Genomic DNA, 115,343 nt, shown 5'->3' with positions numbered 1-115,343 from the left:
TTCTAGATGATACCCCGGCGCTATGAGCAAACAAATCAATGTTGCCCTTATAGGCAATCCTAACACAGGTAAGACTTCCGTTTTCAACCAACTGACGGGATTAAAGCAAAAGGTCGGCAATTATCCCGGCATTACCGTTGAAAAAAAAGAGGGTATTTGCAAATTACCCCGTGGCGTAAAAGCCCATATTCTTGATTTACCCGGTACCTATAGCCTGAATACGACCTCTTTGGACGAGAGCGTTGCCGTTGAGCTTTTACTGAACAAAAACGATAAGAACCACCCCGATGTGGCCATAGTGGTTTCAGATGTTGAAAACCTGAAACGAAACCTTTTGCTGTTCACGCAGATCAAAGACCTTAAAATACCGGCCATTCTTGTCATTAACATGGCCGACCGCATGTCGCGCAAGGGAATTTCGGTGGATATTGCCCTCCTAGAACAAAAACTGAACACTAAAATCGCCCTGGTCAGCACAAGAAAAAGGATGGGTATCGACCGCCTAAAGGAACTCATCACCGATTACAAAAACCTCTCTACCGAACAGAACGTAGACATCACGGTAATTTCACCGGAGTATTTTGATAAACTCAGGTCGGCATTCCCTAACGAAGACCTCTACAAGTTATGGCTTGTGATCACGCAAGACGTCAACTTCATGCCCATTGAAAAAAAGCTGTTCAAAGATGCCACATCTTTCGCTACCAAATCAAAATCGGAGCTGAAACGATTACAGCAAAAAGAAACCATTCTAAGATATCAGTTCATCAACGGCATTCTAAAGGAAACCTACAAAGTAGATTTGGCCGCGGCCAAGGGCTTAAGGGCTTCCTTTGACAAAATACTGACACATAAAGTATTCGGCTACGTTATTTTCTTTGCCATACTGCTTACCATATTTCAAGCCATATACGATTGGAGTGGATATCCACAAGACATGATAGAAACCTTCTTTGCCAACGCAAGCGGATGGGTCAAAGACACCCTGCCTCCTGGGGTGTTCACCAATCTCATTGCAGAAGGGGTCTTAACGGGTATCGGCGGCATTGTCATGTTCATTCCGCAAATCGCCTTTTTATTCCTCTTTATATCGCTTTTAGAGGAAACGGGCTATATGAGCCGTGTAGTGTTCTTAATGGACCGCCTAATGCGCCCATTCGGCCTAAGCGGGAAGAGTGTCGTGCCCCTCATGTCGGGTACCGCCTGTGCCATCCCTGCGGTAATGGCCACCCGTACCATTGAAAATTGGAAGGAAAGGCTGATTACCATACTCGTAACACCTTTTACGACCTGCTCGGCCCGATTGCCGATTTATATCATCATCATCGCCTTGGTCATTCCCGAAGGCAGTATTCTCGGATTGGGCTATAAAGCCTTGACCTTAATGCTCTTATATCTACTCGGTTTTGCCGCGGCCATTCTATCGGCCATGGTATTGAACAAGATATTGAAAATCAAAGGCCGATCCTTCTTTGTGGTCGAAATGCCCAACTACAAATTGCCATTACCCAAAAACGTGGCCTACACGGTATGGGAAAAGACCAAAAGTTTTGTTCTAGGGGCAGGAAAGATCATCTTGGCAATTTCCATAGTGCTTTGGTTCCTAGGCTCCAATGGTTATGCCGACGATTTTAAGAATGCCGATGAAATCGTAACCAACCAAATCAAGAAAGAAGGGTTTTCAGATTTTAACCAGGCCAATATCCAAAACGAGCTATCGGCCTATGAATCGGCCTTAAAGGACAGTATAAGTAACAATGTATATACCATTGATGCCGCGGCCCTCTCCGATTCCATAGCACAAAAAAAGACCTTTCTCGAAGAAAGGGCCCTACACCAAGAGATTTCGAGCTACAAACTGGAGAATTCCTATATGGGCTATATGGGCAAGGCCATTGAGCCAGTGGTCCATCCCTTGGGCTACGATTGGAAAATAGGTATTGCCGTACTCACTTCATTTGCCGCACGTGAAGTATTCGTGGGCACCTTGGCCACCATATACAGCGTGGGCAGTGACGAGGAGCAGACCATTCAAAACCGCATGGCCGCCGAAATCAACCCAAAGACCAAAAAACCATTGTTCAACTTGGCTTCCGGCATTTCGCTCCTGCTATTTTATGCCTTCGCCATGCAATGTATGAGTACGTTGGCAGTGGTAAAACGAGAGACAAACACATGGAAATGGCCCGCAGCACAATTGGTATTTATGAGTTCTTTTGCCTATATTGTTGCTCTGGTCGCCTATCAAATACTGAAATAAAATGAGCGTACTTCAACCCATATTGGTTTATATCGTAGTTGCTATTTCTGCAGGTTATTTAGTGAAGAAATTCCTTTTGCCCAAAACATTGTTCTCCACCAAAAAAGGCAGTAACAAAGCTTGTGGGCAAGATGGCTGTGGCTGTCATTGACCTTGCTACACCCTTGCCGTACCCCGCTACTTATGTAAGTTAATTCGTTAACAAAAGGATAAATCGGTATTAAATAAATCAAAAAAGGCATGCTTTCCTCAGTGCTATCGCTTTTTTTTGAATAGCCATTAACGATGATTATGTCAAGAGCTTTTGTCTTCCCGTTCGTATTTTGCCTATTTTTTAGCACGGCACAACATGCACAAAGTTTAAGTTCAACCATTGTAGACTCCGTCTCGAAAAAGCCGGTACCCTATGCCACGGTGCAGTTGAACAACAAAGGGATGATTACCAATGAAGAGGGCAAGTTCAAGTTTTTGCTCAAAGACCGGATAGCAGCACCCGATTCCCTTTTTATTTCCTGTATCGGATACGAATCTATAGGAAAACCTATTTCCGCTTTTACCGATAGTCTTATCTACCTTAAGCCTAAAGCCATAGAACTTCAAGAAGTTATCGTATCGAACAAAAATTACGAGCCCAAGGAAATTATTGAACTTGTTGAGGAAAACATTGAAAAAAACTATAATACCGGACTTTCCAAAAAGCGTCTTTTCTTAAGGGAAACCTATCAGAACAACATTATCAAGACCAACTACGAAATCAAAAAATCGACCATAGACGCCTTCAACAAAAACTTCCTTGACAGCGTAATACAGACCATTCCCAAAAACAATGTGTACTATACCGAAATGCTGGGCGACCTTTATGTTTCAGACGATGCCGAAACGCAAAAACTAGACCTTATAAAGGCTTCCGAACTATACGATAAGAGCAAAGACCTCGATATAGAAATGCTTGAAAAAAAGTTCAATAAAATAGCCAAGGAAAATATTAAGACCGACTCTTACTTTAAGATAAAATCAGGACTCTTCGGTACTAAGGTAGATGCCGAAGACATAGGCGATGTTTTTAAGGAGGAAGTCGATTCTACCGATGTTGCCGCCCTAAACAAACATATTGAGGAAGAGAAGAAAAACAAAGAGGAAAGACGTGAATTTTTTCTAGAATACAAACGGAAAACCTTGGGCAATCTTTTTCAGAACCTTCCCATTTTTAAGGATAGCGACTACAACGTTATTTACAAGCCCAGGCGTTACGAACTCACACTTGAAAACCACACTTATATAGGGGACCAGGCCGTATATGTCATTCGTTTTGTGCCCGACGGTTCCCCTGAATTTGAAGGCGTGCTCTACATCAACTCCGATGACTTCGCCTTGATTCGAATGGACTTCGAGAACACCAAACCCCTTCGCGATTTTAAATTGCTCGGCATTTCGGTGAACGAATATCTGGCCAAAGGAAGCATTCTGTTCGATAAGGGCCCGGACCAAAAATACTACTTGCGCTACTACAACATTATAAAAGGTGTTCGCGCCGGAATCAAAAGGCCCTTGACCATTATTGAAAAGAACAAACACGTTAAAGGAAGACGAAAACAGAACGAACTGGCCCTAAAGATCGATGCCTCCTTTGGCAATATCAACCGATACGAGCTGGTAGTTTTTGATGAAGAGTCCATCAATTCGGGCCAATTTGAAGCCTTTAAAGAAAAAACAGGCGTACTTCCCACCTATATGCCCGACTACGACCCGAACTTTTGGAAAGGTTACGACATTATAGAGCCCAATCAGGCCATTAAGGAGTTTACTTCAGAAGTACAATCGGAGCACTAGACCAGGTTCCGAAGAAAGCTGTACAACAACAGCACCCAACCGCACACCAACAATAAGCCGCCAAGCGGGGTCACAGGCCCTAAAAATCGAAGTTTCCTTCCTTTAGCAGCACTAATCACCAAAGCGTATATACTAAAAGAGAACAAGAAGGTACCTATTACAAAACAATAGACCATATACTCCTGAAAGGGAACATCCATATTAAAATTGAAGCCGATGAGAAGCAATACCATCGCGTGGTACATTTGGTATTTCACCCCGGTCTCAAAACTTTTGAGCTGATTTACCGAAAGTAACTTCTTAAGGGCATGGGCGCCAAAGGCACCGAACACAACCGCTAAAATACCATATAATGCACCAACAATTTGAGCCAGTAGAACCATGAATGAATTTTAAAGCAAAGATAGCCTTTAACCCTTCTAAAAGCAAAGAGCCGCTCTACAGTAGAACGGCTCTTATACTATGACTTTTCAAAATTATCTATCCTTTGTCATCGTAGAAGAATTGCTCTTTTACAATTTTACCTTCCTTTACTTCGTAGACCGCTATTTCCGACATGCTCGAACGTTGCCCCGACGGCTTATGGGTGGTATCCATGGTAAACTTTACCGAAAACCAGTTGTCCGCCACTACCGGGTTCGAAGCCTTACTACTGTGCACCTCAAAATTCTCACGCCACCACTCCCCTTTTTTCTTGATACCTTCAAAGCCTTCAACATAGGCTCCTTCGCCCTTACCATCGTTTTCTATACTGACGATTTTTTCACTGTACAATTCCTTGTACGGCTTTTCAAAATCACCTGAATTGCACCATGCGACCAATTTTGCCGCAATTTCATCTGTTTCCATGACTGTTCGTTTTATTGATTCCACGACAAAATACGACACATTCGCCTGAATAACAAAACACTGCAAATAATTTAAAGCAGATTTAATACGGAAAGTAAATAAAAAATCTCGCGCGTTAGGCTAATTCGGTTCTACGGGCAACTTACTCGAAAGCAAATCGAACAATTGCTGGGTTTCTGTAGAGTCTTTAAGGTTGATAAAGAGTTTTAGCGAATCGTGATGTACGATCTTTATCTTTTGGTTTTCAAGGTTATCTATATATACGTATACCTTTTTATCGGTAAGCGAATCTTTGAACTCCCTAAAAACACCTTTTTCCTTTTGGAAGGCGGAAAAACCGTTCAGCCGCACCATTGGAGGTATTTTCTCGACCAAATCAACACTGTCTAAAGCGGAAAACGGAACTTTTTGTAGATAGAAGCCAGAAATGACCCGCATTCCGGTAGCATCGGTTTTCGTCCAGTTCTTAAAATGTAAGACAAAGATCGAAAGACATACAATTACCGTAAGTACGCCCAAAATGTTCCACAATAGATGTCCTTTTTTCTGCATATTCAAGTAATTTCCCGATTTTGACCCTGACCGACAAAACCATCTGCCAATCACTCTATGAACGTACAAAATTGATGAAAATTTCCGATAGTGCTCAAAATTTTAGCACACCGGTCATTAATATCTTGTAAGCAGCGGTTTATATGTCTAAATTTAAGTGCAATTATAAACTGATTTTTATCGGGTAAACTACAACCTATTTGTACGGTAGTTCAGGTCAAAAGAGATGACTTCCCATAAAGCAATAAATACAATATGACCCACATCACCAAAGAACACCAAAGACTTGACGACCATTACAACAAGAAGAAAGATTGGCTCAAATGGGGCCCTTATCTTAGCGAAAGGCAATGGGGAACGGTTCGCGAAGATTACAGCCCTAACGGTGATGCCTGGAACTATTTGCCCCACGACCACGCCCGTAGCAGGACCTACCGTTGGGGCGAAGATGGTATTGCCGGTATTTCGGACCGTTATTGCAATATCTGTTTTTCGGTGGCGCTTTGGAATGGCAAAGACCCTATTTTAAAAGAACGCCTCTTCGGGCTTACCGGCCCTCAAGGCAACCACGGTGAAGATGTTAAGGAACTCTATTATTACTTAGAGAACACCCCTTCACATTCGTATATGAAACATCTTTACAAATACCCTCAAAACGAATTTCCGTACAATGATTTAGTAGAAAAAAACCGAAACATAGGTAAGCACGATAACGAATACGAACTGCTAGACACGGGCATCTTTGACAATGACGAATACTTCGATGTATTTACCGAATATGCCAAGGCGGAAAGTGAAGACCTATTGATCAAGATTTCCGTTTGTAACCGCGGACCGAAAACCGCAACGGCCCATGTATTGCCCACGCTCTGGATACGAAATTTCTGGAGCTTCACCGGTATGCCCGAAAAACCGATCATCACCCAACAAAAGGGCAATACCGCACCTTATGTTTCCGTTGACCACAGTTACGTCGGCCAATACAACCTGTATTTCGACACCCCAAAAAAAATACTGTTCACCGAAAACGAAACCAATATGGAACGGGTTTTCGATGGTACCAACGAACATCCCTTTAAAAAAGACCTATTCCACGACGCTGTAATCAACAATGACTTTACACTGGCGGAAAAGAACAGGAAAGGAACAAAGTGCGCCCCACTCTACACCTTGGAAATCGCCCCTGGCGAGACCCATGTAATAAAACTTAGGCTAACGAAAGACAAACTAGAATCTCCCTTATCGGACACCTTCGACTCCGCCTTCGCCCTACGACAGGAAGAATCGAAAAACTTTCTACATGCCATCACCGACAAATCATCGGAAGACGAGCGGGAAATACAAAAACAGGCCTTTGCCGGCCTGCTATGGACCAAGCAATATTACAATTACGAGGTAGACCTATGGTTAGAGGGCGACCCTGGCACGACCCCGCCCCAAGAGCGCCTGCACGGCAGGAACAGTACATGGAAAACTTTCCGTAACCACGATATCCTATCGATGCCCGATGCTTGGGAATACCCATGGTTCGCGGCTTGGGACTCGGCCTTTCATTGTGTCACCTTCTCGATGGTAGACCATGAATTCGCAAAAAAACAGCTTTTATTGTTTACCAAAGAATGGTATATGGCGCCAAACGGTCAAATACCCGCCTATGAATGGAACTTTAGTGATGTAAACCCTCCTGTACAAGCTTGGGCCGCCATCCAAATCTATCAAATGGAACAGCGAAAAACCGGCAAGGGCGATATCAAGTTCTTAAAACGGATGTTCAATAAATTGGCCCTGAACTTCACTTGGTGGGTGAATAGGGAAGATAGCCTAAACAATAACGTATTTGAAGGTGGATTTTTGGGCCTTGACAATATCGGGGTCTTCGACCGCAGTAACGGCGTGCCCGGAGGAGGTGTTCTTGAACAGGTAGACGGCACTTCTTGGATGGCCCTCTACTGTCTGAACATGCTGGAAATAGCACTAGAGATCGCGCAAGACGACGACACCTTTGAAGACATGGCCCTAAAGTATTTTGGCCACTTCGTTTTCATTGCCGAAGCACTCAATAAAATTACCAAGGACTCCATGAATTCATGGGACGAAAAGGAAGGCTTCTTCTACGATACGCTTATCTTGCCCCATGGGCAAAAAATACCTATTAAGGTTAGGTCTATTTCCGGTCTACTTTCATTGACCGCCGTGCTCAACATAAGAAAAGGATGCCTAGAGAAGTTGCCCCGGTTCAAGGCCAGTATGGAGTGGTACCGAAAATACCGTATTGAACGACAACAGTACCAAGTAGTCGAAGAATATGGCCCCGACAATGATGTTCTGCTCTCATTGGTCCCAAGGAAAAGACTCGACATCTTGATCAATAGCATACTCGACGAATCGGAATTCTTGGCCGAGTATGGCATTCGTTCGCTATCAAAAGAACACGAAAACAGGTATGAAGTAGAGATCAACGGAGCTACTTACGGGATCGAATATGAACCTGCCGAATCATCTACCGATTTGTTCGGAGGGAATTCGAATTGGCGCGGCCCCATATGGATGCCCATGAACTACCTATTCATCAGCACCTTCAAAGAATACCACAATTATTTTGGTGACAACTTAAAATACGCCTATCCATCAGGAAGCGATAAGCAACTCAATTTAAAAGAGATAGCATTCGAGATAAGCAAAAGACTCATCGGTATTTTTCAAAAAAACGAAGACGGGAAGCGTCCGGTAAACCTATTGCACGAGAATAAATATACCGAAAAGCACTTTGAGGACCTTATTCTGTTCTATGAGTATTTCGATGGCAACAACGGACGTGGCGTGGGTGCTTCCCACCAAACCGGCTGGACGGCCCTCGTGGCAAATCTTATAGAGGAAATCAATCGATGACACCCATCGTTTTACCTTTTTTAGGTTTATCAGGCCATTGAGGGACTCATATGGGAGGCTGCTTTTATCGTAAAGGAAAAGGTAGCTCCTTCACCTACCTTTGAGCTGACCGCAACTTGACCTCCAAGTCCTTCTACCACTTTTTTTACGGTAGCTAGGCCTATACCGGTTCCCTTTTCCCCAAATCTGTCCTTCGGAGAAACGATCTCAAAAATTTTAAAGATTTTTTCTTGATCTTCTTCGTTGATTCCTGGACCGTTATCCCTAACGGAAAACTCATAATGAGATTCGCTTTCCCCAACATCGAGGTCTATTTCAATTTTGGACTTGTCATTGTACTTTATAGCATTGGCAATCAAGTTGATCAAAATCTGTTCAACCGCCACCTTATTGGCATAAATGGAATCTAACTCACTGTTTATCCGTATGACACATTCTTTATGCCCCCCAAAAAGTTCAGAAATATTTTTATGCAGGTCGGTCAAACTTATGCGCGTCTTATCGTTGCTATTGTACTGTCCCGATTTACTATAATCTAAAAGTCCGGTTATCAGTTTTCGCAATGTTTCCGATGAACTTCTGATAAATTCAATAATCTGCTTCCCCTCATCATCGACTAAAGGCGCATAATCTTCGTACAAGCAGTTAGACAGGGTTAAAATATTATTCAAAGGCGACTTAAGGTCATGTGCGGCAATGGCGGCAAAATTGTCAAGTTCATGGTTCGTGCGGGCCAATTGTTCATTAGCCTTTTCCAATTCCATTTTTTTCTTTCGAAGATCAAGCAAGTTCATGATTTGATCCGACAATATCTTCAAAGCATTGACTTGGCTTTTTGTAAGGGCCCTAGGTTTGGTATCTATGACACAGAGGGTACCTAACGGTAGTCCGCCCGCCCCTTTTAGCGGTACGCCCGCATAAAAAATAACATGGGGATCACCTTGAACCATGGGATTATCGTGAAAACGCTCGTCGATACGTGCGTCTTCAATAACAAAGATACTATCGGAGGCATTTATGGTATGCCCACAAAATGAATATTCCTTTTCGGTTTCTCTTACATCGATACCATGATACGCCTTAAACCATTGGCGATCTTTATCCAAAAGCGTCACTACGGATATCGGGGTTCCACAAATTTCAGAGGCCAGTGTCACTAGGTTATCGTAATCTTCCTCTAAAGGAGTATCAAGAATACCGTACGATTCAAGCAGCGCTAGTCTTTCAGCCTCTCTCTTATGTTTTTCGGGAGCAATCATAAAAAAAAATTGAGATAGCCGAAGATATTTATACTTCTATCGGCTTGCTGTACTACAACGCTAAAGTATCTAATATCTTGTATTCCAAAGGTTAAAAATTTGACTATGCTAGTCTTGACTATCTTCCAAAACCCATCACAGAAAACAAGCACAAACCTTTATTTATAAGACGTCAGAATATTGCCGAACAGTATTATATTCGGCTTATCCCAAACCTACATCAAGGGTCATCATAATAATAAACCCGCCAATAAAACCCATGGTAGCAATATCTGTGTATTTGTCTTGCTGGGTTTCAGGTATTACTTCCTCTACCACGACAAATATCATGGCACCGGCGGCAAACGATAGGGCATAAGGCAACATCGGCTGAAAGGTCATGACCGCCCAAGCTCCCAAAACGGCGGCTATAGGCTCTACAATTGCCGAGGCCTGCCCATACATAAAGCTTTTATAACGGCTAAGCCCCTGCCTCCTAAGCGGCATAGCTACGGCAAATCCTTCGGGGAAATTCTGAAGACCGATACCTAAGGCCAAAGCCACGGCCCCACCGATACTCGCCCCTTCAAATCCAGCGGCCACACCTCCAAAAAGAACCCCAACGGCAAGCCCTTCGGGAATGTTGTGAAGCGTAATGGCCAAGGTCAGCAGGGTGGTACGGTGCCAAGGGGTTTTAATCCCTTCCTTTTCGCTTTCCTTAAAATTGATATGGAGATGGGGCAGCACCTTGTCTAATCCGAAAATGAACAACGAGCCCATAAGAAAGCCCACTGCGGCGGGAATTACTTTCACAAAACCTTCTCCCGGACTCATTTCTATGCCCGGGGCCAAGAGGCTCCAAAAGCTGGCCGCTACCATAACACCACCGGTAAAACCCAGCATACCATCTAAAAGCGCCCGGTTCATGCCCTTAAAGAAAAAAACCAAGGCAGCACCGGCAGCCGTAAGACCCCATGTAAACAATGTGGCATAAAAAGCCGCCAAAACCGGATCTATCGATTCAAAATAATCAATTATCTCTTGCATATCATTCGGTTATTTTAAGATACAAATTGGCCGCTATTTGATTTGAGATGTGAATACTCTTCCCTTTCACCTCAATATGTAACGACCCGTCAAATTCTTCTTTTTCCAATACCGTTATAGCATCGCCCAAGGCAATTTTATTCTTATCGAGAAATTTCAGGAAAGGCGCTGAAGAATCCTTGACCCCAACACAGGTACCGCTGGTTCCTACCGGCACCTCGTTCAGCAATTTTTTTACCGCTTTTTTAAACTCCCCGGTTTTAGACGGTATGGGATCGCCGTGCGGGTCGACCTCAGGATACCCTAGTAACTTATCAAGCCTATCCGTCAATTTTTCGCTCTTAATATGCTCTAGCTGCTCGGCTACTTCATGGACTTCATCCCAAGCAAAGTTGAGCTTGTCGACCAAGAATACTTCCCATAACCTATGCTTTCTGACCAAGGTCAAGGCTAGTTTTTGGCCGTGTTCGGTAAGGCAAACACCTTTGTATTTCCGATAGTTGGCCACCCCTTTTTCCGATAGTTTTTTGATCATATCGGTTACGGATGAAGGTTTCGTACGCATCTGCTCCGCTACCTCGTTGGTCGAGACCATGCTATTCTCACCCTTTCCTAGATGATAAATAGCCTTTATATAATCTTCTTCTGAAAGTGTCATAAAAAATTTGAATTACACAAAAATACGTTTTTATATCTAGAAACAAATATTTAGATTTGTCTAAATTTTAATTTATATAGATGAAAATAAATTTAAAGACTAGCCTATATTTACTCGTATGTGTTTTAGGCACAACATTGAGCAACGCCCAGAACAATCAAATTAGCGGTACCATCACCGATAAAAATGGTTCTGTTCCCTTCGCAAACATTTACCTAAAAGACACAAAAATTGGCACCTCGGCATTAGACGATGGGTCTTATATTTTGAAAAACATACCTTCCGGTACCTATAAATTGCAGGTTTCCGTACTAGGATATCAAGGTTTCTCCATAAAAATCACTTTAAAAGGAAGCGAGAACAAGTCGCTTGATATCAAGATCATTCCCGCCTCGGAACAATTGGAGGAAATGGTAGTTACCGGAACCCTAAAAGCGGTCAGCCGTTCGGAAAGTCCGGTTCCTGTTGAAGTGTATAGCCCTACTTTTCTTAAAAAGAATCCTACTGCCAGCATTTTTGAAGCGCTACAAAACGTAAACGGCGTACGACCACAGATCAATTGTAACGTCTGCAATACGGGCGACATTCATATTAACGGGCTTGAAGGCCCGTATACCTTGGTCTTGATAGACGGAATGCCCATTGTTAGTGGGCTGGGAACCGTTTACGGCCTTTCGGGCATACCCAACTCCCTCATAGAGCAGATTGAAATTATAAAAGGCCCTGCCTCCACGCTTTACGGTAGTGAAGCTGTGGGCGGATTAATCAATATTATTACCAAGAACACTTTAGACGCCCCTGATTTCTTTGCGGATGCCTTTGTTACGGGTTGGGGGGAGTACAATATCGATCTTGGCACAAAAATCAACATAGGTCAAAAGACCGATATGCTTTTGGGCATCAACTACTTTAACTATGACCATCCTATTGACAACAATGGCGACAACTTCACCGACCTCACCCTACAGAACCGTATTTCGGTATTTCAAAAATGGAATTTTCAGCGAGACAACAATCGCATCCTTTCACTGGCTGGCCGATTTTTCTACGAAGACCGTTGGGGCGGGGAAATGCAATGGACCCCTGAATTTAGGGGTGGAGACGAAGTTTATGGAGAAAGCATTTATACCCGAAGGTGGGAAGTTTTAGGCAAATACCAATTGCCCATTGAAGAAAAAGTCTTGTTTTCATTCTCATATAACGACCACAGCCAGAACTCGGTATACGGAGATGTGCCCTACATTGCCGATCAGCGTATAGGTTTTGGACAGTTTACTTGGGATAAATCCCTCGAAAACCATGACCTTCTCATCGGTACCGCCCTTCGATATAATTACTATGATGATAACACCACAGCAACTGCCTCCGCAGACGAAGTCGTCATACCAAGCCTATTCGTTCAAGATGAAATCGCCTTGGCCAACAAACACTCCTTATTGCTTGGCATGCGCTATGACTACGACGAAAGGCACGGCAGTATCTACACCCCTAGAATGGCCTATAGGTATAAAATGACGGACAACGATATTATCCGCCTTAACGCGGGTACCGGGTTTCGGGTAGTAAACCTATTTACCGAAGAACACGCCGCCTTAACCGGAGCCCGTGATGTTGTCGTAACCGAAGAACTCAAGCCCGAGCAGTCGTTCAACGTAAACCTAAATTACCTTAAAAAAATATATGCCGACAATGGCACTTTTGTCAGTGTAGACGCTTCACTTTTTTACACTAATTTCAGCAATGCCATCCTTCCCGATTACGATACGGATCCAAATAAAATCATTTATGACAACCTAAATGGCAAGTCCGTCTCAAAAGGCATTAGCGCCAATGTCGACTTTTCTTTTCCTAGCGGGTTTAAATTTTTGATCGGGGCCACCTTCCAAGATGTGAGCCAAACAGAAAACGGGGTTACCGAACGCCAAATACTAACGGAAAGCTTCACGGGTACCTGGAATGCATCGTACGAAATCAAAGAAATCGACTTATCAATAGATTACACAGGAAATATTTACGGCCCAATGCGTTTGCCGACCCTTGGCGAAAGCGATCCAAGAAGCGATTTCTCACCCACTTGGAGTATTCAAAACATTCAGTTTACCTGGAAAGGTCTCGAACAGTTTGAATTCTACGGAGGCATCAAAAATCTATTGAATTGGACCCCCAACCGTGGAAATCCTTTTATCATTGCCCGTGCCAACGATCCTTTTGACAAGAACGTAACTTTTGACACCGATGGAAACGTAGTAGCCACCCCAAACAACCCCAATGCCCTAACCTTTGACCCATCATATGTGTATGGCCCCAATCAAGGCATTCGCGGTTTCCTAGGGCTTCGCTATCGCATCAATTAAAAATGAAATGCGCTCAAATAGAATCGCTATTTTTGAAAAAGTAACGTTTCTACAATAGACTTGGAAAAAATCATACATTTTGACTATATCATAATAGGCGCAGGCGCAGCTGGCCTAATGCTCGCCAGTACCCTAGTCAAAGATGATTTCTTTAGCAACACGTCTATTTTGCTGTTAGACAGGGATGCCAAAAGCTCTAATGACAGAACTTGGTGCTTCTGGGAAAAAGGCGAGGGAAGTTTTGAGTCCATCGTTTCCAAAACATGGAATCACATTTATTTCGGCAGCGAAAACTTTTCAAAAGACTATTCCATTGCCCCATACCAGTACAAAATGGTTCGGGGAGCCGATTTTTACAAAGCTTATTTTGACGCGTTGAAAGGCAAGTCCAATATTACCTTCCAGCAAGAAGAGGTTGCGGAGATAGTCGACATAGGTTCAAAAGTAACCGTTACGACCCATCGTTCCACCTATTCGGCATCAAAGGTCTTCAGCAGTAGTTTCGATTATAAAATGGCCACCCATCAAAAGAAATACCCTGTACTGCAACAACATTTTCTAGGGTGGACGGTAAAAACCGAAAAGCCCGTTTTCAATCCTGACCAGGCCACTTACATGGATTTTTCCATTCCGCAGAAAGGGAATACCCGGTTTATGTACATCCTTCCATTTTCAAAAAACGAGGCCTTAGTGGAATACACCTTATTCTCTAAAAATCGCTTGCCTAAGGAAGCATATGAAGATGCCATAATATACTATTTGAAAAACCATCTAAAATGTGGCACTTATAACATCACGGAAACGGAACAAGGCAGTATACCCATGACCTCCTATGATTTTAGCGAACACCACACCGAAAACATCCGCTATATCGGAACGGCAGGCGGATGGGCCAAGCCAAGCACAGGGTATACGTTTATGAGTACGGCCAAGAAAATTCCCGTATTGGTCGATTTTATCAAAACCGGAAAACCTCTGAATACACTAAGCTTTAAGAACAGATTTTGGTTTTACGACCTGCTATTCTTAGACGTATTGGCCAAACACAATGACCAAGGCCATAAAATATTCGAGTCGCTCTTCAAGAAAAGCGACCCACAATTGATCTTTAGATTTTTAGACGAGAAGTCTTCCTTTAGGGAAGATATCGACTTCATTCTAAGCTGCCCTAAAAAAATGTTTATTGAAGCCTTTTTCAATAGGGTTTTTAAAAGAAAACGTCCCTCCTAGGGCTAAGTGACTTTCCTTAGACCTGTCGCATCATCAAACTATTTCCAAAACTCTCTAAAATAGCCTTTTTGTCTTCTGAAATCTTTAGTTTGGCCAATACCGAAAAAGCCTTTTCGGTATACTCCGCTATCGCTTCTTGCGTTTTTTCGGCCGAACCGCTATCCTTAAAGATTTCCTTTATCGTATCGACTTTAGCCGAAGGGTCTTTGGGTTGTATGGAATACATATCCCTAAGTTCCTTTTTTTGTTCGGCACTGCCCAACTCTAGGGCATTAAGGTACAAATAGGTCTTTTTGTTCTCTATAATATCGCCCCCCACTTGCTTGCCGAAAGTTTCCGGATCTCCGAAAGCATCAAGGTAATCATCTTGTAGTTGAAAGGCTATTCCCAAATTCAATCCGAAATCATAAATAAGCTTCTGCTCCCCTTCCGATGCCTTTGCGACTATGCCGCCCATCTGCAGTGCGGCAGCCACCAAAACGGCCGTCTTATATTCGATCATCTTCAGGTACTCGGGCAAGGTAACGTCATCCCTATCTTCAAAATCAATATCGTATTGCTGACCTTCACATACTTCCAAAGCCGTCTTGCTAAAGAGCTTTGCCAAATTTTTAAAGGTATCCCCGTCATAATTTTCAAATAATTGGTATGCCGTTATAAGCATGGCATCTCCCGAAAGGATTCCCGTATTGATATCCCACTTTTCATGCACGGTGGTTTTTCCTCTCCGCAATGGGGCATCATCCATAATATCATCATGGACCAATGAAAAATTATGAAAAGTTTCTACGGCCAAGGCTGCATCTAAGGCCTTGCGATAATCACAACCAAAAATTTCGGCCGATAATAAGGTGAGAACCGGTCTCAATCGCTTCCCTCCCAATCCTAAAATATAAGTAATCGGCTCATAGAGGTTCTTGGGCTCTTTGGTATGTTCATGCCGCTTCAAGTAATCGAGAAACTGGCCACGATAGAATTCTATAGATTGCATTCAACAAATTTTCCCCAAAAATACATCCATTTGATCAAAATAGGCCCCTTTCCCACATTTTGTAAAAAAATAATCAAAATCATGCAATAGTTTTGATTTCCTTCGTCTTTACTCTTGAAGACTTTTGACAACAGCCACGAAATGACCCCAGAAACGGATAATTACAACAAGCTTAAACTCTTTTTTGACGAAGAGTACCGTTCGCTCAAGGCTTATGCCAAATCGCGTATTGACGATGCTGCCGATCGCGATGCCGAAGACGTGGTTCAAGAGGTGGCATTAAAAGTATTCTCTAGGGCCAACAACCTGTCGCCCATAGACAACATTGCAGGCTTTGTTTACAATTCTATCCGCAACAAGATTATCGACCTAATGCGCACCAAACAAAAAGGGGTCCCCTTTGAGCAGGAAATGGAGGAAAAACTGATAGAGTTTACGGAGTTGGTATATGGCAAGACGGCCAACGCCTACTCCGACACCATGAAAACGAATCTTAAAACGGCTATTGCCCAACTAAAACCAGTGTACCGAAATATAATAGTAGCTATAGATTTTGAAGGTTACACCTATACCCAACTGTCACATGAGAGCGGTATCCCCATGGGCACGTTAATGTCAAGGCGGCACAGGGCCCTGGCCATATTATTAAAAGTACTAGAAATCAAAAAAACAGATCATTAACCAAGAAATTCTACAATTATGGAGAAACATATAGAACACAAAGTAAAGAGCAAAGCCGAAAAGTTCATAAAGAAAACCGTAAAAATACTGTTCTACATCGTAGCCGGTATCGGCTTTTTGGTACTGTTCGCCTATATTTTTATGTATCTATGGAATTGGTTGATGCCTGAAATATTCGGACTAACGACCTTGGACTTTTGGCAAGCAGGCGGACTTCTAATTTTGGCAAAGATAATTTTCGGAAACTTCAGTGGCGGTAAGGACGGCGCCAACAAGGGCAACAAAAAGAAAAAAAGGGAACGCGCCTGCAAGGGCAATGGGAGTCGTATGTGGTGTGATGATTTTTCGAAATGGGAGTTCTATGACGAGTTCTGGAAGAAAGAAGGGGAACAAGCTTACAACGACTATTTGGAGCGGAAAAAAAATGATGCCGATCAGGCTCCGTCTTAAAGAGATGTTAAATTACGGTAAAACTTTGGAAACTTTTAGTGTTTTTAAAGTTTCCTAGACTACATTTGCAGTCCTTATGAAGACTAAAATTTTAAACAAAGCGACGGATATGTTCCTGAACTACGGGTTCAAGAGTGTTACCATGGACGATTTGGCCAATGAAATGGGCATCTCAAAGAAAACCATATACACTCATTTTGAGAACAAGACCAAGCTCGTGGAACAGTGCACCACACATCTAGCGGAAAGCATATCGAAAGGAATCAATGCTATCTGTGCCTTGAACAAAAACCCTATTGAAGAACTTTACGAGATAAAAAAGTTCGTAATGATAAATCTCAAAAATGAAAAATCATCACCACAATACCAATTACAGAAATACTATCCGAAAATACACAACTCCATTTCGGCATTTCAATTTGAAACCATGCAAGCCTGTGTAAAGGAAAATATTCAACGCGGGGTAAGCCAAGGCTTTTACAGGGATAACCTAGATATCGACTTTATATCCCGTATTTATTATTCGGGTATGACGAGCACGAAAGACCATCGCCTTTTCCCCCCGGACAAATTTCCCGTGACCACTTTAATGGACAATTATTTAGAATACCATATCAGGGGAATCGTAACCCCATTAGGAAGAAAAATATTGAACAAAATTATCAACTCAAATCCCGAATAACGATGAGAAACCTATTTATACTAACACTGACGCTCTTCATCACCGCGCCAGGATTTTCTCAAGATCCAGAACCCTTAAAAACCTATAGTTTTACCTTGGAAGAAGCCATAGAGTTCGCCCTTGAGAACAACTACAGCGCCATTAATGCCGAGCGCGACCTGATCGACGCCCGAAAACAAAAATGGGAGACCATTGCGGACGGTCTTCCACAGATCAATGGTTCCGTCAGCTACCAAAATCAACTAAAACAGCCGGTTTCCTTGATTCCCGCAGAGTTTGCCGGAGGAACCCCCGGGGAATTTGTGCCGATCGTTTTTGGTCAAGCCCACCAAGCGACCGCTACGGCGACACTCACCCAAAAGATTTTCGACGGTTCTTATATCGTTGGTGTACAAGCAACGAAATCGTTTCTAAGCTATAGTGCCAACAACGAAGAAAAGACTGATCAAGAAGTACGAAAATCGGTGGTCGAGGCCTATGGAAACGTATTATTGGCCAAAGAAAGTGTGGCCATTTTCGAAAAGAACAAGGCCAATCTCGAAAAGAACCTGTTCGAGACCAATAAGCTGTATGAAAACGGACTCGCGGACGAGGAAAGTGTCGAACAGTTACAAATCACCCTTTCATCGGTAGAAAATCAGTTAAAAAATGCCATCCGACTGGAAAACATTACACTGCAAATGCTCAACCTGGTCATGGGTATTGCCATTGACGCCCCCACCAAATTAGAAGACGACCTTGATCAGTTGGCCACGGCCCAGATCGATTTTTCTTTAATGGAATCGGATTTCAATATCAACAACAACGTCGATTATAAGTTGGCCCTAAACTTGACCGAACAACGGTTTTACGAGTGGAAACTGGCAAAAAGCCGCGCCCTACCCACCTTAAGCAGTTTCATCAACTACGGTTCATCTGCCTTTTCCGATGACTTTAGCTTTTTCAAAAGCGACCAAGATTGGTTCGACTCGTCGGTCTTAGGTTTTGACCTCAGTATTCCCCTGTTCAGCTCCGGTAAGCGTAGTGCCAGTACCGCTAGGGCCAAAATAGCCATGCAAAAGGCAAAAACCCAATTATCGGAAGCCGAAGAGCAAATACGGCTTCAGCTCGAAAAAGCCAAGAGCGACTATATTCTTGCCATAGAAGAATATGAAACCGCAAAGCAAAACCTTGGTTTGGCCGAACGCATAGAAAACAAGAACCAAATTAAATACGCCGAGGGCATTGCAAGCAGCTTTGACCTTAGGCAAGCCCAAACACAGCTCTATGATGCACAACAAGGCTATCTTCAATCGATGGTCGAGGTCATTAATAAAAAGACGGAGCTCGAACTTATCATAAACGAACCCAATTCTAACCTAAAGTAATAAGGCAAACTACAAACAAACTTTTAAGATGAAAAAAATACTATATCTAGCGACCTCGGCCCTTCTCTTCTCCGCATGTGGAGGGAAACAGACCTCTGTGATCGATATCATTTCGGAGGGGAACATCGAAACCATACGGGCCAAGAAAACCGAACTTTCGGAAAAGCAAAGAGTCCTCGAGACCGAATTACAAAAGCTTGATTCGGCCATTAGCAGCATGAGCGGTGAAGAAAAACTGCCACTGGTTACCACCGTTGTGGCGAAGGTCGGAAAGTTCGAACACTTTTTAGAACTACAGGGCGATGTCAAGACCAAGCAAAACGTTTTGATCTACCCTGAAATGTCAGGTACCCTACAGCGTGTTTATGTGAAGGAAGGACAGCGTGTAACAAAAGGACAAGTCTTAGCGGTTATCGACGACGGAGGAAGAAGCAGCCAATTGTCGCAATTAAAGTCGCAAGCCGCACTTGCCAAGACCACCTTTGAACGCAGAAAACGCCTATGGGAGCAAAAAATAGGTTCTGAAATAGAGTATTTATCGGCACAAACCAATTATCAGGCCGCCGAAGATGCCGTAAAACAAGCCGAAAGCCAACTAGGCAAATCATCGATAAGGGCGCCGTTTTCAGGTATTATAGATGATGTCATCAAAGATCAGGGAACCGTTGTTTCTCCGGGCCCGGGATCTGAGGTTTTTAGGATCGTAAACCTTTCCGACATGTACATTGAGGTAGATGTACCTGAAACCTACCTAGGCGGGATAACAAAGGGTAAGGAAGCCAAGGTCTATTTTCCCGTTCTTGGCGATTCGATCTTGACCAAGGTGCGTCAGACCGGAAATTTCATCAATCCGAGCAACCGCGCATTTAGTGCTGAGATTCCCGTACCGAACAAGAAAGGGAACATCAAACCCAACCTTTCCGCCAAAGTGAGCATTAACGATTACACCAATGAGAATGCCATAGTCATTCCCCAAGGTATCATTTCGGAAAACGCCGAAGGCGAGCAATACGTTTATGTGGCCCAACCCACAGATGGCGAAAATGAGGCCCTATTGAAGAAAAGTATCATTCAAACAGGCAAGACCCAGGGCAGCCATATCGAAGTCCTCTCCGGTATCTCCGATGGCGACCATATCATTGAAGAAGGCGCCAGAAGTGTAAAAGACGGCCAAAAGGTTAAAATTCTAAACGACCAGACCGATGAACAGTAAACAACAGAAAAACGCCGATAAAGAGTTTAGCCTTGCATCGTGGGCCATTGACAATCCCTCGGTCATCTATGTGATGATCGCCATTTTCCTATGGTTGGGCCTGAAGTCGTATTTTGCAATGCCCCGTGAAGATTTTCCTGAAATCGTAGAGACCAAAATCTATATCAGTACCATTTACCCAGGTAACACGGCAGAAGACGTAGAACGTTTGATTACCGACCCTCTGGAAGATCGGCTTAAAAACGTAAGTAATGTAGTCGAGATAACCTCTACTTCGCAAGAAGACTATTCGATAATTACGGTCGAGTTCGATGAAGACCTAACGGTGGAACAGGCTAAACAGAAGGTCAAGGATGAGGTAGATAGCGAAAAGGCCGGAGAAGACTGGCCCACCTTTAACAATGCCAAAGTCGAGCCCAATGTCTTTGATCTTAACCTGTCGGAGTCATTTCCGATCATGAACGTGAATTTCACAGGCGACTATCCCGTTGAAAAGCTAAAGGAATTTGCCGAATACCTGCAAGATGAAATTGAAGACTTGCCCGAGATCAAAGAGGTAAACATTCGCGGGGCACAAGAGAAGGAGGTAGAAGTGGCCGTAGACGTCTATAAAATGATGGCCTCAAAAGTCAGCTTTCAAGATGTTATCAATGCCATCAGCAACGGTAACTCTACCATGTCGGCCGGTAACATCCAATCGGGCGGACAACGCCGGACCATACGTATTTTAGGCGAAATCGACGACCCCAAGGAACTAGACGACTTTGTAGTAAAATCCGAGAACGGGGCGGTATACCTAAAAGACATAGCCGAAGTTAGTTTTTCAGAGGAAGAAAAAACCACATACGCCCGAGAGTTCGGTAAAAACGTGGTAATGCTCGACATCAAAAAACGATCGGGCAAAAACATGATCGAAGCGACGACCAAGGTTCGTGAAATCGTAAAAAAAGAGCAAGAAAGCTATTTTCCGGCCGACCTGAACATCACCATTGCCAATGATTCTTCAGGCAGGACACTGAACCAGGTCGATGACCTTGTAAACAACATTATCTTTGGTATAATCTTGGTCGTAACGGTACTGATGTTCTTTTTAGGCTTTAGAAACGCCCTTTTTGTGGGCTTCGCCATTCCGATGTCAATGTTTATGTCGTTCATGATCTTAAACAATTTGGGCTATACCTTGAATACCATGATCCTTTTCGGTATGATTATGGGACTGGGTATGATGGTCGACAATGGAATCGTGGTCGTTGAGAACGTCTATCGTTTAATGAGCGAAGGCATGTCGCGCACCGAAGCCGCCAAAAAAGGTATCGGTGAAATTGCATTTCCTATCATCATTTCAACATTGACTACCGTGGCAGCCTTTGTACCCCTCGGTCTATGGCCCGGTATATTCGGCCAGTTTATGATCTATTTCCCGATTACCTTATCGGTAGTTCTGGGGTCGTCACTTTTCGTGGCCATTTTCATGAACTCCATGTTGGTTTCCCAATTTATGGAAATCGGCGAAAAAGAACTTACCGTCAAGCAACTCATCCGTATTAGTGCCATATTGGGCGGGTTCGGACTTTTTATCTTAATTTTCGGTGGGACCATGAGGGGCTTGGGCTCCGTAATGATCCTAACGGCACTGATGTTCTGGATCTACAAATACGCGCTTAAAAAGTGGGCTATCAGCTTTCAGAACGGCGCCATGGTGCGTTTTGAGAATTGGTACGAAAAACGTATCGCACATTCCCTTAGAGGTAAAAATGTATACTGGTACTTCGGTATTACTTTCGCTCTATTGATTGCCGTATTTATGGCTTTCGGGGCTTCGTTGGGCAGTGGACGTACGAAGGTGGAATTTTTCCCCGACAACAAACCCAATGAGATTTATGCCTATATAGAATACCCGCAGGGAACGTCTATTGAAAAGACCAATAAGCTTACCAAAGAAATCGAAAAAAGGGTATTCGAGGTAGCAAACCAAGATAAATACACCGATGGGGAGCACAACTTTTTGATTGAATCAGCAGTATCGCAGGTAGGCGAGGGCGCCGGTAACCCCCAAACCGATGGAGGGTCGGCGGCAGAAATGCCACATCGAGGCAAAGTCACCTTGTCAATGCGCGAATTTAAATATAGAAACGGACTCGATACCGAAGTACTGCGTGGTGAAATTCAAGAAGCCTTGACCGGAATATTTCCCGGGGTGGCCATCTCGGTAGAAAAGGAAGCCAACGGACCTCCGGCCGGCTACCCTATCAACATAGAACTGGAAGGTAAGGATTACACCGAATTGATCAACACCGCCGAAGATATTCGAAACTTTATCAATACCAAGAACATAGCCGGTATTGAAGAGTTGAAAATCGATGTAAACAAGAGCAAGCCTTCTATGGAGGTTGTGGTGGATCGCGAAAAAGCAGGTGAGCTAGGCGTATCCGTAGGCCAAGTCGGACTACAACTAAGACGTTCGCTTTTTGGCGAAAAAGCAGGCGTATACAAACTGGATGGTGACGATTACGACATTAACGTTCGCTTTAATGAGGATATCCGGTATAATAAAAATGCCCTGTTCAACCAGAACATCATTTTTAGGGATCCCGCAAACGGCCAAATCAAGGAAATTCCTGTCTCGGCCGTAGCCAAGCAGAAAAACTCCTCAGGCTTTAGCGCCATAAAACACAAAGACAAGAAAAGGGTAGTTACCATCTACTCTCAATTGAAACCTGGTTTTAGTGATGCCGGAGCGATCGTGGCCGAGATCCAGAAAGAAATGGACAACTTCAAACAGCTTCCTAAAGATGTAAAAATCGATTTCACGGGCCAAATCGAAGAACAAAACAAGCAAATGCAATTTTTGGTCGGCGCTTTTTTCTCTGGACTAGGGCTTATAATGCTCATATTGGTATTTCAATTTGGCGGTGTATCCAAACCACTGATCATTATGATTGCCATCTTCTTGAGCTTTATAGGAGTCTTTGGCGGATTGATGGTTACCGGATGGTCTTTTGTTATTATGATGACCATGATGGGTATTATCTCCCTCGCCGGTATCGTAGTAAACAACGGGGTCGTGCTGTTAGATTATACACAGATACTTATCGACCGTAAGAAAGTGGAACTCGGACTGAGCGACAAAGACCTTATCTCATTGGAAGAAGTCACCGAAATCATTACCAAAGGAGGTAAAGCCAGGTTACGCCCTGTAATTCTAACGGCCATTACTACCGTTTTAGGACTAATTCCCTTGGCAATAGGTCTCAATATCGATTTCTTCTCCCTGTTCTCTGAGTTTGACGCCAAAATCTATATGGGGGGAGACAACGTAGTGTTCTGGGGTCCATTGGCATGGACGGTTATCTTCGGATTAGTCGTTGCCACATTCTTGACCTTGATTATCGTACCGGTATTGTTCAACATTACCTATCGCATAAAAATTGCGGTTTGGGGAAGAAAAAAGGAACGCCCCATAAAGGTAGAAAACCATCTGGAAGCTTCCGCTTAAAACAACGGATCAGAACACACCCGAATAAAAAACCCCGCCAATTGGCGGGGTTTTTGCTTGTTATTTAAGGTACAGTAAAAAGAATTATTACTGATTCTCGGTTAGAGGAATTGGGAACATCGTCCATACATCATCTTCCGGTCTGTCTTTAGGTAGTTCATCCAACCGACCATACCTTCTCATATCTATCCATCGATGTCCTTCTGCATAGAGGGAATACCTTCTTTGGTTTAGTACCTCATCAATTAAAGAAGCTGCATCGGTATTACCCGTATATGCCGGTAAACCGGCACTTTCACGGATAAGGTCGATAGCGGCAACGGCTTCAATCGGATCTACCGTAATATTTGCCTCGGCGTACATTAATATCAACTCCTCGTTACGAATCATCGGAATAGGGTCCGTATCGGTTTTATACAAAGCCACCGCATAGCCTCCCGTTAATCCATCTTGGGTCAAAGGTTCGCTACGCTCCGCAACCTTACTTAACCTATTGTCGCCGGCCTCGGCATCGGACAAAAAGGTAGGTTGGGCTATTCGCGCACCGGCTGCCGTCGCTTCAACAGGGAAGTACATAGGGTTAAGTGCATCTGTCTGGTCTTCGGAAAAATTATAGTAAAGACCGGTACTTAAATCATCTTGAGCAGAGGTCAAATTCATAAACGAATTCTCCAAAAAGGATAAAGTTGCCGCCGCATCTCCTTGATATGTTGCCACCCTTGCCGCAATAGCTTGGTTGGCCTCAAGAAATGTAGCTGGGGTATCAAAACCATCGAAGCCTGAAGGAAGGAAAAAAGGAAAAGCATCCCCTCCATTGCCAAGATCCGTAGCCGCGTCTTCTAAAATGGTACGAATACCGCTCAAAGCTTCGGATTTTGAAACAAAAGGTCCTAAATTCTGCTCATCGGCGACATCGAGGCGGATACCGTTCTCATCGGTAAGGTTCAAATTCAACAACAGTTCATAAGCTATAAAGGTTTTAAGAAAGCCTTTCGTAGCATTCAGTTCTTCATCGGAAAACTGGTCCGACTGATCTGGGCCATCAATAAAGCCCAAAATCAAATTCGCGTTTTTGACCGTTCTATAACGTGCGGCCCAAGGGTTTGTAATATAGAAAGTATTATTGTCAAGAGTATTGGTTCCTCCTCCCAATAAATCCCCGGTCAAACGCGGATCAGAGGCAGAAAATCGAAAAAACTCCCTTCCGATTACTCCGGTATCATCAAAATAATTCCCCAAGTTGACTCTTGAACTGTATAGAATCCCGCCCACAAGGTCCGGTAGGTCACCCCTTGTGATGTTCTCTTGAAACGCCTCTACTTCTGGGCTGTTCAAATCGGAAAACTCTTGGACCTGACATGATCCTAGCCCTAAAAGGACCAAGGAACAAAGTAAAAATTTGTTTTTATATAATTTCATGGTTCTTTTTTTAAAAGTTAATCGCTACGTTGAACATATATCTTTTGGAGGAAGGAAAGGGTGTTACCTCAACTCCTGTAAAAATTGTTCCTCCACCGAAGTTGGACACCTCTGGATCATAACTATTGTAATCAAAGATATTGATCAAATTGGAACCCGAAAGGCCGAACTTAACACTCTCTACATAGTCTCCAAAAACATTGGGCAAGTTCTCACTGTCTAAGGTATAGTAGAGTCCGATTTCCCTTAACCTCAAATAGGAAGCATCCTGAACAAAAACATCGGCATTCGCATCGGGCCTATATTTTCCGTTAGGAGTTACACCAGCTGGATCCAAAGTAATATCGTCATAGTCGGCACTTGTTCCGTTCAAATCAGACAACAGGTTGGTCAGGTTGATATTGTCCCCGCCCTGTTTCCATTGCCATAAGAAGGACAACTGAAGCTTTTTGTAGCTTAGGTTATTACTGAAACCCATCTGAAAGTCAGGTTCACCATCACCAATTACCCTAAGTTCATCTCCATATGAGCCTACAATTTGAGTGGCACTCTTACCTTCTTCAAGCCTGTAACTTCCTAAACCTGCACCGAAGGCTCCTGTATTATAGGCAGGTACGTCAAGTTGGGTAACTTCGGAAGCATTCTTGAAAAAATTGACGCCCAAATCCCATTGAAAATTTTCCGTAGCAACAGGAACCGTATTCAAAGAAATCTCTATACCCTTATTACGAAGGCTTCCCGCATTAACGTATCTCTGCGTATATCCCGTGGAAGGCTCTAAGGAAGCCAACAAAATTAAATCGTCAACCATTTTGATGTAATAGGTTGCAGACAATCCTAAACGGCCATTGAAAAAATTCAGGTCAGTACCAAATTCCAATTCCTTTTGACGCTCCGATTTCAGTTCACTATCCCCTCTCCTTCCTATTAAGCTGATGCCCAAAATTCCATCTGTAGAAAAGGCGTTATAGGAAGTAAACAAAGCACCGGAAGGAGGGAAATTACCTGCCTCACCATAAGCGACCCTTAGTTTTAATTGGTTCCAAAAAGAATCTTCTTTCCAAAAATCGAATTCGTTAAGGCTAAGCGCCAAAGACGCCTTGGGATAATAAGCCATCTCATTGGCATTACCATTGTTCGATGACTTATCCCCCCTTAAACCAACGGTGGCGATAATTTTGTCTTGAAAATTGACTTCCTCCTGTACAAAGAATCCCGCATCTTCTTGACGCACCCGTGTTTGGTCGACCCCTGTATTGGCGGCTTGATCAACATTGGTTTCAGAAGCCACTAGACCGGTTGCCGTAATCAAGTCTGTATTTCGGTCAAAAAATTCATTGGTCAAACCTGCCTGTGTACGAAAACGAAGGTTGTTTTCAGTAAAGTAGTTATGCACCAAAAAAGCCGAAAGGTTGTAGTTTTTGTTGATGGTTTCCCCTTGAACGGACACCCCGTTACGACCTCCATTGGAAGGTTTTTGAAACTGTAGGTCCTTAGGAAAGATGGCTCGGGTCTGCAATTGATAAAAATCAAGCCCTCCTCTTAAAATCAATTCTAAATTTGATTTTTCAGCTTTGTAAATATCAAGGTTGGCCGTACCCCCCATGATTACCCTATTAATTTTTTCATTGTTGGTCACCTGATCACGGGTCTGCAAAATATTGGAAGCCCCGAGCGCGTAATCTGGATACACACCATCTGCATTTGGAAACAGGTCATACCACGGATATGTAGAAACTAGACCAACCCCGATAGTTGCACCGGTGTTATCATTGTTGTAAAAACCCCTGTCCGATGAAGAGTAGATATAATTCGAACTCAATGCAAATTTCAAATAGTCGGTAGCTCGATGATCGAGATTAAGTCGTATCGAAGCTTTTTCATATCCCGTATTTTTTACGATACCGTTTTCATTATTATAGGTAATTCCCGAAAAAAACCTTGTCTTCTCGTCACCACCGCTCATACTAAAATTGGTAATACTGATAAGCCCCTTCTCGCCAAATATCTCTTTTTCATAATCAATAAGTCCCCCAGAGTTTTTTGCCTGTGAAAACAGGGCCACTTGAGCATTGGCAGCATCACGGGAAGACTGATTTTCTGAAGGATCGTCACTTGGGGAGTAAAACAAATCAAAGACCCGGTCTTCGCTGTAGTTCCGTAGTCCAAAAAGGCGGATGGCCTGACTAAAACCTGTCGATTGTGAAAATTTGAATTTCGTTTCTCCCGCCACCCCTTTTTTCGTGGTAATGATTACAACACCCGCGGCAGCCCTTGACCCATATATGGCCGCTGCTGAGGCACCTTTCAATATTTCGATGTTCGCTATATCTTCTGGATTGATATCGGCAATACGGTTCGATGGGTTATCTTGGTTGGCATCACTTCCCTGCCCTGCTGCCTCGGAGACCACATTTAATCCCCCAGCAATGGAAGAGTTGTCAATATATACACCATCTACTATATATAAGGGTTGTGTATTACCCGTTATTGAAGTTGCACCACGCAATTTCACCGAAATACCACCACCGGGAGCACCCGAGTTAGAATTGACCACGGCTCCGGCAAATTTACCATACAAGGCCCCATCAAGGGTAGATGGAGGTGTTCTGCCCGTAAGTTCCGCAGCCGAAACCGAGGCAACGGCATTGGCGGAATTCGATCGCTTTACCGAAGTTGCCAAACCTGTAACAACTACCTCATCAAGACCCGTAGCCGATTCTTTTAAGGCAACATCCAATGTTGAAGTACCGGTAACTTCAACTTCCTTATCGGCATATCCCAAATAAGAAAAAACTAGGGTCGCAGGAAAATTATTCACCCGAATCTCATAAATACCGTCAAAATCACTAGTAGTTCCGTTCATTGTTCCTTTAACAACGACATTGACCCCTGGAAGCGGCATCCCACTCTCATCTGTAGTATTTCCTTTGATTGTCCCCTGCGCCAAAACCACGGTCGGTAGCACAAAAAACAGCAAGAAATACAACTTTCCAAATAAAGTTTGTTTCATTTTTAAAAGTTTTGAATTAGTTATTTTAAAAGCAATATAGTTAAGAATTATCTAATTATTAAAATATGTGTTAAATTTTAGAGGCATTAACAAAACAAGACCTCTGCATATACCACAAAAAGGACACTCGAATTTTTTAGCCGTTACCATCATAACTTCTTACATTTGCGCTTTCAAATAGACTTACACATGTACAGAAGCCATACCTGCGGAGAATTACGCGAATCAGATATAAATACCAAGGTTACCCTATCGGGATGGGTACAAAAAACACGTGATAAGGGTTTTGTGGTCTGGGTAGACCTGAGAGACCGTTACGGTATAACCCAATTGGTCTTTGATGAAGACCGTACCTCTTCCAAATTACTCGAACAGGCCAGAAGCTTAGGCCGCGAGTACGTGGTGCAGGTAACTGGCGAGGTCATTGAAAGGACCTCTAAAAACCCCAATATCCCAACAGGGGGCATTGAAGTACTCGTCGATGAGGTTATTCTCCTTAACAAGTCGAAAACCCCTCCATTTACCATTGAGAACGAAACCGATGGCGGTGAAGACCTTCGAATGAAGTACCGCTATCTTGATATTCGCAGAAACCCCGTAAAAAACAACCTTATTTTCAGAAGTAAGGTAAGTATGGAAGTTCGAAAGTACCTTAGCGACCATAGCTTCGTTGAAGTCGAAACCCCATATTTAATAAAATCAACACCCGAAGGGGCCCGCGATTTTGTAGTGCCCAGCCGAATGAACGAAGGGCAGTTCTACGCCTTGCCACAATCTCCACAAACTTTTAAGCAATTGCTTATGGTAGGGGGTATGGACAAATATTTTCAGATCGTAAAGTGTTTTCGCGACGAAGACCTAAGGGCCGACCGTCAGCCAGAATTCACACAAATCGACTGCGAAATGGCCTTTGTGGAACAAGAGGACATTCTCGATACCTTTGAAGGCCTTACCAAACATTTGCTAAAGGAAATCAAGGGGGTAGAGATATCGGCCTTCCCACGAATCACCTACGATGACGCCATGCGCATTTACGGAAACGACAAACCAGACATTCGCTTCGGCATGGAATTTGGCGAGCTTAACGCGGTTACCCAACACAAAGACTTTGGCGTATTCAACTCTGCAGAGCTAGTAGTGGGTATTGCCGTACCAGGCGGGGCCAGCTATACCCGTAAAGAATTGGATGCCTTGGTAAACTGGGTCAAAAGACCCCAAGTCGGCGCCAAGGGAATGGTCTACGTAAAATACAATGAAGACGGAAGCTTTAAATCTACCGTAGATAAATTTTACGACCAAGAAGACTTAGCCAAATGGGCCAAGATTACCGAGGCCAAACCAGGGGACCTTATTTGCGTACTCTCTGGGGACGCCAACAAAACCCGAACCCAACTCAGTGCCCTAAGAATGGAACTTGCCGAAAGACTGGGCTTGCGCAACCCGAATGAGTTCGCTCCGTTATGGGTTATTGACTTTCCGTTATTGGAACTCGATGAAGAAACAGGGAATTACCATGCCATGCACCACCCCTTTACCTCTCCAAAACCAGGTCAACTGGAATTACTGGAAACCGACCCTGGCGCAGTACGCGCCAATGCGTATGATTTAGTATTGAACGGTAATGAAATAGGGGGAGGTTCCATCCGTATTCACGACAGGGACGTACAGAGCACAATGTTCAAACACCTTGGCTTTACCCCTGAAGAAGCACAGGCCCAATTCGGCTTTCTTATGGACGCCTTTCAGTACGGCGCTCCACCACATGGAGGTATCGCCTTTGGTTTAGACCGATTGGTATCTATTTTGGGGGGACAGGAAACGATAAGGGACTTCATTGCTTTTCCAAAGAACAACAGCGGACGTGATGTTATGATCGATGCTCCAGCAGCTATTGACCGGGAGCAACTTCATGAACTAAAGCTCAAATTAGATATTGAAGCGTAATAAAAGTTAATCCCGCATTGGTGCGGGATTTTTCATATTTTAGATAGCAAACCTGTATAATGCCCACTAAACTACAAAGACTATCTACCAAATTTTTAAAGTGGCGATATAAAAATATCTCCAACAAGACTTTTACGCACATTATGAGTGTTTTGGTGGGACTTTTGGCAGGCTTGGCCTCGGTCACCCTTAAAAACATCGTGTACTTTATTGAGGTTTCCCTAGAGCAAGGTATTTTGATATCGAGCAACAGCCTGTACTTTATTTTACCTATCATCGGACTTACCTTGGTCTATCTCTACGTTAAGTACATTCACAAAGAGCAGCTACAACATGCTGTTTCTTCCATTCTCTTTTCGCTTTCCAAAAAAAAGGGAATCATCAAATCTAAACACATTTACACCCAACTCATTGCAGCCCCTCTCACCATTGGCTTCGGGGGTTCTACAGGATTATTGGGACCCGCTGTAGCTTCAGGCGCGGCCATCAGCTCTAACATCGGGCGTTTTTTCCATATTAATGCCAAAACCCGATCGCTCTTGATCGCATGTGCGTCGGCCGGTGCCATAGCTTCCATATTCCAATCGCCCATTGCGGCCATTGTTTTTGCGGTAGAGGTCTTTAGTCTTGATTTTACCATGCTATCTATGCTCCCCCTTTTGCTCGCGTCGATATCTGGGGTGCTCACCTCTTATTTCTTTTTGGGAAATGAGGTCCTGTTTAACTTTACCCTATCGGAAAACTTTGAGGTCAAAGACACTTTTTTTTACATCATTTTAGGTATAGGCACCGCCTTTGCATCAATTTACTTCACTCGTATGTATTTTGGTATACAGAAGTTATTCTCCCGTCTAAAAACACCTAAATACAAGTTACTTGTAGGAGGCGTATCCATAGGCATTATGCTCTATTTTATTCCACCCCTCTACGGTGAGGGCTTCAGCTTCATCAACGACCTCTTGCACGGAAACCATATTAAAGCCCTAGGTAAGACGCCCTTTGATTCATACACCACCAACATCTGGGTGGTCATTGCCCTATTGTTCGGTATCACCATTTTCAAGGCCGTAGCCATGACCACTACCTTGGCAGCCGGTGGCGCAGGGGGCATTTTCATTCCCACTATGGTTATGGGCAGCGCCCTCGGAAATGTCATGGCCAAGGTCATCAATAACTCTGGCATAGGTTTTTCCGTTTCAGAAAGCAACTTTACCTTGATTGGTATGGCCGGACTTATTGCGGGGGTGTTGCACGCCCCATTGACCGCCATTTTTCTGATTGCCGAAATCACTGGAGGGTATGAACTTTTTGTACCGCTGATGATTACAGCTTCCATATCGTATCTCATTACCAGAAATGCCATTGACTATACCATATATACCAAGGAATTGGCCCGAAGTGGATCTTTGTTGACACACAATAAAGACCAATCGGTACTAACTTTGATGAAACTTGACGATGTCATTGAAACTAATTTTAAAACCGTATACCCAGATATGACCTTGGGCGAGATGCTTCATAAATCCGTAGCAAAATCCACTCGTAATATCTTCCCCGTAGTCGACAAAAACAAGGCCTTGGTAGGTATTGTCCTCCTAGACGATATTCGCGAATTTATGTTCGACACCTCACTTTACGAAAACACCAAGGTAGAAACCTTTATGCACAATGCCCCAGAACACATATTCTACGAAAAGGACAGTATGCAAGTGGTAATGAAAAAATTTCAACACAGTGGAGCCTGGAATCTGCCCGTAATCAAAAAAGGACAGTATGCCGGTTTCGTTTCCAAATCAAAATTACTGACGGCTTATCGCAGGGAACTCATTAACTTTACCGGCTAAGCTTCGCTTGCTGTTGCAAAACTTTCTCAATCAAGACTATCAAAATGAAATATCTCATCGTTTGTATTACACTAGCCTGCTTTGGGGCGATTTTTTACGGCTTTTATATTCAAGAGGAAAACTTGGCCCTTGGCCATAAATTTATCGGGTCGGGCACTGTGGGACTCTTTTTGGTGGCCATGCCGCTTTTCTTAATTGTATACAGTAAAGGAAAGCAAATGAAAGACTACATGCTAACCGAGGAAAACATAAAAAAAATGCGTGAAAAAGAAACGGAAAAGACTGATAATCAATAAACTTTGTAGGATTATTTGATATATTTTAAGCCAGCCTAATCAAAAAATTTATAAATTAGATGGAAACTTTTATGAACTAATTTCTTTTAACATGACTGGCACAGTAAAATTTTTCAATGAGTCCAAAGGCTATGGATTCATTACCAACGACGACACAGGGAAGGACATTTTTGTACACGCCACAGCACTTAACGGTACAACTCTTAATGAAGGGGACAAAGTAGAATATGAAGAGGAAGAAGGCCGAAAAGGCATTGTTGCCGCCCAAGTTCAAGTGGTAGGCTAAATATAGATTCAGTTATCATTACAAAGACCCTAGCACCTCCATGTTAGGGTTTTCTGTTTTCAAATACCAATGATAAGACTTCAATTTAGGTTTCTCTTCTGAATAAAAAAGCGCTTGATCAACGCACTGGCCTCTTGCTCAAGAACACCCCCTAGTATTTTCGTTTTCGGATGAAGTTTGGTTCCCATAACCCCGCAGCCCCGCTGTTCATCTTTGGCCCCATAAACTATTCTCGATATTTGGCTCCAATACAGGGCGCCGGCACACATTTGACAAGGCTCCAAGGTCACATAAAGTGTACAGTTCTGCAAATACTTCCCTCCCAAAAAATTGGCCGCTGCGGTAATTGCCTGCATTTCGGCATGGGCCGTAACATCGTTCAATTGTTCGGTAAGGTTGTGCGCCCTAGCGATGATACGGTCTTCAATAACGATTACCGCACCTATGGGCACCTCCCCTTTTTCATAGGCGGCCTCTGCCTCTTGCAGGGCTTTTTTCATGTAATAACTATCATCAAAGGGCTCTAACATGGCAATGGTTTAACACAAATTTATGGCATACTTTATAAAAGATGTATATAATTTACACATATTACGCCCTCTTAGTGCGAAATGGTATCGAACAAACTTTATTTCAGTGCAATACATGATCAAAAAGAATTGGCCTAGCTCACTCAATCACCTATTTTTGCATTTTAAGCCACTATCTTGAAATCACTTTTAGACCATATTACTTATCCCGATGATTTACGCCAGCTTGCCCTGGAGAAATTACCACAGCTTGCCAAGGAACTGAGGGAATTTATAATCGATATCGTTGCCACCAAAGAAGGCCACCTAGGCGCCAGCCTTGGGGTCGTAGAACTTACTATCGCCCTGCACTATGTATTCAACACCCCCCATGACAAGCTTATATGGGATGTGGGCCATCAAGCCTATGGCCATAAGATACTCACAGGAAGAAAAGAAATCTTTGAGACCAATCGCCAATTGGGTGGAATTAGTGGATTTCCCAAACGTTCCGAAAGTGAATATGATGCCTTTGGCACAGGACATAGCTCTACTTCCATATCGGCTATTTTAGGCATGGCCATGGCCTCTCAGCTCAAAAAGAACGATCACATCCAGCACATTGCGGTAATCGGCGATGCCTCCATCGCAAGTGGCATGGCTTTTGAGGCCCTAAACCATCTGGGTTCTACAAATTCAAACGTATTGGTCATCTTAAATGACAATGCCATCGGAATCGACCCCAGTGTAGGAGCATTAAAAAAATATCTGACCAATGTAAAAAAGGGCACGGCCAAGGACGAGAATATCTTTGAGTGCTTAAATTTTCATTATACCGGTCCAATAGATGGGCACGACCTTGAAGCGTTGATCAGCGAATTAAAGCATTTAAAATTGGTAGCAGGGCCAAAATTATTACATGTCATTACCACCAAGGGAAAAGGTCTCAAAAAGGCCGAGGAAAACCAGGTTACCTACCATGCGCCTGGTAAGTTCGACAAACGCACAGGTGAACTCTTAAAGAAGAGTCCAGCGGTCAATGAGCCCCAAAAATATCAAGATGTCTTCGGCCACACCCTCGTAGAGCTTGCCGATAAAAATGAGGCCATAGTTGGAATCACACCGGCTATGCCCACTGGAAGCTCCTTGAAGTACATGATGCAAAAAATGCCGCATAGGGCCTTTGATGTAGGTATTGCCGAGCAACATGCGGTCACCTTGGCTGCGGGTATGGCCGCCGAAGGTCTTATCCCCTTTTGCACTATCTATTCTACTTTCCTACAAAGGGCCTACGACCAGGTCATACACGATGTGGCCCTTCAAAACCTGCCGGTAATCTTTTGTTTGGACCGAGCGGGACTTGTCGGCCAAGACGGAGCAACCCATCACGGAGTGTACGATATTGCCTATTTAAGGTGTATCCCCAACCTGTGTATTTTTGCCCCGATGAACGAAACCGAACTGCGCAATATCATGTATACCGCGCAAATGGGACCATCGCAGCCAATTGCCATAAGATATCCTAGGGGCCAAGGTGTACAAGAAAACTGGCAAACGCCTTTTGAAACCATCGAACTAGGCACGGCCCGCCAACTAAAGAAAGGTTCCACAATTGCGGTGCTGACCCTAGGACACATAGGAAATACCGTAACAGAACTCGTAGATAGAATGGCCGAACGTGAAAAAATAGGCCATTACGATATGCGATTTGTAAAGCCTTTGGATAAAAAAATGCTTGCCAAAATATTCAAACAGTACCAAACTATAGTTACCATTGAAGATGGAAGTAAAATGGGGGGCTTTGGCTCCGCCGTTCTTGAATGGGCCAACGAGTTGGGCCACACCCAAAAGATCAGCATTCTAGGCCTTGACGATGTCTTTATTGAACATGGTACGGTCGAACAACTACACCAGCAAGCAAAAATAGACACACTAAGTATCGAGAAACACTTAAAAATGTTATTAAATGAATAAGCGCCTTACCTTTTTATGTTCCTTTGTTCTTTTCTTTAGCCTCTTCACCTGTTCACTTTTCGGCCAGGTACAAGATTCCATCCCAAGTGAGCGGGAAATTGACCTCGACTCCATGATTATTGACACGACGGTCGTAGATACGGTCGTTATCAGAAAGACACAAAAGCGAATCAAATTCGTGCCCCGTGGCGTTAATTTGATGAACCCGGTGATTTCGTTCAAACGCACCAAAGCGCTAAACAAGAAACCGAACCGATTTAGGGTTCCTTCTTTTTGGACGAACATTAACAAACTAGGGGCGAATTTCAACGAAGTTGCCTTTGTAAACTGGAACGCAGGGGGTAACAACTCCATTGCGGCCTTGGGAAACGCCCGGTTCGAGCGTAATTACAAATTTCGATACATACAGTGGGACAACTATATGGAAATGCGCTATGGCCTGAACGTTCAAGACGAACAGAAACTAAGAAAAACCGACGACGCCTTGCGATTTAGCTCTACTTTCGGCTTTCAGCGCGATACCATTAGCAACTGGTACTACTCGGCTAAAGCGAACTTCAATACCCAATTTTCCAACGGTTACAAATATCCCGATAGAAGCACGCCCATATCGCGCTTTATGGCACCAGGTTATTCCTTCTTGGGTGCAGGAACATCATACATTACAAAAGATCAAAAGTTCAACCTATACATCTCCCCTATTACACAAAAGGCCACATTTGTTCTAGACAAAGAATTGGCGAACAAGGGTGCCTTTGGGGTTAAAAAAGCGGTTCTCGATGCCGACGGAAACGTTATTGAAGAAGGAGAAAAAGTGTTTTTGGAATTCGGCTTTTTAGTAACCAATCAATACGAGACGGAAGTATATAAGAACATGAACTTAAAACACCGCCTCAGCCTCTACACCGACTACCTGCAGAAATTCGGGAATATTGATGTGGACTGGGAGCTAAACTTCGACCTAAAGGTCAACAAATACGTAGTTACCTCAATCGGCACCCATATTATTTATGATGACGACATTCTTTTTGACGAAAAAAAGGATGCCGATGGCAAAATAACCGATTCGGGAGTCCCAAGATTGCAGTTTAAACAGCTGCTCGGCGTGGGTGTTTCCTATGCCTTCTAAAGTTGCTTGCCCATAATTTTGTTATGTATGTGAACCGCCGCACTATCGGAAAGGCTAGCTACATAACAACAAGTATTCAACAGTATATGATACACCGAATCATCGGTATCCCTATAGAATTCAGGCAATGTCTTAAGCATTAGCGCGTCGTAATTCGATGCCCGGTTTTCTTTTTTACGTATTAATGCGTTTATGTAAACATCAAGTATATCGGAAATGATCTTATAACCCGCTATTTCTTTCTCGACAACCTCTTGAGACCTATATATCTTATTGACACTCAAGGCAATAATGTCCTCTATCTGCGCCTTGAACACACTCCGATCTAAAAGACTGGTATCAAATGTACCGTTCAGTATTTCAGCTTCGTGCGCAATAAAAACGGAGATGGCATCCCGAATCAGGGTATTGATAGCCAGTGCCCTTAAATAACTAAGCCGGTCTTCCTTATATTTTAAGGAGTTATATTTTTTGGTATTGATACTATCCTTGACCAATTTGATAAGGTATTCCAAAGCGAAATCTTCGGAAATAAGTCCGAGATTAATACCATCTTCGAAGTCGATGATCGTATAACAGATATCATCTGCTGCTTCCACCAAAAACGTCAATGGATGACGTGAGAACGATATATCTTCTCCATTTCGCGTCTGAATCAGACCCAAGTCTGCCGCAATTTCCTGAAAGGCCGTCTTTTCGGTTTGAAAGAAGCCAAACTTCTTATCGGCAATATGCTTGGTCGGTTTCTTGGGAAGCGATTCTTTCGGGTATTTCATAAAGGCCCCTAACGTGGCATAACTTAGCCGAAGCCCCCCGGCAACCCCTTCCCTCGACTGGGTCAACAATCGAAATCCGTTGGCATTTCCCTCAAAATCTACTATATCACGAAACTCCTTATCAGAAAGAACCGATTGGTATTTTTGTCCGTTGCCCGTAATGAAATACTCTCCGATAGCTTTCTCGCCACTGTGCCCGAAAGGCGGATTACCAATATCGTGGGCCAAGGCCGCTGCCGCTACGATAGCCCCAAAGTCATTAAACCTATAGCCATGGATCTCGCTTAAAAACGGATGCTTTTCAAGAATCTTTTTTCCCGCAATACGCCCCAGGCTCCTTCCCACTACGGAAACTTCCAAACTATGTGTCAATCGGGTATGTACAAAATCGGTCTTCGACAGCGGGATTACCTGTGTCTTATCTTGCAAGCTCCTAAAAGCACTTGAAAATATAATTCGGTCATAATCTACCTCAAAACCCAGCCGGGTTTCGTCTTGTTCCTTTCTAAGTCTTTTATGCGTGTCGCCTTGCCGTTTTAGAGAGAGTAAATTTTCCCAGTTCATTGTATGTTTTTAAGTCCCGCAAGTTACATTTTTTCAAGATCAAAACGCTTCAGGGGCTAAAAGAAGCCCCCATTATTTAACCTTAAGGGAATCAACTATTAAACTTTAGATAACCCTATCTTAACACACTGTGGTTTTCTTTGCAAAGAAAATAAGAACCCATGAAAATAGCCGCTTTTTGCTTTATCCTATTCTGCACGTTTAATCTTTCCGCACAAGAAGAAGGGATAATTAAAGGCAACATATTTGACACCGAAATGAACAATGAACCTTTGTTGTTCGCCGATGTCAAGGTCAAAGGTTCGCAAGTAAAGACCCAGACCAATTTTAGGGGAAATTTCGAAATTAACGGACTTGAACCAGGAAGCTATATTTTGAAGGTGAGTTTCCTAGGCTATGAAACACGGGAAATTCCGGTTGAAGTCTCCGCTTCGCATACCGCATATATTTCAGAGGGACTACAGGCCGAATCCATAAGCTTGTCCGATGTGGTTATGGCAGAAGAAAACACCTTGCCAAATACAAGCACCTTAGCCTTGGGTATAGAGAAATAAACGGGCAATATTTGTAATAAATAAAAAAAGGGGGACTCACCATGTGAATCCCCCTTTTCCTTATAAAATAGTATATCAGTCTTTTGAAACGACGCCAGATTTTTTCTCCTTGCTGATAACGTTAGCTATTACATTGTTATCGAACTCAACTTCCTTAACGGTACCATCTGCATAAAAATACCATTTACCGGTTCTAACGCCCTTATCGTAAGTGCCTTTTGATATCTTTTGCCCTGCTTCATCAAAACTTACCCACTGACCGTGCAACTTTCCTGCAAGGTCAAAGGTTCCTTTTTGACTTACTTCCCCATTATCGTGAAAATAGGTTGCCTCTACAAGGTTTGTCTCTTTATTAAGTTTTACTTCCTTCTCCTTTTGGGCATAGCCCGCAGTAACCGATAAAGCAAGTGCTAAAAGTATGATTATATTTTTCATGTTATTTGTTTTTTAAGAGGTTTTGTGCTGAATTGCTGATTCAAATATAGGTAAAATTTACATTAAATACACGATTACTTAACATTAAATTTACATTGAAAACGATTTACGCACCAAAATATTGTTTACGAAGGATAACTTCATATAAATATACTGGCCTTCTTCTCTCTAAATCGTAACAAAAACCTTAATTTACCATCGCTTAGGCCTTTAAAAATCAATAGTTTTAAAGAGGTTGGCAAAACATACCGATTTTCACCGTTTTCATGGGACAATTTCAATGCCATAAACAACCGATAAGATCACTTCATAACCTTATTTTAACGTGATTAATAAATTATAATACCAATTTTGTGCACATTTAAATAACGATGGGCGAGAATCTTTACCTTTTCATGATTATAGCATTGGCCGTACTAGCCATCACCGATTTGGTAGTCGGGGTAAGTAACGATGCCGTGAATTTTTTGAACTCGGCAATCGGGTCAAAAGCCATTTCTTTTAGAATGGTCATGATTGTGGCCAGCATAGGTATAGCCTTTGGTGCCATTTCATCAAGCGGAATGATGGAGGTAGCCCGTAAAGGAATTTTCAACCCTGAGCATTTCGTGTTTGCCGAAATCATGATCATTTTTATGGCGGTCATGATTACCGATATTCTCCTTTTAGATTTTTTCAACACTTTGGGCATGCCCACCTCTACCACGGTATCGATCGTTTTTGAGCTTTTAGGGGCAGCGGTAGCCGTATCTTTGGTGAAAATTATGGGAGACGGCGAAGGCGCTTCAAGCCTTTGGATGTACATCAACACCGATAAGGCCACAGAGATTATTCTGGGCATTTTGCTTTCGGTGGTCATAGCCTTTACCGTAGGGGCCTTGGTACAGTTCATATCACGCCTGCTGATTTCGTTCAAATTTGAGAACAAACCAAGCTGGGTAGGTGCCATATTCGGTGGTTTTGCCCTGACCTCGATTATCTACTTTATTCTTGTAAAGGGATTGAAGAGTGCTTCAATTTTAAGCCCTGAAATTCTTGAGACCATAGCCAACAAACAGTTTCTGTTCATTCTAAGCAACTTTGTGGTATGGACTTTACTCTCATGGATGATTACCACCTTAACGCGTATCAACATATATACCATCGTCATTGTCATGGGAACCTTTGCTTTGGCCATGGCATTTGCCGGTAACGACTTGGTGAACTTTATAGGGGTACCCTTGGCCGCCATGGAATCGTATACTTCATGGAGCACTTCCGGAATAGATGCCAATGTATATACCATGGAAGGATTGGCTACTGCCGTCAAAACTCCCCAATACCTATTGCTTTTGTCCGGTATGATCATGGTGGTGACCCTCTGGTTTTCATCAAAGGCCAAAAACGTAGTCAAAACGAGTGTAGACCTATCAAGACAAGATGAAGGTGACGAGCGTTTTCAACCGAATTTCCTCTCGCGTCAAATTGTTAGGTTTTCTATAAAGGCCTCAGAAAATATTGCGGCCCTTATTCCCGATATCATCGTGAGAAAGATGGACACCCGATTTGAGAAGCCCTACGTATACGTTCCCAAAAGCAGGGTTCAAGACCTTCCTGCCTTCGATTTGGTACGGGCTTCCGTCAACTTAATGGTAGCGAGTGTACTTATTTCGCTGGCCACCTCAATGAAACTGCCACTTTCCACTACATATGTAACCTTTATGGTCGCCATGGGTAGTTCCTTGGCCGATAGGGCCTGGGGTGCTGAAAGTGCCGTATATCGTGTCGCAGGGGTGTTAAATGTAATAGGCGGATGGTTCTTTACGGCCATTAGCGCCTTTACCGCCGCCGCACTTATAGCCTACATCATTCATTTAGGGGGAATATGGGCCATTGGCGTACTATTGATCATTGCATTTTTCCTAATCGGAAAAAACTACCTGACCCACACCAAGAAGATGAAGGAGACCAAATTGGAAGAAAAGCTGGAAAGAGCTGAAAGCAATTCCATCATCGGCGTAATAGAGGAAAGTGCGGCCAACATTTCATTGGCCATAAAAAGAGCCAATAAAATATATACCCAAAGTATCGATGGCCTGGCCAAACACGATATAGAGACCTTGAGAAAAAGCAAGAAGGGAATCTCTAAATTCGATAAAGAGGTAGAAGATCTTCGCGACAATATTTTTTACTTTATCAAAAACCTAGACGAATCCAGTGTTAGCACCAGTAACTTCTATATCGCCATACTAAGCTACCTACAAGACATGACCCAGTCTTTGGAATATATTGCCAAAGCAGGATATAAGCACGTACATAACAACCATAAAAAATTAAGGTTCAACCAAATTAAGGACCTTAAGGAAACCGATGGCTACCTAGACCAGCTATTTACCGATATACAAACGATTTTCGAGACCAAGGATTTCTTAAAGCTTACCGAACTTATCATCGGCAAACAAGAACTCTTCAAGAAGGTAGACATGAAAATCCACAAACAAGTGGAGCGCACCCGTACCGACGAATCAAGCCCTAAAAACACGGCCCTTTATTTCAGCCTGCTCTTAGAGACCAAAGATTTATTGGTGGCCACCATGAACTTGTTGGAGACCTATGATCAACATGCCAACACTAAAATTTAGTCAAAAAATCGACGAACGGTAATTTTTTTAAAGACGCGTTCACTTCATCGAAAAAAATATACCTTTCCCCTGATTTAGGCGTTAGCACATAAGAATACTAAATCTTATCTAATGCACTTACTACGACAAATCCTACCTGCTGTTTGCTGTATGACCCTATTTTTCTCATGTAGTAAAGATTCGGACACCATAGAAGACGAAACCCTAACGTCACAACTTGACCCAACCGAAAGAGCGGCCGCCAAAAAACTTTACGAAGATTATTACGTAGCCTCAAAAAACGAGGCTTCCGATGTAGCTTGGTCAGGCGATGAACCAAGTTGCAACGCCGGCAGCGTTCCCGAAAATATTAGAACCAAATTGATTATGCGGATCCATTATTTCAGAAAGGCTGTGGGACTCAACAATACCATTACCGAAAACCCTAGCAAAAGTGAAAAATCACAACAGGCCGCATTAATGATGCACGCGAACGGCACTTTGGACCACTCTCCCCCAGAAAGCTGGAAATGTTTTACTGCCGAAGGAAAGGAAGGGGCAGGAAATTCATTGCTGACCTCTACAAAAAATTCTGTGGCCATTGATTCATACATGCGTGACCAAGGATCGGATAACTATCCGGTAGGACATAGACGTTGGTTGCTATGGCCAAGGCTCCAAGAAATCGGAATAGGAAATACCAGTCAGTATAATGCGCTATGGGTTCTTGGCAATCCCGGGACTACCCCTGAAGACGCCCCCGAATTCGTGGCTTGGCCACCAAAAGGCTATTTACCTAAAAACTTGGCCTACCAACGTTGGTCATTCTCAATACCCAAAGCCGATTTCACGCAAACCAGTATCAAAATGAAAACCCTTAGTGGCACAAATGTTTCTTTAGAAATCGAGGAACTCGACGACGCCTATGGTGATAGAACTATTGTCTGGAGGCCTGATATAAACGTTTACGATACTGTGGAAGACGTCACTTACAAGGTCATTATAGAAAGCGTACTAATAGACGACACCCCTCAAGACTACGAATATGAGGTAACCTTGTTCGACCCGGACAACTAGTCCGAAAAAAAGTAAAAAAACCCATACTTTTGTTTTATTTATAACTTCGAAATCGATTTTGAACCTTTAAATCGTATCTTGTTTAAAGAGACACTTTATGGAAACAATTGTTCCTGCCGAAACCAAGCTACTGGCGCAACGTGATTTTGGCATTGCCAAGTTTTGGTTTTACCCTAATTATTTAGTGGGAGAATTTGCAGAAGGCATGCATGTAACTAAAGAGAATGCCCTTCAACCCATTCGTTTCGCCAAACAGTTCTATGGAGACACCCCCATAATCTATATTTCGCACAGACGAAACTCGTATTCCATGGATACTATAGGTTACAAGGAAGTTGTAGACATGTTCCCCAATTTTATAGGCTTTGCCATAGTTTCAAAAAATAAGTACCGACGAATGATCGCCCACCTAGAGAAAATGTTCATTAAAAGACCGATCGGTGTATTTCTTCAGCTAGACGAAGCCTATGCCTGGGCCGAGGAAGAACTAGACAAACACCAAAAGCACTCTTCTCGTCCCTAGTTTTAATAACGCCTACTGATTCGGTCCCAAAACTAGCATCAGCCTTCCTACTTCAGAGATGTCAAGCTTGACTTGAACCTTATCGATATCCCGTTCTTATGTGCGAAAAGGGGCCATAATGCCGTTCGCCAAAGTCGAGTCGCACCCAATTGTTTCACCTAAACCCGCTCTCATGAAAAACCTGTCCTTACTTCTCCTTCTTCTATCCGTGCTACATTCCATATCCGCACAAGATGATCTATTGCTAAAAGATTTTAGGCCCGAAAGCATTTACAATACCTCCAATACCGTAATCGAACGGGCCAAATACCCTGTCATCGATTTTCATGCACACCCCAATGCCGCCACGAAAAAGGAATTGGAAGAATGGGTATCTACCATGAAAGGACACAATATTGAAAAATCGATCATTCTCACCTACTCCACAGGACAACGCTTCGATAGCATCTATGATATGTATGCCCAATACGGTGATCAGTTCGAGCTCTGGTGTGGTTTTGACTACACAGGGTACAATGAACCCGGATGGACGAAAAAAGCCATTAAAGAGCTTGAAAGATGCTTTGCCAAGGGCGCAAGAGGTGTGGGCGAATTGGGTGACAAGGGACTAGGACTTTTCTACTCAAAACCCTCCGAGGCTCCTGGGCTGCATATAGACGACCCGCGCCTACAGCCCCTCTTAAAACGGTGCGGCGAATTGGGTATGCCCATAAGCATACATGTTGCCGACCCTTATTGGATGTACTTGCCCATGGACCAAAAGAACGATGGCCTAATGAACGCCTACACCTGGAAAATAGACCGGTCGAAAGAAGGGCTTCTCTCCCATCAAGAACTACTGACTTCTTTATCGAATGCCGTTAAAAATAACCGAGGCACTACCTTTATCGCATGCCACTTGGCCAATTGCAGCCACGACCTTGACATTTTGGGCAAGCTATTGGACGAACACCCCAATTTATACGCAGATATCTCAGCACGATATGCCGAAGTAGCACCGGTACCCAGACGCACGAAACGCTTTTTCGAGAAATATAAAGACCGATTGGTATATGGAACGGATATGGGGATGGACGATACCATGTACCGTACTACCTTTAAAATTCTGGAAAGTGCCGATGAACATTTTTATGCCTGGGATTACTTTTCGTACCATTGGCCTCTGAACGGACTAGACCTCAACGACGAAACCCTCAAAAAAATCTATCATGAAAACGGCCGTAAGCTCATAAAACGATAGGCTAACGATAAAAATTCATTTCATCCATATACTTCCATACCGAATCGGTAAGCAAGGGACGGATATTCTTACCCTCCTTATGGCTTTTGCGAATAAAGGTCGAAGAGATTTCCATGATAGGAGCGTCTACCTTGTGAATCTTGGGATGCCCTTTAAAGCGATGCTCAATTTCCCCTTCCGATATTCTAGGGTACACATATACATCGTAATCGCTCAAAATAACTTCATAGTTTTTCCATTTATGGAAGCCCTTGAGGTTATCCTCCCCCATAATCAGGCAAAATGCATGGTCTGAACCGTATTTCTCGTTCAGATGAACCAAGGTATGGATGGTATAGTTCGGCTGCGGCAAGCCGAATTCTATGTTACTCGGTTTCAACTTCGGGTAGTCTTTTGTAGCCTCGTACACCATCTGGTAGCGGTGATTGTCGGCGAGCAAGGTCTTTTTGGTCTTAAAAGGACTCTGTGGCGTAACCACGAACCAAACCTCATCAAGGTCTGAAAATTCCACCATATGATTGGCAATGACCATATGCCCTATGTGTATGGGGTTGAAGGTGCCGAAATAGAGACCTATTTTTTTCATATTCAAGAACCGGTGACTTTGTTTCTTTAAGCTTACTTCTCAATTTTCGCCCCTACAAAATCAGCCACCAACTCGTGCGCTTCCTTTAAGGCCGTATCAAGGTCGTAATTCTTGATAATTTTATCGAATTGCGGAGCGGTAGCCAACTCTACGGATGCCTTCGCTATTCGCATATTGATTTTATCCTCGCTTTCGGTACTGCGTTTTTTAAGTCGGATCTTAAGTTCATCTACGCTCGGCGGCTTTACAAAAACGGCTAGGGTCTCTTCCGGAAACTTTCGTTTGATACGTAGTCCTCCCGCAACATCTATGTCAAAAATGACATTTTTGCCTTCGGCCCAGAGTCGCTCGATCTCAGATTTTAAGGTACCGTAAAAATTATCGCGGTACACCTCTTCCCATTCGAGAAAATCATCGTTCTTAATATGGTTTTTAAACTCCGAAATCGACATAAAATAATAATGCTCCCCTTGCTTTTCCTTGGCCCTACGCGGCCGTGAGGTGGCCGAAACCGAAAATGCAAGGTTGAGCTCGGGCTGCTCTAACAAATGTCTAACAATGGTTGTTTTACCGCTTCCCGAAGGTGCCGAGAATATAATTAATTTACCGCCTTTCATGAATTGACTGATTTTGAATTGCCTTGCCTAGAGCACGTTAAGCATCTGCTCCTTTATTTTTTCGAGTTCATCTTTCATCTGCACCACCAATTGCTGCATGGGCGCATAATTGGCCTTCGAACCTATGGTATTGATTTCACGCCCGATCTCTTGTGCTATAAAACCGAGTTTTTTACCGTTGGAATCATCAGATTTCAAGGTACTCGTAAAATAATCAAGATGATTGGCCAGACGTACTTTCTCTTCCGTGATATCGTATTTTTCCAAGTAGTAGATGAGTTCTTGTTCAAAACGGTTCGCGTCTAGGTCGGCCTGGAGGTCGCTAACGGCCTTGTTCAATCGTTCACGAACATCGGTCTGACGATCGGGATCCATAACCACGACCTGCTCCAATAGCTGCTGCAAATTCTCAATTCGTTGAAGAAAATCTTTCTCGAGTACCTCTCCCTCTTCAGAGCGAAATTTATTTATCTCTTTTAGGGCCTCTTGAACCGCAAGCTTTATCGATTCATATTCGTTTTCATCGATATCTTCACGTTCCGTCTTTAGGGCATCGGGCATTCTAAGCGCCATGTCAAGCAACTTTAGGTCGTCGCCGTCGGCGATGGCCTTTAGTTGTTTCATGTAGTTTTTTACGGCAGCCTCGTTCACCTCGGCCGAAGTCTCACCGCTGGTAAGTTCAATATATAGTCCGAAATCGACTTTACCGCGCATCAACGAACTTGCAATAGTCTTGCGTAGCTCTAGCTCTTTTTCACGATATGCGGAAGGCATACGCGCATTTAAATCAAGACTTTTACTGTTTAGGGATTTGAGCTCTACGGTAATTTTTTTTGTCGGAAGCTGTATAACATGCTTACCGAAACCGGTCATGGACTGAATCATAAATTGCTGCGAATTTTGGCAAATATAACGTAATTACAGAAAGTAGAAGCCCCTACCCTCCATTACTGACCACCTTAATCCACTAACATCCCGTCTAAGAAACATGGAGTGATTTCGAAAAATGGCCCTATTGGTTCGAATTGATTCGCACTACAAGTTAAAAAACAGCGAATCCTTCCCCAAAAAGCAAGGCATGTGATATCTAACCTAGAGCTGCTACTATAGTTCCTTGATTTTAATATTCCTGAAAGCCACTTGGTCACCATGGTCTTGCAAACCGATCTTTCCAGTAGTGAATTTTCCGAAATGCTCCCAGTCGGCAAATTTCGATTTTGACACCATTTCCTTCCACATTTCATTTCCAACAGGAAACTCGACAATAGGCTTTCCGTTCATGGCAATGCTTCCTTTTTCCTCTTTATGGTTTATGGTAATGACCATCGTGTTCCATTCCCCTACGGCATTGGTCACATCTTCCGAAGGTGCCACCATATCGTATAGGGATCCCGCTTGGTGGGTAGTACCGTTTTTGGCATCGGGATGTTTCTCGTTATCCAAGACCTGTACTTCAGGACCGGTCTGATATGCTTCCGAAAGTTCAGGGTTTTCACTTACGCCCCAAAAGACCCCGCTGTTACCCCCCTCGGAAATTTTCCATTCCAAAGACAACACAAAATCGGTGTATTCCTTTTCGGTGACCAAATTAAAAGCTTCCCCCTTTTTTCTGTCCTTTGGAGGATAGAAAACCATGGCCCCATCTTCTAATTTCCAATTCTCGGAAACTCCTTCTTTATTGTATTCCTTCCAACCCTCAAACGAAGAACCATCAAAAAGAACCGTCCACTCTTGAACTGGCTCCTCCACTTCGGTCTCGGCTATGGGAGCAGCTTCCATTTCCCCCTGTTTTTTTTCGGTCTTTTCTTTGCATCCAAAAGCGACTACCGCCATAAAAAGGATAAGTAATAGATTCTTCATAGGTCTTGATAATTTATGTATTAGTTTTTCCAAGAGAGAAAAATGTTTCTCTTGCCAAAAGACAAGAGAAAGCATTCTTCATTATTTTAAAAAATAGATGTCCGCAAGTCTGTTTTGGACTAAAGACCCAAAATCTTCTTGAGCATTTCCTTATCTATAGCTGCACCGGCAAAATCGTCAAAGGTCTTTTCCGTAGCTTCGATAATATGGTCTTGAATAAAGACCGCTCCTTCACGGGCCCCTTGTTCAGGGCTCTTAATACAGCATTCCCATTCCATCACGGCCCAAACATCGCAACCGTATTGGGTAAGCTTGGAGAAAATAGTTTTAAAATCGATTTGACCATCGCCCAAAGAACGGTATCTACCGGCACGATCACCCCAATCATTATAACCACCAAAGGCCCCTTTTTTACCTGTTGGGTTGAACTCGGAATCCTTCACGTGAAACGATTTGATGAACTCATGGTAGTGGTCTATATATTCAATATAATCCAATTGTTGCAATACAAAGTGACTTGGGTCGTAAAGGATGTTTACACGCTTATGGTTTCCTGTAGCGGCGAGAAAACGCTCAAAGGTATCCCCATCGTGCAAGTCTTCTCCCGGATGTATTTCGTAACATACATCAACACCTTGTTCGTCAAAATGGTTCAAGATGGGCATCCATCTTTTGGCCAATTCCTCAAAACCCATTTCAACCAGGCCTGCTGGTCGTTGTGGCCATGGGTGCCATGTATGCCAAAGTAGCGCCCCTGAAAAAGTAGCATGGGCATTAAGACCTAACCTTCTACTGGCCGTAGCTGCTTTTTTAACAACGTCTACCGCCCATTCGGTACGGGCTTTCGGGTTGTTCTTTACGGCATCGGGAGCAAAACTGTCGAACATAAGGTCATAAGCCGGATGAACCGCGACCAATTGCCCTTGAAGATGCGTAGAAAGCTCAGTGATCTCAAGGCCGTATGAATTTACTTTTCCCTTAAGCTCGTCACAATAATCCTGGCTTTCGGCAGCCTTGTCCAAGTCTATTAAAAAACTCTCCCATGTAGGTATCTGAATACCCTTGTACCCTAAATCCGCAGCCCATTTACACATGCCGTCCAAGGTATTGAACGGTGCTTTACTGTCTACAAATTGCGCTAAAAATACGCCGGGTCCTTTAATTGTTTTCATACTTCTATTTGTTTGTATTTAGTAACAGGTTTCTTCCTTTTGTATGTCCTTATAAAGAAAAACCCTATATTTAATTCTCGTAAATAGTCAAAGCCGACTTCCCGTAGGAAAGTTATAAATATAGGCATTACATCAGGTTTAAAACAAGAAATACTATTGTGAATAAAGAAGAAATATTCGATGCCATTGTTGTCGGAACAGGAATTAGCGGTGGTTGGGCCGCTAAAGAATTATGTGAGAACGGGTTAAAAACTTTAGTACTTGAACGAGGACCTATGGTGCGGCATATCGAAGATTATCCCACTATGAACGATGACCCTTGGGACTATCCCCTAAAAGGGGAGCTTTCCAAGGCCGATAAAGAAAAATACCACATCCAATCACGAGTAGGCTGGGCCCCAAAGGAAGATGTAAAGCACTTTTTTGTGAACGATCTTGACCATCCCTACGTAGAAACCAAGCGTTTTGACTGGATACGAGGCTATCAAGTCGGCGGACGATCCTTGACTTGGGGCAAACAGAGCTACCGATGGAGCGACCTTGATTTTGAAGCCAATAAAAAAGAAGGTATAGGCGTAGACTGGCCCGTACGCTATAAAGATATTTCACCTTGGTACGATAAGGTGGAAGCATATATTGGGGTTAGTGGTGAAAACCTGGGCCTACCCCACTTGCCCGATGGTATCTTTCAACCTAAAATGGACCTCAACTGTGTTGAAGAGGAATTTAAGGCCTCAGTGGCCGAAAAATTTGACGACGGACGTTTAATTACCATCGGTCGCGCGGCACATATCACCGACCCCGATGCCGATTTTGAAGGCAGGGGAACATGCCAAAATCGAAATAGATGCTGGAGAGGCTGCCCATTCGGGGGCTACTTTAGCAGCAATTCCTCTACCTTGCCCGCTGCGGAACGTACCGGAAATATGACACTACGGCCCAATTCCATCGTATACGAAGTGGTATATGACGACACTACCAAAAAGGCTACTGGCGTTAAGATCATCGATGCCGAAACCAACGAGAAGATTGAATTTAAGGCGAAAGTGATTTTTCTATGTGCCTCATCAATGGCATCGGTCGGGATTCTTTTACAATCAAAGAGCGAGCGTTTCCCCAATGGCTTGGGCAACGACTCCGACGCACTTGGCCGTGGCATTATGGACCATCACTACAAATTGGGCGCCTCGGCAAAAGTAGACGGTTATTTAGATAAGTACTACAAGGGACGAAGACCCAACGGATTCTACATTCCCAGATTCGTCAATTTGAACGACGAAACCAAGCGCGAAGGCTACCTGCGCGGCTTTGGTTACCAAGGAAGTGCCAGCAGGCAAGACTGGTCGGCTTCAATCGGAGAAATGGGATACGGAAAAGACCTTAAAGAATCCATTCTAAAACCTGGTCATTGGCAAATTGGCGTTACGGGTTTCGGCGAGTTTTTACCCTATGACGATAATCGCGTAACCCTTAGCCGAAGCAAAAAAGACAAATGGGGACTACCCCAACTGGATTTTGACGTTGAGTTCAAGGAAAACGAATACAATATGCGCGAGGACATTAAAAAGGAAATCGTTGCCATGTTCAAAGCGGCGGGCTTCAAAGATGTACAGCCTTATGATGAAGTAACCGGTCCCGGCCTGGGCATTCATGAAATGGGAGGTGCACGTATGGGACATAGCCCCAAAACGTCAATAGTGAACAAACACAACCAATTACATACCGTTCCCAATGTATATGTAACCGACGGAGCTTTCATGTCATCGTCAAGTTGTGTCAACCCTTCGTTGACCTATATGGCGTTTACGGCAAGGGCCGCCAACCACGCCGCCGAACAATTAAAGTCCGGAAAACTTTCATGATTATGTATAACGACCGATAAATCAATCTGATATTCTAAAATATCACCTAAAATTGTTCGTTCGTTTGTATATTGTTAACCTAAATTTTTCGCTAATACCGTGAAAAACTAGCTAACCGCAATAACTATATGGAAAACGCTTCAGCCCGAAATTTGTGGGGAGATTACCTTGACAAACATTTAGAACATGCTTTTGTCGATGCCCCACAAGTCGTACATTTCTGCAACAACGAACAGGATGCCAACGAATGCGCGGCATTGGTCAAAAAAGGCATTAAACGTGCCACCTCCCACTCGTTGTTGGGTCTGCAGTACCGCAAACAGCCATTGCCCAAGATTGGCGATTTTATGATCGTAACCAATTGGGAAGGCGAGGCACAGTGCATCGTTAGAACTACCGCAGTAAAGTTAAGGCCCTATTTCAGTATAGACGAGGCCTATGCCCAGCTCGAAGGTGAGGGCGACAAAAGCTTGGCCTATTGGAAAAAGGTGCATTGGGACTACTTTACCAAAGAACTGGCCGCTTTCAACCGCAAGCCCAACGAGAGCATGATCATTGTCTGTCAAGAGTTCGAAAAAATATTCGACCGTTAAACGGTTTTTATAGGGATTGAGGGACTGTGCTATTTTGTGATACCACAGAAGCCTAGTTTATTGTAAAGTTTTTTTACCTTGTACAGTATCAACGTAAACAAACTCTAGCATGAACTCAACTCCCTATAAGCCCTCATTCGGCCTATTTCTTCCGTTTCTTGGTTTATTCCTATCCATTTCTTTACAGGCCCAGGCGCCTAAATGGGAAAATCCAGAATGGGAAAATCCCGAAATATTTCAAATCAACCGTGAAACCCCAACGGCTTCGTTCTATCGATACAAAACGCCCGAGAATGCACTACAGAACGATAGTTGGGAAAATTCTCCCTTTTACCGCTCATTAAACGGCGATTGGCGCTTTAAGTATGCCGACAATGTTATGGCCCGGCCCCTTGATTTTCAAACGGCCGATTTTGACACTTCCACTTGGAGCACGATTCCAGTGCCTTCCAATTGGGAACTTCAAGGCCACGGCATTCCCATTTACACGAACATCGTCTACCCTTTTCCAAAGAACCCTCCTTTTATTCCCCACGACAAAAACCCCGTAGGAAGCTACAAACGTGATTTTGAAATTTCAGAAGATTGGAACGGCAAGAACATTTACCTGCATTTCGGTGGGGTCAGCGGCGCTATGTATGTTTGGGTCAACGGACAAAAAGTAGGTTACAGCGAGGGCAGCAAGACCCCGGCGGAATTCAACATCACAAAGTACCTTAAAGCAGGCAAAAATACCTTGGCCGTACAAGTACTTCGATGGTCCGATGCCAGCTATATGGAAGACCAAGATTTCTGGAGACTGAGCGGCATTGACCGCAACGTCTATCTGTACGCTACCGAAACCACCACCATTAAAGACTATCGGGCCATAGCCGACCTGGAAAACGACTATAAAGATGGATTACTGAAGCTTAACCTGAAACTAGAAAACACCGGAAAAAAGGCAAAAGGATACAAAGTAGGCGTACAACTTTTAGATGATGGCAAAGTACTTTACTCAGAGGAAAAAGAAGTGGTCTTCAACCAAAATTCGGCCGTAGTCGAATTTGATAAATCCTTAAAAAACATCAAAAGCTGGAACGCCGAAAAACCTAATCTTTACACCCTACTCTTTACCCTTAAAGACAGGAAAGGAAAGGTGACCGAAGCCATAAGCTCTAAAATAGGTTTCAGAAAAATTGAAATCAAGAACAATCAATTCTTGGTCAATGGCCAGGCCGTTCTCATTAAAGGGGCCAACCTACATGACCACGATGAAACTACGGGCCATGTTATCAGCAGGGAAGCCACATTAAAAGACATGGAGGTAATGAAACGCAACAACTTAAATGCCATACGCTGCAGCCACTACCCCAAAAACGAGTTTTTCTATCGCATGGCGGACCAATATGGTTTTTACATCGTCGATGAAGTCAATATTGAAACCCATGGCATGGGCACCACCAACCAAGGTCTTGACAACGATGAAGAGGCCAAAACAATACACCCTGCCTATAGGCCTGAATGGAAAGCCATGCATTTAGACCGTACGATGCGCATGTACGAACGCGATAAAAATTTCACTTCTATCGTTACTTGGTCTTTAGGAAATGAGGCAGGTAACGGCGAAAATTTCTTCGCTACTTACGAATGGCTCAAAAAACAAGACGATACGCGCCCCGTTCAATATGAAGGAGCCACCCAATATGCGAATACGGACATTCAAGCGCCAATGTACGCAACTATAGAACAGACTATTGAATATGCAGAAAACAACCCTAAAAGACCTCTTATTCAATGTGAGTACGCCCATGCCATGGGGAATAGCGTTGGCAACCTTCAGGATTACTGGGATGTTATTGAAAAATACGACGTGTTGCAAGGTGGCTTTATTTGGGATTGGGTCGATCAAGGCCTAAAGACCAAAAATGAAAATGGGGTCGAATTCTATGCCTTTGGAGGCGATTTCGGCGCCTCACACCTTCAGCATGACAATAATTTTTGCCTAAACGGATTGGTGAATCCTGACCGTTCGGCACATCCTGCTTTGTACGAGGTAAAAAAGGTATACCAATATGTAAAGTTTAAATCGAACAATCCTAAATCAGGTAAAATCACGATTACCAACAAATATGATTTCACCAATCTTTCAGAATATAATTTCACATGGAAATTGTTCAAAGACGGCATTGAGGTGAAGGCTGGTAATATTACCAATGTAGCAGTAGCTCCGTATGAGTCTAAAGAGTTTCAGATTGCCCTACCGGAATTGACCGACGAAAAATCTGAATACTTCTTGAATGTTTACGCATCCACCAAAAATGCCTCGCCACTTGTTCCGCAAGGTTTTACCCTTGCTTATGAGCAATTCCAATTGACCGATTACACCCCCAGTGTTTTTGAAATGGAAACCAGTGGACTTTCAGTTACGAATGTAGATGGCACCGTAAAAATTAAAGGAGAAGGATTTGAAGTCGGTTTTAGTAGTAGCGATGGTAGCTTGACCACACTAGATTACGGCCAAGGCAATTTGATCAAAAACGGACCGAGCGTAAACTTCTGGCGTGCGCCGACCGACAATGATTATGGCTACAATATGCCTAAACGTCTAAAGGTCTGGAAAGAGGCTACCGAAACTCAAAACCTGACGAGTTTTCAACTGAACTCCAATGACGGCAAAAAGGTCATTGACGCTGTAAAACTTAGTAAGAATCCGTTTAAAATCAAAAACGATTTACAGCTTACGGCCACTTACAGCCTGCCTTCCGTACAAGGTGAAGCCACGGTGACCTATGCAATCAACAACAAGGGAGAAATTCTAGTGAGTACGGACCTTTCCAACATTAAGGATAGCCTGCCCATCGTGCCCCGTTTTGGAAATAACTTTATCATAGACTCGGCATACGATAATGTGAGCTGGTACGGTAGAGGTCCACATGAAAATTACCAAGACCGGAACACTTCGGCATTGGTAGGTTCATATAATGCAAAAGTAAAGGACTTATATTTTGAGTACATACGTCCACAAGAGAACGGGAACAGAACGGATATCCGTACGGTATCCTTTTTAAACAGGAACGGAAAAGGAATCGAAATTTCCTCACCAAGACTGTTCGGGTTCAGTGCCCACAATCAATATAATTCCGACTTTGATGAAGGTATGCAAAAGCAGCAACGCCACACCTATGACATTCCTCAAAGAGACCTTATCAACATCAATATAGATTATAGCCAAATGGGTGTTGGAGGCGATAACAGCTGGGGACTATTACCACACGAAGAATATCAAATTAAACCAGATAATTTATCTTTTAGTTTTATGATACAGCCGGTGAAATAGGAGTTTTTCATCGATTGAACAAGTTTAAAACAAAAACCCCCGAAAGTCAAATGCTTTCGGGGGTTCTTATTTATTGCGGATTTTCTTTAGACTATTTAGTCTTCCAATTCCACCCAAGTATTTCCGTTTTTATTAGACTCTACGGTAGCTTCAATAAAATTCATACCACGAACACCATCGGTCATGGTCGGATACTCACCGCTATCATACTGCTCACCTCTTATCGCTTTGGCTACACCAAGGTAGATATTCGCCATAGAATCAAAAATACCTTCAGGGTGTCCTGGAGGAAGTTTTGTGCCACCTAAAGAAAGCTCGCTGTTATAGGCATGACCTGGTTTATACACCTGCGTAGGTTTGGTATCGCTCAGGACATACAGGTAATTAGGATTCTCTTGCTCCCATCTGAAAGCTCCTTTTTCCCCATATATAGCGATTCCTAGGCCATTTTCCTCACCCGTGGCTACTTGACTACTTCGAATAACCCCTTTAACATGGTCACTCATTCTAATAAGAACAGTTCCATCAACATCCATCTGGTTGTCTTCGTACAAATAATTGAAGTCGCTCAAAATAGACTTGATTTTTAAACCTGTGGTGTATTCTACCATATTAAAGGCATGCACCCCGATATCTCCTATACAAGAACTGATTCCTGCCTTTTTGGGGTCTAGACGCCAAACAGAAGAACGCTTCTCTTGATCGTGGATTATCTCATTGATCCATCCTTGATAATACACAGCGTCTACTTTGTGGATCCTTCCCAACTCCCCATTCTTGATCATTTCACGCATTTGGCGTACCATTGGGTAACCGGTATAGGTGTGGGTCAATGCAAAAACGGTACCCGCCTTTTCATGGGCGGCCTGTAGTTTTTTAGCTTCCTCCAATGAGGTGGTCATAGGTTTTTCGCAAATCACGTGAAAACCGTTTTCCAACAGTTTCAATGCCATAGGAAAATGAAGAAAGTTCGGCGTCAACACCGAACAAACCTGAATACGCTCGTCTTCAGGAAGCTTCATTTCTTCTTCGATCATCGTATCAAAATCTTTATAGATACGATCGGTAGGCACGTCAATCTCCTTGGCAAAAGCCATATTTTGCTCAAAATCAGGGTTGAATACCGCTCCTACTATTTGATAGTTGTCATTAATATGCGATGCTACACGATGTAGTACACCTATTAGAGAGTCTCCTCCTCCTCCTAAAATTCCAAGTCTGATTTTTTTTGGCATTTTGTAATCCTTTTAATTAGTAAAAAGTCGCTATTTGAACTTTTTGTGTTCTTTATTTTTTAAGAGTTTGAATTTAATAAAATAACTATGATTTATAGGCTATTTTTTCATTTTTGAACAAAATGGAGAACAGCAGTAGCACTAGAAACGCAAAAGCGGAAGGATACAGCCAAATCGTACTCCAATCGTGTTGTCCGCCATCCATAACATAGGTATCCGTAATGGCTCCGGCTATCCAGAAACCTATGAGCATACCAACGCCATAGGTCGCTAAAGTAATCAGGCCCTGAGCTGCGCTTTTGTATTTTGCCCCTGCTTTACTATCCGTATAAATCTGTCCGGAAACAAAGAAAAAATCATAACAAACACCATGCAAGGCTATCCCCGTCAGCAACATAAAGACCAGTTCTCCCGTATCGCCAAAGGCGAACATTAGGTATCTAAGCCCCCAGGCCAACATAGCCGCTACAATAGTCATTTTAAAACCGAACCGTTTAAAAAAGAAGGGCAGGAGCAAGAGAAAAAGAATCTCGGAAATTTGCCCAATAGTCATTTTTCCCGCAGGGTTGGCGACTCCGATTTCCCCCAAAAACTGTCCCGCATGCTGATAATAGAAGGCCAAGGGAATACAGATGAATACCGAGGCCAAAAAGAATATCAAGAAATTACGGTCTTTTAATAATGCCAAAGCATCGAGGCCCAGAATATCCGATAGTTTTATTTTTTGTGATTTATCTGCGGTTGGCGGCGTTTTAGGTAAAGTAAAACTAAACACACCCAATATAGCCGATGATACTGAAGCCATTAAAAACGTATTGCGCAAAAACCCTTCGGTAATACCTTCTTGTGAATCCCAATTAAAAAAACTGATGAGCAATCCGGCGGTGATCCATCCTATAGTTCCGAAGACACGCACGAAGGAAAACTCTTTGGCCGGGTCTTTCATCTGATTAAAAGAAACCGAATTCACCAAGGCCAAAGTAGACATATACATAATCATATAAGCGAGCAGAAATGGGAAAAATCCCGAGAAATCGGTCGCTTGGTACATGGCGTACATAAGCGCAGCACCTATTAAGTGCAGCACCCCCAAAATACGTTCCGCATTAAAATACCTATCGGCAATAAGTCCAATAATAAAGGGCGCTAAAATAGCGCCCCAAGATTGTGTCGAATAAGCCAGGGCGATTTCACTGCCTGTAGAGCCTAAACTATTTGGAAGATATATACCCAAGGTTACGAACCAACCACCCCAGATAAAGAATTCCAAAAACATCATTAACGAAAGCTGTGCCTTAATCTTTATAGTCATTGCGAAGCCTTAATTTTTATAGGTCATATAATCCGTTCGAAAGAACTCCAACCCATTCGCCTTGAAATCCACTTCTATAAGGCTTCTATAATAGGCCGACTCATTAATGATATGAAAAAGTAAGTCTTGCACCGTATGGATCAAGAGTTTCCCTTCGGCATCCTCATAATCAATACGTTTATCAAAATCATCGGTGGCCGAGGTAATCTCAAAGGAATTGCGCTGGTTTTCGTAATGAAGGTCGCCCCATGTACCCAAATCGTGCAACTGCCCCAACCGATAGGTAGGTTGCCCCTTACCGATATATTCGTTATAGATATGATGCATGTTCAAAACATCACTAAAGAGTGCTATACTTTTTTGAGGAACACTTTCCAGTGCCGTGCAAGCTTCAATGAGCTTTTTGTTACAGTAGAAATTATAGTCGAACAGCTGATTGAAAAATACTTTCACGGTAACGGATATCTATTTTAAGTTATTTGATTTCTTTTGATGCTTTTAGCAACAGTTCTTTGGTAGCCATAATTCCTTCTTCCTCGCTCAAGCCGTTTCCTTCATATTCGACCCCCACAAAACCTGTATACCCATGGTCTTTTACCATTTGAAGCATTTTCACATAGTCGATTTCGGTTTCATTGCCCTCTGCATCAAAATCATGCGATTTGGCACTTACCGCCTTGGCATAGGGCATCAACTCTTTTACGCCTTTATATTTATCGTACATAAGCTCACACTCCCGCGTGCCCTTTTTACGGGTAATACAGAAATTCCCGAAATCGGGCAAGGTGCCGCAATTATCCATTGCCACAGCCTTCATGACCTCGGCGTGCATGGCCCCATTGGAAGATAACCCTCCATGGTTTTCTACAAGAATATTAATATTTTTTCCCTTTGCGTAGGTACACAGTTTTGTAAGACCATCTATAGAATTCTTTTTCCACTCTTCTGGGTCATTGCTTCCGCTCAGGTTAACACGAATGGAGTGGCAACCCATTGCAGCTGCGGCATCCACCCATTTTTTGTGTTTTTCTACGGTCTCGTCCCTTTCCTTTTCATCGCTAACGGCCAGGTTGCCTTGGCCATCTATCATGATCAAAACATTCTGCAGCCCATGCTTTTTGGCCTCGGCGTTGGATTTTTCCACAAAAGCCGCCATGGCCTCTTCCGAATAACCTGCATCGGACAACTCGGGGTTATATAATTGACTGACATATTCCAAACCAGAAAAGCCCCATTTTTTGGCCTTTTCCGCAAACGTATATGGGTCTACCCCATCCTCTCGGACCATTCTATGTATAGACCATTGTGCTAAAGATAATTTAAAGAAAGGTTCTATTTCGACTTCTTCAGTTTCCGATGCAGCCTCTATCTGTTTTTCCTCTTTTTTGGTTCCCTTGCAAGCCGCAAGACCTAAAATTGAGAGGGCCAAACCGGCATTAGAGCTATTTCTTATAAAGTTTCTTCTTTTCATTATTTACGATTAGTTTATTGAATTATAAGGATTTGGAGGCAGATTACCCTTTATTGTACGACCTTAACAAGATGTATAGCGAATAAATGTAGAAAATTAATTTAATATTTAATAAATTTATGGACTAAACAATTTTGTACATGAGCAAATTTTATTACAACGAAGAGCAAGAATCATATGACGCGATTGTAGTAGGTACAGGTATAAGTGGTGGCTGGGCTGCAAAAGAGCTATGTGAAGCCGGACTAAAAACCTTGGTGCTGGAGCGCGGACGTATGGTGAAGCACATCGAAGACTATGAAACTGCGAACATGGACCCCTGGGATTTCCCTAACGGAGGAAAGCCAACAAAAGAGGACATCGCAAAACAACCGAAACAGAACCGAACAGGTTATACGACCAATGCCGCAAGTAAGATGTGGTTCGTAAACGACCTTGAACATCCGTATAACGAAATACAGCGTTTCGACTGGATGCGTGGTTACCACGTTGGTGGACGTTCCTTGCAATGGGGTCGACAGAGTTACCGCTGGAGCGACATCGATTTTGAAGCCAACAAAAACGATGGTATTGCCGTTGATTGGCCGGTTCGATATAAGGATATCGCCCCTTGGTACGCCAAAGTAGAAGATTATATCGGTGTTAGTGGAGAGGCATTGAATTTACCACAATTGCCCGACAGCAACTTTCTTCCCCAAATGGAACTCAACTGCGTTGAAGAGCATTTTAAGGAAAAAGTAGCGGAGTCTTTTGACGGTCGTACCGTAACCGTTGGTAGGGTCGCCCATATCACGGGAACCAAAAACTTCGATGGCCGTTCAAAATGTCAATTTAGAAATAGATGTATAAGAGGCTGTCCTTTTGGAGCATATTTCAGTAGCCTTTCATCGACCTTACCTGCGGCGGAAGCAACAGGAAATATGACCTTGCGCCCTGATTCCATAGTACACGAAGTAATGTACGACCCAGACACAAAACGTGCCACGGGCGTAAAGGTAATCGACAGGGAAAGTAAAGAAGCTTTCGAGTTCAAGGCCAAAGTGATTTTCCTTTGTGCTTCTTCCATAGCTTCCACATCTATATTAATGCAATCAAAATCAGACCGCTTCCCTAATGGTATGGGTAACGATTCCGACCAATTGGGCCGCAACATCATGGACCACCACTTAGGAGTGGGCGCTTCAGGTAAATTCGACGGTTTTGACGATAAATATTACAAGGGCCGCAGACCTAATGGTGTATACATTCCCCGATTCAGAAACTTGGGAGGTGATACCAACAGAAAAGACTACAAGCGTGGCTTCGGCTACCAAGGTGGTGCGAGCAGAGGCAATTGGGAAGAATTAATTGCCGAACTATCCTACGGAAAAGACCTGAAAGATGCCATTTTAAAACCAGGTGGATGGACCATCGGTATCGGTGGTTTCGGTGAAGTACTGCCGTACGAAGACAACCGTATGACCCTTGATTACGACAAATTGGACAGCTGGGGATTACCGACCGTTACTTTTGACGCAGGATTCAAGGAAAACGAGTTGAACATGCGTAAAGACATGATGGAGTCAGCTATTGAAATGCTTGAAAAAGCAGGTGTAAGGGACGTTAAGGGTCACGACCGCGAAACCGGCCTAGGCCTTGGTATCCACGAAATGGGTACGGCACGTATGGGAAGGGACAGAAAGACCTCCGTATTAAACGGCTATAACCAGATTCACGATGTACCCAATGTTTATGTAACCGACGGATCATTTATGACCTCCGCAAGTTGTGTGAACCCTTCATTAACCTATATGGCTTTTACGGCAAGGGCAGCGAATCACGCCGTAAACGAACTCAAAAAAGGAAATATATAATGGATAGAAGAAAAGCACTCAAGAATATGGGTATGGCCCTCGGTTACACCGTGGCCACCCCCACTCTGATCAGCATTGTCCAAAGTTGTAAGGGCGAGACCGTACTGGAATGGACTCCTGACTTTTTTACAAAGGAACAAGGTGCCGCCTTGACCCAATTGGTAGATATTATCCTACCGAAAACGGATACCCCATCGGCCTCGGAAACCCAAGTACATCTATTTATAGATCGTTTTGCCGACCAGGTTATGGAGAAAGAACAGCAAGACTTCCTTAAAATGTCTATGGACAGGTTTTTAGAAAAGGCCCTCAAAGATTCAGGCAAGGAGAAAGCGGCAGATTTAACCGCCGAAGACCTTGAGCCCGTATTGGCCGATGCCTTAAAAGCTACCAAGGAAGAAGAAGTGAGCAACTTCAAGTCCATCAAACAATACAACGAAGCTATAGCCGAAGGAAAACAGCCCCTTCTTGAAGATGGCATAGCCCGTTTTGCGTTTGCCAACAACCTTAGGGGTATGACCATTTGGGGTTATAAGACCTCAGAGTACGTCGGGGAAAAGGTCTTGGCCTATCTCCCCGTTCCAGGGGAATATATAGGTTGTGCAGATACCAAAGAACTGACCGGCGGAAGAGCGTGGTCGCTCTAAAATAAGTTCTGACATAGAACCATAAAAAGGGCCGATGGTAATCGTAAGTTTACTTTCGGCCCTTTATTTTTTTATATCATCCAATCCATACAAAATGAAAAGAAGAAATTTTATTCAGAAAACGGCCCTTAGCACTGGAGCCCTCTCCATGGCAGGCAGCCTTGCCTACCCTAACCTTAGCAGCACCAAGTCAAAACCCCATAAATTCAACCTAAAATATGCGCCGCATTTGGGCATGTTCAAGGCATTGGCGGGCGATGACCCCATCGATCAGATCAACTTTATGGCCGACCAAGGTTTTACCGCCTTCGAGGACAATGGTATGATGAAACGCGATGTGGCCATGCAGAACAAAATAGGGGAAACCTTGGCCAAAAGAGGAATGACCATGGGCGTATTCGTTATCGACAAAGGCGGTAATATGAAGAACACCCTGGCCGCCGGAAAGCAAGAATATATAGATATCTTTTTAGACGGATGTAAAAGAGCCGTAGAAACCGCAAAACGCGTTAATGCCAAATGGATGACCGTTGTACCCGGTGGCTTTGAAAGAAAACTACCCATTGGCGTACAAGACGGCAACGTTATCGAAGCCCTAAAACGAGGTGCGGAAATCTTAGAACCTCATGGACTCACCATGGTACTGGAGCCCCTTTCCGATTCACCCGACCTGTATTTACAGAACTCCGACCAAACCTATATGATATGCAAGGGTGTCGATAGCCCCGCCTGTAAAATTTTGTTCGACATCTACCACATGCAAAAAACCGAAGGGCATCTTATCCATAATATGGGACTCACCTGGGATGAAATAGCCTATATCCAAATTGGGGATAACCCAGGGAGAAAAGAGCCTACAACCGGTGAAATCAACTACAAAAACGTATTCAAATGGATATACGAAAAAGGGTTTGACGGCGTATTGGGCATGGAACACGGAAATTCTAAAGAAGGTAAGGCCGGTGAGCAAGCCGTAATCGATGCCTACAAACAAGAAGATTCATTTTTATAGAACAAACAGCGAACAATATTTACCGCAGCCCTGCCTTTGACCAAGGTGGGGCTGTTTTCTTTATAGGCCCAAATTTGTTAAAAAAATGCACTTTAACGGCAGTAAAAAAAGCCAATTGTGCATTTCAACGAGTTTTTTGACCTTTTTCGACCTAGAACATACTAAAGCTATAAGATAGCTAAAAAGTCGAACGTTGTCCCTGTATGGCTTCATACATCTACTTACTCATCACCTACGCAGCTCTCATGCTAATGTCAAAAGTGGCATTTTACTACTTTAACAAGAAGCAATCGAAAAAACTCACTCGTGCCGACGAGCCAGTTCAAAAAGAAAACCCACAAATCGTGTATTCGGCCGATCGTGCCATGGGCACAAGTCAAATTCGTCTATAAATGCCGCATATTTAAACGAATTGCTAAATTTTTGCCAAAAAAAGGCATTTTCGACAGTTTTATGTAATCTTTTTAATGATTTCCGTACGTATATAGTATAGAATCATTTTGGGGGCAACATGGACAAATACATCATTATACTCATCGTTTATATAGCTGCATATCTTTTATCGGTAGTAGCTAGACCTTATTTAGAAAAATAATAGCTTTTGGTTATTTTTTTAAAAGGCGGGCCTAGCCTTGACCCGGCAACAAGTGCATATACAAGATCTCACCCTTTAACCTTCCTCCTCCTTTACAGAAATCAAGCCTTTAGCAAGCTTTAGAGAGCACTCCAAAGATTTTACAGGCCTTACCTCCAGAAAACAAGAAACCCCGGCCGAAAGCCAGGGTTATTCAATATATCTTCTGTTAAGCCTAGGAGCCGCACATTAAACAATCATCGTCAGCCTGCCCTTCTTTGGCACGAGCGATCATTTCTTTCATTTCTTGTGGTGTCATAGGTTGAATATCCAACTCCTGCTGCGGTGTAACCGGAGTAGCCTTCACTTCCATTTCCGCAGCAGCTTCAACGGGTGGTGTTGTTGCCGCAGCTTCCGCCTCGGCAGCCACACTGACCGGTGCCGCTTTTTTCTTGCTGTTATCCAAGGTAAACTTGATCGCATCTACGGCCGCCTTGGTACGTAAATAGTACATTCCTGTTTTTAGGCCGCTTTTCCATGCGTAAAAGTGCATTGAAGTCAATTTGGCGTAGTTCGCATTCTCCATGAACAAGTTCAACGACTGGCTCTGATCAATGAAATAACCTCTCTGACGGCTCATATCGATAATATCTTTCATACTAAGCTCCCATACCGTCTTATAAAGGTCCCTGATGTCTTGGGGAATAGTCTCTATATGCTGTATAGAACCGTTGGCCCTCATAAGCTCTTGCTTCATATTCTCGTTCCAAAGGCCCAAGTTCACCAAGTCTTCCAATAGGTGCTTGTTCACTACGATAAACTCTCCAGAAAGCACCCTTCTCGTATAAATATTGGAGGTATAAGGCTCGAAACACTCGTTATTCCCTAAAATCTGTGAAGTGGAAGCCGTAGGCATAGGCGCCACAAGCAAAGAGTTGCGAACACCGTTCTTTTTTACTTCTTTGCGAAGTTTTTCCCAATCCCATCTTCCGGAAAGTTCTTCGTCTTTTACCCCCCAAAGGTTATGCTGAAATTCCCCTTGCGATATTGGTGACCCTTCGAAGGTAGAATACGGACCTTCTTCCTTGGCCATTTCCATAGAAGCGGTAACGGCCGCAAAATAAAGGGTCTCAAAGATTTCCTGGTTTAATTTTTTGGCCTCGTCGCTAGTAAACGGCAAGCGCAACATAATAAACGCATCGGCAAGCCCCTGTACGCCCAGCCCGATAGGTCTGTGCCTCATATTGGAGTTTTCGGCCTCCTTAACGGGATAGTAATTTCTATCAATGACCTTGTTCAAGTTTCGGGTCACCCTTTTGGTAACCTTGAACAACTCTTTATGGTCAAAGCTTCCGTTCTTAACGAACATTGGCAATGCAATGGATGCCAAGTTACATACGGCCACCTCGTCCGGTGAGGTATATTCCATTATTTCAGTACATAAGTTGGACGAGCGTATGGTACCCAAGTTTTTCTGGTTACTTTTTCTGTTGGCCGCATCTTTGTATAGCATATAAGGCGTTCCGGTCTCGATTTGGGACTCCAATATTTTCTCCCAAAGTTCACGGGCCTTTACGGTCTTTCTTCCCTTGCCCTCAGCTTCGTACTTAAGGTACAATTCCTCGAACTCTTCACTGTGGTGCGTAAACAATCCCGGACATTCGTTCGGACACATCAAGGTCCATTCCTCATTCGCCTCTACCCTTCTCATGAAGAGATCGGAAATCCACATCGCATAAAAGAGATCACGCGCACGCATCTCTTCTTTACCATGGTTCTTTTTCAAATCTAAAAAGGCATAGATATCGGCATGCCAAGGCTCCATATAGATAGCGAAACTCCCTTTACGCTTTCCTCCGCCTTGATCCACATATCGTGCCGTGTCGTTAAACACTTGAAGCATGGGTACGATTCCATTGGATGTTCCATTCGTTCCCGCGATATAAGAGCCTGTAGCACGTACATTATGAATAGAAAGGCCTATACCCCCGGCCGACTGCGAAATCTTCGCCGTTTGCTTTAATGTATCGTAGATACCATCAATGCTATCGTCTTTCATAGCCAATAAGAAGCAAGAAGACATTTGTGGTTTTGGGGTACCCGAATTAAAAAGCGTTGGCGTGGCATGGGTAAAGTACTTTTTAGACATGAGCTCATAGGTCTCGATGGCGGCATCAAGGTCGTTAAGGTGAATCCCCACGGAAACACGCATAAGCATATGCTGCGGACGCTCGGCAATCTTACCGTTAATCTTCAGGAGATAAGAGCGCTCCAAAGTCTTAAAGCCAAAATAGTCATATCCGAAATCCCTGTTGTAAATGATGGTCGAATCGAGTCTTTCCGAATTTTCGGAAATAACCTTATATACCTCGTCCGACAGTAATGGCGCCTTTTTATTGGTACGTGGGTTAACATACTCATAAAGGTCCTTCATTGTCTCGGAGAAGGACTTTTTAGTGTTTTTATGAAGGTTAGAGACCGATATACGGGCGGCCAATTTAGCGTAATCAGGATGGGTAGTGGTCATCGTTGCCGCAATCTCGGCCGCCAGATTATCGAGCTCAGAAGTGGTAACCCCATCATAAAGTCCTTCTATGACACGCATAGCGACCTTTAAGGGATCGACAAGGCCATTTAGGCCGTAACACAATTTTCTAACTCGGGCCGTGATCTTATCGAACATGACCATTTCTTTTCTGCCGTCTCTTTTGATTACAAACATTTAACTACGTTTTAGTGAGGTATTATTTTGGTTTGATTAGGTCTAACTGTTAAAAATTTTAACAGTTTCAAAATTGGGAATAAAGAACCCTTTATAGCTAAGAGCCTTTGGTTTTAAACTATTTAAAAATCTGCGTCGAAGCTTATTTTCTGCGCGTCATCATCCTTTTCTTTGTTCAAAACACCCGCTTTTTGGTATTCGGAAACGCGTTTCTCAAAGAAATTGGTCTTTCCTTGTAGGGAAATCATATCCATAAAGTCAAACGGATTGGTAGCGTTGTAAACCTTATCGCATTCCAACTCGACAAGAAGCCGATCCGTTACAAACTCTAGGTATTGGGTCATTAACTTGGAGTTCATCCCGATTAAGCTTGCAGGAAGCGACTCGGTAATAAACTCACGCTCAATATCTAATGCATCGGTCAAAATTTGGGTGATGCGTTCTTTAGGCACTTTGTTGACCAAGTGCTTGTTGTGCAAGTGCACGGCATAATCGCAATGCATACCTTCATCCCTGGAAATCAATTCATTTGAAAAGGTAAGTCCCGGCATCAACCCTCTTTTTTTCAACCAAAAGATAGAGCAGAAAGCCCCTGAGAAAAAGATACCTTCAACCGCTGCAAAAGCAATCAACCTTTCTGCAAAACTTGGAGACTCGATCCAGTTCAATGCCCAATCCGCCTTTTTCTTGATGGCCGGAAAATTTTCTATCGCCCTAAAGAGAAGGGCTTTTTCCTTTTCGTCCTTCACATAGGTATCGATCAGAAGCGAATAGGTTTCAGAGTGAATATTCTCCATCATAATCTGAAAACCATAGAAAAATTTTGCTTCGGCGTATTGCACTTCGCTTACAAAGTTCTCGGCCAAATTTTCGTTAACGATGCCATCGGAAGCCGCAAAAAAGGCCAATATATGTTTAATGAAGTACCGCTCATCTTCACTCAATTTATTGTCCCAATCGTTTTGGTCTTCATGTAAATCAATTTCCTCCGCTGTCCAAAAACAAGCCTCGCATTTTTTGTACCATTCCCACAAATCGTGATGTTTGATAGGAAAGATTACAAAGCGGTCGTTATTCTCTTCCAAAATAGGCTCTAGGGCTGCGGACATATCAAAGCGGTTTTAAAAAATTCGTGTATTGGGAAGAAAAGTCTTCCTTTGTGATGGAATAACAAAGATGGCAAAAAACCGCCAAAATATATGGGCTGTTTCATCATTTTGGCTACAAAGTTTTTAACACGAATTGTTGAAATGTAGCCTCGCATTGTATATACACTGACCTTCGCAACAAATACCCCTTACAACAAATTTGATGTAGAAATCGAACAAAAAAAATTAAACCAAAAAGTATATAAAAACATACTTTTTGGTTTAATTTTTAGAAGGCCATGGTCGACCAAGACCGCTACCCCTAATTTATTCTATACCCTTCAAAGAAACTGCCAAAACCATCGATGCGGGAATCTAGGCCGGCACTGTAATTACGCATTTCTACGTAGACCTCTTGCCCGGCGTTTAACTTAAAAATTCCGCTTACCTCGGTATCCACGGTGTCTCCGTCGACCGTTGACCCATCTAACCAATTATTTTGGATATTGAATTTAATCCCAAAAAATGCGCTGCTTATGGCATTTGACTGATCTACCCTGGCATGTAGGAAATAATATCCCTCCTCGGGACATACGAACCTTTTTGTGGTTCTATTGAAACTGTCGGTGGTGTCATATATCTTGTTTTCCCATATATCGGCCTCAATTACAGTGTTCCCGTCCAAATCCTTAACGGCAAAACCTGACCCTTTATACTTAAATACTACAGGCTCGCTAATTTTCAAATTTCCATTGGCATCGGCCACCACGTTTCGTTCGCCCGAACCTTGTAAGCTTCGCACCTGTACATCGCCATTGGCTTCAACGGTCAACCTGGGGACGGCCTTGGTCACCAAATGGACTTTTCCGGTGCTATTGCCACTCCCCGTACCAAAATCCATATCCCTGGCTCCCGAAAAAACACCTGAATACCCAATATAACCGTTCGACGTATCGTAACTGACCCAGTTGCGCACATCATCGGTCTCGAGCATTACGGGGTTGGCGGTGGCCCCAACGACATGCAACTGTGCACTGGGCGAGGCCGTCCCTATTCCCACATCTCCCCCGGTATAGTACACATCGCTCCCGTCTTCTTCCCACAGCGTGCCTCCACCACCGGCGCCCACCTCGTCGTTACCCGCGACCCATTGTCCCGAACCCGCATCCCATTTGGCCACTTGGCCATCACTGGTTCCGACCAAGCCTTTTATGGCGGAGCCGTTACCTGTCAGTAATCCGTTTTCCGCGGTTACATCCACATAATCACCCAAATCGACCGAGCCGGTACCGTCTTCAATAGTCAGCACATCACCGGTCAAAACCAAGCCTTGATTATCGGTATCTACCAATCCCCCTGATGCGAGTTCTTCTATGGCCGCCTGTGTATTGCTCGCCGCTAGGCCGGTACCCGCATTGTCAAAAGGGACTTCCGAGGCATTTTGGTCATCCGTACCTCCGGGCGGTATTATGGCAGACAAATCTATTGTCGACCCACCGGTTATGCCCAAATCGGTACCCACAAGGCTAATATCTTGAATTTCATTGGTGGGGTCGGCATCAGCATCGGCCCCTCCGCCAGAGGATGCGATTTCATCCAAGGCGTCTTGAACATTCTCGGACACTAGGCCAGACCCAGCATTGCTATAGGGAACTTCCGAAGCATTCTGGGCAACACCCCCTCCGCCGGACAAACGGTTGTCTACATAGGTCTTAACGGCTTTTTGCGTGGGTAGTACCCTATCGCTGTTCTCCGCCAGCCCCTCATCATCCGATATTCCATCAACTTCATTGCCCTGCCTCAAACCCAGGCTTCCCAAAACCTCAAGGTCACCCTTGACCTTAACTCCCCCTGTATTTACATTTTCAATATCCGCCCCGTTCACGGTCCATCTCTTATCTCCAGAAGCCATCGCATAGGGCACCGCCATAAGTTCCGTAGTTCCGGCCTCCGCACCATTGAACGAAACGGTAACAAATGTAGCTTCGCCCCAAGGCAAATTGGCAAAACTACCGGTACTCCTATTGCCACTTCCGATCTGCAAGCTAAAGACCCCGTTGGCATCGGTCGTTACCGAATGGCTTTCTTGGTATTGGACGACCGCATCGGCACTACCAAATTTTAAGGCAATACTAATTTCCATGGTCTCTTGCGCCATTAATTCGTTATCGGAATTACGGGCTACCCCTTGGTAATTGATAAAGTTTTTTTGCTGCGCCTGAACCATTAAGGTTCCCAAGAACAACAATGAAAGCACGGTAAGTATTCGATAGTATTTTCTTTTCATGGCCCTATTCTTTAATCAGTTTATATTCTTTAGTTTCCGAACGGCCCTCCAGGTAGAGTTTTAACACATACACCCCTTTTGCCATATAGGCCATATCAACCTTGTATTCCAACTCGAGCTCGTCGATTTTTTGAGTGAAGACCTGCTGTCCGTTTACAGCAAATAGTTCAATACCGTACACCTCGTTGCGACCTGTAAAAACGGTGACTTCCTCTACCACAGGATTAGGATATACCAAAATATCCAAGGGTTCCTCGCCAGGGGTCATCGGCATGACCCAAATGCCCTTTCCGGCCCAAAAACCTTGATCTACGGAATTGGTTTCCATCAACAAGCCCACCGCAGGCTCGCCTATGGTGAAACTTACGGACATAGTGCTCGTCGCCATGGTTCCGCCCACGTTACTTATTACGCTCCGTTCTATGGACTGGGCAAAAGAGCCGCCCACGCCAAGACACAGCAATACGAGAAGTAGTGTTTTTTTCATTTTCCTACGTTTTAAGATTAATGTTCCTCCAAGGCCAAGGTTAACACCATTGACGAAACATTTTCGTTTCTACCGACAAATACCGTGGTTCCCCTTTTTCCACATACACCGTAAATAAGCGACAAGGGTTAATAGGCGTTCCGCAATATGTCTTGAAGTATCGGCGACTAGGCCTGCCTCGGAACGGCAATGAAAACCATTAGAAGAACTATAGAAGAAAAGCCCTTTTATTCAAAAAAGTTTAGGCATCAAAGTTTTGAAGCACAAAAAGTAGGCCCGTTGACGAAACTATCGCATAATCGATAAAAAAGAAGGCACACCGTATCAACGGTCTACCTTCAATTTTTATGGGATAACGGTCACCCCTTAGACCCCCTTAAACCAAACCTCATATTTCTTTCCTAGAATAGGCGCAGGGCTTTCCTTTCCGTTTAAAGCGTTCATAAGCGCCATCACCCACATATAAAGCAATACAAAAACACCAAGTATGTTTATCAACCATCCCAAAATAGGTATGAGGCCGATAATCCCCAAACACAATCCTGTAATACAAAGTCCGACCGACTGACGAATATGGTACCTGGCAAACTCTTGTTTTTTCTCATTGTTCATCACAAACGCCACGACCAAGCCGATAACGGTAATATAGGCCAGTATGGCAATGGTTTTATCATTTTCATCCGTCGTGGCCGCGGTTTGGGCCGTATCAATTTTGGTCTCTGAATTTTTCATGATTTTTTGTTTTTAAGTGCTATTGAATGAGTTTTACTCGGCCATCTCGGCCAAATCGACCAAATCAAGCTTGTGAACCAAGTCCCAAGTCTCGTCAGGTTGCATTTTATAGGCATTTATCGTTACCAAGAAGCGCTCATCATAGGCGAACATGAGCTGGGTATCGTTGCTCTTTTTTTTATAGGTCTGTTGTGCTTTTATACCCTTGACCTCAACAGTTTGCCTATGCTTGACGGCATCTTCCTCTTCCATATCGAAATTTCCCAGCATTCCATACCCTGCCGCCATCATACTACCGATAGGCCCTGCGCCATCGATTACCGAAACCTTCAACTTTTTCTTATCGTCAAGATTCCCATAGGTCGCCTCGACGGAATTCACTTGATACGCTCCTACCCTTCCGACTTTAAAAGCCGTTCGTTTCATACCCGATAAGTTTTCAGGAAGCCAGCCCTTAAGTTGATCGTTGGTCAGTGGCACAGCATTCTTAAGTTTTTCAATTTTATCTTGAGCTTTCGTCGTCTCATTGACCAACTTAGACGTATTCGATATCTGTTTCTTTGCCTTGCCAAGTTTTTCCTTGGCTTCGCCCAAACAAGAATTCAGCCCGAAAACCATCAGACAAATCCCTAAAATCTTCATTATTGATTTCATAACTCTTCATATTTCGGTTAGAAAAAGGGTACGATTAATCGCACCCATCTTTATCAACATTTTCCTTAGCTTCCTTTATGGCCTTATCATATTCGGCCTTATTGGTGCCGGGCACACAATCGGCCCAACCTTTTAATGCATTAAAATAATCTATGGCGGCCGCCTTGTATTTATTACAATTTTCTGCGGTAGGATTCTCACTATAAGCCTGACCTGCAGCCGATAAGGCCGCAGTTTCATCGAGTATATTTTGTGACCAGACGCCACTGGCACATCCTCCCAAAGGATTTACAGGGTTGTCTTTGCTGCAACTGCACATAAAGGCAATCATTAGTATGGTACATCCGTAAAGAAACATCTCTTTTGTTCTATTTGTTTTCATGGCTTTCCTTGTTTTTGTTATTAATTATTTATGGGTACTTATTTTCGATTATCAATCTTGACACAAATCACCTGAGCTATTGTTCGAATAGTTTAAATTCGACTCCTCAAGGGTTGCAGCAGCCCTTACATATATACCGCACCCACCACTATTGGCCAACAAGGTATTTTGAACCTTCATTTTCCCGGACTTTACATAAAGGGCACTTTTATCGTTACAGCAATACACGTAATTTGAACCAGCATTACTGATTTCGGCGTAATCGATAATATTATTGATACTGTTGGTTTCGGTATGTATCCCTCTCCAATATCCCACACTATTTTCCACACCTCTAAAAATTATATTTTTCTCTGCCGTACCCACGGCATTGAATGAACCGGAATCATACACGCCAAGTCCGGAACCAGAACCAAACTCCATTATCACACCAGGCAAAACACTCAAGGCAGCGGTGATGTCAAGCACCTTATTTTCCGTCAGCCTATAAGGAATATCGGTAGCGGAAATGGTGGTCTCTTCTTTGATCTTACCTCCATCAATGAGTATATAATTTTTGGTATTTCCCGTATAGGAAGAAGTACTTCCATCTAAAAACCGGACAACCGATGGATCTATAAATAGGGGGGCCTCATCATGGGTAGTAATCGTATTTGCAGTGTATTCTTCAAATTCAAAACCATCCTTGGCCACGATACCATATGATTTTCCGTTACTTAAGGTTGAATTGGAGATACTGGCCTTTCCCGAATTAAAGAGAATGGCAGCCTTTTCCCTACAGCAATAGACATAATTTGAGCCGGTATCGGAGAGTTCTAAATAATCTATTTTGTTATTGAGGCTGTTGGTTTCAAAATACAACCCGCGCCAAAAGCCCTTTACAGGAGACTGGCCACGCATAACAACGGGTGCATCTGCATTTCCGTCAACGGTCAGAAACCCATCGCTATACATTCCAATACCACCGTTTTCATTAAAAACGATCTCTGTTCCTGCCTTGATTACCAAACCTGACTTCACATCCAGCACCTTACCTGGCAATAAGTAGGGAACATTTAGTTCATACCATGTAGTCGGATTATTTATTGCAGCTCCAGTAACATTTATAAAATCTTTATCGTTGCCGCTATAATCAGAGCCCATACCATCTAGGTCGGACAATACCTCGGCATTGACTTCAGCCGGATAAGAATCGTGGGTGTCGATTGTTATATTACTATACGATTCAAGCTGTGTACCTGTGGAAGCCATCAGACCTATTTCCTTTCCATTCGTCAAATGCACATTTTTAAGAGCTATTTTAGCTCCTTTTAAGAATAGACTGGCCGCTTGATTACAGCAGTAGACATAATCTGAACCCGCATCTTCAATAGTTACATGCTCTAGTTTATTGTTGACCGATTGTGTTTCGATATGAACACCACGCCACCATCCTTTAATGTCGCTGTTACCCCGCAGTACAATCGGCTCGTTATCAGTGCCCACAGCATTCAAGGTTCCTTCGTTATAGATGCCCAAACCGGCATTTTCAGCAAATTCGATCACTACCCCCGGCTCGATTGTCAAGGGGGCCGTAACATCGAGAACACATTTTACAATATAGTCTACGGAAGCGGGACCGTTCTTTAAAACCGTCTCCTCCTTTATTTCACAGGAAAGCTCTTGGGTTTCTACAGGGCCGGCGTCAGCAATCGGCGTATATTCGCCTTCCCGAACCCATTTCTGAATATTACCCGCCCCAGATGAGCCAACAGAAATTCTCAGGGTATCATCTTCCCTCAGTTCCATAGTAGCCGAGTAATAGGCAGCATCACTACCGAGTTCCTCATATATATAATTTTCTTGGTCCTCTGGCTTAATGTCTTTCCATTTTATATCTCCAACACCAAAGGTAGAACCGGCCTTATCGACTATTTTACCTTGCCCATCTTTCATCTCTACAATCATTCCGTCGTTCGACGGAAGGCTACTGGCAATTCGAATCCATGAACCTGTTAAATTATCAAGGTTCAATTCTTCCTCTGTTTCTTCCTGGGTATTGGGTTGATCTGGGGCATCATCTTTGGAACATGCTACAAAGAGCAAGACAAAAAGTGCGATATAAACTACATTCTTTGTTTTCATAATCGTATGTTTTTATTGTTTTATACATCCGTTTATACCCTAATTCCAAAAAGGTCAACATCCCCGATAAAAAAAATTTATATTTAAGGGATGTTTACTTTTTAACCAACCGAACACCAATGGAAGACCGGCAGCTTATTTCCCAAATGAAAAAACGGGACAGGAATGCGCTGAAAGATGTTTACACGGGGTATAAATCTGAATTTTTCAGGTTCGCCTCGCGATATACTTCAGATGATGTTGTATTGGAGGATATTTTTCAAGATGCCATAATCGTTTTATACGAGAACGCCCTATCGGGAAAATTAGATGAGTTAAAAAGTAGTCTTAAGACCTATCTTTTTAGCGTAGGAAAGTTTATGATCTTTAAAAAGTTCAGGGATACCAAGGAGTTGACAACAGACGAAGATTACGTTTTCGACCAAAACGAAATTACCGTCATTAACGATGTACATGAAGACGAAGGGCCCAATGAATACCAAAAAAAATTAGTGAAGAATTTTAAGAAACTCGGCGACAAATGCCGTGAAATACTAGAACTGTTTTATTTAGAGGGCCTAAAAATAGATGAAATAATGCGTGTACAAGGCTATGAAAACAAGAACGTAGTGAAAAGCCAAAAATCACGATGCCTCAAATCTTTAAAAGACCTAATTCTTAAGCATAATGGATAACGACACTTTAATTAATGGCTACTTTGAAGGCTCTCTCACCGAGAGTCAAAAAAAGGATTTTGACCATCTCTTAGAAACGGACGTACAGTTTGCCGAGGATTTTAAATTTCAGCGCGAGTTGCAAGAGTCGCTCAAAAAGGAAGAACGCAAAGCCGTGAAACAGATGTTCGCCGCAATGTCGGCTTCTGAACCAAAACAAGAAGCCAAGGTCATTTCTTTACGCCCCTGGCTCGTGGCCGCCTCAATCATCTTTTTGGTCGGTATCGGGTCATGGTTCGTATTCTTCAATACCCACAACTACAGCACCGACGAACTTTACAATGCCAACTTTGTGGCCTATGAAAATGTAGTCCACCCCATTGAGCGAAGTGCAGAACTGGAAGACCTACAGACTAGAGCTTTTACCGCCTATGAAAACGAAGATTATGCCGAGGCCCTTTCATTGTTCAAGACCCTTCAAGAAAAAAACAACGATGGTTATATACAATTCTACGAAGCCATTACCTTGATGCAGCTTCAAAAACACAAAGAAGCGGTGCCACTTTTAGAAAACTACATAGAGGCCGATGGTGAACTCAAAGACCGGGCCATTTGGTACCTGGCCTTATCGGACCTAAAACTGGGCCGTATTGACGAAAGTAAAATACAACTACAAAAATTGGTTTCAAAGAACGGTTTTAAGGCAGCTGCCGCCAAACGATTATTGGAAGAATTGGATTAACCCCTGTTTTAAAGGTTTATCTGTGTGCGGCGTTTCCAAAACCAAATTAAGAACACCACCAAGGCCAGTATAGCGGCGCCCCAGTACCACCAAAAAGAATGGTCCGACAAGGGGGATCCGTCACCCGAAACAACAAAGGCCGACCAGTAATAAGGGTGTTTTAAAAGCTCGTCATCAGTACTTTCCAAATACTTCAATTTAGCATCGCGCAAGGCCCTTGTTTTTGATTTTCCTTCGGATAAGCCTTCATAAAAATCCTCCATCAGCCTTACACTGCTCTTGTCGTTTATCTTCCAAAGCGTATTGACCAAAGATTTCGCCCCGGCATAATAAAAACCCTTGGACAAACTAAGCATCCCTTGACCTTTTTGAAGTTTTCCTATACCCGTTTGACAAGCACTCAAGGTAACCATATCGGCATCTAAAGCGATGTTGTACAAATCTTTTATATACAAGATACTGTGCTGCTCACTATCTGCCCCTGCACTGAATGCGAGATACGAATAGTCGGGAAAGGCATCGTTAGCCGAAGCATGGGTAGCCAAGTGCAATATATTATAACACGAAAGGTTCGACTTGAAATAGGACAAGGTGGCCTTTTCGTCTAAAACCACTTCGGTATGGTAAAAACGATCAATTTTAGAAACCTCGTCATCGTTATAGAGTAACCTACCGAATTGCCGCACACCCTGAACCGGTCCTTCTCCGGAGAAGCTCGGCGCAAAAGCCAATACACTATTCGTTTCGGCTTTTCTTTTTGCCTTGAGTTTCATCAGCGAAGCCACCGAATTGGCATATCCGATATTCTTGGTTTTCAAAACATAGTCGTCATTATCACTTAAAAGATCAAAAGGCAAGTAATGCAATACCCCATCGGGAACTATAGTGACCTCTTCACCATCAAAGCCCCGCAAGGGCCGCTCCAGCAGTTTTTCAAAAAGCTGGCCACCGAGTTCCTTGATAGGTTCTTGACCCGTTAAGGAAGGATGGGAGAGCAATCGGTACAATTCTTTTACTTTATTTTGGTCGTCTTGGTCAAATGGGAGCTTTATGAACTTTTCACCCTGACCATGCAACATGATTACGTAAAGCCAATCATCGGCAACGGTATAGGAAACCAATGCCGAGCCATCTTTCAAAACCCTTTTCTTTACGCCGGCCAGATCAAGACGTTCACTCTCGTATTTTAACTCGTAGTATTTAGGAAAGTCGGTTCTCAGTTTTTTCAAAAGACCATAGTACTCTTGTTTCAGGTCGAATAATTGTTCTTGATAGTTGGTAATGGTATCCGTAGCATCGAATAGTTGTTTTTCCAAATGGGTGATGCCTGCCCTCAATTGCACTTCTTTATTCAACAATTGTGGAGGTACGCCACCATATTTTGTCGCTTGGGCATTCCGCAGGGCTTCCAGCAACACAAAGTCTTTGTTTTTTTCCGCGATATTCAACGCAAACCCTATCGTTTTTGACGAAGGATTTCGTTCATAACTCCTATACACTATCGCTAGCATACGGTAAAAAATAGGATAGACCCGTTCGGCCAAAAACTGTTTGTCCAGTTTACTGTCAAATTCACCTTTCAGTGCATCAAAGGTTTTCAAAATGGCGTCACTGGTTCGTAAAGCTTGTTCTTCATAATTGAGCTCGCCGGTTTTCCCCAAAGCCATTTGTAAAAGCTGCAGTTTTATATCGAGCAAATGCAAAAGTTGGATTTTGGAAAAGGTTTGATCGGGACTAGGATTGCTTTCGGAATCGGCAATATGGTTTCCGGCATTTAGAAAAGCGTCTTGAACCGCCTGCAGCCCTTGCTTAAAATCCATGCGCCGTAAATGCAGTTCGGCTATCTTCCCATACGCCTCGGCTATATCTTGGTGCGGTTTGTTGCGTCGGTACTCTTGGTACGACTTCAAGGTCTTTTGATAATAGGACAAGGCCATTGAGAACTCCTTTTTTCCTAAAAAGGCATCACCATATATCATATCGACTTCCTTTTTAAACGGATTGTCTTCGGGCCTGATGACATTGTTTTCGTTCAAAACCGCTATGGCCGAATCAAAATCTTCTTGATTGATATAGTTCTTGGCCAAGAGCATATAGGTAGACAGAAAGTTATTCTTAAATCTCGGGTTATCGACCTTGGTTTTGTAAAAAATCAAGGCTTCCTGTAACAATCGATTGGCCTCTGTTGTGTTGTTTTGGTCTTCATACACCTGCGACAATAATTTTTTAGTATTAAAACCGACCGACCGGGCATCTTCAATACTATCGCTATACGTTTCTATCAGCCTCAAATCTTGGGTGTAGTAAAACTCGGCCTGTTCATATCTCCCCGTGTGCCGGTGTATCAGCCCTAAAAAGCTATAGATGGCGGATAAGGTATCGATATCCAAGGCGGTAAGTTCATTTTGGGGTATCGATTTCAGTTGGCCGTAGAGTTCTAAAAAATAATTCTGGGCCGTTACATAGTCTTTAAGCTTGTAGTGATAATTTCCCCTGTCAAAAAGCAATCTTTGCTCGTATACCTGTTTTAATTCAAAACTATCAAGGCGGGCATCACTTTCAAGCAGTGTGCCCATACGCTCCAGATTGTCTCCGTACTGTTCAAGGTCATAAAAATTACTATTGGCATTGATCAAGTAGCTAAGTCCCCCCATCAGCACATCTAAATTATCCTGCGCATCGGCCATAGAAATGACCTTGTCATAATAAAAATAGGCGCTGTCTTTATTGGTGTAATGGTTTTCAAAAGCACGACCGAATGCCTCATCTAACCCGATTGAATCTACTTGGGAGACCCCTTGGGCGATAAAAACAAAGAAAAACCCTATACAGTGTAGATATTTCATAAAATAAAGTCCCTCACAAGATACACAAGGAAGGACTTTAATTGAATTAAAAATTGATTCATTCTTTATAAACGGGCACCTGCAAGACAATTTCTTGACCAAATTTGCGTATATCCGTTTTTTTGATAAGCATGGTAGCATCTCCACTAAAATCTCCCTTAAGCATAATGACCGTTTTGCCATCTTTCAACTTTTGGGGAGAAGAACCCTTAGCCAGCACATTGTTTTTTTTGTCCACCACAATTACCTCGACCCCTTCTAGACCGTCGGTTATTTCAATGCCATTGAAGTCGCTGATATTTATTTTCGGGACACACCCTAATCGAGGGTCGTCAAAACAACCCCTTGGCGGTCTTGGAGGGAACTTGCCCCCCCTCGGCATAACGATACTAACGAGCCCGGTTTTATATTCACTAAGCGCCGATTCTTTTTTTTGGGCCATTTCCAACTTGGCAATCTCGCCCTTGCTCCCTTTGTTAAGGTCAATACCTTCCTTCAACTTCGCAATTTCCTGTCTTACCACTGTAAGGCTCTGTATGGTTCCCAATTTGTAGAGTTCTGCCCCATTCAGGTATTGGGGCTCTTGAAAATGGTAATATCCGAAATTGGTAGCGGTCAACTCTTCTTCCGGAGCTTCTGTTCGAGTACACGACAGGCTCAACAGCATAATCGTGGTCAATAGTACATAGTTCATAGTTTTCATATTTAACAGTTCTGTTTAGGTTAGTTACCCCTGCCGCAAAAAGGTTAACACGAGTATTCATTTTTCATGCTAAATATGATTGTAATTTACCCAGGCCACAATCAATCATGTTCAATCGGTAAATTTTTATGTACCGATGAACCTATTTCTTGTATCAATAGCAAACACCCCTTCTTACCCTTTCTTGAAAAAAGTAATACAATTCGCTCAAAACAAGCGTCTTACATCGAATACATAAACATAAAAAAGCCGGAAAAAATAAATTTCCGGCAAAGTTAAATAAGGTATGATACCGCCAAACCGTACGGTTCCTCTAATGTATCAAAATCGATTATTACCAGAAAGGGTGCTGATTCAGGTAGTTCCCCCGAAACCTATAATCGAGCAATCACTTTTCCAACAAGTTGGACGAGTGTTCCCCAAAGTGGTTTCATTAGACGGACAATTCATGTTCTTTATCTTAACACGACGCCTAGAACCGTACCTTTTTGGTTGGCAGTTTCATAAAATTGTAGCTAGTTCCCCATTGATTTTTTGTATATAGTTATGCTTGGTCTATTCTTCTATATTTATGCCCTAAGGCGTACTCATACTTGGCTTATAGCAATCGGGGGGATGGTAAAAATAAGCATTTTCTTTACACCGCGCACTATACAAAAGCATATTTGTACATTCTAACTTGATCACTGGTAGAATATTACAAATAATGCTACATGCCCGAAAACTTAGCGTTTCGCAAGCATGTTTTCATAGGTCTCCACCTCTTTTTTGACGGCAGTGAATTTTCTTTTCACCTGAATGATTTGACCCTCAAAATTTTGAAACTGAATATGGATATCACCACTCATAGACAGTCCATTATACTCATTGACCGTAAAGGTGCCGTTGTAGGCAAAAAAAGGCTTTTCGCCCAAATCGTCAACATTGACAAAACCGAACACTCCCTTAAAATCTTGTAGAAAACTCTCTGCATTGGGCCGTACCGTATATTTCTTCAACAAATTGGTGGTATCGGCCGAAGACATTGAAACTAGAATACCCATTACATTTTCGCGCTTATCGGCATTGTTCATCATTAACTCGAGTGTAGTATACAAACGACCATTCTTAGAAGCTATATCATTCATTTCAAATACCATAGGAATGGCCAATGCTTCGTCTACATCGCTCATAGCGGATATCATAGGATAAACCCCGTCTTTATTTTCGGCATTGACAAAACCATTTTCTACCGTTTCACTAGACAGGAACAAAAACGAAAACAATATCCAAAAACTAAATTTACCTGCTCGTATAAAAAATTGAAACAAATCGTTCATATCTATCAATTTTTTGAGGTGAGTACTGACTCTTCCGAAAGCTCATTCATTGTGTTTTCGACAAATTGTTCGTTTCCTAAACGATTCTTGTCATAATTACTTTTCCCGTCTTGATTGGTATACATTGCTACTATTAGCAGCACTACCAATACCGTGAACATAACAACACACTTTCTCATTGTAATTCTTATTTAGTTCAACCTTACTGCGGTTTGACATCAAACCTTAATGGGGAAACATTAATATCCATCACAATTTCAAGCCTAAATTAGCCTTGACCTTATGAGCTTTACAGGCCTTATGTGTAAATGGTGCTTTTTTCTGTATAAATAGCACTTTGCCTGCTTTTAGAGGGATTTTGGTGTTAACAAAACCCTAATTATGTGGGTAAAATCAATAATCGCGCCAATTTTTAACCTTTAAAACCATATTTACATTTTTTTAGGCCGATTATACGAGAAACCCATCCAACGGCACATCTTTTTTTTAGAAACCACGGTATACCATTAAATTTGATTAATTTACCTTAAAGCTGAATTCTATGTTAGAAGCCGTAATTGTTGATGATGAAATTAAGGCATTGCAAAGCCTATCTTGGGAATTGACCAATTTCAGTGACGAAATTAAGGTCGATGCTTCATTTACCGACCCTTTTGAAGCCCTGAGCTATCTTGAAACACACACTCCCGATTGTCTTTTCTTGGATATTGAAATGCCGACTATGGACGGGTTTCAATTTATCCAAAAGCTTACCAACAAGAACTTTCCGGTGGTCATCACTACGGCCTATAACCAATATGCCATTAAAGCATTGAAAAACGAGGCTATTGATTACCTTTTAAAACCTATAGATACCGACGATCTTAAGGAAACCATTGTCAAAATCAGAAGGTACAACGCCAAAAACTATACGGCCGAGCGGTTAGAGAAATTGCTCTTAAACTTTAATTCTAACGCCAAGCACAAAAAAATAACCTTTAATACCGATGGCAAACTGGTGTTTTTAGACAGCGACGAAATTCTGTATGCCGAATCGGATGGGAACTACAGTACTATTTTCTTGGCCGATGGCCATAAGATCGTACTCACCAAAAAACTGAAAGAAGTCAATGAACTGCTTCCTGCCGATACGTTTTTCAGGATCCACAATTCATACATTATCAACCTTACTAAAATAAAAGAATTCTTAAAGACAGATGGCTATGTAATACTCGAATCGAACCATAAGATTCCCGTTTCCAGGCAAAAAAAATCGGACTTTCTGGATATGCTATAAAACTTAATGCAGTTTCAACGGATACATATTAAAAATTCCCTCATCTTTTATTACCCACCTATGGCCATAAAGGTGATTTGCCTTGTGTTTTTTTCATGTATTACTTTTTGCCATGCACAATTTGTTCCCTCATCGTTCAAACAAACTGTTGACAGCCTGATCCATGCGGCCCCAGAGACCTATGGGGAAATACACTCCGTACTACAACCCTATAAGAGCGATACCATTTTAATGCGCTACCTGTCCAATACCACTTTAAAGGAGAACTACTTGCCCGGACGCACCTATGCCCTAAATGAATTGGGCAGGGTCTACCGCAACACCTCACAATACACCAAGGCCATAGCATTGCATAAGGAAGCCCTAGAAATAGCCAATTCAACCAATAACATTGAATTTAGGGTCGCCAGCCTAAACGATTTGGGAGTCGTATACCGACGAACCTCATCGATTCGTACGGCCATGGACTACAACAAAGAAGCCCTTGAACTGGCTGAAAGTGTCAAGGAAAAATCAAAAAGTCTAAAAAAGAGCATAAACGTGTCCCTTAACTGTATAGGCAACCTATACATTATGCTGAACCAATACGGGCAGGCCATTGAGTACTTTAAAAGGTCGATGAAACTCGAGTCTGAACTCGGGAACACCTTGGGCATGGCCATCAATTATCAGAATATTGGGGAATGCCAAGAACATCTAGGTGAATTAGACGAAGCCCTCAGCAACTACCGCACTTCATTGGCCTATAACGAAGAAATAAACAGTGATATGGGCCGTGTAATCTGCAAGAACAGCATTGGCCAGATCTACCTGAAGCAAAACCGCATTACCGAAGCATCGAATCTTCTGAGGTCTACCTTGCCACTTGCCGAAAAATTGGGAGATGGCTTCTTGATATCGCCCATTTATACGAACATCGGCTGGTCTCAAATGGCAACGAACAATTTTTCCGGTGCGGAAGAAAACATTCTCGAAGGCCTACGCATAGCCGAAAAGTATAATTTACGGGCAGAAGCGGCCAGGGCCAACCATTTGCTGACGGAACTCTACCAATATATGGGCGATTACAAAAAGGCCTTGACCGCCAATATGAGGGCCTATGAACTCGACGAGGAAGTAGCCAATGAGAGTACCGTACGCTATGTTAACGACATCATCTTTAAATACGATTCGGAAAAAAAGAACAATCAGATACAAAGGCTCGCGCAAAACTACGAAATAGTCCAAATGGAACTTCGAACCAGTCGCACCACCTTGCTTATCGGGGGTATCGCCCTAGCCCTTTTGGCCGGCATATTCTACATATTGTACCGACAATACCAACTAAAGAACGAAAAGAAACTACTCACCCTTGAACAAAGCATGCTCCGAAGCCAGATGAATCCGCATTTTTTGTTCAATTCGTTGAACAGTATAAAACTGTACATCATCAACAATGAACAAAAAAATGCAGTCCACTACCTGAACAAGTTCTCTAAATTGGTACGAAAAATATTGGAAGCTTCATCGATGCGCGAAATTCCCCTTGCCGAAGAGCTCGAGACGGTTGAACTCTACATGAACATTGAAAACATCCGCTTCTCGAATGAAATCGACTTTAAGGTTCGCATCGATGAAGGTGTCGATACGCATACGATAAAAATTCCATCGCTAATTTTACAGCCTTTCTTAGAAAACGCCTTGTGGCACGGCCTTTCGTCAAAAACCGGAAAAAAATCCATCGACCTTCATATTTCAAAAGACCAAGAACAATACATTCACATTTCCATTACGGATAACGGTGTAGGAAGGGAAGCCGCGGAAAAGTTAAAATTGAACAAGATTCTCAAACGCAAGTCGGTCGGAATAGATATTACCAAGGAACGTCTGGCCAATTTCTCAAAAGACTTTCAGAATTCGTTCGAAGTTGAAATCGTAGACCTCTACCATGAAGATGGAACATCGGCAGGCACAAGGATTATTTTACATATTCCTACGGTTTAGTATGCTCTTCGGCCACTTCTTCGAGTTCTTTGTACCAAGCCTCGCCGAACTTACGGATCAGCGCTTCTTTTACAAATTTGTAGATGGGCACTTGCAGCTCTTCCCCTAAAGCACACGCGGGATCACAAATGCTCCATTTATGGTAATTAACTGCGGTCAACTCGGTGTATTCCCTTATACGAATCGGATATAGGTGGCATGACACGGGTTTTTTCCAATTGATCGCGCCATCGTTATACGCCTCTTCAATACCACATTTTGCCGTACCGTTTTCAGAAAACACGACGTAGGCACATTCGCTATCGTTGACCAATGGGGTTTCCCATTCATCATCTTCGCCTTTGATAAACGCACCTTGTTCTTCAATGGCATCTATACCCTCTTTTCTGAGGTAAGGCTTGACCTTACTGTATATGTCCACCAAAATTTCGGTTTCATCTTCATCAAGCGGAGCGCCTGCATTACCGTCAACACAACATGTACCCTTACAGGCAGAAAGATTACAGACAAATTCGTTCTCTATAATCTCTTCAGATACGATGGTCTTACCCAATTGAAACATAAATACCTATTTAGATATGCAAAGATACTTTTTAAAGGGGGATTTTGACCTAGTAATTTATTTGAAGTTGCATGCCGCTAATCCGTTTTAATAAATGTAATTTTGCCGAAAATTTAAAAGTATGAAGGTACATTTCGATTTTCGGGAAATTGCCACGGCCACAATGATCCTCTTTGCGGTCATCGACATTTTAGGAAGCGTACCTATTATTATAGGCTTACGAAAAAAAGTGGGGCATATCGAGTCAGAAAAGGCGTCGGTGGTATCATTGGTCATCATGATCGCCTTTCTTTTTGTCGGAGAGAAAATACTGAAACTGATCGGCATAGATGTCTACTCCTTTGCCGTTGCGGGATCTTTCATTCTTTTCTTCCTGGCCCTTGAAATGATATTGGGAATTACGCTGTACAAGGAAGACGAGCCCGAAAGTGCCTCGATCGTACCGATTGCATTTCCGCTCATTGCCGGGGCAGGTACCCTTACCGCATTGCTTTCACTAAGGGCCGAATATCATGTTGAAAACATCATTGTCGCCATTACTATAAACACTATTTTTGTATATATCGTTCTGAAATCTTCAAAACGCATTGAAAGTGTTTTGGGTAAAAACGGACTGAATATTATACGAAAGGTCTTTGGTGTTATTCTCTTGGCCATTGCGGTAAAACTGTTCGCCGCCAACATCAACGAGCTTTTCTAGTAGGATAATTGCTTTCGAAAGTTGCCGGAAATATTAAAAAACATACCATGAACAAGACATTCACCTTAATTTTAATCGCATTGGCCGTTGCGCTGATTGCCTACAACGTCACTATTGTCGATTTTCAAGACCCGCTCAATGGAGACAGCACTATAGCCCTTATCGGCATAGTGGCCTCTTTATGTGCCGTGTTGCTACTTTTGATCTTCAGGACGAGCAAAAAGATCCAGAAAAAAATAGAACAGCGAGATTAGTCATTGATCTCAAGGCCTTCCACCTGTTCTCCATAGGCTTCGGGCTTGTCTAATTTGAGTACCTCTTGCAGCATTTTATCTTGGGCACTTTTTATTTTTGCATGGATATTGGGCCCGAACAACTGCTCGGCCAAGGCCGCCTTTAAATACAATTTGATACTGCTTTCATACTTGTAGAAGTCCATTCTAAGGTTTCGCCTAATGGAGTAGTCGACAAATTTCTCAAATAGGATATCATCTACCCTAAAGTCTTCTATAAATTCCTTTTCGGTCAACGAGCTATAGCGCTTACGATCGTCATCTAGATGTTCGAATATAAAATAAGAAAGCCAGCCGAAGCTATCCATACTTTCTACCGCTTCCTCTTCATTGGTACCTATTGGAACGAATACGTCGGGAATAATGCCCCCGCCACCATAGACTACCTTGCCCTTGGGCGTAACAAATTTGAGCGAATCGGCTACCTTGATACTATCTACCGAGATCAACTCGCCACTGTGATATCGGTCGGTAAATTTTTGGTAATAGTCTTTATTGCCGTTTTTATACGTCTTTTGAATGCTTCTTCCCGTTGGGGTATAATAACGTGATACGGTCAAACGAACGGCAGAACCATCGCCCAGTTCCATTTCGCGCTGCACCAAGCCCTTTCCAAAAGAACGACGCCCTACAATGGTCCCAATATCGTTGTCTTGCAATGCCCCGGCGATAATTTCACTTGCCGAAGCCGACCTTTCATTGATCAGCACATATACAGGCTTATCTTCAAAACTTCCCTTGCTCGTGGCGTGAATCTTGTTCACTTCCCCTCTTTTGTTCTTTGTAAAGAGTATGAGTTTTCCTTTTTGCAAAAACTCGTCGGCCATCTGTTCGGCCACACCAAGATACCCACCGGGATTATCCCTTAAATCGAGTGTCAACTTGCGAGCCCCCTGCTTTCTGAGTTCCGACAGGGCTTGTTTAAATTCCTTATAGGTAGATTCGGCAAAGCGATTGACTTTTATATAAGCCATATCATCGGTAAGCATAAAATAGGCCTCGACGCTTTTTATGGGTACGATATCGCGTTTTACATTGACCGTAAATACTTTATCCTCTTGCTTTCTGTACACCTGTAATTTTACGGTACTGCCCTTTTCACCTTTGAGCTTTCCTACAATATCATCGTTGCCCAAGTCTTTACCGTACAGCGTATCGTTATCGGCCATTAAGATCCGATCGCCCGCTTTGATTCCTTTTAGATAACTGGGCCCTTTAGGTATGGTTCGTATGACCGAAATGGTATCTTTATAAGGGTAGAAATTGATGCCTATTCCCACAAAATCCCCCTTCATATTCTCCGAAACGCGATCCATCTCATTTTTAGGGATATAGACCGAATGCGGATCTAATTTTTCGAGAATTTGATTTACGGTAACATCAACAATACTATCGGTATCAACATCATCTACATACTCATAGTCGATATAATCGATCAAGCGGTTAAGCTTGTCTTTTTTTGAGTTGGTAGTGAACAGCCTTTCGGGGGTATCGGCAAAATGCAACTTTCCCCCAACAAAAATGCCCAAGGCAAGTGCCGCCGCTATAACCGTTGGCCATATATAGTTTTGCTTTCGCTTCATAAATTAGATTGTCTGGTCTACCTCGACCTCTATTTCGGGCATATGTACCAGTTCGACATTGGCACGTTCTAAAAAATCCAAGCCCGAATTGTCTTTGTAGGCCGTTTTGTATACAACACGTTTTATGCCAGACTGGTGGATCAACTTGCTGCATTCGCGACAGGGCGATAATGTAATATACAGGGTAGCCCCTTCACACGACTGGGTGGAAGACGCCACTTTACTGATGGCATTGGCCTCGGCGTGCAAAACATACCATTTGGTATATCCTTCGTCGTCTTCACAAATATTGTCAAAGCCCGTTGGTGTGCCATTATAACCATCGGAAATGATCATTCTATCCTTTACAATAATGGCGCCTACTTGTTTGCGTTGGCAGTACGACAACTTTCCCCATTCTTGGGCCATACGCAAATAAGCCTTGTCGTATTTGGTCTGTTTTGATTTTTCCATCTAATGCGAAGATACAACACTCTGTATCACTAGCTTTTATCTATTTGTAAGACTACTAAGATACCCGCTTTGAAAAAGACCGACAATAATTGGCGGTTAATTTTTAGTGAAAATAAATTAGTGACTATATCGGAAACGTACGAACCAGCATCGGTATTGTCAAGAGAAGGATTAAAATAGACGTAATACCCACATAGTACACTTTTTTAAGTTTTGCTCCGGAAACAACGGCCCAACCCAATACCAAAACGGACAGAACAACGGTAACCTGTGAAAGTTCAATGCCCGTGGCAAAGCCTAAAAGGGGCACCAACTTGTCGTCTACCTCGGCCATCAACATCCTGAAGTAATTACTGAAACCAAAACCGTGTATCAGACCGAACACAACTGTGGCAATGGCATGCCAGACTATGCTTTTTTGGGCCGTTTGGACCTTGAGATACACCAAATTAAACATAGCCGTAGCCATAATCGTCACGGGAATCAAGAACTCGATAAGGGCTACATCAACCCTAGCGACCCCATAAGCACTCAATGCTAAGGATAGGCAGTGCGCAATGGTGAAGACGGTAGCCAACAAGACCACTTTTTTCCATGTTTTAAATGAGAAGGGAACGGCCAATGCCGCCAAAAAAAGAATATGGTCGTACGCGTTAAAATCAAGTACATGCTCCAGACCCATCTTTATGTAAAACAGAAATTCTTGCATTTTCTACAATTTTATATGACTATGGGAAGAACAAAAATAGTAGGCCTACAAACCTCTTTCGGCCTGAATCTCCTCATAGGCTTTTTGCACTTCCTTAAATTTCTCCTCGGCACCCTTTTTAATGGCCTCATTCTGCGTGTTTACGCGATCGGGGTGATATTTTTTGGCCATCGTACGATATGCCTTCTTTACCTCGTCGTTAGTGGCAGACTTGTCGATCTCAAGAATTTTATAGGCATTGTTGACCGATTTTATGAACATGGCCTTGATGCTTTCAAAATCGCGCAAGTTTACCCTCAAATAACCCGCAATTTCACGGATCTTATCTATCTCCGGATTACTGACGGAACCGTCGGCCTGGGCAATTCCAAAAAGAAAGTGAAGCAACTGCAAGCGAACCTCGTAACGCGTTCTTTGATTTAAAAACGTACAAATACGTTCCGCCGATATCTCGTGTTTTTTGTTGATATCATTGAACGTCCTGAAAATGGCATTGGCCTTATCCTTTCCATAGGTGCTGACAAAATATTGCCGAACATAATCCAATTCACGTTGACTTACCGTACCGTCTGCCTTGATCACAATGGAACACAAAGACAACAAATTGAGCTCAAAATCGGCCGGCGACACTTTCTGTCTCGCCATATCCCCAAAAATGGCCTGCCCCCCTGCACTACCACTTATCTTAAAACCATCGATCAGACTTCCTACCAAGTAGCCCAAAATAGCACCCGGAAACCGAAAGAAATAATACCCTATGATGGCCGCGAACCATTTGATCATGCCTTTTCTAAATTTGGGCAAAGATATTAAAAGGAGGCAGAACTAAGGCATCAAAAAAGCCGTGAGTCATCTTTGTTTCGGCAAAGAATGCCATTGCCCCACGGCCATAATCCCTCCCAAGATGCTTTTTCTCAAAGGAAACGTTAAGTCTATCAACAAAATGCGACAAATTAAGTATCTTTGTTAACCACATTAAAATTAAAGATTTATGTATCCTCCAGAATTGGTAAAACCTATGAGAGACGACTTGGCTTCCGCCGGGTTTGAAGAATTATATACGGCCGAAGCGGTCGAAAATGCAATTAAAAAAGAAGGTACCACCTTGGTAGTAGTAAACTCCGTGTGCGGTTGTGCAGCGGCCAATGCAAGACCGGCAGCAAAGTTGAGTCTTCGCAATGCCAAAAAGCCCGACCATGCGGTAACTGTCTTTGCAGGTGTAGATATCGAAGCAGTTAATGCGGCAAGAAACCTTATGGTTCCTTTTCCTCCATCATCGCCTAGTATGGCACTTTTTAAAGATGGCGAATTGGTTCATATGATAGAACGCCACCATATTGAAGGTAGACCGGCAGAATTGATTGCCGAAAACCTAATTAGTGCTTACGACGAGTTTTGCTAAGACTTTAATTTATTGCCCTTCCCTCGTAAAAGGGAAATAAAATAAAAAAACCGCTTCACAAAGAAGCGGTTTTTTATTTTTGCACCATGCAAAAGCTATTCGCATATCCGCTTACCTTACTCTACATGATTTTCTTCGGATTGTGTCTGTTGGTGTTTCACCCTATTCAGTGGATCTGCTTCAATCTTTTTGGATACAATGCCCACAGGGCCAGCGTTGCCTTGCTCAACCTCTCGCTAATGCGCTGTACCCATATTCTGGGAACTACCTATTCATTCAAAAACCCCTATAATATTCCCACGGACCGGCCCTTGATCATAGTGCCGAACCATCAGAGCATGCACGACATCCCTCCCATCATCTGGTTCATGCGGAAGCACCACCCTAAATTTGTCAGCAAAAAAGAACTCGGCAGGGGCATTCCTAGTGTTTCCTATAATCTAAGACACGGAGGCTCCGTACTGATCGACAGAAAAGACAGTCGCCAATCACTGACCGAAATCGCCAAGCTCGGACGCTACATAGAAAAGCACAAGCGAAGTGCCGTTATATTCCCCGAGGGCACCCGAAGCCGTACCGGGCACCCCAAACCCTTTAAGGCCACCGGTTTGAAACTTCTTATGAAAAATGCCCCTTCGGCCTTAGTGGTCCCGATAAGCATCAACAACTCATGGAAGATGCTCAAATACGGTAAATTTCCCAACGGTATTGGAAACCATATTAGCTTTCAAGTACACGAACCCATTGAAGTCACTTCTGATTTCGATTCCGTTTTGGCCGAAGCCGAACGGAAAGTCGTATCGGGCGTAACTTCCTTTAAATCATAAGATGAGCGACCCTGAAATTATAGAACAGACCATTGCTTTTGCAAAAGAGACTTTACAAGGGGCCGAAGGCGGTCACGATTGGTTCCATATCCAACGTGTTTTTAAGAACAGCTTGCTTATTGCCAAAGAAGAAAACGTAGACGTTCTTGTCGTTGGTCTTGGCGCCCTTTTACACGATATTGCCGATGCCAAATTCAACAGTGGTGACGAAAGTGTGGGACCAAAACTCGCCCAGCAATTTTTGGCCGAGCTCAAAGTAGACCCAAAAATCGTTGACCACGTGGTCAAGATTATCGAAAATATCAGCTTTAAAAATTCACTTGAAGCACAACAGGGCCAAAAATTCGACTCCTTGGAGCTACAAGTGGTGCAAGATGCCGACCGCTTAGATGCCCTAGGTGCCATTGGTATCGCCAGGGCCTTTAATTATGGTGGGTTTAAAAACAGGGAACTCTACAACCCCGATATTGCCCCAAATCTAAAAATGACCAAGGAGGAATATAAAAAATCAAAAGCCCCTACCCTCAACCATTTTTACGAAAAGCTTCTTTTGCTAAAAGACAAAATGAATACGAAAACCGGAAAAAAACTGGCCGAAAGGCGACATCAATTTATGTTGGACTACCTTGAGGAATTCTATAAAGAATGGGACCCACTGGTCGCTACAACACCATTTAACAATGTAAACGCATAGGAAAGCCCTGCATTCCCTTTCTCTTTTACATTTTTTTGTACCTTCAATTCCAGAACCATAATCCAATTATTGAAGATGCAAAGAAGAAAGTTTATCAAGAATGCCGCTGCGGCCTCTACCGTATTTTCCATCGTACCCAGTTTTGTTATGGGCAAGAACCACGTTGCCCCAAGTGACACGCTCTATATGGGCGCCTTTGGAGTAGGAGGGCGAGGAGCAGGAGTAATCAGGGGTTTAAACGACACCGGAAAAGTAAAGTTCGTAACACTATGCGATGTTGATGACCGAAGGGCGGCAGGTACCTACGAGAAATACCCTAAAGCTAAAAAGTACAAAGATTATAGAAAGGTATACGATAAGCATCTTAAAGACATCGATGCCATTATGGTGGCAACTCCCGACCATATGCATGCCTCTATAGCATTACCGTTCATGCGCGCCAAAAAGCACGCTTATGTAGAGAAACCCTTGACGCATAACATCAATGAAGCACGTCTGATGACCAAAGTGGCCCAAGAACACGGAATCGTTACCCAAATGGGAAACCAAGGAGCTTCAAGTGATGGCAGCCGTGAGGCCAAAGAATGGATAGACTCCGGTATTATTGGAAAAGTATACAAAGTAGACTGCTGGACAAACCGCCCCGTATGGCCGCAAGGCGTTCCTGCGCCTACCGAAAAACAACGTGTTCCAAAAGGTCTTGATTGGGACCTTTGGCTAGGTGTAGCCGCACAACGTGATTACAACGCCGCCTACCTTCCCTTTAAATGGAGAGGTTTCTGGGACTTTGGAACCGGAGCCCTTGGCGATATGGGATGCCATATTATGGAAACGCCATTTAGCGTACTTGGCCTAGGTTACCCTACTGAAGCGGAAGCTAGCTGTACTACGAACTGGGTAGGCGATTTTGTTGAAGCTGATTATAGCGAATCTTGCCCCGCTTCCTCCATAGTAAGATTAAAATTCAATACGGAACAGCATGGCGATATTGCCTTGAACTGGTACGATGGCGGACTTATGCCCGACCTACCGGATGAATTGGCCGATGGCGAAACTATCGGCGATGGCGGAGGAGGCTCGGTGTTCTATGGAACCAAAGGTATTTTGGTAACAGACACCTATTCCCGAAATGCCCGATTGCTCCCCAGCAAGAACATGGATATGTTCAAAGCGCCCGCACCCTACCTAAAACGAATTGATGGGGATGTAGAAGGCCACCAAAGAAACTTTGTAGAGGGTTGTTTAAACGGAAGCGAAACCTCATCGGACTTTAAAAAGTCAGGACCCTTGACCGAAGCTGTATTAATGGGCAATTTGGCCATTAAGGCATTCCAGTACAAGAAACTGAAAGAAGGTAAAAAACTCGGTGATTGGGATCCTTTCGATTATCCGGGAAGAAGAAAAATCCTATGGGACGGTGCCAACATGAAAGTCACCAACTGGGACTTGGCCAATGAATGGGTAAAGGGCAAGTACCGCAAAGGCTGGGAATTAAAATAGGAAATAAAAAACTTAACAAATAGTAATAAGCGCAATAAGGAAACCTCTCAAAAAGGAATCACTATTGCGCTTCTTCTATTTTATCTGAACCTGATTAAAAGGCGTAACCGGCCGAAAGCTGAAATACGTTGTTCTGGCTGTTGCCCCCCGTATACGAATCGCCATTGATGTTGGCAATACCTTTGTTGTACCGAAGGCTGAAAAAGATATGGTCGTTCAGTTTGTACGAAGCCCCAATAGCAAAAGCAACGTCCAACTTATTAAAACGATCATCGTCATCTTCGTTTGTAGCTATCAAAAAGCCCACCAATGGCCCAGCTTCGGCACTAAGTCCCTCTAAAAAGTAATACTTCCCTAAAATCGGCAGGTTGATATAATCTAAATTCAGGTTATTATCTCCAGTACCATAACTCCAATTCGTTCCTTGAGAAGAGAACAAAAGTTCTGGTTGTACCGCCATTTTTTCCGATATAGAAAACTCGGCGACCCCTCCTAAATGAAAACTCACCTTAGTACCCAAACTACCTAGGCCCGAATAGGCGCTTCCGCCTATGGAAGCCACGTTAATACCTCCTTTTACCCCAATACCGAAATCTTGGGCATGGCCAATGGTCAAAGCGAAAAGTGCGGTCAATAAGAATCCTAGTTTTTTCATAATTTACATATTTTATTTAACTGTTTCCCTTGTTAGTGCCGCACAGATAAAAAGGTTAACATGAACTCAAAACAATTTTAACTGCCCATCTTTAAATTGCTCGTGCAATTCATGGTTTAGGGGAGGAAAAGACTTGTTTTTAAAATACGTATGACGCGCCAAACGCATCAAATCATGAATTTGCGTCGCTATCTTGCCCTCGCCCCGACTGCGAATTCCGAAACGACTATCGTTCAACGTGCCCCCGTGACATTCCTCGATTTGATGCAATACCTTATCAGCTTTATCAGGTAAGGTTTTACGGATCCAGTCCGTAAAGACCTCACCTATGGCGCCGTTTAAACGAACTACGGTAAAACCGAATGATTTTGCACCATTGTCGGAAACCGCCTTGGCCAAGTTCATGATTTCATGACTGTTGATTCCAGGAATAATCGGCGCCAGCATGGCGTTTACAGGAATGTTGTTTTCAGATAATACACGAATGGTCTCCAAACGTTTTTTAATGGTGGTCGTCCTTGGCTCTAGAATGCGTCTTGTTTCCTCAGACAACGAAGTGACCGAAACATTAACGGCAATTAACCGGTCTTTCGCCAGTTCCTTCAGTACATCTAGGTCACGCAGGACCAAAGCGTTCTTGGTAATAATACCAACGGGATGTCTGTATTTAAGGAAGATTTTGAGGCAGGCACGGGTAATTTCAAACTTTTTCTCTGCGGGTTGATAGCAATCCGTATTGCCGGAAAGTACAATGGTCCTCGCTTGCCAGCGCTTGTTTCTCAATTGGGCCTCTAGCAGTTTTGGGGCATCCTTCTTAATTAAGATTTTCCGTTCAAAATCAAGTCCTGCACTATACCCCCAAAACTCATGGGTATTTCGGGCATAGCAATAAATACAACCATGCTCACAACCTTGATAAGGATTCATGGAATAGGCCATTCCCACATCGGGACTGTTGACCTTATTGACTATGGTCTTCGGAAAGATAGGAATGTATTGGGTCTTGTTCTTATCGGCTTCTTCTCCTTCTATCCGACAAAATTCAAGAAAATCATCTCGGGTTTCATAAATGTTCTGAAGAAATTTATTGGGCACATTCTGTTGTGCACCCCTCCCTTTAATATAGGATTTGGATTTCAATATAATTGGATTTACTCCAAATTTATGGAATAAATCCAATTATTGTTTATCCTTGTCCCTATTTAACAGTTACTTCCACCAATTGCTTTTTGGTACCGCGCTTGGCGTAGAACAACAGGTGATTTGAAGCCTCGCCAACAAAGGGCCTTGACACCATAATGGGCAATCGCACCTCTTTATCGTCTACCAATTTTTTATAGGAAAGGTCTCCTTCGGCATCTACCTTAATGACAAACATATTGGGGTTTCTGCTAAATCCTTGTTTGAACAGGATACGTTCTTTGCTCATTTTCTGTGGATTTTCCCCCGAATTGATAAAGAAGTACATGTCTTCCCCATGACCATACGCCGTGTAGGAAGCATAAGAGGCATCTCCTTGGGTCACCTCGGCCTTATTGATGTTACGGGCCCACTCCATTGTACCGGAGGCATCGAGTTTGGCCAATACAATATCGTTGTAATGGTAGCGATCTACTTTTTTGGTAGCCCCGGTACCGATATCTTCTCCCGCCGTTACAAAATACTCCTCGGCACTAAAGAGAATATCGTTGTTGGGGGTTATGTGCACACTCTTAAAAATAAGGTTCTTGATTTCCGCATCGACCTCACGACCGAATTTATCGAGCATAAACTGATCTGAAAACGGATTGTATTTTTTGGCCTTGATCACCAAAGAATTGGCATCTAAATTAAAATAGACCAAACCGTTGTACCGATTGTCTTTTCTATCGGCATAGAAACCGACCACTTTGAGGTCATTGCCCAACAATACCGGCTTCAACGATTCGGGAAATCTTCCGGCATCGGCAAATTCTTGGGTTTTGCTTCCTCCTTTGACCACACGTACCAGCTCATACTGAAACCTTCTTTCTTTGACATCGAACCTTCTTTTCTTGAAAAAAGCCTTCCCCATCAAATACAGTTCCTTAAGATCTTTGGACACCGCAATATTTTCGAAGGCATAGTTCTTTTCCTCTATATAATTGCTAAAGTCATAATCTAACTGAAGTTTTAAGTCGGTTCCGAAAAGATAAATATGGTATTTCTCATTTTTCCCTTCACGATGGTGCACGGTAACGGCAAAAGCCGATCGATCATCGGTAAAATGCGTGGCCGTGGAAAAACCGTTGCCAAAGCTCCGGTTGTACTTATTGACCGCAAGTGGGTTCAAAACCTCTTTGGAAGGAATGGAAAGCAGTTTTCTTTCGGTAAAGTTAAACTCGTCTAAGGGACTCTGGTGTACCACATAGTTATAGGCTTCGTCATTATGGTCGTACACCAATTCCAACAAATAAAGCTGACCGTTCTTTACAAAGCCGTCGACCATATGTTTGCCGGCATATTTGTAATTGTAGTCCGCCACCAAATTTAAATCGGTATCGTATACCTCGATAAAATGGCCCTTGGGCCTCAAGGGCATGCCGCCGTAATAGGTACGCACCAATACGGTCTGTTCTTGGGCGGAACGGTCGATTGTCAATACGGTAGAATATTTATACCTATCGGAATAATTCTCGCCAAGTCTATAGTCAACAGGAATCTCCTGTGCTTTTGAAAAAGTTAGGGCTGCCAAAAACAGCAGTACGGTCAAGCTTCTTCGCGTTCGCATAAGTAGGTTTTAATAAGTAGGGTTAAGGGGATATGCTACTCTCCAGGAAAATCGGCCTTCCGCTTTTCCAAAAAGGCGGAGGTACCTTCCTTAAAGTCCTCGGTTCCAAAACAGGCACCGAAAGCCTTTATTTCTTCGTCATATCCGTTACTGTTCTTAAAACCCGCATTTACCGCTTTTATTGCATAACTCAAGGCAACGGGTGAGTTATTCGATATCTTGCTCGCCAGCTTTTGGCAGAACTCGATCAATTGTTCTTGAGAAACGACATGGTTTACCAATCCGTAACCCAAGGCACGATCGACATCGATCATACTGGCGGTCATAATGAGTTCCATTGCCCTGCCCTTTCCGATAAGTTGTGGCAAACGCTGGGTTCCCCCATACCCTGGAATAACACCGAGTGACACCTCGGGAAGGCCCATTCTTGCGTTGTGGCTAGCCACCCTAAAGTGACAGGCCATGGCCAACTCCAATCCCCCTCCCAAGGCAAAACCGTTAACTGCGGCAATTACCGGTTTCGAAAGGTTTTCCACAAAATCGAAAAGTAGTTTATGACCCTTGGCCGACAACTTACCTCCCTCCTTTTCTGAAAAATCCGCAAATTCGGAAATATCGGCTCCTGCAACAAATGCCTTTTCCCCACTTCCCGTTAAAATTATGACTTTGACCCCTTTATCTTTTTCCAAGGCCTCGAACGCATCGTGCAGCTCTTGAATGGTCTCGCGGTTCAGGGCATTCAGTTTTGTAGGGCGATTAATGGTTACTATCGCCGTTGCCTCCTTATCATTTACCAAGATGTTATTGAATTTCATGAAGTGGGTTTTTGAGTGTTATGCTTGTTTAAAATTTCATTTTTTCGCTACAGCACCAAGGTTATTTTACCTGCGGGAATTTAACCGTAAATACTGTTCCTTTTCCGGGTTTTGAGGTAAATCCGATATAGCCGTTATAGGTTTCGACTATATTTTTTACCATACCCAGGCCTAGGCCCATTCCACTTGATTTTGTGGTAAACTTTGGTTCAAATATTTTCTCCTTGAAGCCGTCTTCAATACCTATACCGTTATCTGCCACACTAATTTCAGCATATTTTCCATCTGAGACCACCGAGACCAAAATTCGGGGCGCTTCTACTTCCGGAACGGCCTGAATGGCATTTTTCACCAAATTGGTCACCACACGTATCAACTGGGTGCGGTCTAATTTCGTGATAATTTCTTCCTCCTGAGAAATAAAATGAATGTAATCTTCATTAAAAATATCCAAGGCCAAGCGTACTATTTCAACGATGTTCACCGTTTCGTTCTGCTGGGCAGGCATTTCGGCAAAGTTGGAAAAGGCCGAGGCTATACTGCTCATGGTATCGATCTGCTGTATTAGCGATTTTGAAAACTCGGCCACCTTGCTAGCAATGTTAGGATCTTTAGGGTCGAACTTGCGTTCGAAACTCTGTACCGTTAAGCGCATCGGGGTCAACGGATTCTTTATTTCATGGGCCACCTGCTTGGCCATCTCACGCCAGGCCTGCTCCCTTTCACTACGTGCCAATTTTACGGCACTTTGTTCCAGCTCATCTATCATGGCATTATAGGCCGTAACCAACTTCTCAATTTCCTCGCTGGGGTTGTCGATCAATATTTTTTGGTTTCTTTTCCGCAGCTCGGTCTTGCCCAACATATCTGAAATCGTCTGGAGCGAACGGGTAATATATGTAGATATAAAATAGGCCAAGCCAATGGCAATAAGCAACATCAGAAAATAAACCCCGGCCAAACGCAGCAATAACTCCCTGAGTTCCATATTGTTGAACGAATCGTCTTCGTAATAGGGCAAGTTTAAAATACCAATCGGTTTAAACCGTTTGTCATTGATATAAGTATAGGAAGCCTTATAGTTGTCTCCGGCCAAGGCTTTTTGATCTACGAAGCGTTTGGTCGGACTGGTCTCCAAACGGTCTAGGATATAAGGGTCTAAACAATTGGCAATCGAGTCTACCTCAAATATGGCACGGGAGCTTTTGATCAATTGCCCGTCTAGGTCGTATATGTTGAGCCTTTGGTTCTGGACATTGGCGATTTGATAAATCTCTTCGTTGAAAATCATTCCCAAGTTTTCCGTAGTAACCGGATAAGTTGTCTTCTTCAGCACGTAATCAACGCTTTGGCGTACCTGTTCCTCTTTACGCTCCAATCGGTCCCTGTGGTAATCTTCCGATTGTTCCTTATACTGATACACGGTAACGCCGGCAATCAGAATAGAAGCTACGACCACAAGTAGGATCATAGATAAGAAGATGCGCGACCTTAGCGATAGTTTTGTAAACAAAAGTCTGGAGTTTATATCAAAGGTAGCAAATATCACGCCATTCTATACACAATTTCAGGCCCGTAAAACGACTCCCCCGACCTGGGTCTTATAGAATTTACATCCCTATGCTTTCGGATTTTTAGCCCTGATACGCTTATACAACCGAATACCGAGCATCAACAAAATACCAAGTACGATAATGCCAACCACACCGAATACCCAATTAAAGGCATTCTTCAATATCACCAAGAAGACTATGGCGAACAAAATAAGGGTGGCCCCTTCATTGAATATACGCATGAACTTTGAACTGTACTTGACCTCATCGCGTTGCAGCTGCTTAAAAATTTGGTGCGTCTTCAGGTGGTATACAATCAACAAAAGCACAAAGGCGAGCTTTACGTGCATCCAAGGTTGCTGTAACCATGCCGGGACCAAAATCAATAACCATACGGCAAAACATACGGCCAATACGGCCGAGGGCCAGGTTATAATATACCAAAGGCGTTTGGCCATAAGCTGCAACTGCTTGGTCAGAATTTCCCTTTCGGGCGATGCTTTTTCCGAGGCTTCGATATGATAGATAAATAATCGAGGTATATAGAAAAGACCTGCGAACCATGTAATCACAAAAATCAGATGTAAGGCTTTAACGTATTCGTACAAAGGGCAGGGATTTAGTATTATCGACCAAAGTTAGGCAAAACTGCAAACACCGTTCATATAAGCATACAAGGTTTTTACATTAGGTTAGGTACCGCACCAAGCCCAAACCATAAGAAGGGAAGTTTTGTCAAGGCCGTGAAAAATATACAGTGGCAAAAAACACCTTATACCCCCAATAAACTTCGGGAATGCTTATTTTAGTTCTGCCCGAACCCAAAATATAGACGCTTTGAAAATAGAGAACAAAAAATTGGCCCCTGATGACCTGCTCACCCTCCATAAGGCCAAGCAAAAAATGGAGCAAATCGGCTGGGCCATGCAAGGCCTCAACAAAATGGGCAACCTTATAGAAAGCCGCATTCAACTCCTTCCCCAAAAGCAACGTGACCGAATACAGCAAATTACCTACAAAGTGCTGCACACGGTGGTGAAGAGCAATCTGATCTCAATGGACAAAAACGCCAAAACCACGCCTTCGAACAAATTGTACAAGGCATTGGTGACCTCATCGGGCGCCATAGGAGGGGCACTAGGCGTAACGGCCTTTGCGGTCGACCTTACACTGGCCACCAAGCTTATGATGCGTTCCATTATGGATATTGCCCGTAGTGAAGGCGAAGACCTGAACTCCCTCGATTCGCAATTAGCCTGCCTACAGGTTTTTGCCTTAGGAGGAAAAAGCAAACACGACGACCACCTTGACACCGGATATTACGCCACAAGAATAGCGATTAGCTCCACTGTTAAAGGAGCTAGTGGAATTGCCGGAAAAACACTGACCTCTCTTTTAAACACAACAGGAAACCCGCTTCTTCAATTGATTGCACAGGTCGCATCCCGTTTTAGTGTACAGGTCTCGGAAAAGTTCGTGGCACAAGCCATACCTATTGTAGGGGCGGCCGGTGGCGCTACGATCAACCTGGCATTTATCGACCACTTTCAAAATATGGCCCATGCCCATTTTAGTATCAGGCGGTTAGAGCGCAAATACGGGGAAGACCAAATTCGGTTAGCCTATGAAGAACTATCGATTACAAAAATTTAACACCGTATCGTCTTCTTGTGAAATTTCATTACATTTAGGTCTCAACCAATTGTAACACTATGAAAAACCCAGTTCCCGTTTTCTTGAAAAACACCTGTACGATTACAGCCCTACTCCTGTTTTTATGCGCGACCCTTAGCTTACAAGCACAGGACTTTCTATACGGCGATGCCCTCCCCGATGCCCCACAACTGGCGGAAAGGGGCGATTATACCGTTGGCGTACGCACCCTTGAGCTGATCCATAAGGACCAGGTCGATATCTTAAATTCAAAAGGAGGAAAAGACCCTTTGTACGACCGACCGCTCACCATAGAGGTTTGGTACCCTTCAGAAGCTCCTGACAAGAAAGGAAATACGGTAATCTATGAAGATGTAATGGGTACCCGTGGTGATTCTTTACGCCCCTTGATCCCTTTCTCCTTTAAAGGTAAGGCCTATCGTGATGCGACACCCAAGGCCACGACCGAGGGCTATCCCCTAATTGTAGTATCGCACGGCTATGTCGGATCTCGCTACCTGATGACCTATTTGACCGAAAACTTGGCTTCAAAAGGCTACGTTGTGGTCTCCATAGACCATACCGATTCTACCTTTAAAGATGCGAATGCTTTTCAAAGCACCTTGCTCAACCGGGCCAAAGACATCCAATTTGTCATCAATACGATTGCCGATAAGGGAAGCTCCTCGTCAAAGGATCCGCTTTCTGGAATGGTAGATTCAGAAAATATAGGTATTGTGGGCTACTCCATGGGAGGTTACGGCGTGCTCAATGTGGCCGGTGCTGGTTATAGCGACGGCCTTACCGCCTTTTTCGGTCAGATGACCGGTGGAAGCACGGCCATATCGGCATTGGCGGCCAGCAACGCATCCTATCAAAAACAAATCGACCCCAGGATCAAGGCCGTAGTCGCCTTTGCCCCTTGGGGAATGGAACGCGGGGTTTGGGATGCCAATGGATTGGGCGGCCTAAAGAAACCCACACTATTTGTTGCGGGTGACCAAGACGACATATCAGGTTACGAAAAAGGAATCAAGGCTATTTACAAGGGAGCGGTCAATGCTGACCGATATTTGCTCACCTATAAGAATGCACGCCATAACGTAGCGCCCAATCCCCCTCCGGCCGAAGCATTACAACCCGGTTTGCATATCGATGAGTATTACCGATACGCAGAACCTTCTTGGGACCAACGCAAGATCAATAACATCAACCAACACTTTCTTACGGCTTTCTTGGGCATCTATCTAAAAAATGCCGATTACAGTGCGTATTTGAGCCTCCCCAAAGAATCGAACGACCAAGATTGGCACGGGTTCAAACCAAGGTCTTCAACAGGTATGCAGTTGTTGCACGCCAAGGCCTCGGAAGCCAACATAAAACAATAGGGACATTGCCCCTATCAGGTCTAAAAAAGAGCTTAAGCCCCCTTGGCGACCAAGGTATTCTTGATTTCCTTTCTCAGATAAAATCCGGTTACTATGGTAGCCAAAACATCCGCTATGGGAAAGGAAAGCCAGACCCCCAGTTCCCCAAAGTAATTCGGTAAAACCAATATAAGCGGGATAAAGAAGAAGCCTTGTCGCGATAGTGTTAGCAGTAAGGCCGGTATGGCCTTTCCGATGGCCTGAAAATAGGCCGCACCTATCAATTGTAAGGCTATAATGGGAGTTGCGGCGAACACCAATCGCATGGCCAAGGGAATATGTTCCAAAACATAGGCATTGGCCGCCAAATCATGTGCCGATTGGCCGGCCCTATCGCTCAAGAACAAAGAGGCTATTTCCTTTGGAAAGCCCATAAGACCGATAAAAACGATAGCCGCCAATAGCGATGCGTATTTGATGGCCGTGTTGATCGACTCTCGTACCCTTTGGTATTTTTTTGCGCCGTAGTTGAAACCGGCAATGGGCAGAAAACCTTGGGTAACCCCGAATATTGGAAATAGGGCAAACATCAGCATACGGCCAACGATGGCATAGACCGCAACCATAGCTTCACCTCCAAGGCCGAACAATATATTGTTCATCAAGAGATAAACCACACTTGTAGTAGCCTGGCGGGACAAGGTCACAAAACCCAAGGAACCTATTTCCTTGATTATGGGCAAATCCAACCGAAAACAGGCCGGTGTCAGTTTCAATTCCGATTTTTTCGATAGAAAAAAGTAAAAGATATAGGCTGCGCAAAGTACATTACCGATAGTGGTGGCCCAAGCCGCACCTTCCATACCCCAATCGAATATATAGATGAATACGTAGTCCATTACAAGATTGCCCACAGAAGGAATGATCATGGCGATCATGGCAAACTTTGGTTTTCCTTCGGCACGGATAACGGTGTTTCCCATCATACAAAACGCCAAAAACGGCACCCCGTACAAGACAATGGTATAGTAAATTTTAGCGGGTTCAAAAATCGCTCCTTTTCCTCCGAAAGCCGGTATGAGCGAATCGACATAATAAAGCCCCAGTGCTACCATTGCAACGGTAATCAAAAGGGTTAGGGTAATCTGGTTTCCGAAAGTCTTAATGGCCTTTGCGTAATTGTCCGCCCCAAGCGCCCTAGAGATAATACTCGCACCACCGATGCCGATAGCCATACCCAATGCACCGATAAAAAAGGAAACCGGAAGTACCACATTGATGGCCGCAATGGCAATGGAACCGATCCAGTTGCCCACAAAAATCGAATCGACCAGTATATTGAGCGACATTACCAAGATACCGATAGAAGCAGGTAAAGCCTGTCTCACCAATAGTTTCCCTATTGGCTCCAATCCTAACTGTTCTGCCGATACTTTAGCCATCTATAGTCGATTATCCAATAGGCCAAAGATTTATGCGGGTAAGGCCCCCGTTTCTTGCCAATCTTTGATCCAAGAAGCCATAACCTTGACCCAAGAATCACTTTCGTTCAAACAGGGAATATGCTTGTAACCCTCACCACCAGCTTCCTGAAATTGATGTTGGCCCTCCATGGCGATTTCCTCCAAGGTCTCTAAACAATCGGCAACAAAGGCCGGTGTGATAACCGCCAAATTCTTTATTCCTTCCTTAGGAAAACGTTCAAATTCAAAATCGGTATACGGTTTTAGCCAAGGGTCGTTCGGAAGACGCGATTGGAACGAGTTACTGACCTTGTCGGCCGGAAGGTTCAAATACGCCTTGACCGATTCGGTGGTATCAAAACACTGATGGCGGTAACAGGTGTTGTGTGCCACGGAATTCGTTTGGCAGCACTTCCCGTCTATTTTGCAATGAAAACGGGTAGGGTCAGACTTACGAATATGTCGTTCGGGAATACCGTGGTACGAAAACAGAATATGATCGTAGTCGAAGCCCTCAAGGCTTTCGGCAATTTTTTCTGAAAGCACACGAATGTACTCGGGATTTTTATAAAAAGGAGGAAGCGTGGTCAGCTTCATGTCGGGGAAAAACCGTTCTTGCTCTTCCATTACCTTAACCACGACCGTTTCATAAGATGACATGGCATAGTGCGGATATAAAGGAACCAACAATACCTCATCTACCCCTTTATCATTCAGCTCTTTCAAGGCATTTTTTATGGTCATACTGCCATAGCGCATTCCCAAAGCTATCGGCATATCGGAATGCTCCTTTAATTTCTCGGTAAATCTTTCCGAAATAACGATCAAAGGGGATCCTTCTTCCCACCATATTTTAGCATAAGCCTCCGCCGATTTCTTCGGACGGGTCTGCAAAATAATTCCGCGCACCAAGATGTTTCGCAACCAATTGGGCACGTCAATAACACGTTCGTCCATTAAAAACTCGTCGAGATAAGGCTTTACATCTTTTGCCGTGGGACTGTCGGGAGAACCCAAATTGACCAATAAAACTCCTTTCATAGTTTAGCTACGCTTTTTTTTGGTTTCAAGATGCCCATTATGCCTTAAAGAACTTTCGGCTTTGAACAAATATGGCTATCTTCAAGTGCCCGTTTAAAGGGAAAAACCAATAATTTTTACAAAAATACGCCTTGAAACCTATCTAAAGTGCATGTTATCAAAATACTTTTTGATGCAGCTATAGATTCCGTCGATCTTACAAGCCGTGTAGATATGCCGATTTGAAAAAACAACCTATTATTACTCTTTGAACGACTTCCTATGATAAATGATTTTTTCAACGAAAACTATCAATCGCTCCTTCTACTTTTAGGAACCCTGACCATCTTGATGGTGGCCTATTTCCTATTGATCAAAGTACTTCGGAAATTGGGAAAAAATCCAAAATATCTCATCCCGCCATCTTCGGTAAAGCAGGTAAGTAAACCTATTTTTCTCATTCTATTTTCCATATTGCTCAGAATGGGTTCCTTAAGGCAATTGCTCAACCTAACCCACCTCGAATTTTATTTTCGAAAGGCCAGCACCCTCCTTTTTATTTTCGCTTTTACATGGCTTGTGATCAAAGTAATCAAGATCGTCAAGCAACATGTCATGCACACCTACGACATGAATACCACCAATAACCTCAGGGCCCGAAAGGTCGCTACGCAATTCAACATACTGGAGCGCATCGTGATTTTTATCATCATTATTCTTGCGGTGGGTATCGCCCTTATGAGCTTTGACGGCATCCGTGAAATTGGGGTAAGTATATTTGCATCGGCAGGACTTGCAGGGATTATCATTGGTTTTTCCGCCCAAAAAATGATTGGTACTATTCTAGCGGGGATTCAAATCGCCATCGCCCAACCCATTAAATTAGACGATGTTGTTGTGGTCGAAGGCGAATGGGGACGTATAGAGGAAATTATGTTGACCTATGTGGTCGTGAAGATTTGGGACAAAAGGCGACTGATATTGCCTACTACCTATTTTATAGAAACTCCCTTTCAGAACTGGACCAAGTCCTCCGCCGACATTTTAGGTTCCGTTTTTTTATACACCGATTATTCGGTGCCTTTTGATGCCTTACGGGAAGAACTCACCCGGATCCTCAAAAACACAGAGCTTTGGGACGGGGAGGTCAACAATATCCAGGTTACCGATTCTAAGCCCAACCACATTGAAATCAGGGCCCTTATGAGTGCCAAGGATTCTTCCACCGCATGGGACCTTCGTGTTCTCGTTCGCGAAAAATTGATTACCTTCTTACAGCAAAATTACCCTGACAGTCTGGCCCGTACACGCCTGCAAATAGAAAATATGGAGGGCCGGGAAAATACAACCCGCGAATAGTCGTTATACCTTAAAACCAACATTTTTTTAACGGTTTGTAGGGATATACCGCGCAAGGCGCTTTTCTATTTTTGTAACAAACGCCAGTTTTTTCGGCGTAAATTGAAGCTATTGCACATACCCCTCATCAAAAAAGCATTTATGCGGTTCGTATCGATTTTTCTATTGCTTATTTCTTTTTCGGTCAAGGCCCAAGAAGAAAACAGTCTCCTTTGGGAAATTTCAGGAAACGGCTTAGAGAAAACATCGTACCTATATGGCACCATGCACGTCAGTAAAAAGATTGCCTTTCGCCTAGACGATGTCTTTTTCGACGCCTTGGACAAAAGTGATATGGTCGCCCTGGAATCGGATCCGGGACTTTGGCTCGAAAAGGAAAACCTCATAGGCGGGAGTCCCTATGGCGCGGAAGCGGGATTTGTAACCAAAGGCTTCTACGCCCGATCGTTTAAAGTAGAAAACCCCAGAAAAGAAGTGTTGGGGGCCTACTTGGCCTACGAAGACCGCATTGTAAACAACATTCTCTATCGCACCAATGAACTTTCTCAAAACTTTGAAGAAGAAACCTATCTTGATATGTTCATTTATCAAGCGGGCAAAAAGTTCAACAAACCCATCATCGCCCTTGAAGATATGGAGGAATCCGCCGCCTTGGTAGGGCGGGCCAGTTTAAACGCCATAAAACAGAAACCCGACGAGTGGCTCCAAAAAAAGATGCAGCAATCCGACCCCATGTTTCTGCTTCAAGATGCCTACAGAACCCGAAACATAGCTTTATTGGACTCTATTGACCATGCCATGTATACCTCGCACTACATGAAGAACATGCTGTACATCCGCAATGCCAACATGGCCGAAAGAATGGATTCCATAATGCAAAAAGGAAAGGTGTTTGCCGGTATCGGTGCAGCACATCTGCCCGGGGAAGAAGGGGTTATTTCACTTTTAAGAAAAAAAGGATATACCGTAAAACCCTTGGTTTCGAAGGCTACTTCCAAAGGAAAGAGACTAAAACTGAAGTTTGAACAGAAGAAAAGGGAAAACCAATACAGCACTTACGGCCCGGAAGACGATTTTTTCAGCGTTGACCTGCCCAACAAATTATATCCGGTTTCCGATATCGGAAAAACTACCTATGTCTCTCCAGACTTGGCCAACGGGAGTTTTGTGGTTATCAACCGCATTCCTACCTATTCTTTTTTAAAGAAGGACGCCCTTTTCTCTTTAGAAGAGATCGACAAGCTGCTATTCGAGAACATTCCCGGAAAAATACTGGAAAAAAAACCGATCAAGAGGGGTCCGTTTGCCGGGCTTGACATCAAAAACTTGTTAAAAAACGGAGACCACCAACGTTATCAGATTTTCGAAACCCCTTTAGAACTGGTCATCATAAAAATGGGCGGGGAAGGCGATTACGTCACCCAATTTTCAGATCGGATTTTCAATAGTCTAGAATTTAGGGCCGATTCCATTCCGGATTCTAAAACGGTTTCCTCGGTCTACGACGATTTTGAAGTACGAATGCCCTCGCTGTACAGCTTTACCAATCGCAGTAGAAACGGTGACCGCTGGATAGAAGGCTATGACTCGATTGCGGACAACTACTACTTTCTCCATAAATCAGTTTTAAACGATTTCAATTTTATCGAAGTAGATACCTTTGAACTAAAGCAAATACAGAAACGCTTTTACCAAGACTTAGAGCTAAAACCCGACTACGGTCCGTTTGAAGGCAGGAAGCTCCTCTCATCGGCCGAAATTGACGCCATCCCTAAAAAACGCCTATATCTTATGACCACCTTGCGCCAGGGCGAATATTACCTTTTAGGCATGGTCGGTCGGACCCAAAAAGAGGCCGATGCATTTTTTGAATCCTTCAAACTCAAAGAAGGCAAAAGCACAAAACCTTTTGAAACCGTTATAGATACCGCCCTATACTTTAGTACAAAAAGCACGGTAAAACCACCTAAATTCGTAGAGAGCAGCACCAAGTATTACAGTGGCGCGCCCCAAGTAAAACCCTATGACCCCTTTTACAAAAAGACGGTCTACCAAAACGAAAATGGGGAAGCCGTGTCCGTAGAACTGAATAAATCGCACAATTTTTTAATGTTCAAGAATATAGATTCGGTCTGGGCCCTGCGTAAAAAGCTATACGCACATAAAAAATACAATATCATTGGAGAAGAGACCAAAACTTCCCCTAAAGGATATCACGAACTGCAAATGATCTTGACCGACACGGCCAGCACTAGGGGCATTTTGGTCAAGAACATCATCAACAACGGACTCCTTTACGAACTAAAGGCCGTAGTGGATACCATGGGTCAACCGAGTGCCTTCGTCAACGAGTTCTTTAACAACTTTGTGCCGAAAGACACCCTAATCGGACGGGATTTGCTTGAAGACAAAGTACCCGAGTTCTTTAAGGCCTTGAGCGAAAATGACAGTATAGCCCTTGACGGATACCGATTTATAAAATTCGAGCCCAAACATGCCGATTTACTCAAAAAGCACATTTCGGAATATGACCTAAACCGGGAAGACCGACACATCCAGCTGTACCTGATTCGGAAATTGGCCCAACTAAAAGGCCTTGACCTTACCGATTTCTACAAAACTTTCTATGCCAAATCATATAATAACTCCACAGCACAGGCCGTGCTCCTTCAAGAAATTGCCAAAAAGACCGATGAGGCCTCCACAAAACTACTGTTAGAATTAATGGAGACCGATTTGCCGTTGCTATCGAACACCTTCAACATCAGTCTTATATTCAAACCTTATAGAGAAAATTTGGAGCTGGCCAAAAAATTGTACCCCAAACTATTGGATTATAGCTCCATCCCAGAATACAAGGCCCCTATTTTTTCCTTATTGGCCGAATTGCTCACCCAAAATACCATCAAACCCAAATTATACAAAAAGTACAAAACCCAGATTCTAAACGATGCCAAAACCCTTATCAAAAGACAACTGGGAAGCGACCTTGCACATATCAACGATGACTTCTACAAACTGGGTGCGAGTAAGGCCAATACAATTCTGTTAGAAAATTATATCACCTTGCTCTATCCCTTCCATACGGACAAATCGGTGGCACATTTCTTTGACCAACTCGAACTTGTAGAAGAACCTAGCGTACAAGCGACCTACCTTGCCTTATTACTAAAAAACGGGCAGCAGGTATCTCCCGAACGCTTATCGGACCTGGCTTCCGATATAAACGGCAGGCTCCCTTTGTTCAAAAAACTTAAGGAATCGCGAATGCTGCGTTATTTTCCCGCCGACTATAACTCCCAACAGCACTTGGCCGAAGCCCTACTATACGAAGACACAAAATATAACAAGGCTAAAGACTCGGTCGTCTTTACAGCCCATAAAACTTTACAGTTTCAGGGAAAAACATATGTTGGATACTACTTTAAAAAACGCACCAACGAAGATTACGACAAGAATTTCTCCATGCACTTATTGGTCTTTGAAGATGAAAAGGAATTACAGACCCAACCTTTTTATGAAAGTGAAGCCATGCGCATTGAAGATACCGACACCGAAGAAGAGGTCATTGGCTATATCACCGAAGCCTTTGAATTAAAGGACCGAAGACGTGCCGATATCTACAGACCTAATGGTTATGGACTCTTTGGCCATCACGGGTTTTAATTTGTATTTTTATACTATGTCTAGATGTATCTTTTTTTTATGCTGTATTCTAAGCCCTATCCTAGGTATAGCCCAACAAATCACCTGTTCGCCGGCCGATAAGCAAGCCGTAGAGAATAAACTCATTGCTATTGACGGCCTATTGGAAAAGGACTTTGGAAAAACCATTGTGGCCATTGGCAAAACGTTTATGGATACACCCTACGTTGCCAAAACTTTAGAGATCGGAGAAACGGAAACCCTAGTGATCAACCTGCAGGGCCTAGACTGCACCACTTATGTCGAAAACGTCTTGGCCTTTGGCCTTATGCTAAAAAAGCAAAAAACAGGCTTCCATGATTTTACGGAAACCCTTGAAAACATTCGATATAAAGATGGTAAGCTTGATGGCTACGCTTCACGGCTCCATTACTTTTCGGAGTGGATCGCCAATAACGAAAAGAAAGGCTTATTAAGGGATATTACCTCTGAAATTGGCGGGAAGGAAATCACCAAACCCATCAATTTTATGAGTACGCATCGCGACCTTTATCCGTTTTTAAGCGATGATAAGAATTTTGAAAAAGTAAAGGCTTCCGAAAACTACCTTAACCATCAACCGATTTGCATTCTGCCCCAAGATGAAATTGAGGCCAACGAACATTTGATCCAAACCGGAGATATCATCGCCTTGACCACATCCATTAACGGATTGGACGTTACCCATACCGGAATTGCTACACGGGAAAAAGACGGACGCATTCATTTGCTACACGCCTCAACAGGGTCGATGAAAGTAGAGGTCTCCGAAAAACCCCTTGCCGAATACCTCAAGAAAATCAAGAAAAATACGGGAATTATGGTGGCCAGACCTACCAAATAATGCCCTTAAGACCCCAACACAAACCGACCGATCAGTTTGTTGTTGGTAAGATAGAACCCCAAATACCCTTCTATTTACCTTTTGACGAAAGTTTAACAACGCTCATCGCCCCGTTGACCGTAGCCGTTTAGGAAAATTCATCACAACACCGACTCTCCGGTCGGTTGTAGCTTTTCGCCCCTTTTAAAGCATTATCGACCCAAACAGTAAATGAGCCCCCCAAGTAAATGTTGTTTAAACTCCGGTTCGTCGTAAGATGCATTGGAATGACCGCCCGCTGTATAGAAAGCCCTTCCCCCATCATAAACATGGTACCAAGAGAACGGATGATACGCACCATTGGTCCCTCCTTTATAAGTAGACTCGTCCAATTGTATCAACGGAGTTATATCGGTATTGATGTCTTTAAAGTTATACCACTCTTCCGTTCGAACCCAATTGCTTGGCAAATGACTAGTAGAACCATGGTTGTGATCGATTACGTTCAAGCTAGCTTCCTGTATGCTAGGGTGACCATTAAAATAAGCACCTACCAGCTTGCCATACCAAGGCCAATCATATTCGGTATCGGTTGCCGCATGTACCCCCATAAAACTACCCCCAGATCGAATGTAATTTTCAAAAGCCTTTTGTTGAACGTCGTTTAAAACATCGCCCGTAGTATTTAAGAAGACCACGGTCTTGTATCGCCTCAAGTTGTTAAGGGTAAAATCGTCTCCATTTTCGGTTTGGTCCACTTCAAAATCATTGGCATCGCCCAAAGCCTTTAAGGTAGCGACCCCTTTATCTATCGAACCATGACGGAAAACGCTCGTTTTGGTAAACACCAAGACCCTATCCGTTGTTTCAGGTATTGGCAAGGTAGTAACACGAATCGCCTCACTTTGCCGCGATTCATTTTGTGCGGCATCAACGGCCGAAACGGTAAAACCATATAAGGTAGCCGGTGCGAGTCCGTTTATAGATGCGCCCGTAGCGGTAGCCGTCTGGATCTTTTGTCCGTCTTGGTAAATGATATATTCGGTGATACCGATATTATCGGTAGCGGTACTCCATGAAAGGGCAACACTGCCCTCGGTGATATCTTCCGCCCTTAAATCGCCCGGCGCCGAGGGAGGCACGTCATCAACGTACACCTCTGCCTCAGTCGTCACTTTCAAAAGTCCACTTTGTTGAGATTCGTTTTCAGCCACGTCAAAAGCTGAAACGGAAAACGCATATTCCGTTCCGGGGGTCAAGTTCAACACTCGGTACCGCGTCTGGGTTACTGTCGCAAAAAACTCCCCGTTCATATACAACTTATAGCCCGACACGCCCACACTATCCGATGCCTCATCCCAACCCAAATCTATCGCAACCTGACCAATTGTATCGGCAGTCAAAGAGCCTGGCACCGTGGGAGCGGTGGTATCCTCCTCTTCTTGAGCTTCTTCTTTTTCGGTTCTTACGGAAAAGGGCACGCTCGCCGGCGATTCGTTTTCGGCGGCATCTAGTGCCGATATCGTATACACATACTCCGTATCGGCATCAAGCCCCGTTATGGCGTAATGGGTATCAACCTCCAATGTTATAGGTTTTCCATCTTGAAAAATTCTATAATTGACCACACCGACACTATCGGTCGATGCCGCCCAATTCAATTTTAAAGAAGAGGACGTAAGGGCTTCTACACTAATATTTTTGGGTACCGTAGGAGCGATCGTATCTTTCGACACCACTCTTTCACTTAAGGTCGTAAAACTTAAGGGATCACTTTTTTCCGATGTATTGCCTGAATTATCATTAGCCACCACCGAAATGGCATATGCCGTATTAGGACTTAGTTCTTTGGCCATATATTCGGGTTCGGGCGTCTTGGCCACAAGAGCTGCATCTAGATAGACCGAATAGCCCGAAATGGGTATGCTATCATTGGTCTCCGACCATGTAAAACTCGCCGTAGTAGCTCCCAATTCGGCAAGGCGTACATCTTTGGGCGCCCTTAATACGATGCTATCGGTGTTGGTACCCTCCAAGGTTTTGACCATAAGAGCTTCACTGCTTTGGGATTCATTTTCGGCAGCATCTAAAGCACTTACCCTAAAATGGTATTCCGTGCCCCCCTCTAAATTATCAAGCAACAAAAGCGTATCACCAACCTTACCGACCAAAGTAGTATCCTTATAGACCGAATAGGAAGTAACCCCCACATTGTCGGTAGCGGCCTGCCAGTATAGTTTCAGACCGTTCTTCTTTACCTCGGCCACGCCAAGCCCAACAGGAACGGAAGGCGATATGGTATCTTTCTGCGGAAGCTCTTCGAGAGGAAGCTCGACTTCCACCACATTACTCGGTTTTGAAGCCTTACCGATCAAATCGATCGCCGCCACGCTAAAACTATACGTATCACCGGCATTAAGCTGGGGCACTTGATACCACTTTCTATCAACACTGGCGATTTGGACCGTATCTTGAAACACCCTGTATTCCTTGACCGCCGAGGCATTAATATCTAGGGCCCACTTGAGCCTGACCATATTTGACGATACACTATCGACCGACAGTATTGGCGCCATGAGCACGGAACTATAATCGTTAAGGGTATCGTTTTTTATCAAGGTATCTTCTTGTACGGCCGCCTCGGTAAGCACTTTTATTTTCTCACTGAACTTAGAACTGTTACCTGCGGCATCGGCAGCACGAACGGCGAAAATATACTCGGTAGCTGCCTTCAGGTTTTTGGCATGATAGGTAGTAATAGAATCGCGAGACACCTCAACACTATCTAGATAGACCACGTATTGTACCACCTTAACATTGTCTTTTGAAGCTTGCCATGCCACGGTGACGGAAGAATCGGTAACATGAACAGGTTCTAGGTTTTTGGGAGGATGGGGAGCCTCTACATCGGTTGCCACGGTAACGGCATCGTCACTCTTGTCCTTTTCACAGGCAACAAAGAAGAAATATATACATACAAACAATGCAGAAAGCAGGCCTACAAGGGGTCTTTCTTTCATTTTCAAAGGGAAGTGTTTAAGATGAATTAGCGACTATAGTTTCTCTAAATACAAAATTCAGGAATTTCATCGATAAAAATATGCGTTTTATCGAAGGTTATTAACAAAATCGCCAACATTTGAAATCGGAGCACCGGTTTTAAGGAAGAAGTAAACCCATAAAAATTATCCATTGTTGGCCAAAGCCATCAAATATTTTTTAGGGGTGGTACCGTATTTCTTTTTAAAAGCCGAAATAAAGTGACTTGCCGTGCTATAGCCAACTTTTAGTCCCACTTCATTTACATTGTGCTGACCCGTTTCCAGCATTTTACGGGCATATTCCATTTTATAGTCGAACAAGAAGCTAAACACCGAGTCGCCATATATTTGCTTAAAACCCTCTTTCAATTTTTTGAGCGACAAACCTATTTCTTCGGAAAGTTCCGTAAGCGTAGGTGGTTCCGCCATACGTGCAATGATTATTTCCTTGGCCTTTCGAATACGCCTCACGTTATCTTCATCTACCAAAAACGGACACTGTTCGATATCGGCATCATCACTTTTGTTGAAGTATAAGGAAATAAGTTCGTAAACCTTACCCTTGATATAGAGTTCTTTAATGGAAGGATGAAGATTGTAATTCATCATCTGGCTTAAGATTACAGCTATGGCCGGGCTCACCCCTTCTTGGGCATAGTACTTTTTATCTTTGTTCTCCGCACTTAAAAACGGTATGTAATCCGCCTCTTTCGAAAACAGGGAATGGAACTTCCGGATCGTCATGACTACCGAGACCAACCACGAATTCGGCTCCAATTTCAAATCCATGGGCAAATCGATCTGCGTATTGTAAAGCAGTAATGAATTCTCTTCAGAAACCTCAAGATGGTAATTGCCCTGATTGAATACAAATCGGGCCTTTCCCTTCAAACAAAAATGAAACTGAATATAACTACTGTCGATATCACGCACTACATGTTGGGTTTCAGCGGTATCGTTTTGAATTTTAAGCACATAAAACCCGTCTTCGATAAGCACTTCCTGAAATGAACCTTGAGCGATATTTTTTCCTTCCATATAAAACAAGAATTGGCAGGTTTCTATTTAGAAACATTCTAAATAGATGCGCCGTAAAGCGCAGTGTTTCCTACAAAATTACTGGTTTTCAACGGATTTATATCCATATACAACTAAAAAAACCCTAAACGACACTTATTGTTCCTCTAGCGTTACTTTTATAAGCATAAGCCTCTTATTTTTGTGTGCGCTTTGAAAAGCTTTCATGAAAGATTACCATATTTCAAAAAACAACTCGTTCTATACCATTGGCCTTAGCTACTTAAAAGCTGACGCCGAGGTACGTGGCAAATTCAGCCTAAACGATGCTGCCATGGAGAACATTTTGGTGGAAGCCAAAAAATTGGGCATTGACGGCCTCTTAGTAACTTCTACTTGTAACCGCACCGAACTTAACGGTTTTGCCCAGCACCCCTTTCAACTGATCAAATTACTTTGCGATAACACCTCCGGCTCCGTCGAGGAGTTTCAAGAGGTAGCCTACATCTACAAGAACAACGATGCCATCAATCATCTGTTTCGGGTAGGTACCGGTTTAGATAGCCAGATTTTGGGCGATTTTGAAATCATCAGTCAATTGAGGGCCAGCTTCAACCGCTCTAAAAAATACGGCATTGCAAACCCGTTCGTCGAACGCCTTTGCAATTCGGTCATTCAAGCCAGCAAGCGCATCAAGAACGAAACCGAAATTTCTTCGGGCGCCACATCGGTCTCCTTTGCATCGGTACGCTATATTATGGAGAACGTTGCCGACATCTCGGCGAAGAACATCTTGCTTTTCGGTACGGGTAAAATTGGCCGGAACACCTGTGAGAACCTGATCAAGCATACGAAAAATACACATATTACCCTTATTAACCGTACCAAGGACAAGGCGGAAAAAATTGCGGGTAAATTTCATTTGGTGGTCAAGGATTACGGAGACCTACAAACCGAGATTCGTTCTACCGACGTGCTTATCGTAGCAACAGGTGCGCAATCGCCCACCATATCAAAAGAGCTCATCCATACCAAGAAGCCCCTTTTGATCTTAGACCTTTCCATTCCGAAGAATGTTTCCGACAATGTAGAGGATCTTGACAATGTTACTTTGGTACACTTAGATCAGCTTTCCCGAATTACCGACGACACCTTAGAGCGCAGAAAGCAATTTATTCCCGAAGCGGAAATTATTATAGACGAGGTGAAAGGTGATTTCATCCAATGGCTTGAAACCCGTAAATTCGCCCCCGTCATCAAGGCCTTGAAAAAGAAGCTCAAAACAATGAAAGACGAAGAAATGGACTATCAGTCCAAAAAACTATCGGACTTCAACGAGCAACAGGCCGACGTAATATCCAATAGAATCATTCAAAAAATAACAAAGCAGTTCGCTAATCATCTCAAAGACGACAATGTCGATTCTGACACCAGTCTAGAACTCATTCAAAAAGTCTTCCAACTCGAACTCGACACTCCATGAGCAAGGTCATACGAATCGGTACACGCGATAGCGAATTAGCGCTATGGCAGGCAAATACCGTTAAAAACAAACTTGAAGCTTTAGGTCATAAAACTACATTGGTTCCCGTAAAATCTACAGGAGACTTGGTTCTTGACAAACCACTGTACGAACTGGGCATTACCGGTATTTTTACCAAAACCCTTGACGTGGCCATGCTTAATGGCGATATCGATATAGCCGTACACAGTATGAAAGATGTACCGACGGCCCTTCCAAAAGGCATCGTACAGGCCGCCGTATTGGAGCGCGCCAACTTTCTTGACATACTGGCCTTTAAAAAGAACGAAGAGTTCATGGGCGAAAGGGATGCTATAATCGCTACCGGAAGCCTTCGCCGAAAGGCACAATGGCTCAACCGCTACCCGACCCATACAGTGGTCGACCTTAGGGGCAACATCAATAGCCGGTACGAAAAACTCGAGAACAACGATTGGAACGGTGCCATTTTTGCCGCCGCCGGGCTTGAACGCATCGGTCTCGAACCCGAAAACACCATTGGCCTCACCTGGATGGTGCCAGCACCCGCACAAGGTGCCATAATGGTCGTAGCCAAAGAAGATGACGAGTTTATTCGCGAAGCCTGTGCCGAAATCAACCATGAGCCAACAGAAATATGTACCAAACTCGAACGTGAGTTCCTTCGTATTTTAGAAGGAGGCTGTTCGGCTCCCATAGGGGCATTGGCGACCATTAGCAAAGAAAACGAAGTAACCCTTAAAGGGGTGCTCCTGACCATTGATGGCAAGAAAAAACTAGAGGCCGAGTTCACGGCCCCCTTGGGCAAGCATTCCTACTTGGCCAAAGACTGTGCGAACAGCATCCTTAGCCGCGGAGGGAAGTTACTTATGACTTACGCAACGGACATTGTTGAAAACACCAAAATATTTTCAACGAGAACCCTCACCCCTGATCAAATCAACCTTTTTGACCAAGACATCAAGGTGAAATCGGAAGATTTTATCAAAATCAGTCCCAACCGAATTTCCAGTCTTATCCTAAAGAAAGAAATTCAAAACGTAATCATCACGAGCCAGAATACGGTAGAGGCGATTTTAAAAAGCGTATCCCCCGAAGAATTAAAGTTTAAGAATATCTATTGTGTAGGCGGAAAGACCAAACGCATGATCAAGCGTTATATCGGCCCTGTAAAGCACCAAGAAAAAGACGCTAAAAATTTGGCCAATTATTTGGTGGAGTACATGGAAGGAACCGAGGTTACTTATTTCTGTAGCAACCTTAGACTTGACCACCTGCCCACCGTCTTGGCCGAGAACAATATTAAGGTAAGGGAAATCGAAGCCTATACCACCAAACACGCTCCCGCAGAAGTGGAGGATAGTGTTGAAGGTATTATGTTTTACAGCCCCTCGACCATTACCAGCTATTTGCTAAAGAACAGCCCTGACAACAGAGTGGCTTACTGCATTGGGGATACCACGGCCGAGGAGGCAAGAAAACACTTTGAAACGGTTTATGTAGCCAAAATTCCTACGGTAGAGAGCGTTATCGAGTTGGTGAACCAGACCTACGGTAAGGATTAATTTGTTTTACGATTGGAATAAAAAAAAACGGACTTCCCCTTCTAAGGGAATCAAAATACACCTATGTCACTAAAGAACGACCTTTTTCTTAGGGCCCTAAAGGGCGAAACGGTTGATCGTCCACCGGTTTGGATGATGCGCCAAGCCGGAAGATATCTTCCCGAGTTTATGGAAATCAGAAAGAAATACGATTTCTTTACGCGCTGCCAGACCCCTGAATTGGCTTCGGAAATTACCGTACAGCCGATTCGCAGGTTCGGTATGGACGCCGCGA

At 43.4% G+C, this 115,343-nt stretch carries 95 protein-coding genes (2 of these 95 cut by a window edge); 47 read left to right on the top strand and 48 right to left on the bottom strand.

The window, feature by feature from the left end; genetic code table 11:
* The 3 genes from B4Q04_RS04835 to B4Q04_RS04825 form a co-directional block, all read left to right on the top strand.
* Positions 1–26, top strand: the 3' end of a protein-coding gene (locus tag B4Q04_RS04835) for a ferrous iron transport protein A (RefSeq protein ID WP_013993326.1). It extends 220 nt beyond the left edge of the window; only the last 26 of its 246 coding nucleotides appear in the window; the start codon falls outside the window, past its left edge; the stop codon is at positions 24–26.
* Positions 23–2,260 (top strand): ferrous iron transport protein B, encoded by a 2,238-nt coding sequence (gene feoB / locus B4Q04_RS04830; RefSeq protein ID WP_013993325.1) that lies wholly within the window; start codon positions 23–25, stop codon positions 2,258–2,260. Before B4Q04_RS04835 ends, feoB begins: the two co-directional genes overlap by 4 nt.
* A 291-nt stretch (positions 2,261–2,551) precedes the next feature.
* Positions 2,552–4,090 (top strand): carboxypeptidase-like regulatory domain-containing protein, encoded by a 1,539-nt coding sequence (locus B4Q04_RS04825; protein WP_088696127.1) that lies wholly within the window; start codon positions 2,552–2,554, stop codon positions 4,088–4,090.
* On the opposite strand, the gene B4Q04_RS04820 is transcribed toward B4Q04_RS04825, so the two are convergent.
* From B4Q04_RS04820 to B4Q04_RS04810, 3 genes are all read right to left on the bottom strand, one after another.
* A complete protein-coding gene (locus B4Q04_RS04820; RefSeq protein WP_088696126.1) occupies positions 4,087–4,473 on the bottom strand; it encodes a DUF423 domain-containing protein in 387 nt (128 codons plus the stop codon). The two genes, B4Q04_RS04825 and B4Q04_RS04820, sit on opposite strands and share 4 nt — an antisense overlap.
* Positions 4,474–4,570: 97 nt before the next feature.
* Entirely contained in the window at positions 4,571–4,939 is a 369-nt protein-coding gene (locus B4Q04_RS04815; RefSeq protein WP_013993321.1) for a nuclear transport factor 2 family protein, read from the bottom strand.
* Positions 4,940–5,059: 120 nt separating this feature from the next.
* Positions 5,060–5,491 (bottom strand): hypothetical protein, encoded by a 432-nt coding sequence (locus B4Q04_RS04810; protein WP_088696125.1) that lies wholly within the window; start codon positions 5,489–5,491, stop codon positions 5,060–5,062.
* Positions 5,492–5,746: 255 nt separating this feature from the next.
* Here B4Q04_RS04810 and B4Q04_RS04805 point away from each other — a divergent pair, with 255 nt between their 5' ends.
* On the top strand, positions 5,747–8,380 hold the full coding sequence (locus B4Q04_RS04805) for an MGH1-like glycoside hydrolase domain-containing protein (protein WP_013993318.1): 2,634 nt from the start codon (positions 5,747–5,749) through the stop codon (positions 8,378–8,380).
* Positions 8,381–8,409: 29 nt separating this feature from the next.
* On the opposite strand, the gene B4Q04_RS04800 is transcribed toward B4Q04_RS04805, so the two are convergent.
* From B4Q04_RS04800 to B4Q04_RS04790, 3 genes are all read right to left on the bottom strand, one after another.
* Positions 8,410–9,639, bottom strand: a complete 1,230-nt coding sequence (locus B4Q04_RS04800; RefSeq protein ID WP_013993317.1) for a sensor histidine kinase — start codon at positions 9,637–9,639, stop codon at positions 8,410–8,412.
* Between the two features lie 204 nt (positions 9,640–9,843).
* Entirely contained in the window at positions 9,844–10,665 is an 822-nt protein-coding gene (locus B4Q04_RS04795; RefSeq protein WP_013993316.1) for a ZIP family metal transporter, read from the bottom strand.
* Between the two features lies 1 nt (position 10,666).
* Positions 10,667–11,323 (bottom strand): metal-dependent transcriptional regulator, encoded by a 657-nt coding sequence (locus B4Q04_RS04790; RefSeq protein ID WP_013993315.1) that lies wholly within the window; start codon positions 11,321–11,323, stop codon positions 10,667–10,669.
* A gap of 80 nt (positions 11,324–11,403) precedes the next feature.
* Here B4Q04_RS04790 and B4Q04_RS04785 point away from each other — a divergent pair, with 80 nt between their 5' ends.
* On the top strand, positions 11,404–13,677 hold the full coding sequence (locus tag B4Q04_RS04785) for a TonB-dependent receptor (RefSeq protein WP_088696124.1): 2,274 nt from the start codon (positions 11,404–11,406) through the stop codon (positions 13,675–13,677).
* Between the two features lie 60 nt (positions 13,678–13,737).
* Positions 13,738–14,907 carry a lycopene cyclase family protein gene (locus B4Q04_RS04780; RefSeq protein WP_317042108.1) on the top strand — a complete coding sequence of 390 codons (1,170 nt, stop codon included), beginning with the start codon at positions 13,738–13,740 and terminating at the stop codon, positions 14,905–14,907.
* 16 nt (positions 14,908–14,923) lie between these two features.
* Here the strand turns inward: B4Q04_RS04780 and B4Q04_RS04775 are convergent, their stop codons facing one another.
* Positions 14,924–15,898, bottom strand: a complete 975-nt coding sequence (locus B4Q04_RS04775) for a polyprenyl synthetase family protein (protein ID WP_088696122.1) — start codon at positions 15,896–15,898, stop codon at positions 14,924–14,926.
* A gap of 141 nt (positions 15,899–16,039) precedes the next feature.
* On the opposite strand from B4Q04_RS04775, the gene B4Q04_RS04770 reads away from it, so the two are divergent.
* The 6 genes from B4Q04_RS04770 to B4Q04_RS04745 all read left to right on the top strand — a co-directional run bounded on the left by B4Q04_RS04770 (position 16,040) and on the right by B4Q04_RS04745 (position 23,787).
* Positions 16,040–16,579, top strand: coding sequence for an RNA polymerase sigma factor (locus B4Q04_RS04770; RefSeq protein WP_088696121.1), 540 nt, complete (start codon positions 16,040–16,042; stop codon positions 16,577–16,579).
* Positions 16,580–16,597: 18 nt separating this feature from the next.
* Positions 16,598–17,029 carry a hypothetical protein gene (locus B4Q04_RS04765; protein ID WP_088696120.1) on the top strand — a complete coding sequence of 144 codons (432 nt, stop codon included), beginning with the start codon at positions 16,598–16,600 and terminating at the stop codon, positions 17,027–17,029.
* A 76-nt stretch (positions 17,030–17,105) separates the two neighbouring features.
* Complete coding sequence (locus B4Q04_RS04760; protein ID WP_013993308.1) at positions 17,106–17,711, top strand: TetR/AcrR family transcriptional regulator; 606 nt, start codon at positions 17,106–17,108, stop codon at positions 17,709–17,711.
* Positions 17,712–17,713: 2 nt separating this feature from the next.
* Positions 17,714–19,078 (top strand): TolC family protein, encoded by a 1,365-nt coding sequence (locus B4Q04_RS04755; RefSeq protein WP_088696119.1) that lies wholly within the window; start codon positions 17,714–17,716, stop codon positions 19,076–19,078.
* 28 nt (positions 19,079–19,106) lie between these two features.
* On the top strand, positions 19,107–20,291 hold the full coding sequence (locus tag B4Q04_RS04750) for an efflux RND transporter periplasmic adaptor subunit (RefSeq protein ID WP_013993306.1): 1,185 nt from the start codon (positions 19,107–19,109) through the stop codon (positions 20,289–20,291).
* On the top strand, positions 20,281–23,787 hold the full coding sequence (locus B4Q04_RS04745) for an efflux RND transporter permease subunit (protein ID WP_088696118.1): 3,507 nt from the start codon (positions 20,281–20,283) through the stop codon (positions 23,785–23,787). Before B4Q04_RS04750 ends, B4Q04_RS04745 begins: the two co-directional genes overlap by 11 nt.
* Positions 23,788–23,874: 87 nt before the next feature.
* On the opposite strand, the gene B4Q04_RS04740 is transcribed toward B4Q04_RS04745, so the two are convergent.
* Entirely contained in the window at positions 23,875–25,206 is a 1,332-nt protein-coding gene (locus B4Q04_RS04740; protein WP_013993304.1) for a RagB/SusD family nutrient uptake outer membrane protein, read from the bottom strand.
* A 10-nt stretch (positions 25,207–25,216) separates the two neighbouring features.
* The gene (locus B4Q04_RS04735) at positions 25,217–28,219 is read right to left on the bottom strand and encodes a SusC/RagA family TonB-linked outer membrane protein (protein ID WP_088696117.1); all 3,003 of its coding nucleotides are present in this window, start codon (positions 28,217–28,219) and stop codon (positions 25,217–25,219) included.
* Positions 28,220–28,408: 189 nt separating this feature from the next.
* Between B4Q04_RS04735 and aspS the strand changes: the two genes are divergently transcribed.
* The 4 genes from aspS to B4Q04_RS04715 all read left to right on the top strand — a co-directional run bounded on the left by aspS (position 28,409) and on the right by B4Q04_RS04715 (position 32,589).
* On the top strand, positions 28,409–30,163 hold the full coding sequence (gene aspS / locus B4Q04_RS04730) for an aspartate--tRNA ligase (RefSeq protein WP_088696116.1): 1,755 nt from the start codon (positions 28,409–28,411) through the stop codon (positions 30,161–30,163).
* A 59-nt stretch (positions 30,164–30,222) separates the two neighbouring features.
* Complete coding sequence (locus B4Q04_RS04725; protein ID WP_013993301.1) at positions 30,223–32,007, top strand: chloride channel protein; 1,785 nt, start codon at positions 30,223–30,225, stop codon at positions 32,005–32,007.
* Between the two features lie 44 nt (positions 32,008–32,051).
* Complete coding sequence (locus tag B4Q04_RS04720; RefSeq protein ID WP_013993300.1) at positions 32,052–32,303, top strand: hypothetical protein; 252 nt, start codon at positions 32,052–32,054, stop codon at positions 32,301–32,303.
* 91 nt (positions 32,304–32,394) lie between these two features.
* Positions 32,395–32,589 (top strand): cold-shock protein, encoded by a 195-nt coding sequence (locus tag B4Q04_RS04715; RefSeq protein WP_013993299.1) that lies wholly within the window; start codon positions 32,395–32,397, stop codon positions 32,587–32,589.
* A gap of 80 nt (positions 32,590–32,669) precedes the next feature.
* On the opposite strand, the gene B4Q04_RS04710 is transcribed toward B4Q04_RS04715, so the two are convergent.
* Positions 32,670–33,119, bottom strand: a complete 450-nt coding sequence (locus B4Q04_RS04710) for a nucleoside deaminase (protein WP_013993298.1) — start codon at positions 33,117–33,119, stop codon at positions 32,670–32,672.
* 177 nt (positions 33,120–33,296) lie between these two features.
* On the opposite strand from B4Q04_RS04710, the gene B4Q04_RS04705 reads away from it, so the two are divergent.
* Positions 33,297–35,072 (top strand): 1-deoxy-D-xylulose-5-phosphate synthase, encoded by a 1,776-nt coding sequence (locus tag B4Q04_RS04705; protein WP_088696115.1) that lies wholly within the window; start codon positions 33,297–33,299, stop codon positions 35,070–35,072.
* Entirely contained in the window at positions 35,065–36,201 is a 1,137-nt protein-coding gene (locus tag B4Q04_RS04700) for a DUF3078 domain-containing protein (protein ID WP_013993296.1), read from the top strand. The genes B4Q04_RS04705 and B4Q04_RS04700 overlap by 8 nt, the downstream gene beginning before the upstream one ends.
* Here the strand turns inward: B4Q04_RS04700 and dgt are convergent.
* Positions 36,198–37,541 carry a dGTP triphosphohydrolase gene (gene dgt / locus B4Q04_RS04695; RefSeq protein WP_013993295.1) on the bottom strand — a complete coding sequence of 448 codons (1,344 nt, stop codon included), beginning with the start codon at positions 37,539–37,541 and terminating at the stop codon, positions 36,198–36,200. The two genes, B4Q04_RS04700 and dgt, sit on opposite strands and share 4 nt — an antisense overlap.
* 161 nt (positions 37,542–37,702) lie before the next feature.
* On the opposite strand from dgt, the gene B4Q04_RS04690 reads away from it, so the two are divergent.
* On the top strand, positions 37,703–38,095 hold the full coding sequence (locus tag B4Q04_RS04690; RefSeq protein WP_088696114.1) for a carboxypeptidase-like regulatory domain-containing protein: 393 nt from the start codon (positions 37,703–37,705) through the stop codon (positions 38,093–38,095).
* A 75-nt stretch (positions 38,096–38,170) separates the two neighbouring features.
* Here the strand turns inward: B4Q04_RS04690 and B4Q04_RS04685 are convergent, their stop codons facing one another.
* The gene (locus B4Q04_RS04685; protein WP_013993293.1) at positions 38,171–38,530 is read right to left on the bottom strand and encodes a toxin-antitoxin system YwqK family antitoxin; all 360 of its coding nucleotides are present in this window, start codon (positions 38,528–38,530) and stop codon (positions 38,171–38,173) included.
* A 371-nt stretch (positions 38,531–38,901) separates the two neighbouring features.
* On the opposite strand from B4Q04_RS04685, the gene B4Q04_RS04680 reads away from it, so the two are divergent.
* From B4Q04_RS04680 to B4Q04_RS04665, 4 genes are all read left to right on the top strand, one after another.
* A complete protein-coding gene (locus B4Q04_RS04680) occupies positions 38,902–41,151 on the top strand; it encodes an inorganic phosphate transporter (RefSeq protein WP_088696113.1) in 2,250 nt (749 codons plus the stop codon).
* 111 nt (positions 41,152–41,262) lie between these two features.
* On the top strand, positions 41,263–42,207 hold the full coding sequence (locus tag B4Q04_RS04675) for a CAP domain-containing protein (protein WP_088696112.1): 945 nt from the start codon (positions 41,263–41,265) through the stop codon (positions 42,205–42,207).
* 97 nt (positions 42,208–42,304) lie between these two features.
* The gene (locus B4Q04_RS04670; protein WP_013993290.1) at positions 42,305–42,730 is read left to right on the top strand and encodes a hypothetical protein; all 426 of its coding nucleotides are present in this window, start codon (positions 42,305–42,307) and stop codon (positions 42,728–42,730) included.
* Positions 42,731–42,902: 172 nt separating this feature from the next.
* Entirely contained in the window at positions 42,903–43,970 is a 1,068-nt protein-coding gene (locus B4Q04_RS04665) for an amidohydrolase family protein (RefSeq protein ID WP_088696111.1), read from the top strand.
* 1 nt (position 43,971) lies between these two features.
* Here B4Q04_RS04665 and nadD read toward each other — a convergent pair whose 3' ends face one another.
* The 5 genes from nadD to B4Q04_RS04640 all read right to left on the bottom strand — a co-directional run bounded on the left by nadD (position 43,972) and on the right by B4Q04_RS04640 (position 48,205).
* Positions 43,972–44,556 carry a nicotinate (nicotinamide) nucleotide adenylyltransferase gene (gene nadD / locus B4Q04_RS04660; RefSeq protein ID WP_013993288.1) on the bottom strand — a complete coding sequence of 195 codons (585 nt, stop codon included), beginning with the start codon at positions 44,554–44,556 and terminating at the stop codon, positions 43,972–43,974.
* Between the two features lie 32 nt (positions 44,557–44,588).
* Entirely contained in the window at positions 44,589–45,173 is a 585-nt protein-coding gene (gene gmk / locus B4Q04_RS04655; RefSeq protein WP_013993287.1) for a guanylate kinase, read from the bottom strand.
* Between the two features lie 27 nt (positions 45,174–45,200).
* Positions 45,201–46,058, bottom strand: a complete 858-nt coding sequence (locus B4Q04_RS04650; protein ID WP_088696110.1) for a YicC/YloC family endoribonuclease — start codon at positions 46,056–46,058, stop codon at positions 45,201–45,203.
* Positions 46,059–46,277: 219 nt separating this feature from the next.
* Positions 46,278–47,033: a DUF1080 domain-containing protein gene (locus tag B4Q04_RS04645; protein WP_013993285.1), complete on the bottom strand. Its 756-nt coding sequence runs from the start codon at positions 47,031–47,033 to the stop codon at positions 46,278–46,280.
* A 119-nt stretch (positions 47,034–47,152) separates the two neighbouring features.
* Positions 47,153–48,205 carry a sugar phosphate isomerase/epimerase family protein gene (locus B4Q04_RS04640; RefSeq protein ID WP_013993284.1) on the bottom strand — a complete coding sequence of 351 codons (1,053 nt, stop codon included), beginning with the start codon at positions 48,203–48,205 and terminating at the stop codon, positions 47,153–47,155.
* Between the two features lie 158 nt (positions 48,206–48,363).
* Between B4Q04_RS04640 and B4Q04_RS04635 the strand changes: the two genes are divergently transcribed.
* The 3 genes from B4Q04_RS04635 to B4Q04_RS04625 all read left to right on the top strand — a co-directional run bounded on the left by B4Q04_RS04635 (position 48,364) and on the right by B4Q04_RS04625 (position 53,979).
* Positions 48,364–50,067: a GMC oxidoreductase gene (locus B4Q04_RS04635; RefSeq protein WP_013993283.1), complete on the top strand. Its 1,704-nt coding sequence runs from the start codon at positions 48,364–48,366 to the stop codon at positions 50,065–50,067.
* 128 nt (positions 50,068–50,195) lie between these two features.
* The gene (locus B4Q04_RS04630; protein ID WP_013993282.1) at positions 50,196–50,660 is read left to right on the top strand and encodes an ASCH domain-containing protein; all 465 of its coding nucleotides are present in this window, start codon (positions 50,196–50,198) and stop codon (positions 50,658–50,660) included.
* Positions 50,661–50,769: 109 nt separating this feature from the next.
* Positions 50,770–53,979: a glycoside hydrolase family 2 TIM barrel-domain containing protein gene (locus tag B4Q04_RS04625; RefSeq protein WP_088696109.1), complete on the top strand. Its 3,210-nt coding sequence runs from the start codon at positions 50,770–50,772 to the stop codon at positions 53,977–53,979.
* A gap of 95 nt (positions 53,980–54,074) precedes the next feature.
* On the opposite strand, the gene B4Q04_RS04620 is transcribed toward B4Q04_RS04625, so the two are convergent.
* The 4 genes from B4Q04_RS04620 to B4Q04_RS04605 all read right to left on the bottom strand — a co-directional run bounded on the left by B4Q04_RS04620 (position 54,075) and on the right by B4Q04_RS04605 (position 57,997).
* Positions 54,075–55,214 carry a Gfo/Idh/MocA family protein gene (locus B4Q04_RS04620; protein ID WP_013993280.1) on the bottom strand — a complete coding sequence of 380 codons (1,140 nt, stop codon included), beginning with the start codon at positions 55,212–55,214 and terminating at the stop codon, positions 54,075–54,077.
* An 85-nt stretch (positions 55,215–55,299) separates the two neighbouring features.
* Complete coding sequence (locus B4Q04_RS04615; protein WP_013993279.1) at positions 55,300–56,526, bottom strand: MFS transporter; 1,227 nt, start codon at positions 56,524–56,526, stop codon at positions 55,300–55,302.
* A 9-nt stretch (positions 56,527–56,535) separates the two neighbouring features.
* The gene (locus B4Q04_RS04610; RefSeq protein ID WP_088696108.1) at positions 56,536–56,979 is read right to left on the bottom strand and encodes a damage-inducible protein DinB; all 444 of its coding nucleotides are present in this window, start codon (positions 56,977–56,979) and stop codon (positions 56,536–56,538) included.
* Between the two features lie 22 nt (positions 56,980–57,001).
* On the bottom strand, positions 57,002–57,997 hold the full coding sequence (locus tag B4Q04_RS04605; protein WP_013993277.1) for a sugar phosphate isomerase/epimerase family protein: 996 nt from the start codon (positions 57,995–57,997) through the stop codon (positions 57,002–57,004).
* Positions 57,998–58,137: 140 nt separating this feature from the next.
* Between B4Q04_RS04605 and B4Q04_RS04600 the strand changes: the two genes are divergently transcribed.
* The 3 genes from B4Q04_RS04600 (at position 58,138) to B4Q04_RS04590 (ending at position 61,509) form a co-directional block, all read left to right on the top strand.
* Positions 58,138–59,850 (top strand): GMC oxidoreductase, encoded by a 1,713-nt coding sequence (locus B4Q04_RS04600; protein ID WP_013993276.1) that lies wholly within the window; start codon positions 58,138–58,140, stop codon positions 59,848–59,850.
* Positions 59,850–60,497, top strand: a complete 648-nt coding sequence (locus B4Q04_RS04595; RefSeq protein WP_013993275.1) for a gluconate 2-dehydrogenase subunit 3 family protein — start codon at positions 59,850–59,852, stop codon at positions 60,495–60,497. Before B4Q04_RS04600 ends, B4Q04_RS04595 begins: the two co-directional genes overlap by 1 nt.
* Positions 60,498–60,591: 94 nt before the next feature.
* On the top strand, positions 60,592–61,509 hold the full coding sequence (locus B4Q04_RS04590; RefSeq protein WP_046287422.1) for a hydroxypyruvate isomerase family protein: 918 nt from the start codon (positions 60,592–60,594) through the stop codon (positions 61,507–61,509).
* 809 nt (positions 61,510–62,318) lie between these two features.
* Here B4Q04_RS04590 and B4Q04_RS04585 read toward each other — a convergent pair.
* The 8 genes from B4Q04_RS04585 to B4Q04_RS04550 form a co-directional block, all read right to left on the bottom strand.
* On the bottom strand, positions 62,319–64,805 hold the full coding sequence (locus B4Q04_RS04585) for a ribonucleoside-diphosphate reductase subunit alpha (protein ID WP_088696107.1): 2,487 nt from the start codon (positions 64,803–64,805) through the stop codon (positions 62,319–62,321).
* Between the two features lie 122 nt (positions 64,806–64,927).
* Positions 64,928–65,914, bottom strand: coding sequence for a ribonucleotide-diphosphate reductase subunit beta (locus B4Q04_RS04580; protein WP_013993271.1), 987 nt, complete (start codon positions 65,912–65,914; stop codon positions 64,928–64,930).
* Positions 65,915–66,215: 301 nt separating this feature from the next.
* The gene (locus B4Q04_RS04575; RefSeq protein ID WP_013993270.1) at positions 66,216–68,180 is read right to left on the bottom strand and encodes a C1q-like domain-containing protein; all 1,965 of its coding nucleotides are present in this window, start codon (positions 68,178–68,180) and stop codon (positions 66,216–66,218) included.
* A gap of 4 nt (positions 68,181–68,184) precedes the next feature.
* The gene (locus B4Q04_RS04570; RefSeq protein ID WP_013993269.1) at positions 68,185–68,667 is read right to left on the bottom strand and encodes a T9SS type A sorting domain-containing protein; all 483 of its coding nucleotides are present in this window, start codon (positions 68,665–68,667) and stop codon (positions 68,185–68,187) included.
* A 366-nt stretch (positions 68,668–69,033) separates the two neighbouring features.
* Entirely contained in the window at positions 69,034–69,399 is a 366-nt protein-coding gene (locus B4Q04_RS04565) for a DUF4870 domain-containing protein (protein ID WP_013993266.1), read from the bottom strand.
* A gap of 33 nt (positions 69,400–69,432) precedes the next feature.
* A complete protein-coding gene (locus tag B4Q04_RS04560; RefSeq protein ID WP_123772329.1) occupies positions 69,433–70,053 on the bottom strand; it encodes a hypothetical protein in 621 nt (206 codons plus the stop codon).
* Positions 70,054–70,087: 34 nt separating this feature from the next.
* Positions 70,088–70,435: a hypothetical protein gene (locus B4Q04_RS04555; RefSeq protein ID WP_013993264.1), complete on the bottom strand. Its 348-nt coding sequence runs from the start codon at positions 70,433–70,435 to the stop codon at positions 70,088–70,090.
* 51 nt (positions 70,436–70,486) lie between these two features.
* Positions 70,487–72,559 (bottom strand): hypothetical protein, encoded by a 2,073-nt coding sequence (locus B4Q04_RS04550; protein WP_088696105.1) that lies wholly within the window; start codon positions 72,557–72,559, stop codon positions 70,487–70,489.
* A 119-nt stretch (positions 72,560–72,678) separates the two neighbouring features.
* Here B4Q04_RS04550 and B4Q04_RS04545 point away from each other — a divergent pair, with 119 nt between their 5' ends.
* Both B4Q04_RS04545 and B4Q04_RS04540 read left to right on the top strand, forming a co-directional pair.
* Positions 72,679–73,233, top strand: coding sequence for an RNA polymerase sigma factor (locus B4Q04_RS04545; RefSeq protein ID WP_088696104.1), 555 nt, complete (start codon positions 72,679–72,681; stop codon positions 73,231–73,233).
* On the top strand, positions 73,226–73,954 hold the full coding sequence (locus B4Q04_RS04540) for a tetratricopeptide repeat protein (RefSeq protein WP_088696103.1): 729 nt from the start codon (positions 73,226–73,228) through the stop codon (positions 73,952–73,954). Before B4Q04_RS04545 ends, B4Q04_RS04540 begins: the two co-directional genes overlap by 8 nt.
* Positions 73,955–73,962: 8 nt before the next feature.
* Here B4Q04_RS04540 and B4Q04_RS04535 read toward each other — a convergent pair whose 3' ends face one another.
* The 4 genes from B4Q04_RS04535 to B4Q04_RS22665 form a co-directional block, all read right to left on the bottom strand.
* Entirely contained in the window at positions 73,963–76,800 is a 2,838-nt protein-coding gene (locus B4Q04_RS04535) for a CHAT domain-containing protein (RefSeq protein WP_161496042.1), read from the bottom strand.
* Positions 76,801–76,858: 58 nt separating this feature from the next.
* Positions 76,859–77,494 (bottom strand): hypothetical protein, encoded by a 636-nt coding sequence (locus tag B4Q04_RS22670; protein ID WP_161496041.1) that lies wholly within the window; start codon positions 77,492–77,494, stop codon positions 76,859–76,861.
* A 734-nt stretch (positions 77,495–78,228) separates the two neighbouring features.
* The gene (locus tag B4Q04_RS04525; protein WP_013993257.1) at positions 78,229–78,822 is read right to left on the bottom strand and encodes a hypothetical protein; all 594 of its coding nucleotides are present in this window, start codon (positions 78,820–78,822) and stop codon (positions 78,229–78,231) included.
* Between the two features lie 5 nt (positions 78,823–78,827).
* On the bottom strand, positions 78,828–79,001 hold the full coding sequence (locus B4Q04_RS22665) for a hypothetical protein (protein WP_161496040.1): 174 nt from the start codon (positions 78,999–79,001) through the stop codon (positions 78,828–78,830).
* A gap of 362 nt (positions 79,002–79,363) precedes the next feature.
* Between B4Q04_RS22665 and B4Q04_RS04520 the strand changes: the two genes are divergently transcribed.
* Both B4Q04_RS04520 and B4Q04_RS04515 read left to right on the top strand, forming a co-directional pair.
* Positions 79,364–80,098: a LytR/AlgR family response regulator transcription factor gene (locus B4Q04_RS04520; protein WP_013993255.1), complete on the top strand. Its 735-nt coding sequence runs from the start codon at positions 79,364–79,366 to the stop codon at positions 80,096–80,098.
* A gap of 60 nt (positions 80,099–80,158) precedes the next feature.
* Positions 80,159–82,081 carry a tetratricopeptide repeat protein gene (locus tag B4Q04_RS04515; protein ID WP_236630967.1) on the top strand — a complete coding sequence of 641 codons (1,923 nt, stop codon included), beginning with the start codon at positions 80,159–80,161 and terminating at the stop codon, positions 82,079–82,081.
* Here B4Q04_RS04515 and B4Q04_RS04510 read toward each other — a convergent pair.
* A complete protein-coding gene (locus B4Q04_RS04510; protein ID WP_013993253.1) occupies positions 82,071–82,643 on the bottom strand; it encodes a DUF3109 family protein in 573 nt (190 codons plus the stop codon). The genes B4Q04_RS04515 and B4Q04_RS04510 overlap by 11 nt on opposite strands.
* Before the next feature lie 121 nt (positions 82,644–82,764).
* On the opposite strand from B4Q04_RS04510, the gene B4Q04_RS04505 reads away from it, so the two are divergent.
* The gene (locus B4Q04_RS04505) at positions 82,765–83,343 is read left to right on the top strand and encodes a MarC family protein (protein ID WP_013993252.1); all 579 of its coding nucleotides are present in this window, start codon (positions 82,765–82,767) and stop codon (positions 83,341–83,343) included.
* 47 nt (positions 83,344–83,390) lie between these two features.
* Positions 83,391–83,597, top strand: a complete 207-nt coding sequence (locus B4Q04_RS04500) for a hypothetical protein (RefSeq protein WP_046287839.1) — start codon at positions 83,391–83,393, stop codon at positions 83,595–83,597.
* Here B4Q04_RS04500 and B4Q04_RS04495 read toward each other — a convergent pair.
* The 4 genes from B4Q04_RS04495 to B4Q04_RS04480 all read right to left on the bottom strand — a co-directional run bounded on the left by B4Q04_RS04495 (position 83,594) and on the right by B4Q04_RS04480 (position 87,164).
* Entirely contained in the window at positions 83,594–85,219 is a 1,626-nt protein-coding gene (locus B4Q04_RS04495) for a S41 family peptidase (protein WP_088696098.1), read from the bottom strand. The genes B4Q04_RS04500 and B4Q04_RS04495 overlap by 4 nt on opposite strands.
* Before the next feature lie 3 nt (positions 85,220–85,222).
* Positions 85,223–85,672: a deoxycytidylate deaminase gene (locus B4Q04_RS04490; RefSeq protein WP_013993249.1), complete on the bottom strand. Its 450-nt coding sequence runs from the start codon at positions 85,670–85,672 to the stop codon at positions 85,223–85,225.
* A gap of 124 nt (positions 85,673–85,796) precedes the next feature.
* A complete protein-coding gene (locus tag B4Q04_RS04485; RefSeq protein WP_013993248.1) occupies positions 85,797–86,381 on the bottom strand; it encodes a HupE/UreJ family protein in 585 nt (194 codons plus the stop codon).
* 45 nt (positions 86,382–86,426) lie between these two features.
* Entirely contained in the window at positions 86,427–87,164 is a 738-nt protein-coding gene (locus B4Q04_RS04480) for a TerB family tellurite resistance protein (RefSeq protein ID WP_088696097.1), read from the bottom strand.
* Between the two features lie 208 nt (positions 87,165–87,372).
* Here B4Q04_RS04480 and B4Q04_RS04470 point away from each other — a divergent pair, with 208 nt between their 5' ends.
* The 4 genes from B4Q04_RS04470 to B4Q04_RS04455 all read left to right on the top strand — a co-directional run bounded on the left by B4Q04_RS04470 (position 87,373) and on the right by B4Q04_RS04455 (position 90,804).
* Entirely contained in the window at positions 87,373–87,783 is a 411-nt protein-coding gene (locus B4Q04_RS04470; protein WP_013993245.1) for a BrxA/BrxB family bacilliredoxin, read from the top strand.
* A gap of 86 nt (positions 87,784–87,869) precedes the next feature.
* Entirely contained in the window at positions 87,870–88,610 is a 741-nt protein-coding gene (locus B4Q04_RS04465; protein WP_046287417.1) for a lysophospholipid acyltransferase family protein, read from the top strand.
* 1 nt (position 88,611) lies between these two features.
* Positions 88,612–89,304 (top strand): HD domain-containing protein, encoded by a 693-nt coding sequence (locus B4Q04_RS04460; RefSeq protein WP_088696096.1) that lies wholly within the window; start codon positions 88,612–88,614, stop codon positions 89,302–89,304.
* Positions 89,305–89,379: 75 nt separating this feature from the next.
* Positions 89,380–90,804, top strand: a complete 1,425-nt coding sequence (locus B4Q04_RS04455; RefSeq protein WP_088696095.1) for a Gfo/Idh/MocA family protein — start codon at positions 89,380–89,382, stop codon at positions 90,802–90,804.
* Between the two features lie 94 nt (positions 90,805–90,898).
* Here the strand turns inward: B4Q04_RS04455 and B4Q04_RS04450 are convergent, their stop codons facing one another.
* The 6 genes from B4Q04_RS04450 to B4Q04_RS04425 form a co-directional block, all read right to left on the bottom strand.
* A complete protein-coding gene (locus tag B4Q04_RS04450; RefSeq protein ID WP_013993241.1) occupies positions 90,899–91,459 on the bottom strand; it encodes a porin family protein in 561 nt (186 codons plus the stop codon).
* Between the two features lie 66 nt (positions 91,460–91,525).
* Positions 91,526–92,599: a PA0069 family radical SAM protein gene (locus B4Q04_RS04445; protein ID WP_046287416.1), complete on the bottom strand. Its 1,074-nt coding sequence runs from the start codon at positions 92,597–92,599 to the stop codon at positions 91,526–91,528.
* Positions 92,600–92,657: 58 nt separating this feature from the next.
* The gene (locus B4Q04_RS04440) at positions 92,658–94,208 is read right to left on the bottom strand and encodes a hypothetical protein (RefSeq protein WP_088696094.1); all 1,551 of its coding nucleotides are present in this window, start codon (positions 94,206–94,208) and stop codon (positions 92,658–92,660) included.
* 35 nt (positions 94,209–94,243) lie between these two features.
* On the bottom strand, positions 94,244–95,023 hold the full coding sequence (locus B4Q04_RS04435; protein ID WP_013993238.1) for an enoyl-CoA hydratase/isomerase family protein: 780 nt from the start codon (positions 95,021–95,023) through the stop codon (positions 94,244–94,246).
* 61 nt (positions 95,024–95,084) lie between these two features.
* The gene (locus B4Q04_RS04430) at positions 95,085–96,494 is read right to left on the bottom strand and encodes a sensor histidine kinase (RefSeq protein WP_088696093.1); all 1,410 of its coding nucleotides are present in this window, start codon (positions 96,492–96,494) and stop codon (positions 95,085–95,087) included.
* Between the two features lie 147 nt (positions 96,495–96,641).
* Positions 96,642–97,184 carry a CopD family protein gene (locus B4Q04_RS04425; protein ID WP_046287414.1) on the bottom strand — a complete coding sequence of 181 codons (543 nt, stop codon included), beginning with the start codon at positions 97,182–97,184 and terminating at the stop codon, positions 96,642–96,644.
* 229 nt (positions 97,185–97,413) lie between these two features.
* Between B4Q04_RS04425 and B4Q04_RS04420 the strand changes: the two genes are divergently transcribed.
* Positions 97,414–98,229, top strand: coding sequence for an EcsC family protein (locus tag B4Q04_RS04420; protein ID WP_052725663.1), 816 nt, complete (start codon positions 97,414–97,416; stop codon positions 98,227–98,229).
* Between the two features lie 59 nt (positions 98,230–98,288).
* A complete protein-coding gene (locus B4Q04_RS04415) occupies positions 98,289–99,617 on the top strand; it encodes an alpha/beta hydrolase family protein (RefSeq protein ID WP_088696092.1) in 1,329 nt (442 codons plus the stop codon).
* A 32-nt stretch (positions 99,618–99,649) separates the two neighbouring features.
* Here B4Q04_RS04415 and B4Q04_RS04410 read toward each other — a convergent pair whose 3' ends face one another.
* Complete coding sequence (locus B4Q04_RS04410) at positions 99,650–101,038, bottom strand: MATE family efflux transporter (protein WP_013993233.1); 1,389 nt, start codon at positions 101,036–101,038, stop codon at positions 99,650–99,652.
* Positions 101,039–101,068: 30 nt separating this feature from the next.
* Entirely contained in the window at positions 101,069–102,100 is a 1,032-nt protein-coding gene (gene hemH / locus B4Q04_RS04405; protein ID WP_013993232.1) for a ferrochelatase, read from the bottom strand.
* 261 nt (positions 102,101–102,361) lie between these two features.
* On the opposite strand from hemH, the gene B4Q04_RS04400 reads away from it, so the two are divergent.
* From B4Q04_RS04400 to B4Q04_RS04390, 3 genes are all read left to right on the top strand, one after another.
* A complete protein-coding gene (locus tag B4Q04_RS04400; RefSeq protein WP_013993231.1) occupies positions 102,362–103,438 on the top strand; it encodes a mechanosensitive ion channel family protein in 1,077 nt (358 codons plus the stop codon).
* A 141-nt stretch (positions 103,439–103,579) separates the two neighbouring features.
* Complete coding sequence (locus B4Q04_RS04395) at positions 103,580–107,104, top strand: TraB/GumN family protein (RefSeq protein WP_088696386.1); 3,525 nt, start codon at positions 103,580–103,582, stop codon at positions 107,102–107,104.
* A gap of 16 nt (positions 107,105–107,120) precedes the next feature.
* A complete protein-coding gene (locus B4Q04_RS04390; protein ID WP_088696385.1) occupies positions 107,121–107,966 on the top strand; it encodes an N-acetylmuramoyl-L-alanine amidase-like domain-containing protein in 846 nt (281 codons plus the stop codon).
* A gap of 191 nt (positions 107,967–108,157) precedes the next feature.
* Here B4Q04_RS04390 and B4Q04_RS04385 read toward each other — a convergent pair whose 3' ends face one another.
* Together B4Q04_RS04385 and B4Q04_RS04380 are read right to left on the bottom strand one after the other, a co-directional pair.
* On the bottom strand, positions 108,158–110,965 hold the full coding sequence (locus B4Q04_RS04385) for a ThuA domain-containing protein (RefSeq protein ID WP_088696091.1): 2,808 nt from the start codon (positions 110,963–110,965) through the stop codon (positions 108,158–108,160).
* A 165-nt stretch (positions 110,966–111,130) separates the two neighbouring features.
* Positions 111,131–112,024 (bottom strand): helix-turn-helix transcriptional regulator, encoded by an 894-nt coding sequence (locus tag B4Q04_RS04380; RefSeq protein WP_013993225.1) that lies wholly within the window; start codon positions 112,022–112,024, stop codon positions 111,131–111,133.
* 205 nt (positions 112,025–112,229) lie between these two features.
* Here B4Q04_RS04380 and hemA point away from each other — a divergent pair, with 205 nt between their 5' ends.
* The 3 genes from hemA to hemE form a co-directional block, all read left to right on the top strand.
* Positions 112,230–113,486 carry a glutamyl-tRNA reductase gene (gene hemA, locus B4Q04_RS04375; RefSeq protein WP_088696090.1) on the top strand — a complete coding sequence of 419 codons (1,257 nt, stop codon included), beginning with the start codon at positions 112,230–112,232 and terminating at the stop codon, positions 113,484–113,486.
* A complete protein-coding gene (hemC, locus tag B4Q04_RS04370) occupies positions 113,483–115,069 on the top strand; it encodes a hydroxymethylbilane synthase (RefSeq protein ID WP_088696089.1) in 1,587 nt (528 codons plus the stop codon). Before hemA ends, hemC begins: the two co-directional genes overlap by 4 nt.
* A 63-nt stretch (positions 115,070–115,132) precedes the next feature.
* Positions 115,133–115,343, top strand: partial view of a uroporphyrinogen decarboxylase gene (hemE, locus tag B4Q04_RS04365; RefSeq protein ID WP_088696088.1) — the 5' portion only. 824 nt of this gene lie beyond the right edge of the window; only the first 211 of its 1,035 coding nucleotides appear in the window; its start codon is at positions 115,133–115,135; its stop codon lies off the right edge, out of view.

Source organism: Zobellia sp. OII3, from assembly GCF_002211465.1.
GTDB classification, from domain to species: Bacteria; Bacteroidota; Bacteroidia; order Flavobacteriales; family Flavobacteriaceae; genus Zobellia; species Zobellia galactanivorans.
This window is presented reverse-complemented; position numbering and strand designations above follow the sequence as displayed.

Excerpts from the sequence above, each read along its gene's own strand:
- B4Q04_RS04795 (WP_013993316.1), bottom strand. The coding sequence starts at position 10,665 with ATGCAAGAGATAATTGATTATTTTGAATCGATAGATCCGGTTTTGGCG.
- B4Q04_RS04825 (WP_088696127.1), top strand. The coding sequence starts at position 2,552 with ATGTCAAGAGCTTTTGTCTTCCCGTTCGTATTTTGCCTATTTTTTAGC.
- hemH (WP_013993232.1), bottom strand. The coding sequence starts at position 102,100 with ATGAAAGGAGTTTTATTGGTCAATTTGGGTTCTCCCGACAGTCCCACG.
- B4Q04_RS04740 (WP_013993304.1), bottom strand. The coding sequence starts at position 25,206 with ATGAAATTATATAAAAACAAATTTTTACTTTGTTCCTTGGTCCTTTTA.
- B4Q04_RS04720 (WP_013993300.1), top strand. The coding sequence starts at position 32,052 with ATGAAATATCTCATCGTTTGTATTACACTAGCCTGCTTTGGGGCGATT.
- B4Q04_RS04380 (WP_013993225.1), bottom strand. The coding sequence starts at position 112,024 with ATGGAAGGAAAAAATATCGCTCAAGGTTCATTTCAGGAAGTGCTTATC.
- B4Q04_RS04590 (WP_046287422.1), top strand. The coding sequence starts at position 60,592 with ATGAAAAGAAGAAATTTTATTCAGAAAACGGCCCTTAGCACTGGAGCC.
- B4Q04_RS04760 (WP_013993308.1), top strand. The coding sequence starts at position 17,106 with ATGAAGACTAAAATTTTAAACAAAGCGACGGATATGTTCCTGAACTAC.
- B4Q04_RS04625 (WP_088696109.1), top strand. The coding sequence starts at position 50,770 with ATGAACTCAACTCCCTATAAGCCCTCATTCGGCCTATTTCTTCCGTTT.
- B4Q04_RS04815 (WP_013993321.1), bottom strand. The coding sequence starts at position 4,939 with ATGGAAACAGATGAAATTGCGGCAAAATTGGTCGCATGGTGCAATTCA.
- B4Q04_RS04785 (WP_088696124.1), top strand. The coding sequence starts at position 11,404 with ATGAAAATAAATTTAAAGACTAGCCTATATTTACTCGTATGTGTTTTA.
- B4Q04_RS04770 (WP_088696121.1), top strand. The coding sequence starts at position 16,040 with ATGACCCCAGAAACGGATAATTACAACAAGCTTAAACTCTTTTTTGAC.
- B4Q04_RS04645 (WP_013993285.1), bottom strand. The coding sequence starts at position 47,033 with ATGAAGAATCTATTACTTATCCTTTTTATGGCGGTAGTCGCTTTTGGA.
- B4Q04_RS04580 (WP_013993271.1), bottom strand. The coding sequence starts at position 65,914 with ATGTCCGCAGCCCTAGAGCCTATTTTGGAAGAGAATAACGACCGCTTT.
- B4Q04_RS04555 (WP_013993264.1), bottom strand. The coding sequence starts at position 70,435 with ATGAAAACAAATAGAACAAAAGAGATGTTTCTTTACGGATGTACCATA.
- B4Q04_RS04400 (WP_013993231.1), top strand. The coding sequence starts at position 102,362 with ATGATAAATGATTTTTTCAACGAAAACTATCAATCGCTCCTTCTACTT.
- B4Q04_RS04550 (WP_088696105.1), bottom strand. The coding sequence starts at position 72,559 with ATGAAAACAAAGAATGTAGTTTATATCGCACTTTTTGTCTTGCTCTTT.
- B4Q04_RS04480 (WP_088696097.1), bottom strand. The coding sequence starts at position 87,164 with ATGATCAAATGGTTCGCGGCCATCATAGGGTATTATTTCTTTCGGTTT.
- B4Q04_RS04440 (WP_088696094.1), bottom strand. The coding sequence starts at position 94,208 with ATGCGAACGCGAAGAAGCTTGACCGTACTGCTGTTTTTGGCAGCCCTA.
- B4Q04_RS22670 (WP_161496041.1), bottom strand. The coding sequence starts at position 77,494 with ATGAACTATGTACTATTGACCACGATTATGCTGTTGAGCCTGTCGTGT.
- B4Q04_RS04575 (WP_013993270.1), bottom strand. The coding sequence starts at position 68,180 with ATGAAAAGAAAATACTATCGAATACTTACCGTGCTTTCATTGTTGTTC.
- B4Q04_RS22665 (WP_161496040.1), bottom strand. The coding sequence starts at position 79,001 with ATGAGAAAGTGTGTTGTTATGTTCACGGTATTGGTAGTGCTGCTAATA.
- B4Q04_RS04805 (WP_013993318.1), top strand. The coding sequence starts at position 5,747 with ATGACCCACATCACCAAAGAACACCAAAGACTTGACGACCATTACAAC.
- B4Q04_RS04465 (WP_046287417.1), top strand. The coding sequence starts at position 87,870 with ATGCAAAAGCTATTCGCATATCCGCTTACCTTACTCTACATGATTTTC.
- nadD (WP_013993288.1), bottom strand. The coding sequence starts at position 44,556 with ATGAAAAAAATAGGTCTCTATTTCGGCACCTTCAACCCCATACACATA.
- B4Q04_RS04670 (WP_013993290.1), top strand. The coding sequence starts at position 42,305 with ATGGAAACAATTGTTCCTGCCGAAACCAAGCTACTGGCGCAACGTGAT.
- B4Q04_RS04570 (WP_013993269.1), bottom strand. The coding sequence starts at position 68,667 with ATGAAAAAAACACTACTTCTCGTATTGCTGTGTCTTGGCGTGGGCGGC.
- hemA (WP_088696090.1), top strand. The coding sequence starts at position 112,230 with ATGAAAGATTACCATATTTCAAAAAACAACTCGTTCTATACCATTGGC.
- B4Q04_RS04585 (WP_088696107.1), bottom strand. The coding sequence starts at position 64,805 with ATGTTTGTAATCAAAAGAGACGGCAGAAAAGAAATGGTCATGTTCGAT.
- B4Q04_RS04535 (WP_161496042.1), bottom strand. The coding sequence starts at position 76,800 with ATGAAATATCTACACTGTATAGGGTTTTTCTTTGTTTTTATCGCCCAA.
- B4Q04_RS04455 (WP_088696095.1), top strand. The coding sequence starts at position 89,380 with ATGCAAAGAAGAAAGTTTATCAAGAATGCCGCTGCGGCCTCTACCGTA.
- B4Q04_RS04685 (WP_013993293.1), bottom strand. The coding sequence starts at position 38,530 with ATGAAAAATATAATCATACTTTTAGCACTTGCTTTATCGGTTACTGCG.
- B4Q04_RS04820 (WP_088696126.1), bottom strand. The coding sequence starts at position 4,473 with ATGGTTCTACTGGCTCAAATTGTTGGTGCATTATATGGTATTTTAGCG.
- B4Q04_RS04800 (WP_013993317.1), bottom strand. The coding sequence starts at position 9,639 with ATGATTGCTCCCGAAAAACATAAGAGAGAGGCTGAAAGACTAGCGCTG.
- aspS (WP_088696116.1), top strand. The coding sequence starts at position 28,409 with ATGTACAGAAGCCATACCTGCGGAGAATTACGCGAATCAGATATAAAT.
- B4Q04_RS04450 (WP_013993241.1), bottom strand. The coding sequence starts at position 91,459 with ATGAAAAAACTAGGATTCTTATTGACCGCACTTTTCGCTTTGACCATT.
- dgt (WP_013993295.1), bottom strand. The coding sequence starts at position 37,541 with ATGAACTGGGAAAATTTACTCTCTCTAAAACGGCAAGGCGACACGCAT.
- B4Q04_RS04700 (WP_013993296.1), top strand. The coding sequence starts at position 35,065 with ATGAATAAGCGCCTTACCTTTTTATGTTCCTTTGTTCTTTTCTTTAGC.
- B4Q04_RS04775 (WP_088696122.1), bottom strand. The coding sequence starts at position 15,898 with ATGCAATCTATAGAATTCTATCGTGGCCAGTTTCTCGATTACTTGAAG.
- B4Q04_RS04490 (WP_013993249.1), bottom strand. The coding sequence starts at position 85,672 with ATGGAAAAATCAAAACAGACCAAATACGACAAGGCTTATTTGCGTATG.
- B4Q04_RS04710 (WP_013993298.1), bottom strand. The coding sequence starts at position 33,119 with ATGTTAGAGCCCTTTGATGATAGTTATTACATGAAAAAAGCCCTGCAA.
- B4Q04_RS04640 (WP_013993284.1), bottom strand. The coding sequence starts at position 48,205 with ATGAAAACAATTAAAGGACCCGGCGTATTTTTAGCGCAATTTGTAGAC.
- B4Q04_RS04725 (WP_013993301.1), top strand. The coding sequence starts at position 30,223 with ATGCCCACTAAACTACAAAGACTATCTACCAAATTTTTAAAGTGGCGA.
- B4Q04_RS04390 (WP_088696385.1), top strand. The coding sequence starts at position 107,121 with ATGTCTAGATGTATCTTTTTTTTATGCTGTATTCTAAGCCCTATCCTA.
- B4Q04_RS04615 (WP_013993279.1), bottom strand. The coding sequence starts at position 56,526 with ATGACTATAAAGATTAAGGCACAGCTTTCGTTAATGATGTTTTTGGAA.
- feoB (WP_013993325.1), top strand. The coding sequence starts at position 23 with ATGAGCAAACAAATCAATGTTGCCCTTATAGGCAATCCTAACACAGGT.
- B4Q04_RS04745 (WP_088696118.1), top strand. The coding sequence starts at position 20,281 with ATGAACAGTAAACAACAGAAAAACGCCGATAAAGAGTTTAGCCTTGCA.
- B4Q04_RS04510 (WP_013993253.1), bottom strand. The coding sequence starts at position 82,643 with ATGTTTCAATTGGGTAAGACCATCGTATCTGAAGAGATTATAGAGAAC.
- B4Q04_RS04525 (WP_013993257.1), bottom strand. The coding sequence starts at position 78,822 with ATGAACGATTTGTTTCAATTTTTTATACGAGCAGGTAAATTTAGTTTT.
- gmk (WP_013993287.1), bottom strand. The coding sequence starts at position 45,173 with ATGAAAGGCGGTAAATTAATTATATTCTCGGCACCTTCGGGAAGCGGT.
- B4Q04_RS04765 (WP_088696120.1), top strand. The coding sequence starts at position 16,598 with ATGGAGAAACATATAGAACACAAAGTAAAGAGCAAAGCCGAAAAGTTC.
- B4Q04_RS04630 (WP_013993282.1), top strand. The coding sequence starts at position 50,196 with ATGGAAAACGCTTCAGCCCGAAATTTGTGGGGAGATTACCTTGACAAA.
- B4Q04_RS04415 (WP_088696092.1), top strand. The coding sequence starts at position 98,289 with ATGAAAAACCCAGTTCCCGTTTTCTTGAAAAACACCTGTACGATTACA.
- B4Q04_RS04515 (WP_236630967.1), top strand. The coding sequence starts at position 80,159 with ATGGCCATAAAGGTGATTTGCCTTGTGTTTTTTTCATGTATTACTTTT.
- B4Q04_RS04385 (WP_088696091.1), bottom strand. The coding sequence starts at position 110,965 with ATGAAAGAAAGACCCCTTGTAGGCCTGCTTTCTGCATTGTTTGTATGT.
- B4Q04_RS04430 (WP_088696093.1), bottom strand. The coding sequence starts at position 96,494 with ATGATCCTACTTGTGGTCGTAGCTTCTATTCTGATTGCCGGCGTTACC.
- B4Q04_RS04605 (WP_013993277.1), bottom strand. The coding sequence starts at position 57,997 with ATGAAAAGAAGAAACTTTATAAGAAATAGCTCTAATGCCGGTTTGGCC.
- B4Q04_RS04470 (WP_013993245.1), top strand. The coding sequence starts at position 87,373 with ATGTATCCTCCAGAATTGGTAAAACCTATGAGAGACGACTTGGCTTCC.
- B4Q04_RS04675 (WP_088696112.1), top strand. The coding sequence starts at position 41,263 with ATGCACTTACTACGACAAATCCTACCTGCTGTTTGCTGTATGACCCTA.
- B4Q04_RS04500 (WP_046287839.1), top strand. The coding sequence starts at position 83,391 with ATGAACAAGACATTCACCTTAATTTTAATCGCATTGGCCGTTGCGCTG.
- B4Q04_RS04505 (WP_013993252.1), top strand. The coding sequence starts at position 82,765 with ATGAAGGTACATTTCGATTTTCGGGAAATTGCCACGGCCACAATGATC.
- B4Q04_RS04735 (WP_088696117.1), bottom strand. The coding sequence starts at position 28,219 with ATGAAACAAACTTTATTTGGAAAGTTGTATTTCTTGCTGTTTTTTGTG.
- B4Q04_RS04755 (WP_088696119.1), top strand. The coding sequence starts at position 17,714 with ATGAGAAACCTATTTATACTAACACTGACGCTCTTCATCACCGCGCCA.
- B4Q04_RS04790 (WP_013993315.1), bottom strand. The coding sequence starts at position 11,323 with ATGACACTTTCAGAAGAAGATTATATAAAGGCTATTTATCATCTAGGA.
- B4Q04_RS04520 (WP_013993255.1), top strand. The coding sequence starts at position 79,364 with ATGTTAGAAGCCGTAATTGTTGATGATGAAATTAAGGCATTGCAAAGC.
- B4Q04_RS04540 (WP_088696103.1), top strand. The coding sequence starts at position 73,226 with ATGGATAACGACACTTTAATTAATGGCTACTTTGAAGGCTCTCTCACC.
- B4Q04_RS04435 (WP_013993238.1), bottom strand. The coding sequence starts at position 95,023 with ATGAAATTCAATAACATCTTGGTAAATGATAAGGAGGCAACGGCGATA.
- B4Q04_RS04545 (WP_088696104.1), top strand. The coding sequence starts at position 72,679 with ATGGAAGACCGGCAGCTTATTTCCCAAATGAAAAAACGGGACAGGAAT.
- hemC (WP_088696089.1), top strand. The coding sequence starts at position 113,483 with ATGAGCAAGGTCATACGAATCGGTACACGCGATAGCGAATTAGCGCTA.
- B4Q04_RS04485 (WP_013993248.1), bottom strand. The coding sequence starts at position 86,381 with ATGCAAGAATTTCTGTTTTACATAAAGATGGGTCTGGAGCATGTACTT.
- B4Q04_RS04410 (WP_013993233.1), bottom strand. The coding sequence starts at position 101,038 with ATGGCTAAAGTATCGGCAGAACAGTTAGGATTGGAGCCAATAGGGAAA.
- B4Q04_RS04565 (WP_013993266.1), bottom strand. The coding sequence starts at position 69,399 with ATGAAAAATTCAGAGACCAAAATTGATACGGCCCAAACCGCGGCCACG.
- B4Q04_RS04665 (WP_088696111.1), top strand. The coding sequence starts at position 42,903 with ATGAAAAACCTGTCCTTACTTCTCCTTCTTCTATCCGTGCTACATTCC.
- B4Q04_RS04600 (WP_013993276.1), top strand. The coding sequence starts at position 58,138 with ATGAGCAAATTTTATTACAACGAAGAGCAAGAATCATATGACGCGATT.
- B4Q04_RS04620 (WP_013993280.1), bottom strand. The coding sequence starts at position 55,214 with ATGCCAAAAAAAATCAGACTTGGAATTTTAGGAGGAGGAGGAGACTCT.
- B4Q04_RS04495 (WP_088696098.1), bottom strand. The coding sequence starts at position 85,219 with ATGAAGCGAAAGCAAAACTATATATGGCCAACGGTTATAGCGGCGGCA.
- B4Q04_RS04460 (WP_088696096.1), top strand. The coding sequence starts at position 88,612 with ATGAGCGACCCTGAAATTATAGAACAGACCATTGCTTTTGCAAAAGAG.
- B4Q04_RS04810 (WP_088696125.1), bottom strand. The coding sequence starts at position 5,491 with ATGCAGAAAAAAGGACATCTATTGTGGAACATTTTGGGCGTACTTACG.
- B4Q04_RS04715 (WP_013993299.1), top strand. The coding sequence starts at position 32,395 with ATGACTGGCACAGTAAAATTTTTCAATGAGTCCAAAGGCTATGGATTC.
- B4Q04_RS04690 (WP_088696114.1), top strand. The coding sequence starts at position 37,703 with ATGAAAATAGCCGCTTTTTGCTTTATCCTATTCTGCACGTTTAATCTT.
- B4Q04_RS04395 (WP_088696386.1), top strand. The coding sequence starts at position 103,580 with ATGCGGTTCGTATCGATTTTTCTATTGCTTATTTCTTTTTCGGTCAAG.
- B4Q04_RS04560 (WP_123772329.1), bottom strand. The coding sequence starts at position 70,053 with ATGAAATCAATAATGAAGATTTTAGGGATTTGTCTGATGGTTTTCGGG.
- B4Q04_RS04595 (WP_013993275.1), top strand. The coding sequence starts at position 59,850 with ATGGATAGAAGAAAAGCACTCAAGAATATGGGTATGGCCCTCGGTTAC.
- B4Q04_RS04680 (WP_088696113.1), top strand. The coding sequence starts at position 38,902 with ATGGGCGAGAATCTTTACCTTTTCATGATTATAGCATTGGCCGTACTA.
- B4Q04_RS04750 (WP_013993306.1), top strand. The coding sequence starts at position 19,107 with ATGAAAAAAATACTATATCTAGCGACCTCGGCCCTTCTCTTCTCCGCA.
- B4Q04_RS04650 (WP_088696110.1), bottom strand. The coding sequence starts at position 46,058 with ATGATTCAGTCCATGACCGGTTTCGGTAAGCATGTTATACAGCTTCCG.